The 115,343-nt window shown below is 48.1% G+C and carries 101 protein-coding genes and 1 riboswitch (2 of these 102 cut by a window edge); of the genes, 46 read left to right on the top strand and 55 right to left on the bottom strand.

The genetic code is table 11. The annotated features are described in order from the left end of the window. The 3 genes in view from metA to RBH76_04970 are tightly spaced (at most 27 nt apart) and all read left to right on the top strand, a layout consistent with a single transcriptional unit that may run on beyond the window. Positions 1-424 carry the final stretch of a homoserine O-succinyltransferase gene (gene metA / locus RBH76_04960; protein WMJ84770.1) on the top strand. Its footprint begins 536 nt before the window's first position, so the window shows 424 of its 960 coding nt (coding positions 537-960); its start codon lies beyond the left edge, outside the window; the stop codon is at positions 422-424. Beyond that, the gene (locus RBH76_04965; protein ID WMJ84771.1) at positions 405-1,046 is read left to right on the top strand and encodes an HAD family phosphatase; all 642 of its coding nucleotides are present in this window, start codon (positions 405-407) and stop codon (positions 1,044-1,046) included. Before metA ends, RBH76_04965 begins: the two co-directional genes overlap by 20 nt. 27 nt (positions 1,047-1,073) lie before the next feature. Beyond that, positions 1,074-1,724 (top strand): N-acetyltransferase family protein, encoded by a 651-nt coding sequence (locus RBH76_04970; protein WMJ84772.1) that lies wholly within the window; start codon positions 1,074-1,076, stop codon positions 1,722-1,724. On the opposite strand, the gene RBH76_04975 is transcribed toward RBH76_04970, so the two are convergent. Both RBH76_04975 and RBH76_04980 read right to left on the bottom strand, forming a co-directional pair. Next, entirely contained in the window at positions 1,721-2,311 is a 591-nt protein-coding gene (locus tag RBH76_04975; protein WMJ84773.1) for a site-2 protease family protein, read from the bottom strand. The two genes, RBH76_04970 and RBH76_04975, sit on opposite strands and share 4 nt — an antisense overlap. Continuing rightward, positions 2,296-3,126 carry a M23 family metallopeptidase gene (locus RBH76_04980; GenBank protein WMJ84774.1) on the bottom strand — a complete coding sequence of 277 codons (831 nt, stop codon included), beginning with the start codon at positions 3,124-3,126 and terminating at the stop codon, positions 2,296-2,298. Before RBH76_04980 ends, RBH76_04975 begins: the two co-directional genes overlap by 16 nt. Positions 3,127-3,345: 219 nt before the next feature. Further along, positions 3,346-3,438, top strand: a riboswitch (glycine riboswitch). A gap of 93 nt (positions 3,439-3,531) precedes the next feature. Here RBH76_04980 and RBH76_04985 point away from each other — a divergent pair. Further along, on the top strand, positions 3,532-4,938 hold the full coding sequence (locus RBH76_04985; protein ID WMJ84775.1) for a sodium:alanine symporter family protein: 1,407 nt from the start codon (positions 3,532-3,534) through the stop codon (positions 4,936-4,938). A gap of 60 nt (positions 4,939-4,998) precedes the next feature. Here RBH76_04985 and RBH76_04990 read toward each other — a convergent pair whose 3' ends face one another. The 5 genes from RBH76_04990 to RBH76_05010 form a co-directional block, all read right to left on the bottom strand. Then, entirely contained in the window at positions 4,999-5,619 is a 621-nt protein-coding gene (locus tag RBH76_04990; GenBank protein WMJ84776.1) for an MBL fold metallo-hydrolase, read from the bottom strand. 169 nt (positions 5,620-5,788) lie between these two features. Continuing rightward, complete coding sequence (gltA, locus tag RBH76_04995; GenBank protein WMJ84777.1) at positions 5,789-7,174, bottom strand: NADPH-dependent glutamate synthase; 1,386 nt, start codon at positions 7,172-7,174, stop codon at positions 5,789-5,791. Next, positions 7,167-8,018 carry a sulfide/dihydroorotate dehydrogenase-like FAD/NAD-binding protein gene (locus tag RBH76_05000; GenBank protein WMJ84778.1) on the bottom strand — a complete coding sequence of 284 codons (852 nt, stop codon included), beginning with the start codon at positions 8,016-8,018 and terminating at the stop codon, positions 7,167-7,169. Before RBH76_05000 ends, gltA begins: the two co-directional genes overlap by 8 nt. Before the next feature lie 240 nt (positions 8,019-8,258). Continuing rightward, positions 8,259-11,567 (bottom strand): N-acetylmuramoyl-L-alanine amidase, encoded by a 3,309-nt coding sequence (locus RBH76_05005; GenBank protein ID WMJ84779.1) that lies wholly within the window; start codon positions 11,565-11,567, stop codon positions 8,259-8,261. A gap of 48 nt (positions 11,568-11,615) precedes the next feature. After that, complete coding sequence (locus RBH76_05010) at positions 11,616-13,208, bottom strand: family 10 glycosylhydrolase (protein ID WMJ84780.1); 1,593 nt, start codon at positions 13,206-13,208, stop codon at positions 11,616-11,618. A 305-nt stretch (positions 13,209-13,513) separates the two neighbouring features. Here RBH76_05010 and RBH76_05015 point away from each other — a divergent pair, with 305 nt between their 5' ends. Beyond that, positions 13,514-13,888 (top strand): zinc ribbon domain-containing protein, encoded by a 375-nt coding sequence (locus RBH76_05015; GenBank protein WMJ84781.1) that lies wholly within the window; start codon positions 13,514-13,516, stop codon positions 13,886-13,888. Between the two features lies 1 nt (position 13,889). Here RBH76_05015 and RBH76_05020 read toward each other — a convergent pair whose 3' ends face one another. Further along, positions 13,890-16,577, bottom strand: coding sequence for a cation-translocating P-type ATPase (locus tag RBH76_05020; protein ID WMJ84782.1), 2,688 nt, complete (start codon positions 16,575-16,577; stop codon positions 13,890-13,892). A gap of 225 nt (positions 16,578-16,802) precedes the next feature. Here RBH76_05020 and RBH76_05025 point away from each other — a divergent pair, with 225 nt between their 5' ends. Next, complete coding sequence (locus RBH76_05025; GenBank protein ID WMJ84783.1) at positions 16,803-18,716, top strand: NAD(+) synthase; 1,914 nt, start codon at positions 16,803-16,805, stop codon at positions 18,714-18,716. Positions 18,717-18,864: 148 nt separating this feature from the next. On the opposite strand, the gene RBH76_05030 is transcribed toward RBH76_05025, so the two are convergent. The 3 genes from RBH76_05030 to RBH76_05040 all read right to left on the bottom strand — a co-directional run bounded on the left by RBH76_05030 (position 18,865) and on the right by RBH76_05040 (position 22,800). Continuing rightward, positions 18,865-20,235, bottom strand: a complete 1,371-nt coding sequence (locus tag RBH76_05030; GenBank protein WMJ84784.1) for a D-alanyl-D-alanine carboxypeptidase family protein — start codon at positions 20,233-20,235, stop codon at positions 18,865-18,867. Between the two features lie 315 nt (positions 20,236-20,550). After that, a complete protein-coding gene (locus tag RBH76_05035; protein ID WMJ84785.1) occupies positions 20,551-20,934 on the bottom strand; it encodes a transcriptional repressor in 384 nt (127 codons plus the stop codon). Between the two features lie 81 nt (positions 20,935-21,015). After that, positions 21,016-22,800, bottom strand: coding sequence for a Na/Pi cotransporter family protein (locus RBH76_05040; GenBank protein WMJ84786.1), 1,785 nt, complete (start codon positions 22,798-22,800; stop codon positions 21,016-21,018). A gap of 353 nt (positions 22,801-23,153) precedes the next feature. Between RBH76_05040 and RBH76_05045 the strand changes: the two genes are divergently transcribed. Together RBH76_05045 and RBH76_05050 are read left to right on the top strand one after the other, a co-directional pair. Beyond that, positions 23,154-24,332: an amidohydrolase gene (locus RBH76_05045; protein WMJ84787.1), complete on the top strand. Its 1,179-nt coding sequence runs from the start codon at positions 23,154-23,156 to the stop codon at positions 24,330-24,332. 225 nt (positions 24,333-24,557) lie between these two features. Continuing rightward, the gene (locus RBH76_05050; protein WMJ84788.1) at positions 24,558-24,899 is read left to right on the top strand and encodes a DsrE family protein; all 342 of its coding nucleotides are present in this window, start codon (positions 24,558-24,560) and stop codon (positions 24,897-24,899) included. Positions 24,900-25,054: 155 nt separating this feature from the next. Here the strand turns inward: RBH76_05050 and RBH76_05055 are convergent, their stop codons facing one another. Continuing rightward, entirely contained in the window at positions 25,055-25,465 is a 411-nt protein-coding gene (locus RBH76_05055) for an Rrf2 family transcriptional regulator (protein WMJ84789.1), read from the bottom strand. A gap of 306 nt (positions 25,466-25,771) precedes the next feature. Between RBH76_05055 and RBH76_05060 the strand changes: the two genes are divergently transcribed. The 4 genes from RBH76_05060 to RBH76_05075 all read left to right on the top strand — a co-directional run bounded on the left by RBH76_05060 (position 25,772) and on the right by RBH76_05075 (position 31,391). Next, positions 25,772-26,344, top strand: a complete 573-nt coding sequence (locus tag RBH76_05060; protein WMJ84790.1) for an HD domain-containing protein — start codon at positions 25,772-25,774, stop codon at positions 26,342-26,344. 19 nt (positions 26,345-26,363) lie between these two features. Further along, positions 26,364-26,615 carry a hypothetical protein gene (locus tag RBH76_05065; protein WMJ84791.1) on the top strand — a complete coding sequence of 84 codons (252 nt, stop codon included), beginning with the start codon at positions 26,364-26,366 and terminating at the stop codon, positions 26,613-26,615. Positions 26,616-26,859: 244 nt separating this feature from the next. Beyond that, the gene (locus tag RBH76_05070) at positions 26,860-28,302 is read left to right on the top strand and encodes an extracellular solute-binding protein (protein ID WMJ84792.1); all 1,443 of its coding nucleotides are present in this window, start codon (positions 26,860-26,862) and stop codon (positions 28,300-28,302) included. Positions 28,303-28,358: 56 nt separating this feature from the next. After that, positions 28,359-31,391, top strand: a complete 3,033-nt coding sequence (locus RBH76_05075) for an EAL domain-containing protein (GenBank protein ID WMJ84793.1) — start codon at positions 28,359-28,361, stop codon at positions 31,389-31,391. 49 nt (positions 31,392-31,440) lie between these two features. Here RBH76_05075 and RBH76_05080 read toward each other — a convergent pair whose 3' ends face one another. Next, positions 31,441-32,772: an MATE family efflux transporter gene (locus RBH76_05080; protein ID WMJ85204.1), complete on the bottom strand. Its 1,332-nt coding sequence runs from the start codon at positions 32,770-32,772 to the stop codon at positions 31,441-31,443. Positions 32,773-32,960: 188 nt separating this feature from the next. Between RBH76_05080 and RBH76_05085 the strand changes: the two genes are divergently transcribed. After that, entirely contained in the window at positions 32,961-33,575 is a 615-nt protein-coding gene (locus tag RBH76_05085) for a cytidylate kinase-like family protein (GenBank protein ID WMJ84794.1), read from the top strand. A gap of 153 nt (positions 33,576-33,728) precedes the next feature. Here RBH76_05085 and RBH76_05090 read toward each other — a convergent pair whose 3' ends face one another. Beyond that, entirely contained in the window at positions 33,729-34,190 is a 462-nt protein-coding gene (locus tag RBH76_05090) for an S-ribosylhomocysteine lyase (protein ID WMJ84795.1), read from the bottom strand. Between the two features lie 128 nt (positions 34,191-34,318). Here RBH76_05090 and RBH76_05095 point away from each other — a divergent pair, with 128 nt between their 5' ends. The 8 genes from RBH76_05095 to mutY all read left to right on the top strand — a co-directional run bounded on the left by RBH76_05095 (position 34,319) and on the right by mutY (position 42,186). Then, on the top strand, positions 34,319-34,615 hold the full coding sequence (locus RBH76_05095; protein ID WMJ84796.1) for a hypothetical protein: 297 nt from the start codon (positions 34,319-34,321) through the stop codon (positions 34,613-34,615). Between the two features lie 138 nt (positions 34,616-34,753). Beyond that, positions 34,754-35,473, top strand: coding sequence for a ferritin-like domain-containing protein (locus RBH76_05100; protein WMJ84797.1), 720 nt, complete (start codon positions 34,754-34,756; stop codon positions 35,471-35,473). A gap of 137 nt (positions 35,474-35,610) precedes the next feature. Next, entirely contained in the window at positions 35,611-36,627 is a 1,017-nt protein-coding gene (locus RBH76_05105; protein ID WMJ84798.1) for a M23 family metallopeptidase, read from the top strand. A 193-nt stretch (positions 36,628-36,820) separates the two neighbouring features. Further along, positions 36,821-38,449, top strand: coding sequence for an efflux RND transporter periplasmic adaptor subunit (locus RBH76_05110; GenBank protein WMJ84799.1), 1,629 nt, complete (start codon positions 36,821-36,823; stop codon positions 38,447-38,449). Beyond that, entirely contained in the window at positions 38,449-39,156 is a 708-nt protein-coding gene (locus RBH76_05115; protein WMJ84800.1) for an ABC transporter ATP-binding protein, read from the top strand. Before RBH76_05110 ends, RBH76_05115 begins: the two co-directional genes overlap by 1 nt. Before the next feature lies 1 nt (position 39,157). Then, complete coding sequence (locus tag RBH76_05120) at positions 39,158-40,426, top strand: ABC transporter permease (GenBank protein ID WMJ84801.1); 1,269 nt, start codon at positions 39,158-39,160, stop codon at positions 40,424-40,426. Between the two features lie 218 nt (positions 40,427-40,644). Then, positions 40,645-40,926, top strand: a complete 282-nt coding sequence (locus RBH76_05125; protein ID WMJ84802.1) for a zinc-ribbon domain containing protein — start codon at positions 40,645-40,647, stop codon at positions 40,924-40,926. 195 nt (positions 40,927-41,121) lie between these two features. Continuing rightward, positions 41,122-42,186, top strand: a complete 1,065-nt coding sequence (gene mutY / locus RBH76_05130; GenBank protein WMJ84803.1) for an A/G-specific adenine glycosylase — start codon at positions 41,122-41,124, stop codon at positions 42,184-42,186. A 63-nt stretch (positions 42,187-42,249) separates the two neighbouring features. On the opposite strand, the gene pta is transcribed toward mutY, so the two are convergent. The 4 genes from pta to RBH76_05150 all read right to left on the bottom strand — a co-directional run bounded on the left by pta (position 42,250) and on the right by RBH76_05150 (position 47,317). Further along, positions 42,250-43,221: a phosphate acetyltransferase gene (pta, locus tag RBH76_05135; protein WMJ84804.1), complete on the bottom strand. Its 972-nt coding sequence runs from the start codon at positions 43,219-43,221 to the stop codon at positions 42,250-42,252. Between the two features lie 313 nt (positions 43,222-43,534). After that, the gene (locus RBH76_05140) at positions 43,535-44,047 is read right to left on the bottom strand and encodes a ferritin (protein WMJ84805.1); all 513 of its coding nucleotides are present in this window, start codon (positions 44,045-44,047) and stop codon (positions 43,535-43,537) included. Positions 44,048-44,298: 251 nt separating this feature from the next. Next, complete coding sequence (locus RBH76_05145; protein WMJ84806.1) at positions 44,299-46,926, bottom strand: valine--tRNA ligase; 2,628 nt, start codon at positions 46,924-46,926, stop codon at positions 44,299-44,301. Positions 46,927-47,125: 199 nt separating this feature from the next. After that, a complete protein-coding gene (locus RBH76_05150) occupies positions 47,126-47,317 on the bottom strand; it encodes a hypothetical protein (GenBank protein ID WMJ84807.1) in 192 nt (63 codons plus the stop codon). 154 nt (positions 47,318-47,471) lie between these two features. On the opposite strand from RBH76_05150, the gene guaA reads away from it, so the two are divergent. Next, positions 47,472-49,004: a glutamine-hydrolyzing GMP synthase gene (gene guaA, locus RBH76_05155; GenBank protein WMJ84808.1), complete on the top strand. Its 1,533-nt coding sequence runs from the start codon at positions 47,472-47,474 to the stop codon at positions 49,002-49,004. A 327-nt stretch (positions 49,005-49,331) separates the two neighbouring features. Here guaA and RBH76_05160 read toward each other — a convergent pair whose 3' ends face one another. Beyond that, positions 49,332-50,291, bottom strand: coding sequence for a LysR family transcriptional regulator (locus RBH76_05160; protein ID WMJ84809.1), 960 nt, complete (start codon positions 50,289-50,291; stop codon positions 49,332-49,334). A gap of 283 nt (positions 50,292-50,574) precedes the next feature. Here RBH76_05160 and RBH76_05165 point away from each other — a divergent pair, with 283 nt between their 5' ends. From RBH76_05165 to RBH76_05175, 3 genes are all read left to right on the top strand, one after another. Continuing rightward, positions 50,575-53,052 (top strand): pyruvate formate lyase family protein, encoded by a 2,478-nt coding sequence (locus tag RBH76_05165; GenBank protein ID WMJ84810.1) that lies wholly within the window; start codon positions 50,575-50,577, stop codon positions 53,050-53,052. A 341-nt stretch (positions 53,053-53,393) separates the two neighbouring features. Next, the gene (locus tag RBH76_05170) at positions 53,394-54,284 is read left to right on the top strand and encodes a glycyl-radical enzyme activating protein (protein WMJ84811.1); all 891 of its coding nucleotides are present in this window, start codon (positions 53,394-53,396) and stop codon (positions 54,282-54,284) included. Positions 54,285-54,394: 110 nt separating this feature from the next. Beyond that, the gene (locus tag RBH76_05175) at positions 54,395-54,604 is read left to right on the top strand and encodes an SDR family oxidoreductase (protein ID WMJ84812.1); all 210 of its coding nucleotides are present in this window, start codon (positions 54,395-54,397) and stop codon (positions 54,602-54,604) included. Positions 54,605-54,665: 61 nt separating this feature from the next. On the opposite strand, the gene RBH76_05180 is transcribed toward RBH76_05175, so the two are convergent. The 3 genes from RBH76_05180 to RBH76_05190 all read right to left on the bottom strand — a co-directional run bounded on the left by RBH76_05180 (position 54,666) and on the right by RBH76_05190 (position 56,204). Then, on the bottom strand, positions 54,666-55,121 hold the full coding sequence (locus tag RBH76_05180) for a hypothetical protein (GenBank protein ID WMJ84813.1): 456 nt from the start codon (positions 55,119-55,121) through the stop codon (positions 54,666-54,668). Next, positions 55,099-55,371: a hypothetical protein gene (locus RBH76_05185; GenBank protein WMJ84814.1), complete on the bottom strand. Its 273-nt coding sequence runs from the start codon at positions 55,369-55,371 to the stop codon at positions 55,099-55,101. The genes RBH76_05180 and RBH76_05185 overlap by 23 nt, the downstream gene beginning before the upstream one ends. A 182-nt stretch (positions 55,372-55,553) precedes the next feature. Continuing rightward, positions 55,554-56,204, bottom strand: coding sequence for a Crp/Fnr family transcriptional regulator (locus tag RBH76_05190; GenBank protein ID WMJ84815.1), 651 nt, complete (start codon positions 56,202-56,204; stop codon positions 55,554-55,556). Between the two features lie 105 nt (positions 56,205-56,309). On the opposite strand from RBH76_05190, the gene RBH76_05195 reads away from it, so the two are divergent. The 5 genes from RBH76_05195 to RBH76_05215 all read left to right on the top strand — a co-directional run bounded on the left by RBH76_05195 (position 56,310) and on the right by RBH76_05215 (position 59,374). Continuing rightward, positions 56,310-56,792, top strand: coding sequence for a permease (locus RBH76_05195; protein ID WMJ84816.1), 483 nt, complete (start codon positions 56,310-56,312; stop codon positions 56,790-56,792). After that, positions 56,789-57,514, top strand: a complete 726-nt coding sequence (locus tag RBH76_05200) for a permease (GenBank protein WMJ84817.1) — start codon at positions 56,789-56,791, stop codon at positions 57,512-57,514. Before RBH76_05195 ends, RBH76_05200 begins: the two co-directional genes overlap by 4 nt. Positions 57,515-57,663: 149 nt before the next feature. After that, entirely contained in the window at positions 57,664-58,470 is an 807-nt protein-coding gene (locus tag RBH76_05205; GenBank protein WMJ84818.1) for an AraC family transcriptional regulator, read from the top strand. 47 nt (positions 58,471-58,517) lie between these two features. After that, positions 58,518-59,012 carry a VOC family protein gene (locus RBH76_05210; protein WMJ84819.1) on the top strand — a complete coding sequence of 165 codons (495 nt, stop codon included), beginning with the start codon at positions 58,518-58,520 and terminating at the stop codon, positions 59,010-59,012. Between the two features lie 5 nt (positions 59,013-59,017). Further along, positions 59,018-59,374 carry an MmcQ/YjbR family DNA-binding protein gene (locus RBH76_05215; GenBank protein WMJ84820.1) on the top strand — a complete coding sequence of 119 codons (357 nt, stop codon included), beginning with the start codon at positions 59,018-59,020 and terminating at the stop codon, positions 59,372-59,374. A 204-nt stretch (positions 59,375-59,578) separates the two neighbouring features. Here the strand turns inward: RBH76_05215 and RBH76_05220 are convergent, their stop codons facing one another. From RBH76_05220 to RBH76_05245, 6 genes are all read right to left on the bottom strand, one after another. Then, a complete protein-coding gene (locus tag RBH76_05220) occupies positions 59,579-60,007 on the bottom strand; it encodes a hypothetical protein (protein ID WMJ84821.1) in 429 nt (142 codons plus the stop codon). Between the two features lie 262 nt (positions 60,008-60,269). After that, positions 60,270-61,268 carry a glycosyl hydrolase family 18 protein gene (locus tag RBH76_05225; protein WMJ84822.1) on the bottom strand — a complete coding sequence of 333 codons (999 nt, stop codon included), beginning with the start codon at positions 61,266-61,268 and terminating at the stop codon, positions 60,270-60,272. A 35-nt stretch (positions 61,269-61,303) separates the two neighbouring features. Further along, positions 61,304-65,053, bottom strand: coding sequence for a glycosyltransferase (locus RBH76_05230; protein ID WMJ84823.1), 3,750 nt, complete (start codon positions 65,051-65,053; stop codon positions 61,304-61,306). A 42-nt stretch (positions 65,054-65,095) separates the two neighbouring features. Further along, positions 65,096-67,603 (bottom strand): polysaccharide deacetylase family protein, encoded by a 2,508-nt coding sequence (locus tag RBH76_05235; GenBank protein WMJ84824.1) that lies wholly within the window; start codon positions 67,601-67,603, stop codon positions 65,096-65,098. A 22-nt stretch (positions 67,604-67,625) separates the two neighbouring features. After that, positions 67,626-68,945: a nucleotide sugar dehydrogenase gene (locus RBH76_05240; protein WMJ84825.1), complete on the bottom strand. Its 1,320-nt coding sequence runs from the start codon at positions 68,943-68,945 to the stop codon at positions 67,626-67,628. Positions 68,946-69,397: 452 nt separating this feature from the next. Further along, entirely contained in the window at positions 69,398-69,847 is a 450-nt protein-coding gene (locus RBH76_05245; protein WMJ84826.1) for a DUF2680 domain-containing protein, read from the bottom strand. A 168-nt stretch (positions 69,848-70,015) separates the two neighbouring features. Here RBH76_05245 and RBH76_05250 point away from each other — a divergent pair, with 168 nt between their 5' ends. From RBH76_05250 to RBH76_05260, 3 genes are all read left to right on the top strand, one after another. After that, positions 70,016-70,702, top strand: a complete 687-nt coding sequence (locus tag RBH76_05250) for a response regulator transcription factor (GenBank protein ID WMJ84827.1) — start codon at positions 70,016-70,018, stop codon at positions 70,700-70,702. After that, on the top strand, positions 70,699-72,183 hold the full coding sequence (locus RBH76_05255) for an ATP-binding protein (protein ID WMJ84828.1): 1,485 nt from the start codon (positions 70,699-70,701) through the stop codon (positions 72,181-72,183). The genes RBH76_05250 and RBH76_05255 overlap by 4 nt, the downstream gene beginning before the upstream one ends. Positions 72,184-72,252: 69 nt before the next feature. Then, the gene (locus RBH76_05260) at positions 72,253-72,867 is read left to right on the top strand and encodes an HAD family phosphatase (protein WMJ84829.1); all 615 of its coding nucleotides are present in this window, start codon (positions 72,253-72,255) and stop codon (positions 72,865-72,867) included. Positions 72,868-72,996: 129 nt separating this feature from the next. On the opposite strand, the gene RBH76_05265 is transcribed toward RBH76_05260, so the two are convergent. From RBH76_05265 to RBH76_05305, 9 genes are all read right to left on the bottom strand, one after another. After that, entirely contained in the window at positions 72,997-73,749 is a 753-nt protein-coding gene (locus RBH76_05265; GenBank protein WMJ84830.1) for a response regulator, read from the bottom strand. Between the two features lie 14 nt (positions 73,750-73,763). Further along, positions 73,764-75,452, bottom strand: coding sequence for a sensor histidine kinase (locus RBH76_05270; protein ID WMJ84831.1), 1,689 nt, complete (start codon positions 75,450-75,452; stop codon positions 73,764-73,766). Next, complete coding sequence (locus RBH76_05275) at positions 75,449-76,468, bottom strand: ABC transporter substrate-binding protein (GenBank protein WMJ84832.1); 1,020 nt, start codon at positions 76,466-76,468, stop codon at positions 75,449-75,451. The genes RBH76_05270 and RBH76_05275 overlap by 4 nt, the downstream gene beginning before the upstream one ends. A 111-nt stretch (positions 76,469-76,579) precedes the next feature. Continuing rightward, on the bottom strand, positions 76,580-77,224 hold the full coding sequence (pgmB, locus tag RBH76_05280; protein WMJ84833.1) for a beta-phosphoglucomutase: 645 nt from the start codon (positions 77,222-77,224) through the stop codon (positions 76,580-76,582). 90 nt (positions 77,225-77,314) lie between these two features. Beyond that, positions 77,315-78,961 (bottom strand): ATP-binding cassette domain-containing protein, encoded by a 1,647-nt coding sequence (locus RBH76_05285; protein ID WMJ84834.1) that lies wholly within the window; start codon positions 78,959-78,961, stop codon positions 77,315-77,317. A gap of 1 nt (position 78,962) precedes the next feature. Next, complete coding sequence (locus RBH76_05290) at positions 78,963-80,789, bottom strand: iron ABC transporter permease (GenBank protein ID WMJ84835.1); 1,827 nt, start codon at positions 80,787-80,789, stop codon at positions 78,963-78,965. A gap of 90 nt (positions 80,790-80,879) precedes the next feature. Further along, a complete protein-coding gene (locus tag RBH76_05295; GenBank protein ID WMJ84836.1) occupies positions 80,880-82,271 on the bottom strand; it encodes a hypothetical protein in 1,392 nt (463 codons plus the stop codon). A gap of 313 nt (positions 82,272-82,584) precedes the next feature. Next, positions 82,585-83,553, bottom strand: coding sequence for a diacylglycerol kinase family lipid kinase (locus RBH76_05300; GenBank protein ID WMJ84837.1), 969 nt, complete (start codon positions 83,551-83,553; stop codon positions 82,585-82,587). A 138-nt stretch (positions 83,554-83,691) separates the two neighbouring features. After that, positions 83,692-84,270, bottom strand: a complete 579-nt coding sequence (locus tag RBH76_05305; protein WMJ84838.1) for an amidase domain-containing protein — start codon at positions 84,268-84,270, stop codon at positions 83,692-83,694. Between the two features lie 102 nt (positions 84,271-84,372). Here RBH76_05305 and RBH76_05310 point away from each other — a divergent pair, with 102 nt between their 5' ends. Then, complete coding sequence (locus tag RBH76_05310; GenBank protein ID WMJ84839.1) at positions 84,373-85,773, top strand: aldehyde dehydrogenase family protein; 1,401 nt, start codon at positions 84,373-84,375, stop codon at positions 85,771-85,773. Positions 85,774-85,967: 194 nt separating this feature from the next. Beyond that, positions 85,968-86,228, top strand: coding sequence for a hypothetical protein (locus RBH76_05315; GenBank protein WMJ85205.1), 261 nt, complete (start codon positions 85,968-85,970; stop codon positions 86,226-86,228). Between the two features lie 104 nt (positions 86,229-86,332). On the opposite strand, the gene mgtE is transcribed toward RBH76_05315, so the two are convergent. Then, on the bottom strand, positions 86,333-87,670 hold the full coding sequence (gene mgtE, locus RBH76_05320; GenBank protein WMJ84840.1) for a magnesium transporter: 1,338 nt from the start codon (positions 87,668-87,670) through the stop codon (positions 86,333-86,335). A gap of 492 nt (positions 87,671-88,162) precedes the next feature. Next, positions 88,163-88,822 (bottom strand): hypothetical protein, encoded by a 660-nt coding sequence (locus RBH76_05325; protein ID WMJ84841.1) that lies wholly within the window; start codon positions 88,820-88,822, stop codon positions 88,163-88,165. Between the two features lie 179 nt (positions 88,823-89,001). On the opposite strand from RBH76_05325, the gene RBH76_05330 reads away from it, so the two are divergent. From RBH76_05330 to RBH76_05360, 7 genes are all read left to right on the top strand, one after another. Continuing rightward, entirely contained in the window at positions 89,002-89,544 is a 543-nt protein-coding gene (locus RBH76_05330) for a nitroreductase family protein (GenBank protein WMJ84842.1), read from the top strand. 164 nt (positions 89,545-89,708) lie between these two features. Further along, entirely contained in the window at positions 89,709-90,197 is a 489-nt protein-coding gene (locus tag RBH76_05335) for a chemotaxis protein CheW (protein ID WMJ84843.1), read from the top strand. Positions 90,198-90,503: 306 nt separating this feature from the next. Next, positions 90,504-92,102: an ATP-binding cassette domain-containing protein gene (locus RBH76_05340; protein WMJ84844.1), complete on the top strand. Its 1,599-nt coding sequence runs from the start codon at positions 90,504-90,506 to the stop codon at positions 92,100-92,102. Positions 92,103-92,489: 387 nt separating this feature from the next. Continuing rightward, positions 92,490-93,794, top strand: a complete 1,305-nt coding sequence (locus tag RBH76_05345; GenBank protein ID WMJ84845.1) for a putative DNA modification/repair radical SAM protein — start codon at positions 92,490-92,492, stop codon at positions 93,792-93,794. Next, positions 93,773-94,606, top strand: coding sequence for a TIGR03915 family putative DNA repair protein (locus tag RBH76_05350; GenBank protein ID WMJ84846.1), 834 nt, complete (start codon positions 93,773-93,775; stop codon positions 94,604-94,606). Before RBH76_05345 ends, RBH76_05350 begins: the two co-directional genes overlap by 22 nt. 290 nt (positions 94,607-94,896) lie before the next feature. Further along, positions 94,897-95,442 (top strand): biotin transporter BioY, encoded by a 546-nt coding sequence (locus RBH76_05355; GenBank protein WMJ84847.1) that lies wholly within the window; start codon positions 94,897-94,899, stop codon positions 95,440-95,442. Next, on the top strand, positions 95,439-95,840 hold the full coding sequence (locus RBH76_05360) for a DUF1284 domain-containing protein (protein ID WMJ84848.1): 402 nt from the start codon (positions 95,439-95,441) through the stop codon (positions 95,838-95,840). The genes RBH76_05355 and RBH76_05360 overlap by 4 nt, the downstream gene beginning before the upstream one ends. A gap of 44 nt (positions 95,841-95,884) precedes the next feature. Here the strand turns inward: RBH76_05360 and eno are convergent, their stop codons facing one another. The 11 genes from eno to RBH76_05415 all read right to left on the bottom strand — a co-directional run bounded on the left by eno (position 95,885) and on the right by RBH76_05415 (position 106,007). Next, positions 95,885-97,159 carry a phosphopyruvate hydratase gene (eno, locus tag RBH76_05365; GenBank protein ID WMJ84849.1) on the bottom strand — a complete coding sequence of 425 codons (1,275 nt, stop codon included), beginning with the start codon at positions 97,157-97,159 and terminating at the stop codon, positions 95,885-95,887. 110 nt (positions 97,160-97,269) lie between these two features. After that, the gene (gene aroQ / locus RBH76_05370; protein ID WMJ84850.1) at positions 97,270-97,701 is read right to left on the bottom strand and encodes a type II 3-dehydroquinate dehydratase; all 432 of its coding nucleotides are present in this window, start codon (positions 97,699-97,701) and stop codon (positions 97,270-97,272) included. Then, positions 97,682-98,932 (bottom strand): shikimate kinase, encoded by a 1,251-nt coding sequence (locus RBH76_05375; GenBank protein WMJ84851.1) that lies wholly within the window; start codon positions 98,930-98,932, stop codon positions 97,682-97,684. Before RBH76_05375 ends, aroQ begins: the two co-directional genes overlap by 20 nt. A gap of 18 nt (positions 98,933-98,950) precedes the next feature. Further along, entirely contained in the window at positions 98,951-100,090 is a 1,140-nt protein-coding gene (locus RBH76_05380) for a prephenate dehydratase domain-containing protein (protein ID WMJ84852.1), read from the bottom strand. After that, on the bottom strand, positions 100,081-101,181 hold the full coding sequence (aroC, locus tag RBH76_05385; GenBank protein ID WMJ84853.1) for a chorismate synthase: 1,101 nt from the start codon (positions 101,179-101,181) through the stop codon (positions 100,081-100,083). The genes RBH76_05380 and aroC overlap by 10 nt, the downstream gene beginning before the upstream one ends. Continuing rightward, positions 101,171-102,436 (bottom strand): 3-phosphoshikimate 1-carboxyvinyltransferase, encoded by a 1,266-nt coding sequence (aroA, locus tag RBH76_05390; protein WMJ84854.1) that lies wholly within the window; start codon positions 102,434-102,436, stop codon positions 101,171-101,173. Before aroA ends, aroC begins: the two co-directional genes overlap by 11 nt. Before the next feature lie 46 nt (positions 102,437-102,482). Next, the gene (gene aroB, locus RBH76_05395; GenBank protein WMJ84855.1) at positions 102,483-103,532 is read right to left on the bottom strand and encodes a 3-dehydroquinate synthase; all 1,050 of its coding nucleotides are present in this window, start codon (positions 103,530-103,532) and stop codon (positions 102,483-102,485) included. Positions 103,533-103,536: 4 nt separating this feature from the next. Beyond that, the gene (locus RBH76_05400) at positions 103,537-104,379 is read right to left on the bottom strand and encodes a prephenate dehydrogenase (GenBank protein WMJ84856.1); all 843 of its coding nucleotides are present in this window, start codon (positions 104,377-104,379) and stop codon (positions 103,537-103,539) included. Between the two features lie 21 nt (positions 104,380-104,400). Then, complete coding sequence (gene aroF / locus RBH76_05405) at positions 104,401-105,411, bottom strand: 3-deoxy-7-phosphoheptulonate synthase (protein ID WMJ84857.1); 1,011 nt, start codon at positions 105,409-105,411, stop codon at positions 104,401-104,403. Positions 105,412-105,529: 118 nt separating this feature from the next. Next, positions 105,530-105,661 (bottom strand): hypothetical protein, encoded by a 132-nt coding sequence (locus RBH76_05410; GenBank protein WMJ84858.1) that lies wholly within the window; start codon positions 105,659-105,661, stop codon positions 105,530-105,532. A gap of 112 nt (positions 105,662-105,773) precedes the next feature. Beyond that, complete coding sequence (locus tag RBH76_05415) at positions 105,774-106,007, bottom strand: DLW-39 family protein (GenBank protein ID WMJ84859.1); 234 nt, start codon at positions 106,005-106,007, stop codon at positions 105,774-105,776. Between the two features lie 285 nt (positions 106,008-106,292). Between RBH76_05415 and gluQRS the strand changes: the two genes are divergently transcribed. Both gluQRS and RBH76_05425 read left to right on the top strand, forming a co-directional pair. Further along, positions 106,293-107,258, top strand: a complete 966-nt coding sequence (gene gluQRS / locus RBH76_05420; GenBank protein WMJ84860.1) for a tRNA glutamyl-Q(34) synthetase GluQRS — start codon at positions 106,293-106,295, stop codon at positions 107,256-107,258. 144 nt (positions 107,259-107,402) lie between these two features. Beyond that, positions 107,403-108,257, top strand: coding sequence for a patatin family protein (locus tag RBH76_05425; protein ID WMJ85206.1), 855 nt, complete (start codon positions 107,403-107,405; stop codon positions 108,255-108,257). Here RBH76_05425 and RBH76_05430 read toward each other — a convergent pair. Together RBH76_05430 and RBH76_05435 are read right to left on the bottom strand one after the other, a co-directional pair. Next, entirely contained in the window at positions 108,226-109,164 is a 939-nt protein-coding gene (locus RBH76_05430) for a DUF6179 domain-containing protein (GenBank protein WMJ84861.1), read from the bottom strand. The two genes, RBH76_05425 and RBH76_05430, sit on opposite strands and share 32 nt — an antisense overlap. 26 nt (positions 109,165-109,190) lie before the next feature. After that, positions 109,191-109,694 carry a DUF6323 family protein gene (locus RBH76_05435; protein WMJ84862.1) on the bottom strand — a complete coding sequence of 168 codons (504 nt, stop codon included), beginning with the start codon at positions 109,692-109,694 and terminating at the stop codon, positions 109,191-109,193. A gap of 262 nt (positions 109,695-109,956) precedes the next feature. Between RBH76_05435 and RBH76_05440 the strand changes: the two genes are divergently transcribed. Beyond that, complete coding sequence (locus RBH76_05440) at positions 109,957-110,511, top strand: biotin transporter BioY (GenBank protein ID WMJ84863.1); 555 nt, start codon at positions 109,957-109,959, stop codon at positions 110,509-110,511. Here RBH76_05440 and RBH76_05445 read toward each other — a convergent pair. Continuing rightward, on the bottom strand, positions 110,456-111,487 hold the full coding sequence (locus tag RBH76_05445; protein ID WMJ84864.1) for a biotin--[acetyl-CoA-carboxylase] ligase: 1,032 nt from the start codon (positions 111,485-111,487) through the stop codon (positions 110,456-110,458). The two genes, RBH76_05440 and RBH76_05445, sit on opposite strands and share 56 nt — an antisense overlap. Positions 111,488-111,675: 188 nt before the next feature. Here RBH76_05445 and RBH76_05450 point away from each other — a divergent pair, with 188 nt between their 5' ends. After that, positions 111,676-112,170 (top strand): GNAT family N-acetyltransferase, encoded by a 495-nt coding sequence (locus tag RBH76_05450; protein ID WMJ84865.1) that lies wholly within the window; start codon positions 111,676-111,678, stop codon positions 112,168-112,170. Positions 112,171-112,252: 82 nt separating this feature from the next. Here the strand turns inward: RBH76_05450 and RBH76_05455 are convergent, their stop codons facing one another. Both RBH76_05455 and RBH76_05460 read right to left on the bottom strand, forming a co-directional pair. Beyond that, entirely contained in the window at positions 112,253-114,022 is a 1,770-nt protein-coding gene (locus tag RBH76_05455; protein ID WMJ84866.1) for a peptidoglycan DD-metalloendopeptidase family protein, read from the bottom strand. Between the two features lie 541 nt (positions 114,023-114,563). Continuing rightward, positions 114,564-115,343, bottom strand: partial view of a penicillin-binding protein 2 gene (locus RBH76_05460; GenBank protein WMJ84867.1) — the 3' portion only. It continues 825 nt past the right edge of the window; the window shows 780 of its 1,605 coding nt (coding positions 826-1,605); its start codon lies beyond the right edge, outside the window; its stop codon occupies positions 114,564-114,566.

Raw genomic sequence — 115,343 nt, forward strand, 5'->3', positions numbered from 1 at the left:
AATGCGTGGTTTTGATGAAGTGTTTTGGGTGCCGCATTCGCGTCACACCACCGTCTCTGAAAGCGATATTGAAAAGGTAGACCGCCTTGAAATTCTTGCCCGCTCGGACGAGGCGGGGGTATACTGCATCGCAGGGCGCGCCGGGCGGCAGTTTTTCATCATGGGTCATAGTGAATATGACCGAGAGACACTGGCGAATGAATATTTCCGAGACGTCGATAAGGGCCTTGATATCAAGCTCCCCCGTCATTACTTTCCTGGGGATGACCCAACGAAATCTCCACCGCTTTGCTGGCGTGCGCACTCCAGCCTGTTGTTTTCCAACTGGCTTAACTACTTTGTCTATCAGGAGACGCCGTTTGACCTGACACAGCTCACCCCACATAATAAGGAGGTAGAAATTAATGAAAGCGACCATATTTGACATGGATGGTACCCTACTCGATTCTTTGGGCATGTGGTACGGCCTCGCACCTGCTTTTTGTAAAAAGCACGATATTCTTTGGTCGCAGCAGCTTGCTGACGACCTGCTCGGTTTGGAGTTTCCTGAAGCAGCTGAACATTTCATGAGTAAATTCCCACAGCTAAACATGACACCAAACGAATTGATAGCAATATGGAACGACATGATTCATTTCAGCTATGCTAATGAGGTCATGCCCAAACCCTTTGCAATAGACTATATCAAAAAGCTTAATCAAAACAATATTCCCTGCGCAATTGCCACTATGACCAATCACGCGCTGGCCGATGCCGCGCTTGCGCACCACGGTATCACTTCATTGGTTCAAACCATTCTTACGCCAGAGGATGTCGGTGGCGTTGGTAAAGATAGGCCCAATATCTATCTTGAAGCCGCACGGAGGCTGGGTATGCCTGCCGACCAGTGCATTGTATTTGAGGATACGCTGTTCGCTATTAAAACGGCAGCAAAAGCAGGGTTCACTGTCTGGGCTATTGATGAACCACTGCAGCAGGATCGGCGCGAAATTAAAACCACATGTCACCGATATATTCACAGCTTTAAGGAATTACTGGGCGATTGATCTAAATAACTGCGAGGTACTCTTCAAATGAATAATGCTATATTGCGCATGGCCAGTGTTGCCGACGCTCAATCCCTGCTGAACATTTATGCTCCTTATATTAAAAGTACTGCTGTCACTTCTGAAGAAGAGGTTCCATCTTTAAATGAATTTAAAAACCGCATAACCGAAGCACTGATCAAGCATCCCTATATTGTCTGCGTTATTGATGATCAGATCGTCGGTTATGCCTACGGACACAGTTACCGAAACCGTTCTTCGTACCGCTGGGGTGCCGAGCTTTCGGTTTATGTTTCGAATAATTGTAAAAGCAGTAGTGTCGGCGTCGCCCTATACAGCGCACTGATCGCAATTTTGCGGCTTCAGGGGTATCAAACCGTTTTTGGCATCGTGATTTTACCCAATCTGTCGAGCCAACGCCTGCATGAATATCTGGGTTTCTCCGACAAAGGGGTTTTGACGAATGCGTGTAGCAAGCTGGGCAATTGGCATGATATTCTCACCTACGAAAAACACATCGGCACTTTCCCCGCAAACCCGCCGGAGATTGTGCCGGTAACCAATTTAGACGATTGGGACATGCGAGAAATATTTAATCGGTACGCCTCTGTTGTCAGCAACCGCAAAACAATATTGCGGCTCAATAAAAGTCGCAATGGTTTTTGGGTCATACCCTAATCGGCGCCGACCACTAATATGAACTGTTTTAATATAAGGAAGACCGCCACACCCAGCAATGGAATATTAGGTCGATTTTCAAAAAATGAGCCTATGCCTGCAACAAGTACCAATACCGCCACTAGCGCTCCAATAGCGTTCGGCACCTGCATTTTTTCAGTGTTAAACACCGCCGCATAAAGCAGTCTGAGCATGCTGCCGCCGTCCAATCCCCGCACCGGCAGCAAATTGAAGATGGAGAGCAGCAAGCTGATCTTTGCAAACCGCGGAGCAAGCGGTTTAAGTATTAAAGCAAAAAGAACACCCGCCAACGGCCCGGCCGCGAGAATAAGTAGTTCTTGACGCAATCCGGGCAGTCGACGGTAATATGGCACGATATGCGCACAGCATCCGCGCAGCCGCAACTGCAAAACGCCGTTGTTTGTGGCCACCAGCGCTATCCAGTGCCCCGCTTCGTGAACAAGTGCCGCCAACAGCAAACAAAGCGCATCACCGCCAAAATAGACAGCCGCCGCAATCACCGCGAAAAACCAAAAATCGCAGGTGATGCGCGGCTTTTTTTCATAAGATTTTATAAAGCTTGCCATCGGGTACACTCCGCCAGAGGATTGGCCGCCCTACCATTTATAATAAGTTCAAAATGTAGGTGCGGACCGGTGGAAACGCCACTGTTACCCACATATGCTAGTGTTTCACCCTGCCGTAGGCGCATTCCAACCTTAACTGCAATAATATTGCAATGGCAATAGCGGGTCTGGTACCCGCCGTGATCCAGCGTAACAAAACGGCCGTAAATTTGGGATTCCCCGGTCTCCACCACTACGCCGGGCCACGCCGCGCCAATTGGGGTATTAAGAGGCGCGGCAAAATCCACCCCGGTATGAAAATCTAGCTTTCTTGTGATGGGGTGTTTTCTTACGCCGAATGTCGAGCTTAATATTCCCTGCACCGGTAACCGCATGGGCGCAGAAAGCAGTGGTGTGATATTGGTAACACCATCAGGCAGATCATTGCTTTCAGCCTTGGGCAAAAATAGCAGTTGGCCACCCTGTCCAGCTGTTGTGGTCACATTAATTCGTGGGGAGGTACCCACCTGACTTAAAATTAACTCAATGATGCTGCGCAGACGAGAAATTTTATCCGATTCCGTCACCTTTTGTACCACTGAAAAGACCTCTACCGCCTCGGTTTCTTTAGATATCAGCGTAAAGAATGCCGTTTTAACGTCGGTCATTCCCATAAAGCTGCTCATTATAAACGCCGCAGTAATCATCATAACACAAAGCATACTTTGCAGCAGTGTTGCAAACATAAATTTGCCCTCAGACCCGTCACCACGCACGACAGTCCGACGGCGCCCCGTCGAGCCGCCTAAGGCGGAATGCATTCTCCGGCCAACCATGTCCACACCCCCTCAAAGAAGGTTATGCGCCAAAAAAACAACTTATTCCACCTGTTTGGCAACGCGTATAAAAAGTACGCCATTCGAATTTCTCCACCGAGGCAAAATACCTGAAATTGGGGTTGATTTTTGCATTCTTATGTGATATTCTAATCAAGCTGCTCCGTTTGGGCAACAGATGTCCGCCTATCGCTGTCATCGTTGCTTTTAGCGGCAGCCGTTAGATTCTCTGGAGAGTCCCGCGAAGGGCGCCGAAGGTGTAAGTTTGCAGTATGCAAGCGATCTCTCAGGCAAAAGGACAGAGTTTGGTATCTCTTTTACTTCAAGATATCACTGTTCATATTTCTCCGGAAGGTCGAAACGAAAGTTTCGGCTTTTATTTTTTATTACAGGAGGAAAAGAATTATGTTAGCACGAATGAACGAACTTATTGTATGGATTGATGATCTAGTTTGGGGGCTACCACTGATTGTATTCATTTTAATTACCGGCATTTATCTCACTGTGCGCCTCAATCTTTTGCAGTTGTTTCATCTCCCCCGGGCGTTGCGTTATATGATTAAGAACGAGGACAATGCCGACGGCGAAGTCAGTAGCTTTGGTGCATTATGCACCGCCATGTCGGCCACTATCGGCACCGGCAACATTGTCGGCGTGGCCACCGCCATTTATTCCGGCGGTCCGGGCGCACTGTTTTGGATGTGGATTGCAGCCTTCTTCGGTATGGCAACCAAATATGCAGAGGGCGTATTGGCGATAAAATACCGCGAAGTTGCACCGGATGGGCATGTTCTGGGTGGACCTTTCTACTACATAGAGCGCGGCATGGGTAGGCAGTGGCGCTGGCTTGCCAAGATGTTCGCCTTTTTCGGCATGGGTGTGGGTCTGTTTGGCATTGGCACCTTTACACAGATTAATGGCATCGCGTCAGCAGTTAAAAGTTTTTTTGACCCCGAAAGTCGTTATACGGTGACTTTGTTCGGTGCGCAGTATTCTTGGGCAGTCGTTGTTGCCGGCATCATCGTCACCCTCTGCACCGCGCTGGTCATTTTGGGTGGGCTAAAGCGCATATCGCTGGTTGCACAGATCATTGTCCCTTTTATGGCGGTTATCTATGTGATTTTCGGTATCACGTTGCTAATCTATAATGCAGATAAAATTCCAAACGCAATTAACCTTATTATCACCGGTGCCTTTAATCCACAGGCTGTGACTGGCGGCGTGGTTGGAAGCATCGCCATCGCCATGCAAAAGGGCATTGCACGCGGTATCTTTTCAAACGAAGCAGGTCTTGGCTCTGCGCCGATTGCCGCTGCAGCTGCCCAGACGAAAGAACCGGTACGTCAGGGTTTAGTGTCCATGACCGGCACCTTCATCGACACCATTATTGTCTGCACCATCACCGGCCTTTGTATCGTCACCACTGGCACCTGGAATATCGGCCTAAAAGGTGTTGACATCACCTCGCAGGCTTTTCAGAACGGCCTGCCCTTTGACCCGCGTATCTCTGCTTTTGTTTTGATGCTCAGCTTAGCCTTCTTTGCCTTCACCACCATTCTCGGCTGGGACTATTACAGCGAGCGCTGCTTGGAGTATTTCTCCAACGGTAACCAGAAAGCCGTCTTGATCTACCGTTATCTGTACATTCTCGCCGTCTTTATCGGTCCGTACATGACTGTTGCTGCCGTCTGGAATATCGCCGATATCTTCAACGGACTGATGGCCTTCCCCAACTTAATCGCACTGCTGGCACTTTCCGGCGTGGTCACCAAAGAAACGCGCGATTATTTCCGTCGTCAAAAGGTAAAATAGTATTCATTAACAAAAACAGGAACAGGCTGCAGAGCCTGTTCCTGTTTTTATACACTTTAACTAATCTGCCAAATAAGTCAGCACAGCCGTCTGCTGCGGTGTGTCAGCCGTGACTACGATGCTGTTGGTTGCGTAGTTCACAACGTTATTGCACTGTTTCGTAAAGCTCTCCAGCGTCCCGATTACCTCATAGCCCAGTTGCCCGTTGCGGTAATGCATCGGAATAACCACACGCGCACCGATTGCATCGGCCATCGTTTTAGCCTGTGACGCATCGATGGTGTAAAAACCGCCGACAGGAATTAACAAAACGTCCACCCCACGCAATACCGCCAACTGCTCTTCAGTCAGCTCACAGCCGAGATCCCCCATATGTGCCAGCCGCATCCCCTCGGCGGATATAACGCGAATCGTGTTTTCGCCGCGCTTCTCGCCCTTGGCCTCGTCATGATAGGTCGAAATCTCCTGTACGGAGAAAGTCGGAATACTACCGCTTAGCTTGACTCGCTCAACAGCACTATGGTCCCTATGCTCGTGGCTGCAAAGCACTGCATCAGCCGAAAGATTCCGCGGCAGCAGCGCATAGCCGGGGACACGCCCATCCTCATAAGGGTCAAATACGACCGAACCCTGATCGGTCTCAACCTTAAAACAGGAATGTCCATACCATGTGATTTTCATTGTCATACCTCTTTTCTTTCAGCTTTACTCTATTCTAGCATAGATGGCTGTTGCGGAACAACCCCGCCTCGGCCATCAAGCGCGCACCCTGCACCTTGATGTAAATTTTTACCGTAATGACATAAAGCCGCGAAACCAAACGGCTTCGCGGCTTTTAACGTCTTTTGAACTATTTGCTCATGATGAACTTGTCAATCGAGTCGGCAGCAATTTTGCCGGCGCCCATTGCCAAAATAACGGTAGCAGCGCCTGTAACAGCGTCGCCACCAGCGTACACGCCCGCACGGGTGGTCGCCATATCCTCGGTGCAGACAAGGCAGCCCTTGCGGTTGACCTCGATGCCGGGGGTAGTGTTCTTGATCAGTGGGTTAGGCGAGGTGCCAATCGACATAATAACGGTGTCGACATCGATAACAAAGTTAGAGCCCTCTTTTTCAATCGGACGACGACGCCCAGAAGCATCCGGCTCACCGAGCTCCATCTCAACGCACTCAATACCAGTGACATGCCCCTTCTCGTCACCGAGAATCTGGACAGGGTTATTGAGCAGCTTAAAGATGATGCCCTCTTCCTTTGCATGATGCACTTCTTCCGCTCTAGCGGGCAGCTCTTCCATGCCGCGGCGATAAACAATATAAACGTTTTCAGCTCCAAGGCGCTTCGCGCAGCGTGCAGCGTCCATAGCCACGTTGCCGCCGCCAACAACAGCGACCGAGTTGCCGTGGAAAATCGGAGTCATATAGTCGTCGAGATATGCCTTCATCAGATTGGTTCTGGTCAGGTACTCGTTAGCCGAATAAACGCCGAGCAGGTTCTCGCCCGGAATATTCATAAAGCTGGGCAGACCTGCGCCCGAACCGATGAATACAGCTTCGTAGCCACCCTCAAACAACTCATCAACCGAAATGGTACGGCCGACAATGTAGTTGGTCTTGAGCGAAACACCCAACTCCAACAGATTATCAACTTCCTTTTTGACGATAGCCTTCGGCAGACGGAATTCCGGAATGCCGTAAGACAGAACGCCGCCTGCAACGTGCAGCGCCTCATAGATCGTAACTTCATAGCCCTTGGCAGCAAGATCGCCCGCGCAGGCAAGTCCCGCAGGACCGGAACCAACGATAGCGACCTTATGCCCATTTGCAGCCGGCTTATCACCAGCAGAAAAATTATGCTCACGCGCATAGTCGGCGACAAAGCGCTCAATACGGCCGATGCCGACTGCTTCGCCCTTGATACCGCGGACACACTTAGCTTCGCACTGAGTTTCCTGCGGGCAGACACGGCCGCTGACGGCCGGTAGGCAGTTGGTGGAAAGGATGATGCGATAAGCCGCCTCAAAGTCCTCTTCAGCTACCTTTTGCAGAAACTCGGGGATACGCACGTTGACAGGACATCCCGCCACGCAGGGCTTGTGCTTGCAGTTGAGGCAACGCTTGGCCTCGTCAACAGCCATCTCGGGGGTATAACCGAGAGCAACCTCTAAAAAGTTCTTGTTACGCACATTCGGATCTTGCTCCGGCATGGCGGTTTTAGTCGCAATCATATTAGCCATTGTGGTGACCTCCGTGTAAACCAATGCGGCAAACGTGCTCGTCCTTCGCTTTTTCCATCTCCTTGTAGAAGCTGTTGCGGTTCATCAATCCGTCATAATCCACAAGGTGACCGTCAAAGTCAGGGCCGTCGACACAGGCAAACTTGGTCTCGCCGCCGACCGTTACACGACATCCACCGCACATGCCGGTGCCGTCGATCATAACGGGGTTGAGCGAAACAATGGTCTTGATGCCATATTTCTCAGTAACCTTTGAAACAAACTTCATCATCGGAATCGGGCCGATGGCGATGACGAGATCATAGCCCTTGCCCTCGTTGATAAGCGCTTCAAGCTGGTTGGTAACAAAGCCGTGAATACCGTAGCTGCCGTCATCGGTCGTAATATAAAGATTGTCGCAAGCTGCCGTGAACTCGTCTTCCAGCATGACGGCTTCCTTGGTCTTAAAGCCAGCAATAACATCGACAGGAATACCCATCGTGTGCAGCGCTTTGGCCTGCGGATAAGCAATCGCACAACCAACACCGCCGCCTACAACACAGGCCTTAGTGGCACCGTCATAGTGGGTGGGCTCACCGAGCGGTCCTACGAAATCGGCTATATAGTCGCCCTTTTCCTTCATAGACAGCAAACGGGTGGTCGCACCGGCAACCTGAAACATGATCGTAACCTCGCCAGTGGCCGGATCGGCATCCGCAACAGTCAGCGGGATACGCTCGCCCATTTCATCCACACGCAGAATGATAAATTGTCCAGCCTTTACGCGCTTGGCAATATCAGGCGCATCCACCTTCATTAGCATTGCGGCGCTGCTCAGGCTTCTCTTTTCCGTAATACGGTTCACACTCTCACTCCATTTCAATAATATTAGCCCACAGAAATCCTACATAGAAAACTGTGAATTCGAGCCAACGTAATGTATTATATCGCAATCTCTTTCCACATGCAACAGGACATCAGCAGTTTTTTTAGGCAATTTACTGAAACCCCACTATTGCGCAGAAAATTCCCATCATAAATCAATTTCCATAATGTCGACATAAAACACTTGATTTAAACATCTGCCACTTTGCGAAAAATTTGGTTATTCTACAACCAACGTACATTCGGCTTTAAGGTCGCTACGACCCTGGACGGTGGCAATCAGTTTCATTTCACCCTCCGCCTTGGCTGTGACGACCAACTTATTCTCAAACGACCCGAGATCCGCCGTTGCACCGTCTCCTGAAGCGGCCCAAACAACGGTGAATTTATCGTCAGTATTCCACTGTGCTGTAATTTCAACTTCTTCGCCCGGTGAAAGGGTTAGCTCCGTCTCGCTGAGATAAAATTCTACATCGCTGCCTTCGGCGGCACTCTGCCCGGTGCCGATACCGTTGTTGGCCAGGTTGGAGTCGGCGCTGTTATTTTTGCCAGCGTCGCCCACCGACTGGCCGCTTGTTTCGGTGCCGGTCAGACTGCCCGCACTACCCATATATTTAAGGTAAGAGCCGATGGCATTGGCAAGTCCATTGGCGATGTTGCTCTGATAACCTTCGTTGATCAGCTTATGGTATTCGGTCTGATTAGACATGAAGCCCGTCTCAACCAGAATGGCCGGATACTGCATACTGCGGGTGACATAGTAATAGCCAAACTTCTGCCCACGGTTATTGGTGCTAAGTGCTGAAGCAACATTGGCCGAAGCAAACTGCGCCAGCCCCGAGGACCAGTAGTTAAAGTAATAGGCTTCGGTACCCGCCGCGGAGGCATTATAAGCCGAGGAGTTGGAATGTACACTGATAAACAGATGTGGGTCGGCTGCCGCGGTTCCGGCTACGCGCTGTTCAAGCGAGCTGTAGTTATACTGATTGCTGTTGGTGACCATCACAGTGGCACCGCGATTCTTGAGAATGCTGACCAGCTTTGAGGTGATGGCGTAATTGACCGCCCGCTCAGGGTAAGCGGACAAATAACCCAAGGCGCCGACGTCACTGCCACCGTGACCCGGATCGATAACGATTTTAGCGCCACTCAAATTACTGTTGGTGACAATAGGCGGATTATTAAAGCGCAAGACCAAATTGCCATCATTATCATAATAAGGATACATGCCCATGAACTTGCCGGACGAGCGGAGCGTCAGCGTCATGGTGTCACCCGAAAAGTCCACTGCCGAGAACAGCGGGTTTTTCGAAAGTTTCATGCTATCGGGCAGGGAATTGGTATAGTTAAACTTAAAGGTCAGCTTGTCCGCCGCGTAGGTCGCCACATAAGAAACCTGCTGCCGGGTTGCCAGAATAATTTTGGTGTAGCGCGAATCGCTCTTAACGGTGCAGCCGGTAATCTGGTTGCCCACCGCCGCCGAACTCACCGACACCGTCGCAATATCGTCAGCAAAGACGCGCAGACCCGACTGTAGGCGATAGAAGCGGTAGGTCTGAAGCTTATTCTTATTTGTAAAGGTATATTTCAGCTCTTCGCCCACGACATAATCCAAAGCACCCTTGGGCAGCGGGAAATAGGATGGCTCTGAATACTGAGAAACAGTGTCACCTCTGAAAGTCTCGGCCAGATCGGCTGTTACCACCACGGGCGTACCATCGGAGGGCAATACCCGTTTATTAACAATAATTTTAGCACCGCTCTTACTCTTGGTCAACCCATTCCATTCGCCATATACCGTCACAGCGCCCAGATTTTGCTCTTCAGTTTTAGCATCCGGTACGGTGTAAACGCCGGTGAAGCGTGCGTAAGCTGTATCACGATATTCATCGTCCTGCTGTCGGTCATCGTTTTGTTTTAACATTACGGTCGTACCACCTATAACAGCGTAGACCTTGGCCTCAGCGTAAGCGACGGCGTCAATGGTCAACTTGGTGGAGCCATCGACATTCAGCGTGCCACTGCCGGGCGAAACCTGTTTGACAACTTCGGTAATGCGCGTAATGTTATAGGTAACGGTTTTACCCTTATGATTAATTTTAAAGACGTTTTCGCCCTCTGTCAGCGGCATTTCAAGCTGGAAGTAGCCGTTTTCGTCGGTCGTAATTTCAACACCGTTGATGGTCGCGTCGGTGTTCGGGTCAGTGTGCCCTGTAAACAACACCGTCGGGTCAAAGGACGTAAAAGTGGTCTTGCTCGGCTTGGTCAATTCAAGATCCTGCATGATATGCTCGGGTTTGACGCTGCCCCCAAAATAACCCACCAGTTTTGAAGCACAGTCCTTTGGATTTTCTACTAGCCGGGTCAGGCTATTGAAAATGCTGCCGTCGTAGCCCGGTAGTTCGCGCGCTTCGATTACCTGACGCGCCAGCTGATCATATTCGGTCCAGCCCACCGCCTCGGTCACGGCACGATCAGCCGCATGCATGATATAAAGCGGCGTCCCTGTCTTATCCGCAACGTTAGCCCACCAGGATGCAACCACCTGGTACGGCGTCTGAGCATCGTCAATCGAGCCATAAGCCTTGACTGCGACAAAGTCGGCTAGTCCGGTTTCCATAAACTTCAGCGTATCGGCGTTGCCATCGGCGAATGCTGAAAAAACTGCCTTAGTGGCCGAACCATTCTCGTTCTCATAGTCGTTGGCCCAAACCGCTTCGCTTAAAAGTCCTATGGCGACTGAGGGGGAGGTGCGGCCAAGCTCGTCTCTCACCAGCGTCAGCAGTGTTTCGGGCACCGCGCGCATATATGCTTCAAAGCCGATGCCACCGCCCAGCGCCAGATAGTTTGAATAGCTCCTTTTGCTTTGTACATTATAATAGCCATCCAATAGCACACCGTCAGGCTGATAACGTGAGGTGAACGACGCAATGTCACTTGTCACGCCGTCTATCAGCGAAGATGTTGCCTTGCCCAGCACGGCAATTTTATCATTAAAAGCAACGTCGGTTATGTAATAGGTCGTGTACACATAGAGCCCGGCCTCGCGCGCCTGTGTAATGGCAGAGAGCAGCGGGTCCAGCCGCTCTTCCTCACAGGTCAGGCAAGGCAAAAACGATGACGGGTACAGTACGTTGCCGTCGTTGTCCAGCGTGTCGATTACCACTGCGTTCATCGTCAGGTCCAGAGCAGCATTAATCGCCTTGTCGATCCCCGCTGCCATTTCTTCGTCACTGCCAGTCACCGGGAAATCCACGCCCGGTTTCAGTGTAACAGCACGCAATTCGTCGGGGAAAACCTTTTGGGCTATGGGCTGCGCATCCGGCGCAGACGACGCGCTTGTCGCCTCGCTTTGCACCTCTGAGGAAGACTGCCGCCCCCCGCCAAAGGCTGCTTTATTGACGAATAAAGGCGAATCGGTATCATTGGCAAGCAACGCAAGCACACCGGTCGCTGCTGTCAGCAGCACCAGTGTCATGCAAAGAAATATCGCCATGTGCTTTTTACGCTTTTTAGTACGTCTTGCCACCATTGTTCCCCTTATGTGTTAGTTTTGCATGTGGATTGCGCCGCCGTTTTAAAGCACGGCCTTCAGGTTGGCACGCTCTTTAGAAATATGGCTTGAGACAGCACTCGCAGGGTTAAAAAGCGAATCGTATCGATAGAGCAAAAAGCCCTGATAATTTGAAGCTTCGCGTGCCTCCTCCACCATATCCCGCATCATGGTGGTGCAGTTTATCCATTCACTTGCACCACTGCCAGCCCACTTGTCAGAAACGCCACATTTATACACCGCTAAACCGACATAAAGCGCAACGTCCGAGTTGCGGCACATCTTATTCCACAGTGCCAGCGTACTTGTATAGGGCACCGAGTCGTTGTCAAAGCCGTAATAAATCTGCGGGCAGATATAATCGACATAGCCGCTGTTAGACAGCCATTTCTCCACATCGGCGAACTGGCCGTTGTAGTTATTGTCCATGTGTGCCTGCGGGCTGATGCCAAACAGCACCGAAGAGTCGGCAGCCTTTACCGCCGCATAGACCTGCCGAACCAGCGTGTTGACATTCTCACGCCGCCAATCAGCCTGAGAGAGTGATCCGCCTGCCGAACAGTAATCGCGGTAATAAACCGCGTCAAACGCCCCATCGGTCGTCGGATAAAAATAATCATCAAAGTGGATGCCGTCTATATCATAGTTTTCCACCAGCTCGACGACGCCCTGTGTAATAAGCGCACGCGCGGTTTTGCTGGCCGGGTTGTAGAAAATGCCGCCGTTATAAGAAATTGCCGTGTCCTTGCCCTTTTTGATCGCCTGTACCGCCGGGTTTGAAGACGACAGCTTACGCGTGCTACCAATGGCCAATACGCGGTAGGGATTTATCCATGCCTCGATACGCAGGTCGTATTTTTTCGCAGTCGAAATCATGATCTCGAGTGGATCATAACCGGGATTAGTACCTTCGTTATCGGTGAGCACATAGCTCCACGGAAAAATATCCGAATCATACATCGCGTCGCCAAACGGGCGCACCTGAACAAAAACCGTGTTTAAGCCGTAATTCGCAATGGTCTTAAAAGCGCTGTTAATATTTGAAGCAAAGCTCGACCGGTTCTGATCTTTGGCCATCGAGTAAAAATCAAGATAAGAAATCCAGATGCCACGAACCTCGTCCGCACTATTTGACGGGGTATAATCAACCTCCACTTCGGGTGGGGCCTCGGGTTGGCTGGAAACAGGTGCCTGACTACTCGGAGTTTCCGGTTTAGCTTGAGGCGCTGCCTCGGAACTCGATATGGGCGCCTGGCTGCTCGGCGTTTCCGGTATAGTCTGAGATACTGCAGTCGAACTCGATGTGGGTGCCTGGCTGCTCGAAGCCTCGGGTTTAGCCTGAGAGGCTGCTGCCGAACTAGATGTGGGCGGTACTTCAGACTTCGGCACCGAAGACGAAGATGACGCTTCAGACGCATTATCGTTCCCGGCAGGCAACGACTGATCCGCCGGCGGGAATTCCCCAGGGTACGTATCCTCGCTTGACACACTGCTGCTTTGCTGCGGCTCAATCTTTCCTGTGCTCGAAACCACTCCATTGCCGCATCCAGCCAGCGCCGTTACAAAAATGCTAGCTGCCAACAACAGGGTGACATACTTACTGATACTGCGTTTCATTCTTTTACCTCACAATACACCATATAGCACTTTATTTTACCGCTTATCGCCAGTTGGGTCAAGTCAAACCAGGCGCACTTTCTTGTAATTCATAGCAAAACGGTACGGTAAATTATGTAAAGAGTAGTTTGGTCTTCCTCAATGACATGCACGCAATGGAAAATACACCACTTCACCTTTAAATAAGGAAGTTCCCACCTTTTTTTCTTAAGATTATAGTGCAATAGTTTTGGCAGATTATTGCCGTCTTGACCAAATTCGCTGTTGGTATTATTATGTAGAAAGTAGCAAAGGAGGCGCCGCAAATGTTTTTCATCGGATTATTCGGCACAAATTTCAAAGTAACCTCAGCTGGCTATGTTCAGGCCGGTCACTGTCCCTGTTGCGGCAGCGAGGAGCCGTTTCACCTCGCGAGAAAGTACCATTATTTCCATGCTTTTTTTATTCCGCTTTTTAAATTTCAATCTTCTTATTTTGCAACCTGCCCTAAATGCGCCAGCGTTTTTGAGGTCAGCGATGTCATCGGCAAAGATGCCGAACAAAACGGCACAGCACGAGCCGCCCAAGGGGCGTTGCATCTTCTGCAGAACAACTACCGCCCGGCCTGCCCGCACTGCGCCGCGTTGCTGGGATCAGACGACCTTTTTTGCCGAAACTGCGGCAGATCGGTTGATAAATAACTCAACCACTATATTGTTCGGTTAAAGCCTTTCGCCGTTGCGAGGGGCTTTTTTGGTTATTATATGTCCCTTGACCTCCTGCGCGACGCGGCCGCTTTTTAGAAAACAGCAGCGTCACCGACGATATGGCCGGAACAGCCAGACTGCACAACAACACCGTTTTCATTTGATCAGCAGTCAGAGCCGTAGTGAGAAACACCGACGAAATTGCCGGATGATACACCGCTCCAAACACACAGGCTATCGAAGCCAATGCCGCCGCCAGAAGCAGCGGGTTGGTAAAGGGATTAACCTGTAATAACCCTTTGGTCTCGCTGCGGCATTCAAATACATGGAAAAGCTGCGTCATAGTCAGCGTACACAACGCCGCTGTACGCGCGGTTTTAAGGTCGGCTCCGCTACCTGAAATCAACGAGAATACGCCAAGTGTCGTCAGGCCTATCAACACCCCGCGGAACAAAATTTTCCCCAATAGTCCGCCGGAAAAGATGGAATCCTCCGCTCGGCGCGGGGGCTGGCGCATGACCTGTGGATCAGAAGGCTCCAGCCCAAGCGCGATGGCCGGCAGGCCGTCGGTGACAAGGTTCACCAACAGTAGTTGGATCGGCGTGAGAATGACTGGCATCCCCATAAGCATTCCGACGAACATCGTAAAAACCTCTCCCGCGTTGCAGGAGAGCAGATAGCGCAAAAACCGGCGGATGTTCTGATAAATTGTACGGCCTTCCTCCACCGCCGCCACCAGGGTCGCAAAATTATCATCCAGCAATATAACGTCAGCAGCCTCTCGAGTTACATCGGTGCCGCTGGCACCCATGGCAACGCCGATGCTTGATTCTTTGACGGCAGGCGCATCGTTGACCCCGTCTCCCGTCATGGCGACAATCTCACCGTTTTCTTTCATACTGCGCACAATGCGCAGTTTGTGCGCCGGGCTGACGCGTGCAAATACCGTTGCGGTTTTACAGCACTCCAGAAGTTGCGCGTCGGTCATGGCGTCAAGCACATCTCCGGTGATCACATCATCCTCACCGCGCAAAATACCAAGCTGTTTGGCAACCGCCTTAGCGGTTGCGGCGTGGTCGCCGGTGATCATCACAGCGCGAATCTGCGCTGTGCGGCAGGCCGCCACAGCCGCCGCCGCTTCTGGCCGGGGCGGATCAAATAATCCAATCAATCCGGCAAACACCAGATTGTTTTCGGATGCCTCCCCATTTTGCCCCTGCTCGCGGAAGGCAAAGCCCATCACCCGCAATGCATCCCCCGCCAGACGGGTGTTGTCTCCGATAATTTTTCGTCGCAGTTCTGGGGTAAGCGGTACACTGCCCTGAGCCGTGGCAATTCGAGTGCAGCGCGATAGCACCAGCTCAGGCGCCCCTTTCATATAGATACGGTTCACCCCGTCGGCGCAGCCGCCCCAGACGGTCATACGCTTTCGGGTTGAATCAAATGCCAGCTCGCCACGCCTGAAAAAATCTGCAGGACGTACACCGGCATCCAACGCCGTTTTAAGCAGCGCAGTTTCGGTCGGATCACCGGAAAACATGAGGCTGTCCGGTTCTTCGCGGCCCCAAAACCCGCGCTTTTTAGGTTGCGCTCTGGCATCGTTACAAAAGGCCGCGGCTTCCAGCAGATGCTTTATCTCCGGGTGGCGCATCGGCAACTGTTTTATCTGTCCGGGTACATGTTCCCCCGATATTGTCACCAGTTTTTGCACCGTCATCCGGTTTTGAGTCAGCGTACCGGTTTTGTCGGAGCAGATCACTGTGGCACAACCCAATGTCTCCACTGCGTGAAGGTGCTTAATCAGCGCGTTTCGGCGCAGAATTCGCCGTACCGCAAGCGCCAGCGAGATGGTTACAATGGCTGGCAACCCTTCCGGTACCGCTGCCACCGCAAGACTGATGCCGGTAATCAACATGTTCAGTGGCGCTTCTCCACGCCACACCCCCGCCGCCGCCACCAACATGCAGATAACAAGGCAACCCGCGCCAATCACCCGGCCCACCTGATCCAGCCTCTTTTGCAGCGGCGTCTGCTCTTCTTCAATATCACTGAGCATTCCAGCAATGGCCCCCATCTCGGTCGCCATGCCGATGGCGGATACCTGTGCCTCGGCGTGGCCGGCTACTACATGGGTACCCATAAACACCATCGCATCATGTGCCGCTCGCGCATTTGCCTCGTTGCCGGTAACCGCCCGCTTGGTGCAGGCCTCTGACTCGCCGGTGAGCAGTGCCTCGTCGCAGGCCAGCGCATTTTGCGTCAGCACCACCGCATCGGCAGCAACACAATCCCCTGCCGAAAGCAGTAACAGGTCGCCCTGCACCACCTTGGCCGCAGGAATTTCAATTTCACGTCCGTCGCGCCTTACGCGGGCCAGTGGAGCCGAAAGCTTTGCCAGCGCTTCTAGTGTCTGTTCGCAGCGCAATTCCTGAAAAAATCCTAGCAACGCATTTATAAGTACAATCACCACAATGGCAACCGCTTCGTGCAACTCGCCTAAAACCGCCGAAACCGCCGTAGCAATCAATAGTATTATGACCATCAGATCGCGGAACTGTCCCGCAAAAATTTTTAATGCTGAATGCTTCTTTCCGGTATCCAACCGATTTTCTCCGTTTTCTAGCAGCCGCTGCTGTGCTTCTTTGGTTGTCAGTCCTGCCATTTCATCCCGCCCGTGCCCCATGAAAAAATCCCCCTTCTTGTCCTTTTAACTTATTTATATTTATTCGGGGATGTCCAAAAATATGATGAGATCAAAACGTGCGGTAACCTTTGACAATTTTTCTGTTTACGCGTAAAATAAATGCAATTGCTTATACTGCTTTAAGATAGAAATGACGCTATGTTGCATTTTGTTTTAATCGTTTTTGATTGAGCAGTATTGAAAATGGCACGGAGGTTTTTTGATATGAAAAACGGCTTTATCCGCGTGGCTTGTGCCTCCCCCGAGCTGAGGGTGGCGGACTGCGCTTTCAACGCCGGAAAAATGGTGGAAGTGCTCAAAGATGCCATGACCAAAAGAGTTCGTCTGCTTGTATTCCCGGAGCTTTCGCTAACCGGTTATACCTGCGGCGACCTGTTTTCGCAGCAGGTGCTGCTTGATGGTGCACAACGAGGATTGCGCACACTGCTTAGAGCCTCGGTGGGCTATGAGATGGTGATCGTCGTCGGCATGCCGGTGTCGGCGTTTAACAAGCTGTATAACTGTGCGATCGTAATACAGAACGGCAAGCTGCTGGGTGTTGTACCTAAGGCCAGCCTACCAAACTACGGCGAATTTTATGAGCGACGCAATTTCACCCCCGCTTTTCCCGGCATCAACAGCATTACATTATGCGGCCAGACCGTACCTTTCGGGCAAAATCTGTTGTTTAACTGCGAAGAGTTGCCCGATTGGACCCTTGCAGTAGAAATCTGTGAGGATCTCTGGGTACCACAGCCACCCTGCATCTCTCACGCGCTGGCTGGAGCAACGGTGATTGCCAATCTGTCAGCCAGCGATGAAATTGTCGGAAAGGCCAACTATCGCCGCCAGATGCTGCAAAGTATTTCGGCCCGTCTGCTCTGCGGTTACCTCTATGCAAACGCTGGCAACGGTGAATCTACCACCGACATGGTGTTTGCGGGCAACTCGATGATCGCCGAAAATGGCACATTGCTGGCAGAAGCACCACTTTTCTCGAATGAACTGGTCTACACCGAGCTTGATGTCCATCGTTTAGCAGGTGAGCGCCGGCGGATCAGTAGCTACCCCGCCGCAAACGACGAGGGCTATCGGCGCATTCCCTTCTCGGTTACGGTTGCTGAAACCACCCTCACCCGCTATGTTGCACCGCTTCCCTTTGTTCCATCTTCCTCAGCCGAACGGGCCGAGCGCTGCGAAGATATTTTGGCGATTCAGGCGCACGGCCTACGTAAGCGGCTACTACATTCCGGTGCTAAAACGGCGGTATTGGGTCTTTCTGGCGGACTTGATTCCACCCTCGCGCTGCTGGTATGCGCCCGCGCCATGAAGCTACTAAATCGCCCCATTACCGACATTGTCGCGGTCACCATGCCCTGCTTTGGCACCACCGCTCGAACAAAGGGCAACGCCGAGCTGTTAGCTGAAAAGGTCGGCGTACAACTGCGCACCATCGACATCGCCAAAGCGGTGGAAGTGCATTTTGATGATTTGGGCCACGACCCTAAAACCCTAGACGTCGTTTTTGAAAACTCTCAGGCCAGAGAGCGCACCCAGCTGTTGATGGATATTGCCAATCAGACCGAAGGCATCGTCATTGGCACCGGCGACCTTTCAGAGTTGGCGTTGGGCTGGGCAACCTATAACGGCGATCACATGTCGATGTACGGCGTGAATGCCTCGATTCCCAAAACCCTTATTCGGCACCTTGTGCGGTATGAGGCCGATCTGACCACCGATGATGCGCTGCGCCATGTATTGCTCGACGTGCTTGATACCCCTGTCTCGCCCGAGTTGTTGCCCGCCGAAAACGGCGAAATCTCGCAGAAAACCGAAGGCATTGTCGGCCCCTATGAGCTGCATGATTTTTTCCTCTACTACTCGGTGCGTTGGGGCTTTACCCCTCAGAAGGTGCTACGCCTAGCCGAGGTGGCTTTTGCCGGAACCTATAACCGCGCCACCCTTTTAAAATGGATGCGCACCTTCTACCGTCGCTTCTTCTCGCAGCAATTCAAACGCTCCTGTCTGCCGGATGGCCCCAAAGTCGGTTCACTGACGCTGTCGCCCCGCGGCGATTGGCGCATGCCCAGCGATGCATCTTCGGCCCTCTGGCTCGAGGAAATAGATAACCTATGTTGATGCAAGGCATCTTTGAGTCGTAACCATGATTAAAGGCCAACGTCTAAGCGGCGTTGGCCTTTATTTTACCAAAAACAAGCTGAAGCGAAGTCAAGGACTTCGCTTCAGCTTGTTTCAAATAAAGCCTTTTTATCAAGGCATGATTATTTTATAACCGCCGCTGCGCATAAGAGCTCCTAGCTGCGCGTGCGGTCCCCAGCGCCTCCCGGCGCTGCCGTTCCCACTCCTGCTTTTTGCGGGCTTTGAGCAGGCGTTTCTGCTCCAACATCCGCAGATTGTGTCGGCGTATAGCAAACAACACCAGCACCGATGCCACGAATACGGCAGCAAGCGCTTTAAGCCAGAATCCGGGGCTGATTCTAGAAGATGATACAGGCGTACCGGACGGTTCTACCGTTGTCGCAGCAGCCTCAACTGGCACCTCATCGAGCGTCCATTCCAATGCCACCTCACCTAGTTCGTTGCCATCTGGATCAAAAAATTTGATACGTGGATCGATTGTATCGCCAGCTTTATAGCTTTCGGGTGCAACCAACTCTGAGGTGATATCTATTTTAGCCACCGTAGGCGGGCGAATGATATCAATATCCTGAGAAGGTATCAACACCTTACCGGTTTGAACATCTCCGTCATAAACTGCGATCGGCGTTTTCTCATATTGGTTCACCGTCATTGTAGCGGTGGAAAATTCATCAAAACAATAATCAAGCAACTTTGCGGCATCAACATACTTTTCATACTGTGTCCTGGTTTTCATAACCACGCAGATCAGCTCCATGTTACCGCGCTTGGCCAGCGTGACAAGCGTGTGCTGAGCCTCTGGTGTCCACCCCAGCTTACCGCCCTCAGTGCCCTCATAGTAATATTTTGACTCCACCAGCATGTGATGATGTGTACCGAAGGTTCGCGACTGCTTTTGTTTATTGGTCGGGGGGATGGTATATTCTTCAGCACCGAACAACGCTCTGAATCCATTTACCGTCAATGCCCAACGGGTAAGCAACGCCATGTCATAGGCGCTGGTGTAGTGATTTTTATCATGCAAACCGTGTGCATTAACAAAATGACTGTCCTTTGCCCCTAGCTCGGCCGCCTTTTGGTTCATCAGGTCAGCAAAGGCATCAAGACCACCCGCCGTATACTCCGCCAAGCCGTTGGCCGCATCGTTTGCAGACTCGACCATGGTGGCGTTTAGCAGCGCTTCTACCGAAACCTGTTCCTCTTCGGTCAGCGCTATGTGTGTGGAACCATAGTCTATTGAGTGGGTCGCCTCATAGCTCATTGTATGTATATCCTGCGGCGAGCCATTTTGAAGGGCCAACGCACAGGTTAAAATCTTAGTAATGCTGGCTGGGTACATCTGAGTGTGCGCGCCTTTGGCGGCAAGTACCTGGCCAGATTTAACATCCATGACAACATAGGTTTCAGAATTGACGGCCGGTGGCGCGGCTGCGGTACAAAACTGCACCAGCATGGCCGACGTCAATAAAGCCGACAGCAGACCTGTCACAAATTTCATCGGTTCACCTCTGTATGATCTGTCCACATGGATACACATGGGCAGATGTTATTGATTTTTATTATAGCACAAAATTAGAAAGGAAAGGTGAAGTTTCGCCAAAAATGCGCAGCAAAAATACAACAAATTATGGCAATAAAAAAACCGCCTGCAAACACAGATTTGCAGGCGGTTTAAAAATTGTATTGACGCATAATTGTATACATTTCGCATGATTGAAAAGGCAACAGCCCAAATGCAACCCGGCGAAAACAAACTAACTCCGTACAAAACAAAAGCCGTTTTGTCCTTCAAGCATAGGATAAAACCTTCTGTTTAAGACCCGCCCTCTTCAATACACTCAGCACAAGTGCCATAAAAAATGACTTCGCAACCGTCTATGCAATGCTTTTCGTTGCCTGAAATCAAAGACCGCCAAGCTCCCTCAGGCCCCATAATATCAATGACCTTTTTACAGGTTTTGCAGCACAAATGATAGTGCTGCTCAATGTTTCCGTCAAACCGGTCTGGGGAACCAGCAACATGCAGTTTCCTTATAACGCCGGTTTCGCAAAGCTGATTGAGGTTGCGATAAACCGTCGCCAGGCTCAGACGAGGATAATCGCCCTTGAGCTTACGATAAACAGTTTCTGCTGTAGGGTGCTCGTCGGTGTGCCGCAGTGCGTCAATTATGAGCTCACGCTGTTTTGAATAATTCATGTCATCACCTTTTTTCAAATACCATGGGTAATTGCTACCATACCGTAAAAGCACATTCTAATTTACACCATGTCGCCCTTGCTATTTATAGTCGGATTGAATTGCGTTGTAGTATTGGTTCATGTAGCTTTGGTAATTAGCTACATAATCCGAATCTCCCGACTCATGCGCACGTTTGATGTACTCATGCGATTCATAACGCGCACGATCATCCTTATTGCCGATGATGCTCAGGCCAATGTTGGAGCAGTGGTCAGCAATACGCTCCAGATTTGTAAGAATTTCGAGAAAGACAATGCCGCTATGAATGTTACATTCACCACTCTTTAAACGTTCAACATGCATATCCTTTAGACGCTCTACAATAGCGTCTATAGTTTCCTCCAACGGTTCTATCCGTTTGGCAATGGCAATACTAGACGACAGCTGAGCCTTATTAGCCGTATCAATAATGTCGTTGACAGCTAAGATCAGCACGTCCAGTTCGTCGAGGGCCTGCTGCGAAAACGCCACACCATTTGACTCCATTTCATCGGCGCATTCCATCAGGTTGGTGCAGTAATCACTGATGCGTTCGTAGTCCTTGACCATGTGCAGCGCTATAGAAATGGCACGGTTGTCGTCATCCGAAACTTGCTGGGCCGAAAGCTTGATCAGATAATGCTCCAGCTTGTCCTCCATTTTGTCGATCAGGTTTTCGTTCTCATTGATTCGATCAACCGTCTTGGAATCAAATTTGGCCAATAGTGCAACACTATCCAAAAAGTTTTGTTGGGCATATTCCCCCATTTTGGTAATCATATGATCACATTGCTGCAGTGCTATGGAGGGAGATTTGAGTAAACGTTCGTCAAGCAGTTCGAGTACCTTTAACTTTTCGCCCTCGCCATCATCCTTAATAGTTGTGTAGGCCAGCCGTTCCAAAACTCGAGCGAAGGGAATAAGCAGTACCGTCACCACTATATTAAAAAATGTATGAAAATTCGCAATACCTGTACGGCCTATCGTCTCATTCCAAAAACTTGGCGCACCCAGCATAGCTTTAAGACCATAGGCTGCGGTCAAAAATGCCATAGTACCAATGATGTTAAAATACAGGTGGAGCAACGCCGAACGTTTTGCATTCTTGGAAGCGCCGATAGAAGAAATTAATGGCGTGATACAGGTGCCGATATTTTGCCCCATAATAATTGGGAAGGCCGTTGAAAAATACAGCACACCAGTGGAGGATATCGCTTGAAGCATACCGACCGACGCCGAAGAGCTTTGAATAATAGCCGTTACAATGGCGCCCGCCAGCACGCCAAGAACCGGATTGGACATTGCTGTCAGTGCATTGATGAACGCCGGAGAATCCCTCAACGGGGCTACTGCGGCTTCCATCGAAAACATTCCAGCAAATAGGATACCAAAGCCGACAAGCATCTGGCCGATCTCACGGCGCTTGGCCTTTTTTGAAGCCATATACATCAAAATGCCCACCATAGCCGCCAGCGGAGCAAGGGTAGAAGGTTTAAAAAACCGGAGCACCACACTGCTACTATCAATATCTGATAGACGTATGAGCTGCGCAGTGACGGTTGTTCCAATATTAGCGCCCATAATTACGCCCGCAGCCTGCCGTAACTGCATAATGCCGGCGTTGACGAGACCCACCACAATAACGGTGGTTGCCGATGAGCTTTGCAAAACTGCGGTGACAACGGCGCCGAGCGCCACGCTGGACAAGATATTTCCGGTGAGCTTCTCAAGCGCTTTTTCCATTTTGCCGCCTGAAATCTTTTCAAGCCCATTGCCCATAACGCTCATTCCGTACAAAAAAAGCGCTACACCGCCGCCCATGGCAATCAAATTAAGGATGGTCATAAACGTTGCTCCTCTTAAAGCTTTTTTATGTGGTCCACTGCATATCTATATTTTACAATGTACTGACCTAAAGTTAACATGTTCTTTTTTATTGTACCACGAAAGACACTTTGATGCATTATAAAAAAACGCCGGAATTTCATCAACTTTTTCAATCCATTCGGTTCATCTTGCCTGAAATAACAAAAGCAAAAAACATTGTTTTTTGTACTTCTTGATGTAATTAATAATTTGTAAAGCGTTTAATTTTCAACAAATAGCGTCATACTCTCTTAGCGTATTTGCTTGATATTTGTATTGACCTACCGAAAATTTTCTCGTACAATGAAGCTAAAGAAAGGGGTATTGCCTTTATGAAGGATATCAAAGCAATCATCAATTCTTATCTTGATCAAGTCATTGCATACCGTCGCCATATACATCAAAACCCGGAACTAAGTCACGAAGAAGTTAAAACCGCTGCTTTTATCGCCGATGCCCTGCGCAAAATGGGGCTTGAGCCCACTACTGGGGTCGGCGGAAACGGCGTTACAGCCATTATTAACGGCGTTAAGCCCGGCAAATGCGTCGGTCTGCGCGCCGATTTTGATGCGCTGCCTATACAGGAGACGACTGGCCTGCCCTTCGCCTCACAAAACGATGGCGTTTCGCATTCCTGCGGCCACGATATGCACACCGCAATGCTGCTCGGCGCGGCGCACGTGCTGCTCTCACTTAAGGATGAGTTTTCCGGCTGCATTAAGCTCGTATTTCAGCCCGCTGAAGAAGATGTGCTCAACTGCGGTGCCGCCCCCATGATTCGTGACGGCGTGCTCGAAAATCCGCGTGTAGATGCCATGATCGGTCAGCATGTATGGCCGCAGTATCCTGTTGGTACCGCCGCTATACGCAACGGCGCCATGATGGCTTCCTCCGACCGCTTCCATATCACGGTCCACGGCAAAAGCAGCCACGGATCCGCCCCCGAGGACGGTATCGACGCCATCGTGATAGCGTCTCAGGTTATCACTGCGCTTCAGACCATCGTTTCAAGAAAGGTCAGCCCGCGCGATGCTGCTGTCGTGTCTATTGGCACCATCCACGGCGGTGACCGTTACAACGTTATTGCAAATCAGGTCAAACTTGAAGGTACCTGCCGCAACCTAAACCCTGACGTTAGAAACAAAATGCCCGAACGTATCGAACAGATAGCTAAGGGCGTGGCTGAGTCGATGGGCGGCAGCTGTGATGTTGAATATTTTAAAGGGTACTCCCCCACTGTTAACGACCCCGAGATGTTCACATTGGTACACGACGTGATGAAAGAGGTTGTCGGCGACGGGGCGCATGTCCCTGAAATGTCGGCGCTCGGCGGCGAGGATTTTTCATTTTACTGCGAAAAGGTACCAAGTGCCTTTTTCTGGTTGGGTGTTCAAACTCCTGATAAGCCATTCTATCCTATTCATAACGGTGGCTTCTCGCCCGATGAGAACGCAATCCCGATTGGCATTGAAATTGCCGTCCGATCAGCACTGACCTTTTTGGCAAAATAATCAGTTCGTTTCTATATCATGGGGCTGTAGCAAAATGTTGCTGCAGCCCCATATATTTATTTTGCCATAAATCGGGTGAATTATCATTCGAAGGCTTTGTTTACTTCTAAAACGTGGTACTGTCATTCAATTCATACATTTGATGGCCGTGTCATTACGTAACACATTTCTACTCTCTGGTTTATAATGTAAATGACGCATCACCATATTTTGAGGATGATTTCAATGAACGAGAAAAAACTTGCAATTGTCTGGATTAGCGTCGATAAGCGTGCAGCTATCGATATGGCGCTGTTATATGCACGCGACAGTCTTATAAACGGCTGGTGGAAGCATGTCGAACTTATTTTATGGGGGCCATCCGTTCAATCTGCTGCCGAAAACAAAGATGTCCAGGGCGAGCTTGAAATTCTGCAAAACCTCGGCATCCCCATTCGCGTCTGTATGGCCTGTGCAGTGCGCTATGGCGTTGCCCATCAGCTGACTGACCTTGGCTATGAAGTCAAGGGCATGGGCGAACACCTCACCGAGCTACTGGCCGGAAACGAACCTGTTATGCTGATATAACCGCCGGAGCAAATGAACCTTTTGCATACGCGCCAAAACCATATTAAAAGCGCCGTCACACCCTCGTCGGGGCATGACGGCGCTTTCTTATATAATATTGCAAATTGATGCGTATTGTGGCAGGTTTGATGGAGCCGTTGGGCATATTGGAAAAATCAGAAGCTGTCCTGTCTCATTATATCTGAGATGGTCACATGATCGGTTACGCTGCAAATCGCTTCATCCACGCGTTTCCAAAGCCATAGCATGTTGCAATCGTTGGACATTTTGCAGTTTTGTTCAGCCTGCTCAATACAATGATGTGGTAAATAGGGCGTTTCCATTACCTTCATAACTTGAGATACGGTAATGCTGTCTGCTGGGCGGCTTAACACATAACCACCTCTTATCCCTTTTTCACTAACCAAAAAGCCCTCCCGTGTCAGCTTAGCGGCAATCCGTTCAAGCATTTTTTCCGATATACCTTCAGCCTGGGCGGCGGCCGAAGTTGTAACGCGTTCTCCTTGCTTTTGCGCCACGCGTGCCAAAAGCCGAAGTGCATAACGGCTGTTGGTTGATATTTTCACCAATATCCCCCCAAAATGATATGCTTTAATTATAGCAATTTTAGTTAGCTTGTCAAGCCTACGCCATGGAATTTACGCGTTTTTTGTGGTATAATAACCCTAAGATAGCTATAAAACCGTGATTGTACAACGTTTGGTCGCTTTTAATGTGACAACGCTTTTCAATAGACATATTTTGCATTGCGTTTTATGTAAGTATAATAAAGCTTTAAAATAATGCTGCCACGCGTAATATCCCTCAGCTTGTCGCAAAATATAAGCACTACATTACTTAGATAACTACAACCAATTAAAGAGGTGAATCCCATGGATCAAAAACAGGAATTTTTGGAATTGTTCCATCAATACATAACCCGAGAGGGCGCACGGGAGCTTTTGAGTTTTTTAGAAAACAAAAGCGATTTCTTTACGGCTCCCGCTTCAACGCGGTTTCATTTAGCCTGCGAAGGTGGCCTTTTAAGTCATAGTGTTAACGTTGCAAAGCTGATGCTACGCTATGAAGATGAACCGCCGGAAAGTCTGGCAATCTGCGGACTGCTGCACGACATATGCAAGGTCAACTACTACAAGGTCTCTACCCGAAATGTTAAAAACGAGCAGACCGGCCAATGGGAAAAGCAGCCGTTCTATCAGGTCGAGGATAGTTTCCCTTATGGGCATGGAGAAAAGTCGGTATATATGATCGAGCGCTTTTTCCGGCTGAAAGCGTCCGAGGCAATGGCTATCCGCTGGCATATGGGCGGATTTGACGACGCAGTGAAGGGCGGAAGCTTTTCAATTTCCAAAGCCTACGAGCGCTATCCTCTGGCAGTTAAACTGCACCTGTGTGACATTGAAGCAAGCTATCTAATTGAAAGCCGACAAAAAGTGATGAATTAAACTAGAAGGGGTGTCACAAATGCAAAAAGAATTTAATAACCTTTGCTGCAAAAAATGGGACGAACTGATAGCGTTTATGCTCAGTCGCGCCGCGAAATTCAGCGTAGTGGACTGGGCCATATTCAAGACCTGCCTCGTTACTTTCGGGCTTATGATTGGTGCATGGTTTGCTCGGCTTTTTAAAAAGCTTGCTCCACTAGTGGCCCTGGTGTTTATTGTCTCTTGGATCTACATGGTCTGGCGCATCTTTTTTGACGAGGACCTCGATTAGTTTTAAAGCTATATATGTGTCATTTGGGCCTCCGCTCAGATGGCACATATATTTTGTTTGCGGCGATATCGTCTAAATCTATTCATATTTTGTTGAATTATGTATATTTTTGCGATATAATATTCCCAAAGCAGAGCTGGGGGATATTTCCCAGTCGTCCTTCTCTTTCACCTTGCTATAAACGGTTTTTCTGCCTTTTAAACATCCTCATTGCGGACTTGTTGTCAGAAAGATGGTGTTGGCCATGGAAAGATTATGCAGGCCGTTGACGGCTTTACTAGCATTATTGATGGGTTTGGGCTTTATGGGATGTTCTTTCAAACAGCCGACAACCCCTGTTTCCCTCACCGTTTGGCACTATTATAATGGTGTCCAGCTTCAGGCGTTTTCCGATTTGGTTTCTGAGTTCAATGAGACAGTCGGCGCACGCCAGGGCATCTTTGTCGAAGCTTACAGCAAGGGGAGCATTGACAATTTGCGTACCGCTATAAAAGATGCCGCCGAATATAAAATCGGCGCCGACGCAATGCCCAATATTTTTTCTGCCTATGCCGATTATGCTTATGAGCTCTACAACATGGGGCAGCTGGCTGACCTGGCAGGGTATCTTTCCGAGCAGGAGCGATCAAAATACATCGAAGCTTACCTTTCAGAAGGCAACTTCGCCGGCGGGAACAGTGTTCTGCTGTTCCCTATCGCCAAATCCACCGAAGTATTACTACTAAACATGACCGATTTCGCCCCCTTTGCAGCCGCTTATAATGTCAGCGAGCAGGATCTTACTACATGGGAGGGTATTACTGACACCGCCGAAAAATATTACCGCTATACCGACGCGCTGACCGGCACCCCCAATGATGGCAAAGCATTTTTCGGACGAGATTCGGTTGCGAATTATATGTTGGTCGGCTGCACCCAGCTTGGTCAGCCGTTAATGCAAAATCAAGATGAAAAGATTTCGATAAAGATAGACCGCAGCATTCTGCGTCGCCTGTGGGATAATTATTACGTACCTTATGTCAGCGGTTATTATGCTGCGCTTGGCCGTTTCAGAACCGACGATGCCAAAACCGGCGATATTATTGCTCTTGTCGGCTCCAGCAGTGGCAGCTCTTATTTTCCGAGTGCCGTCACCCGTGCGGATGGCAGCAGTTACCCCATTACATCCAAAGTGCTCCCACTGCCCAACTTTGCCGGTTGTGAAAGTTATGCGGTTCAGCAAGGTGCTGGTATGGCTGTTGCAAAGTCCGACAAGCGCACCGAACAAGCAGCAGTAACATTTTTAAAGTGGTTTACCCAACCGCAGCAAAATATTCGTTTTTCCGCTCGTACCGGCTATCTGCCAGTACAAAAACCAGCCAACAATGGCGATTTGTTGTATGCGATTGTTGAGGAGGAAAAGATTGAGTTAATGCCAATTGTAGAAGACACCTTAAAAGTTGGCATGGATATGTCCGGTCGTTATCGCTTTTTTACCAACGCTGTTTTTAAAAACAGCTATGAGTGCCGCAGTGTAGTGGAAAATTCTCTGCAGACGCAAGCTGACCATGATTTAGCCACTATAACCGCCCGGGTAAAATCGGGCGTAAGCCGTCGCGCCGCGTTGGAACCGTTTTTAAGCGACGCGCATTTTGAGCAGTGGCTGTCAGATTTTGAGCGCGCACTGTACCTGACGGGCGCTGGATAAAATGGGCCAACTCTGGGCGGCAATTCGCTCCGACTCAGGTTAAAGGTGGGGTGTAAGTGCCTAAAAAACTTGAAGCAAAAAAAAAGAACGCAAAAAACACCATCCTTTTACGCATTATGCTACCGGGGATGGCTGTGATTATTGTGCAGTCTATCATTTATTCACTGATAGTTTGGCAATATAACATCATCGGACGTATTGAAGTTAACGCCTACGATATTTTTAGTGAAAAAGTATTAAACCGACAACAGGATATTCAAAGCGATATTTTATACAGGTGCATGACCATTGACAGAGACAGAGAGTTACTCCTGCAAAAAATTTATGATTCACTTTCTCAAAACGGCGTCGACAGTTCGGCAATTTCAACCTCTCCCGCACTCAACCGCCAAATTGTTGCGGATGTATCAGATTATCTTGTCGCCATGCTGCATCGTAATATGGCAAACGGCGTTTTTCTGGTGCTGGATGGTCCAGCCACCGATGCAACGGAGCAATACTCTTTTTCCCGCGCCGGACTTTATATCCGCCAATTTGATAGACATAGCAATTCCACCGATAATAGCGATCTTTTAATGCAACGCGGCATGCCCGATCTCGCGAGGAGCCTTGGGATTTCGCTAGATCGCTACTGGTCGGCAGATTTCACCTTTTCGGACGAAACGGCTGCGCAATCTCAATTTTTCTTTGCGCCGCTAAATGCTGCTAAGGCACATGCCGACGGGCAAAGCGCAGATTTTGGTTATTGGAGCGAGCGCTTTTCTTTAAGCGTCAATGACATCGGAATTATTACCTATTCAGTACCGCTCATCACCTCTGATGGAGCGGTTATTGGCGTTTTCGGCGTGGAATTATCCGAAAGCCAGCTCGTCTCAAAAATGCGGTACAACAATCTTAACGGCAACCAAAACGCCAACGCTTCTTATTTTATTGGGGTTTCATCAGACGCAGGGCATTCCTACCGCAAGGTATTTACCAGCGGGCCGCTTTTTAAATATCGTTTTGGCAATGCGGATACCGTCTCTGTATCCAAAGCAGTCCACAGCAATGTCTATGCCTTTGAAAACGACATCAACGAGCCGGTAATCGGGGCTATTTATCCATTTGATCTCTATAGGGTAAATACTCCATTTTATAATAACCAGTGGGCTGTCATCGGCATGGTTGATCAAAATGACTTGCTGCTGTTTTCCAATAGAATCAGGATTCAGGCATATGTCGCATTCTTTTTCTCGTTGATTTTGGGCACGGTGGGGATGCTGATTATTGGCAAAACGGTCACTAACCCGATCCATTCGCTGGTGAAAAGTATAAAACGAAGCGACCCCACCGGACGTATTCACCTTAAAAAGACCAATATCCTTGAATTGGACGAGTTGGCTATCTCGTTTGAAGCTTTGAGCCATGCTGTCGCGAGTGCCTCCGAAAAAACTGCTATAATATTCGCCATGACCCGCATTTCGGTCGGGGTATTTGAATACGACCGCAGTCGCAGTCGTGTATTCTGTTCGAGCAACTTGTGCAGCATTCTGGACTGGTTTGAACGCCCTGAAAAGGAATATATTTATCTGGAACGCAATGATTTTGAAAAGCGCATGTTATCGCTGAGCCCTTATATTTTTGAAAGGAGCGAAATGATATCCCAGCTATTCGATCATAAAGGCAAGGCACACTGGATTCAAGTCAATATTGCCGAGCAGGACGGAAAAATTCTAGGCGCTGTATCCGACATTACCGACGATATTCTGGCCAAACAAAAGATAGAATATGAACGCGATTATGATTTGTTAACCAACCTTTATAATCTGCGTGCCTTCCGTGCCCACCTAACGCGCCTGCTTCATCTGCACAATCTAAAAACCGCCGCACTTATTATGTGGGATCTTGACAATCTAAAAAAAATTAACGATAGCTACGGCCATGAATTTGGCGACAGCTATATCAAAGCATTTGCCGAATGTCTTGAGGATACCTCCCAGCACAATACACTGGTCGCCAGGCGCTCTGGCGATGAATTTTATACGCTGCTATACGGCTATTCCTCGAAGGATGAAGTAAGAAAAATTCTAGATGAAATGCGTACCGTTATAGGGAAAAAGCAGTTGCAGCTCCCCGATGGCAGCACCTGTACAATCGATGTCTCAAGCGGTCTGGCCTGGTATCCGAAAGATACGGTTTCAGGCGATGAGCTTTTACGTTTTGCCGATTTCGCCATGTATAACGTTAAGCATGACGTCAAGGGTAGCTTCCGGGAGTTTGATCCCATTTTATATCATAAAACTAACAGCGTGCTGGATGGTTACGAAACCATCATGCAGCTCATTGACAATAATCTCTTCAAATTTGCTCTGCAACCGATTTTGTCAGTAGCTACCGGCAGCGTATATGGCTATGAAATGCTGATGCGTCCGCAGATTGCCGGCGACTACTCCCCCTACGACGTATTCCACATGGCACAGGTACACGCCAAGCTTTATCATTTGGAACGAATTTCGATGTATGGAGGCATGGAAGCTTTTGTCTCGCTCATTGAGCAACAGGTCATCGGAAAAGAGGAAAAGGTCTTTATCAATTCCATCAGCAATCAGATTATGACCTCCTCTGATTTGCTGGCATTTGAGCAGCGCTTTGCGCCTTACCTGCACCGCATCGCAATCAAAATTATGGCCAGTGGGCGGGATAATCAGGACTGCATTCAGTTGAAGACAGAGATACTCAAGCGCTGGCACGGGATACTGGCCGTTGAAGATTACGGTTCTGGTTACAGCAACGAAGCTTCTCTGCATTATATTGCTCCCAAACTGATTAAGCTGGATATTTCACTGATTTCCGGCATAGATAAAGATAAAAACCGTCAGGAGATTCTCAAAAGCATTGTTTCAACCGCGAGAAAGCACCATGTCGCCACCCTTGCTGTAGGCATTGAAACTGAGGAAGAGCTGAAAACGGTCATTGCTGGTGGCGTGGAATATGTACAGGGCTTTTTTATCGCACATCCCTCGTTTGAAATCGCCCCCATCTCGCAGCAGGTTATTGCAGCTATAGACTCCGCAAGACAAACTGAAAATCTCAACAAACTCATGACTTAAAACAACAAAACACGGCTGCAACCCGCAACCGTGTTTTGCTCATTTGCCATTACATTGGCTTGATCTCTTTTTCGTATAATCTCCTGTACAACACAAGCGCCAGTATCACTGAGACAACCTCCGCTATAGGGAAGGACAACCAAACTGCGTTAAGCGAAATAAACTTTCCCAAAAAATAAGCCGTGGGCAACAATACGACCAGCTGGCGTGAAACCGACATCATAAGGCTGTACATACCCTTCCCAAGTGCTTGAAATGCGCTTGAAAGAATGATTGAAATTGCTGCTAAAAGAAAGTGCAGGCTAATAATTCGTAGCGCAGGCACTCCGATAGCCAACATCGTGTCTGACGCGTCAAAGAGCGTACCTAGTATCTGTGTCGGGAATATCTGAAAAATTGCAAACCCCACTGCGGTGATACCCAATGCCATCAGGCTGGCCAGCTTAATGGTGTGCACAATGCGTTCGCGGTGGCGCGCGCCGTAATTAAAGCCTACAATCGGTATCATGCCGCTGGTCAGGCCAAACACTGGCATAAACACAAAGCTCTGCAACTTAAAATAGATGCCGAACACCGAAACCGCCGTCGCCGAAAACATGATAAGTATTTTATTCATACCAAAGGTCATAACCGCACCAATGGTCTGCATAAAAATGGACGGCAGACCCACTTTGTAAATTTCGACAATGATGCGCCAGTCAGGACGAAAGTTTTTCATCGAAAGACTGATTTCGTGATTTTTCGTTATATTGAACACCGTCACCAAAATACATGAAACAATCTGGCCTGCTACGGTCGCCACCGCTGCGCCCGACACCCCCATTTTAGGCGCACCAAGTAGCCCAAATATCAGGATGGGATCTAAAATGATATTGGTAATAGCCCCCGCCATCTGCGAATACATGCTGTAAATCGTGATGCCAGTAGCTTGCAGCAACCGTTCGCCTGTAATGGCTAAAAATATGCCAAAAGAAACGATTGATACAATGGAGGTGTAAGCCATACCCATCTCCATAACAGCACCCGGCCCAACAAACGCCGAAAAAAATGCCTTCAGCCCAAATATACCAAAAAGAGCAAATGCCAATGCGCTTAGTATGGACAAAAAGATGCCGTTGGCTGTAACTAAGTTGGCCTCATCATAGTTTTTTTCACCGAGTCTACGCGATAAGAGCGCATTAATTCCGATGGCCGTTCCTACTGCGACCGCAATCATCATCACCTGCACAGGAAAAGCCAGAGAAACCGCCGTGAGTGCATCCTCGCTAATTTTCGCTACAAAAATACTGTCGACTACATTATAAAGCGCTTGGATCAGCATCGAAGCCATGATCGGCACCGACATTGAAACAAGCAGCTTAGGAATTGGGAGCGTTCCCATCTTATTTTCTTTTCTGTTATTCAATTTAATTACCTTGTCCTTTTGAAAAATTCGATGCTTTAGATTAGACAATACAGCGCAAATGTTTGGGTCATACACCGCACAGTATTTGACATTTTAACATATTGATTGTATTCTGTAAACATTGTAAGTTTATTTGATTTTTTTAATAAAGGAGGCCTTCACATATGAAGCCATATCCCGTCTTTGCTATAAGCCGGCAATACGGCAGCGGCGGTCGCGACATTGGCCTTACCCTCTCCAAAAAGCTCGGTATTCCTTATTATGACAACGAGCTGATCACACTGGCAGCCCAGGAGAGCGGTTTCGCACCCGAACTTTTTAAAAACGCCGATCATAATGCCTCGAGCAGCCTTTTGTTCTCACTTTCAATGTACGGCTCAAGCACCGGTACTTTTAATATGCCACTGGGTGATCAGGTTTTCCTCATTCAGTCAGATATCATCAAAAAAGTGGCCAATGAGGGACCCTGTGTTATCATCGGCCGATGTGCCGACTATATTCTGCGTGACTTTCCAAATTGCGTTTCGGTTTTTTTGCACGCCCCACTCGACCAGCGGCTTGAGCGTGCGGTAGAAAGCTACGGTGTCGACCCGCTCAGAGCCAAGGATATCGTCACCAAGACTGATAAAAAGCGCTCTGTTTACTATTCCCACTTCACCGGAGAAAAATGGGGCGCATCCGAAAACTATCACATTACGATAGATACAGCGCGCATGGGCATCTCCGGCACCACAGACGCTCTTGCGTTGATCGCCGATCAGCTGTCAAAGCCTAATTAAAAATTATGCCCGCTGCTACTGCGGCCGCACCTTTCTCCCCTTTAAGCGGCTTACATGCAGCGTAGAAAGCACGCGTTAATATCGTGCAGCCAATTCCCAGAATGAGTAAAAATTGAGACTGCCGTGGCAGTCTCAATTTTATAGCCCTATTATTTACTTTGGGTATGTTAGCCGTTCTTCATTCCAATCGGTAATAGCGTTACAAAAGGCTGTGGCCTCTTTTTTAGCTTCCGGAAGATTGTGCAGTTTGTAGTTGCCGCATTCCACCTTCAACGCCCCAGGTATTTCATCTTGATAGTCACGAACAAAACGCATTCCCTCGGAAATAGCAGCGACCGCCTTGACGGGTTTTACGCCTTTTAAAATCAAATAGAATCCAGTCAGACAACCCATCGGCCCAAAGTAAACCACCTGACTTCCAATATTGCTGGAGCGCACCCACGTGGCAAAAATATGCTCTATGGTATGTGCCGCTTCAGGACTTAAATAGCTGCCTGCGTTGGGGTAGTGATATCGAATGTCATAGGTAATAATATCACCAAAATCAATGCGAGAGGTATATATTCCGGGCGTTAGCGTATCATGGTTTATACAAAAGCTCGCTATTTTCTCCATATATTTTCTCCTTTATCAAAATGTTGTTCACCGGGTGTCCGCGACTTTTACAACAGTCGGTTTTACCTTTAGCTTGTCATATTTTTATTTGAAAAAACCTATAATTGTATTAAAGCGTGGTGAGCAAAATGAGTGACGCGGCCCCAAATTCAAAGACACAGGCGAATGGGCAGGGCGACGCACAACAAGGTAACAAGGCCCATTCAAAATTCCATTCCTACACGAAGCATAATGTGGTGGCTTATCCACAGGACGTTTTGCTGGCCTCGGTCACCCTTGCGCTCACCTTGTCTCAAGGGCGCAGCCAATACGAGGTAGAAACACTGATCAACCTGTTTTCGCTAACGACAGACAATCTCCAGGCTATACTGGCACAAATGCTGATCAACCGCAAGGTACAGACTGATCTTGAAACGATTATTTAATCCTCTACACCATAGCATAAATTTATAATCTTTTCAATTGCAAGGCCAATCACAGGCATTGTTTATCCGCATTGCAGCATAGGATTTTATAAACAGCCTGCGGCATCCACAGCCGCTGGATGAAAGGAGCTTGCCGCAATGCAAAACTGTAATTTTCAATCCTGTCGGCAGGGGGCGGCACTGCCGCTGGACCCCGACAGCCAGATTACCCCACAGACCAAATCTGTACAAAAGCCGCCGCTCTCCCCACTTTTGCAGGCAACACCACCGGGTGGCGAAGTTGCTGTCTCCCCAGCCCAAAGCGAAAATGGCAGCGTACCTGAACTGCCACTATGCGGCCCGAACGGGCTTTGTCTGCCGCAGCCCTACCCTATAGCTAAAGCTAATGCAGAAAATGAGCGCTATGCACGCATCATCCGTAACAGCTTTTCCGGGCGCGAATCGGCGCTGACCGCTATGATGACCTATCTTTATCAGTCCATGCGCTTTGGCGAGTGCGCCGATGATCTGCGCGAAATGCTGGCTGCCATCGCCCTGTGCAAAATGTTTCACCTTCGGCTGTTGGGCGAGTTGCTGGTGTCGCTCGGCAGCAACCCAAAATATTTTTACTGCATGCCGCCCAACGCCAACTCCGGTACTTGGTGGGCTGCTCAGCCCGCGAACGTGACCTATTCCAAAATTCTTGGCGACGCACTCAAGGCGGATATTGAGGCTGAAAAAGCATCCATTGAGGAGCATAAAAACACCATTAATTATGTGGACGACGAGGGTATACGCGCACTTTTAAAGCGTATCGTAATGGATGAAGAATACCATTTAAAGATATTCACCGAGCTGCATAAACGCTTTTGCAGCTGACCAATCAGCGCTAAATATACCTGCTGCCTGCGGCTGACCGTTTATACTATTACCCCAATAATAATATAAACTGTGCGCGGTTATTAAAAAAGGTCAAAAAATTTATGCCGGTGCACAGCGGCAGAATGGAAGATGAAATGCAACTAAAATATCTACTTTCCGCGGCTGCGCTGTTTTTTTTGCTGTCGTATATCAGTGTATGGCTCAGCATGATGGTGCTGGATAAACACAAAACTGCCGAAACTATTTCAAAGCCCCCTATGTCGGTGAGTGTATCCTCAGAACCGCCCAGCGCTTCTGGAATAACGGTCAGCGGCGACATTCCCGACCCCGTTTCATCCGAGCCCCCGCAAAATGACTTGTTCGCTAAGGCGGGCTTTGAAATATCGGACACCAACGTTTATCCAGGTGAGTATCTGGTACTGACCGCTTATGGTATTGACAACTCAGACAAAATCACCATCCAAAACCCGTTCGGAAAATCGCCAACATTTTTTAAGGCGGATGATCACCTCACAGCCCTGCTACCAGTAAAGTATACCTATGAGCCAGGGGAATACATGCTGACAGCCGAGGGGAATGGCTATAATGAGGTGTTTGCTATTAACCTACTCTCAAAGGAATGGCAGACCCAAAATTTGACGGTAGATGAATCTATCACTTCTGAGACGATAGAAAATACCGCCGCCAATGACGAATACTTTGCCAAGGTGCAACCCAAAAAGGCGCTATTTGAGCCTTCTCCGTTATGGGAGGGCAGCTTCATCCAACCGGTGGAGGGCGAAATCACCACTGAATTCGGAATGCTGCGTACCGTCAACGGCGTCCCGTCCGATCGTCACGGTGGTGTTGATATTGCTGCGGAGCGTGGAACACCGGTTAAAGCTGCCAACAGCGGAAAGGTGCTTTTTGCCGAAAAAATAGCGCTTACTGGCAACACCGTCTGCATCGAACACGGAATGGGTCTAAAAACCTGGTACTACCACATGGATTCGCTCGATGTCAAGGCCGGCGACATGGTCAAAAAGGGGCAGACTATCGGCACAGTAGGCTCCACTGGCTTTTCTACCGGGCCACACCTGCACTGGGCCGCCTCCGTTTTTGATGTTTATATCAACCCCTGGACATTGATTACCGCCGCGCCACAGCTTTAGCGTAGGGTGGTACCACGCCAAAATAACCCTCCATTATCAAAAGGCCTATAAATTGCGAGTCGCTTTTATAGGCCTTTTTCCTTTGCAAAATTTCCACCATCTCTTGCATTTAAAGATAAAAAGTGCTATCCTATGTGTACTATGTGATTTAATACACATATGCATTTTAACCCGTGCAAGAAAGGAAGACAGCATGTTGGAAAACAATCAGGTTTCGTCCGTCTCAGCTGGGGAACAAAATATCGCCACACAGCCGGACAAAAATAAGGAGATTGCTCACTTTACTAAAAAGAGACCCAAAAAGAAAATTTGGATCATAGTAATTATCGTGTTGTTGGTTGCTGCGGTGGCACTCAAGCTGTTATTGCCCAAAGATTCCCGGCCAATCGTGTCGACCAGCCCCATTTCAAAGGGCAGCCTTGAAAGCCGGATCACCCTTAACGGCAGAGTTGAAAGCGACGCCGCTTCCCGCGTATACTCGAGCGAAACCGGGTTGGTCACCGCCGTCAATGTCAAGGTGGGAGATAAGGTCGTCGCTGGTGATATCCTTTGCCAGCTTGATACCACTGATCTGGAACGGTCAATTAAAATACAAGAAACCGCAATCAACAATGCTGTAAAAAAAGCGAAGCTGGCACTTTCAGAGAGCCAAGCAGATTATCAGAATCTTCTTGACGACTTACAAACCGACCAATACTCCGAATTGATAAACGCACAACAGACGCTCAATTACGCCCAACGTGAGTATACCGATGCCCGTCGGTCGCTTGATGACCACAAGGATGAACAGGAATACGCCGATGAATTGTTGAGCAAGCTTGAACGCACATTGAACCTTGCCCGAATTGAGCTTTCCCGTGCAAAAAAAGATTATAACAACGCGCTAAAATCCGGCGAAGGCGTCAGCGAGGCCTATGCCGCCATGCAGGAAAAGGAAGGCGTCTACGATTCCGCATTTAAAGAGTGGGAGGAAGCCAACGACGAATATGGCGACGATGTCACCGTTTACAGTAAGGATTATCGGCTTGCGCGCCTAAAGTATAACGATGCACTCGAAAACAAGGAACTGGTAGAACGCACCGCAACCCGCCGCCTGGTGGAGCTGAAAAATGCCGTTGAGAGAAACACCATTTCTGCCGATATGACCGAAGAACAGTTGAATCTTGAAAAGCTTCAGCAGGCTCTTTCAGATTCCACGGTTAAGGCTTCTATCACCGGCACTGTTACTGCGGTTTACGCGCTTGAGGGCATGCCCGGAAATGGACTGTTGTTCGTGATTGAGGACACCGAGCAGTTGGTAGTGAAAACCTCGGTGCGCGAATATGATATTGCCGCAATGCGCGAGGGCATGCCCGCCATCATCAAGAGCGACGCCACCGGCGAACGCGAATTTGACGGCAAAGTGCTGCGGATCGCGCCCGCTGCCGCCAAAAATGAAGATGGCAGTACCGCAGCCCAAAATGGCGGCACCGTTGAGTTTGCAACCGATGTGTCACTCGATGCGGTAGACAGCGCACTGCGCATCGGAATGAACGTAAGATTGAACATCATTCTCAAGAAGAAAGACGACGCACTTTCAGTCCCCTATGACGCTGTGACCACCGACGAAAACGGTGATAACGTGGTCTTTGTTGCCCGCGCCGATGAAGAAGGTAACTACACGGCAGAATCCATCCCGGTTGAAACCGGCATGGAGACCGACTTTTCAATAGAAATCTCCTCCGACGCACTGGCAGAGGGTGATCTCATCATTACAGACCCCATCAGCATTACATCCGGCGCAGAGATTCGCCTTTCTCCTGAATCGGCGGTGAATGCGTAATGGAACAGAACCGCAGTGCCATTATTACCATGCAGGGCATTATTAAACGCTTTTACATCGGTCAGCCCAACGAACTGACCATCTTAAAGAACATAGATCTCACGGTTATGGAGGGCGAATTTGTTTCAATTGTTGGTGCTTCAGGTTCGGGCAAATCTACGCTGATGAACATTATCGGTGCGCTTGATCGCCCCACAGAAGGCAGCTACCATCTCGACAGTGTGCCGATGCGTGACGTACCGGACGACCGCCTTTCGGAAATTAGAAACCGAAAAATCGGCTTTGTATTTCAGACCTTCAACCTAATCCCCCGCACCAGCGCGCTTTCTAATGTTGAACTGCCGATGCTTTACGGCGAAATGCCCCGTGCTAAGCGCATCGCCCGCGCAAAGGATTTGCTGGCGCAGGTGGAGATGAGTGATAGAATAAAGCATATGCCTAACGAGCTCTCGGGCGGACAAAAACAGCGCGTCGCTATTGCGCGCGCTATGGCCAACGACCCCGCTATCATCTTGGCCGACGAGCCAACCGGCGCACTTGATTCCACCACCGGGCGGCTGGTGATGGATATTTTCCACCGGCTGCACCGTGAGCAGGGCAAAACTATTGTGCTGATAACCCACAATCCGGAACTGGCCGCCGAGACACAGCGCATCATCACCCTCTCGGACGGCCGCATTATTAACGACGAACAGGGGGCGGTCTGACATGCTTCTGGGAGAAAACATACGTCTTGCCGTCAATGGGCTTTTAGCTAACAAAATGCGCGCCCTGCTTACTATGCTAGGCATTATCATCGGCATCTCGTCGGTCATTGCTATTGTTACAGTCGGCCAAGCTATGACCGGTTCGGTAACCAACCTGATGAATGATATGGGCGCAAATTCCATCTACCTCTCCTTACAGGATAAGCCTGACGAATACGGCAACATCGACTATACTCGCGCGTGGGAAGATTCTGACATGATATCTGACCAGATGATAGATGCCTATCTCGAGGCATTTTCAGGCAAGGTTTCCGCGTGGGCTGTCTCCAGCCACGTTGGCTCCGGTCAGGCCATGAATGGACGCAACCAAGCCAATGGCGATGTCGTTGGCAGCAATTCCGATGCACTGAAAATTCAGAATATCCCAATTGTTGCGGGGCATTTTTTAAGTGAGCGCGAAGTGGGCGGCATGAAATACGCCGCTGTCATCTCCGACCGGTTTATTGAGAAGTTGTTCCCCGGTATGCCGGTGCAGCAAGCATTGGGCAAGGAAATTAAAATACGCTTGAATCAAGGGCTATACACCTTTACGGTCGTGGGCATTTATCATTTTGAAATCAAGGGTGTTCTCGGCAACATGGCGGGAGATACGACCTCCACTGTGTTCATCCCTATCACATTGGCCAAGCAGATCACCGGCAAAACGCAGGGGCTACACTATAGCCTCCAAGTTAAGGGCAGTGACCAGGTGATTGATTCAAAGCTCTTTGCCGAGCAGTCCGCCAAATATTTAAACGATCACTTTTACCGAAATAACAAGCATGTTAAGATCAGGTCAGAGAGCATGGACAGCATGATTGGGCAGATGACTGGCATGATGAACACCATGAGTATTGCAATCAGCATTATTGCCGGCATTTCGTTGCTGGTCGGCGGTATCGGCGTTATGAATATCATGCTGGTTTCAGTGACTGAACGCACCCGCGAAATTGGCACGCGCAAAGCGCTTGGCGCCAAAAACAGCGCCATCAGAATACAGTTCATCGTTGAATCGATGATCATCTGTCTGATCGGCGGCGTTATCGGCGTCGCACTGGGCACCGCCTTAGGGCTCACCGGCTCTTCGCTGCTGGGCTTTCCGGGTTGGCCTTCGCCAGGCATCGTATTTATAGCTGTCAGCTTTTCAATGGCCATCGGTGTATTTTTCGGTTATTATCCTGCCAACAAAGCTTCCAAGCTTGATCCCATCGAAGCATTACGATATGAATAGCTCAAGATTTATTAATGCTCTTAGGTTAATTAAGACATATTTTTCTTGAGAAGGGCAGGATTTTTGTAATAAATAAAGGGTTTATGTGGGATTTCATTTTTGAAAATATATTTTTATATTCCTGTGATTCCCTATTGACAAAAATATTTTTATCTAGTATATTTAACCATAGTGTTTCACAATAAGGTGAAGCCAGAATTTAGATTAGAGGTATTCAAATGTACAACGACAAAATTATCACTTGCAAAGATTGCGGTTCCGAGTTCGTATTCACAGCTAATGAGCAGGCTTTCTACGCCGAAAAAGGTTTCACCAATGAGCCGCAGCGCTGCAAGCCCTGTCGCGATGCACGCAAGGCATCCAGCGGTCGTTCCGACAGAGCGCCCCGCGAGATGTTCGACGCTGTTTGCGCCGAGTGCGGAGCTCCCTGCAAGGTTCCTTTCCAGCCCAGAGATGACCGTCCTGTGTATTGCAGCGAGTGCTTCTCTAACAGAAGATAAACACTAACGACATTATAAAGAGCGTTCCCAATCGGGGCGCTCTTTTTCTTTTGCTCAAAATCAGCTGCCATGGACATAATAGCGCTCAATGATACGCTGTGGTATAATAGCTGTGGTACAATCTTTTTACTAAGGATGCCCAACGGCTTGCTTTGATAGCAATATATTATAATTCAAAATGTATAGGTGAAATTATTGAAAGTTACATTTTCTGCAAACGAGACAGGCTCATTAAATAACATTGTCAACCCGCTTTTGACATGGTATACCCAAAACGCCCGGGTGCTTCCCTGGCGTGAAAACACCGATCCTTACCGTGTATGGGTATCCGAAATTATGTTGCAGCAGACACAGGTGGATACCGTTATCCCCTATTACAATCGATTTTTGCAGCAGATTCCAACAATAAACGCCCTCGCAGAGATAGACGAGGCTCAGCTTTTAAAGCTTTGGGAAGGGCTTGGCTATTACAGCAGGGCACGCAATCTGCAAAAAGCAGCCAAATTAATTGTGGAAAAACACGGCGGACAGTTTCCCGATGCGCTAACTGATATTCTGGCATTGCCGGGCGTCGGTGCTTACACAGCAGGAGCTATTGCCTCAATTTGCTTTGAGCAGGCGGTTCCGGCTGTTGACGGTAACGTGCTGCGCGTAGTCGCAAGATTGACCAACAGCGATGCTGATATCACCCTGCCCCGCGTGAAAAGCGATATCACCGAAATGTTACGTGCTATCTATCCTGCGCATTGCCGCGGTGACTTTACCCAAAGCCTGATGGAGCTAGGCGCAACAATCTGTCTGCCCAACGGCACACCAAAATGTCCCGCTTGCCCTGTCCGCGAATTTTGTCGCGCATTTGCAAACGGCACGCAGCTGTCGCTGCCAGTCAAGGCGAAAAAAAAGCCACGTAAGAAAGAGGAGAAAACCGTTTTTCTCCTCTGCTGCGATGATAAGCTGGCAATTCGTCGGCGAGAAATCGGCAGATTGCTCGGCGGTCTGTGGGAGTTCCCGAATGAAGAGGGTAGCCTTTCTACCGATCGAGCTCGTCAGGTTTTACTTGAGTGGGGCTTTTCAGCCTTTAGCATCAAAAAGGGACAACTCAAAAAGCACATTTTCACCCATATAGAATGGAAAATGTCCAGCTACATTGTCACCTGTAGCAATATGCCTGAAGCCTTCTCTTGGGTAACAAAGGAAAAACTGGTCACCGAATTCGCTATGCCTTCAGCTTTTCTACCTTTTCTGGACAGTATAATTTAAGCAAAAACACCGGTTTAGCAATGCAGCTAAACCGGTGTTTTAATCAGATCAAAATAATCCGACTTATTTAAGACCTGCGGTGATAATCGACATCTGGTATACCTCTTCGGCATCACATCCACGAGAGAGGTCGTTGATCGGCGCATTCAGGCCCTGCAGAATCGGGCCGTAGGCTGCAAAGTCACCCAGACGCTGCGCAATCTTATAACCGATATTACCCGCGTTGATATCTGGGAAGATGAAAGTGTTGGCCTGACCAGCAACGGGAGAACCCTTGCACTTGGTCTTGGCGACAACGGGAGAGAATGCGGCGTCAAACTGCATTTCGCCGTCAATTGCGAGGTCAGGCGCAGCAGCCTTAGCTTTGGCGGTGGCATTTTTCACGAGGTCAACGCTTTCACCCTTGCCTGAGCCCATGGTAGAGTAAGACAACATCGCAACCTTGGGGTCGATGCCGAACGCTTTAGCGGTGCGTGCTGTTTCTAACGCAATTTCAACCAATTCATCCTCAGCAGGTGTAATATTTATGGCACAGTCGCCCATCGCATATCTTTCTTCCTTGCCATCCTTCTTGCGCACCATAATGAAGCAAGAGGATACAATCTTATTACCAGGCTTGGTCTTGACCAGCTGCAACGCGGGACGGACAGTATCCGCAGTGGAATAGGTAGCGCCACCAAGCAGCGCGTCAGCCTTACCCATTGCAACAAGCATGGTGCCAAAATAGTTGCCCTTAGAAAGTGCTTTGCGGCATTCCTCGGCGGTCATCTTACCCTTGCGCAGCGCAACCATCTTTTCTACCATTTCGTCCATTCCAGCATAGGTGGCGGGATCGATAATCTCAATTCCTGTGATATCAAAGCCATTGGTTTTTGCCGCAGACTGAACCTCTTCCGGTACGCCGATGAGCACTGGGGTCAGAATTTCTTCCTTTTTTAAACGGCTGGCAGCCTCAAGAATGCGGGGGTCAGGCCCTTCGGTAAAGACCAAACGACGGGGATTGGCCTTTAATACTGCAAGTAAGTTTTCAAACATGGCACAAAATTCTCCTTTTACTTCTTGGTGTATCATCACAATGTAGTTATTATACACCTTTTTACGACTAAATCTCAACCATAAAACACAAATTTTGTATACAATTTACTCAGATTTTACCCTCTTGAGTTATAAAAAATGCTGATAAAAAGCAATTCTCCGGCGTGATGCCCAAAACAAAATACTGTGGCTGGTGCTATCTTGCCCCAAAAAGGGCCATAATCATCCCCCCAATAAAAAGCATCCTGTTTTCAAAATTCACTTTGAAAACAGGACGCTCCCCAATAAATTAAATGGTCAGATCGCTATGCGATTAGAGCACGAGGCTGGGCGCGACATAAACGCGAGCACCAAGCTCCTGATCAAGCATATAGAGCCCTTTGCTGTCGGCGCCGAAAAGCTCCATCTTCTTGATGAGATCCTGCGCGTTGGTCTCCTCCTCACCCTGCTCCTTAACAAACCAATCAAGGAACTGCATGGTGCGAAAATCCTTCGCCTCGTACGCAGCCTCATAAATGGTATGGATCAGCTCAGTTACATACTGCTCGTGCTTCAACGCGGCCTGCAGCGGGTCCATGTTGTTTGTCAGTACGGCGTCAGGCTTCTCAATAGCCTCAAATGTCACCGACAGATCGTTATTCTGCATATATTGGACAAAAAGCATGGCATGATCGCGCTCTTCCTGCGCCTGAATCTTATACCAGTTAGCAAAGCCGTTAAGGCCCTGCTCAGTATAAAAGTTGGAAAACTGCAGATACAGATACGCTGAATAGAGTTCCTTTTGAATCTGGTTGTTCAGAAGGCTGGCTACCTTTTCAGTAAACATCATTATCGCTCCTTTGTTTGATGGAAAGACCGCGGCATTCTAGCTGCTAGCCTTTCAAGGGATTGTCCCTTAAATCTAGTATACCAAATTTGCCAAGAAACGCAACCATATTAAGGGAGGATTATGAGAATTTTTATTAAGTTATCTACTAACCACACAATCGACGCTGCTATACAGCTTTTTAAAAATTTTTTAACGTTAAGCCGGCGCCGCAAAGCGGCGCCGGCTTAATAATATTTATTAGGTGAATCTTATGCCCCCAGCGCAGCCAGACTCTCTTTGATCTTTGCCATGCGCTCAGTGGCTTTTTCCAGCTTGTCTCGTTCGGCGGCAATTACCTTTGCGGGCGCCTTGGCCACAAAGCCCTCGTTTGCAAGTCTGCCAGAAACCAGCTCGATATCCTTCTCACAGGCAGCCAACTCTTTGTTCAGACGAGCCAGCTCCTTCTCGCGGTCAATCAGCTCGTCCATCGGCAACAATATGCGTGCGTGGTCTGTGACGACATGTAGCGCGTGCTCAATAGCAAAGTCGTCAGCAACCGTCTGCACCGAAGAGGCAAAGCCTAGACGCTCAATAAACGGCGTGGCGGTGGTAAACACTTCGGCGTGCGCGCTATTGATGTAAACAGTCGCCTTACGTGAAGGCGGTACATCGGCGTTGGCACGCGCGATACGGATCGCCTTGATAGCATCCATCACCATCTCAAAGTTCGCGGCTTCCTCGGCAAAATCCAGCGACGAGTCATACTGCGGCCACTGCGATACCATCAGGCTCTCACCCTCGTGCGGCAGCGACTGCCAAATTTCTTCGGTGATGAACGGCATAAATGGGTGCAGTAGCGCCAGCGCACGGGTCAGTACATACACCAACACCTGACGGGTGGCCTGTGCCTCTTCCCCGCCAGAAAGCAGGCGCGGCTTAGCCAGCTCAATATACCAGTCGCAGAATACGTCCCAGATAAAGTCGTAGACCTTTTGCACGGCAATGCCCAGTTCAAACTTTTCAATGTTCTCACTAACCTCACGAACGGTCTGATTAAAACGGGTAAGCACCCACTTATCGGGGGTTGTGAGTGTCTCGGGCAGGGCATTGGATACTTCTCCATCTCCCAGGTTCATGTGAATAAAGCGCGCGGCGTTCCAAATCTTGTTGCAGAAGTTTCGGCTGGCCTTAACCTTCTCATCGGAGTAGCGCATGTCGTTGCCGGGCGCATTGCCGGTTGCTAGCGTCAGGCGTAACGCATCAGCACCGTACTTGTCGATTTCCTCCAGCGGATCAATGCCGTTTCCAAGCGATTTGCTCATCTTACGCCCCTGCGCGTCGCGCACCAGACCGTGAATCAGCACATCCTTGAATGGTACCTCACCCATCTGCTCGATGGAAGAGAAGATCATTCTGGCAACCCAGAAAAAGATGATGTCATAACCGGTGATCAGCACGTCGGTCGGGAAGAAATAATCCAGTTCCGGCGTTTTTTCAGGCCACCCCAACGTCGAGAAGGGCCATAGTGCTGAAGAGAACCAAGTGTCCAGCGTGTCCGGATCTTTCGTCAACTTATGGCTACCACACTTGCAGCAGGTTTCCGGTGCGGTTCGTGCTACGGTAACCGCGCCGCAGTCGCCACAGTACCACGCAGGGATCTCATGCCCCCACCAAAGCTGGCGGCTGATGCACCAATCGCGGATATTTTCCATGAAGTGAAAATAAGTCTGATCAAAACGATCTGGAATAAAGCGAGTCTCGCCCTTTTTCACCGCCTTAACAGCAGGCTCGGCCAACGGCTTCATATCCACAAACCACTGCGTGGAAAGGCTAGGCTCGACCACGGTACCACAGCGCTGGCAGCAGCCTACGTTGTGGGTGTAGTCCTCGACCTTGACGAGGTAACCGGCCTCTTCCAAATCCTTGACAATCGCCTTGCGGCAGGCAAAGCGATCCATCCCGGCATATTTTCCACCGTTTTCGTTGATGGTGCCGTCGTCGTTCATGATGTTGATAATTTCAAGCCCCTGGCGCTGCCCGACCTCAAAGTCGTTGGGGTCATGCGCGGGGGTCATTTTAACGACACCGGTGCCAAAGCCCAGTTCGACGTAGTCGTCCGCTACAATCGGAATCTCGCGATTGACCAGCGGCAGTAGCGCCTTTTTGCCCACAAGGTGGATGCGCTCCTCATCGTTGGGGTTGATGGCAAGGCCGGTATCACCCAGCATCGTCTCAGGGCGAGTGGTAGCGATGATCAGATCACCTGAGCCGTCGATGAGCGGATAACGGATATACCAGAAACCGCCTGCCTTCTCTTTATATTCAACTTCGGCGTCTGAAATAGATGTTTTACAGTTGGGGCACCAGTTGATCATGCGCTCACCGCGGTAGATAAGTCCCTTTTCATAAAGACGGCAAAACACCTCGGTGACGGCCTTATTGCATCCCTCGTCAAGAGTAAAGCGCTCACGCGCCCAATCGCAGGACGAGCCCAGCTTTTTGAGCTGATTGATGATGCGTCCGCCATACTTTTCACGCCAGTCCCAGGCGCGGCGCAAAAATTCTTCACGTCCAATTTCCGCCTTAGAAAGGCCTTCTTCTTTAAGTGCGGTCACAATTTTAGCCTCGGTAGCAATCGAGGCGTGGTCAGTGCCGGGCATCCAGAGCGTTTCAAACCCCTGCATCCGCTTGTAACGTATCAAAATATCCTGCAGGGTGTTGTCGAGCGCGTGGCCCATATGCAATTGTCCGGTGATATTGGGCGGCGGAATAACAATGGTAAATGGCTTTTTATCCGGATTGGGCTCGGCGTGAAAATAATTACCCTTTATCCAGCTATCATAAATTCGATCCTCAACCTGTTTTGGATCGTAGGTCTTTTCCAGTTCTTTTCGCATGTCCGGTTGACCCCTCCCTTTTTGGCTTAACTTCTATTATATCCAACAAACGACGGCTGTGCAAGTAATAACCCCAAAAAACGCGGGATATACCGTCACTTTATAAGCGTATTTTGCAGGGGCGGCATGCAATCTGTTATAAGCGCTGCTTTTATCTAAAAATAGAATAATACACAGCTAACTCAAAAATAAATCCCGTTTAATACTCTTCTTTTTCTGGCAAAGCAAAACAGGTATAATACTGTGCATCTGCCCAGGCCCAAGCATAGCGCCCGGCCTCCACGACAAATGAGACTGGTTTTGGGGCGATACTGGAAGCTGGCTTTTTAACTGTCGGTAATTCGGGCAGAATAAAACAAATCATTACAAAGAAAAAAATCGTTTTTTTCATTAGCTATCTCCTCCTTTTCACTATCATTCCCGACAAGTATGGGCGCTAATTCAATGAAAAATTATATTCCTTTTATAAACCGTTGCATTATTGTTGCAATTTGTGCCGGTTGGTGGCAAAATATAAAGATAACAAGAGTATTTGGAGGAAGCTTATGAGCCATCAACTGGTATTGGTGATCGATTTCGGCGGTCAATATAACCATCTCATTGCAAGGCGGGTGCGCGAATGTGGCGTTTACTGCGAAGTAAAGCCCTATACGATTTCCGCTGACGAAATTAAAAAGCTCAACCCCATCGGAATTATTTTCACTGGCGGGCCTAACAGTGTTTATCTTGAAAATGCCCCCCAGATCGACCCGGCTGTATTTGAGCTGGGTATTCCCGTGTTGGGCATCTGCTACGGCGTGCAGCTGATCGCGCATATACTGGGCGGACATGTCACCAGCCCCGACCATCGCGAATACGGCCGTACCGAGACAAAACTGGTGCACAAAAGTGCGCTGTTCGATACATTGCCTGACGAATTTATTGCCTGGATGAGCCACACCGACTACATCGATGCACTGCCGGAGGGCTTCACCGCTACCGCGACCACCAAGGCCTGCCCCACCGCAGCGATGGAAAATGTGGAAAAGAAGATTTATGGCCTGCAGTTTCACCCCGAGGTTAACCACACCCAGAACGGCATTAAGGTGCTCAAAAACTTCCTCTATCTCGTCTGTGGCGCCGTAGGCGATTGGACGATGAAGGATTACGCCGTGACGGCTGTCGAGCAGATCCGCAAAACGGTCGGCAGCGGTAAGGTGCTACTGGCGCTTTCGGGCGGTGTCGATTCCTCGGTAGTTGCGGCGCTTATCGCGCGGGCTGTGGGCAACCAGCTGACTTGTATCTTTGTAGATCACGGCTTGATGCGCAAAAATGAGGGCGATGAGATTGAATCAATCTTTGGTAACGGTGACATCAACTTTGTCCGCGTCAATGCTGCCGACCGCTTTTTGGGCAAACTGGCGGGTGTCTCTGATCCTGAGCGCAAGCGTAAAATCATCGGCGAGGAGTTTATCCGCGTCTTTGAGGATGAAGGCCGCAAAATCGGCTCGGTCGATTATCTGGCGCAGGGTACCATCTACCCAGACGTAGTTGAATCCGGCGTCGGCGAAGCCGCCGTCATCAAGAGCCACCATAATGTAGGTGGGTTGCCCGCTGTGGTTGACTTCAAAGGCCTGATTGAACCACTGCGTATGCTGTTTAAGGACGAAGTACGAGCACTGGGCGAGCAGCTGGATCTGCCCGCACACCTGGTATGGCGTCAGCCCTTCCCCGGCCCCGGCCTTGCAATTCGCGTCATAGGCGAAATCACTGAGGATAAGCTGGCCATTCTGCGCGAGGCCGATGCCATTTTCCGCGAGGAGATTGCCATCGCTGGGCTTGACCGCAGCATAAATCAGTACTTTGCTGTTATCACCGATATGCGTTCGGTCGGTGTCATGGGCGACGGTCGTACCTATGATTATACGCTTGCACTGCGCGGCGTGACCACCACCGACTTTATGACCGCTGACTGGGCGAGAATCCCCTATGACCTGCTAGAAAAGATATCCGGTCGGATTATTAACGAGGTCCGCGGCATTAATCGAATTGTTTATGACATCACAAGTAAACCACCGGCAACGATCGAGTGGGAATGACGCTGGTGGCTTAACAATGGCTTTAACATGCGGATTTATAGCGTATAACAAATAAAATTAAAACTTAACAATGAAGCTATGTAGCCTTCCTTTTTAGTGCAAATTTGGGAGTTCATGAACACCCAGAATCCACAAAAATTGGGAGGCTATTTCTATGAAAAACAACAAGGAAGAACACTAAGCAAACGAGTGGGAAATTCTAAGGCAGAATTAATACCAGACATCAAGTACAACGGCCTATACAATCTTTGATAATTATTGCTACGGAACCAACGGCCTTTCTCTACAAAAGAGCGGATCATACATTGGGGGCACGTCAATATAGGGCTAAAAATGATAATTTATTTTAAAAGCCTCTTGCGGTACAGGGCTGCCGGCGTATTGATCTCCATAGGTGGCCAGCATATAATCAATGACAAGACGCATTTCGTGAGTGATAGATAGTTTTTTATTAAGTGCATAGCCAAAAGTGCGGTAATTGCGATGCTTGCTTTTGATGCGGAAAAAAGCAAGCTCCTTACTATCTGTTTTAGCATACCAATATGGCAAAATAGCTAAACAGCAGCCTTGCTCGGACAATAGGAAGGCGCGCCCCCAGTCCTTGGTGGTAAAAAGTATATCGGGCTTTCTGTCATATTCTTCAAACAAAGAGAAAAAGAGATTCTGATAGGCCGCTGCATCTACCGTAACAAAAGGCATTTCCAGGTATTGAGCCAAACCTACATAGCCATTTACTTGATTGTGCTCTGCAATTGTATAGGCGATATGATTTTTGGGGATGGCAAGGTGGAATTCCTCATGTTGGATCGTCGTGTATACTAGATTAGGATGCGTGTAGATGACAGGGACAAGAATGATGTCTAGCTGACCTTGGAGTAAAGCAAGAGTAAGATTATCTACGGTATCCTCGGTAACTTGCAGCTTAACCATATTGCAGGTAGTCATATAAGATAATAATTTATTAAAAAACCGGACCGTATAACCTGTGGGCCATCCAACCTTTACTTCTCTGATCCCACTGACATCTTTCATTTTATCTAGCATATTATAATAATCTTCAATTAGTTTTTTCCCATTTCCAAGTAGAACTTTGCCTGCTTCCGTTGGTACACACTTTCCCTTCTCTCTTTCATAGAGAGGGAAATCCAGAGTGCTCTCTATTCTCTTGATGTATTGTGATAAAGCCGGTTGGCTAATATATAGGGCCTCAGCTGCTTTTTGAAAGCTTCCCTCGCGCTCAATAGCCAGCATATATTCAATTGTTCTAATTTCAATGATAGATTGCATGTATATACGCCTCCTTATTCTGCAACATATTCACTCAGGCCTGCTTCTATTTTCTCGGTCATAAAGCGTTCTTCCTAAGTGTATCATGAACCTTTTATAAACCCTTGCAATATTTTACCACAAATATCGAGAGGATATAACTTTTTATTATAAGGTTCTATCGTATATTAGTATTTTACAGGAATTTTGTAGGATGTTATAATTAAAACATAAAATATGCTTTTAAAAAAGGTAGAGTGACTAGAAAAGTAAACTGTTTGGCAATAAAAAAGGAGGAACAAAAATGGAAAAATACCATACACCTGCGATTGGCACGGAGGCTTATGACAAAAGCTATGGTGTTGGCTACAAAGTGGGGCATGCATCTTGGACTCCGTACCCGCGCGTGGAAAAGATGAAGCAGGCCTTCACTGCTCTTCCGTATGATATCGATATTCAACGTTTAAGATTGGTTACTGAATCTTATAAGGCGCATGAAAACTGCTCTAGAAAAATGCAGTGCGCCTATGCTTTTCAAAATGTGCTGGAAAACTGCGATATTCAAATTCAAGATGGGGACTTGATTGTTGGAGAAATTGCGGCAACTCCAAAATCTTCTCCCATTTACCCGGAATTCTCGGTTAATTGGATTATTGATGAAACCCTTAATCACCCTTTTGAGGAACGTGAACATGACAAGTTTTTCTTTAAGAGCGAAGCAGATCGTAAAGAATTAGTTGAGCTTTGCCGCTATTGGGAAGGTAAGACGATTGCTGATTATGGCAAAAACCGTATGGACGAAGCTCAAAAAATCGGTTCGCAATTTGGCGAAAGAATTTACCAAACAAATTTGTATCACTACGCAGGCATTGGTCACTATGTAATTGACTATCCGCGCTTGATGAGACTGGGTTTTCCTGGCCTTGTAGAAGAGGTGCAGGCTGCTTATGAAAAGCTTACGAAGAAGGATCCTGAATTTGATGAAAAGAGAGATTTTTATGAAGCCTCGCTAATGATGCTAAAGGCCGCGCAAACTTTTTTGCAGCGCCATGCAAATTTAGCTCTTCAAATGGCTCAAAAGGAAAATGATCCCAAAAGAAAGAGCGAATTAGAAATGGTTGCTCAAAATTGCAAACAAGTTTCTGAGGGTACTCCCAAAACCTTCTGGCAAGCATTGCAATTATTTACGACAGCTACTTCTTTACTGAAAATAGAAGGAAACGGACATTCTATTTCCTATGGCCGTATGGATCAGTGGCTCTATCCTTTCTATGCAGCTGATATAAAGAACAAAACGATCACGAAGGACTTTGCTCAGGAACTTTTAGAAGTGCAATATCTGAGAATGAACAACCCGACCAAGATTAAAGACGGTGTTACTACTGAGTCCCGTAATGGTTATAATTTTGGCGGTGAGTGCTTAACTGTTGGTGGCGTTGATACCGAAGGCAATGATGTTACAAACGATTTAACCTTTATGCTTCTTGAGGCTTCCGCCCACACCCGCATGGACAGACCTTGGATGTTGGTTCGTATGCACGATAAAACGCCTGAAGAATTAAAAATTAAAGTAGCGGAATGCATCCGCGCCGGCTATGGCCATCCTAAGATCTTCAATGATAAATCAGCGATTCCTTGTATGATGCGCAAGGGGTGCTCGCTTGAGGAAGCAAGAGAATATGCTGTTGTTGGTTGTGTAGAGCTGTCTCTGCCGGGTAAGGAATACGGTTGGCATGACGCAGCTTATATCAATCTTGCGAAGATGATGGAGTTGGTTGTTAATGGCGGACGCACTTTGCAAGGCAAACAATTATCTCCTGATTTTGGCAGCTTGTTAACTTATAAAAGCTATGCTGAGGTATGGGAGAGCGTTGAAAAGCAAATTGAGTATTGGTGTGACCAAATTTGCAGTACTTTGACTATTTTAGAACGTGCGCACAGGCAATTAAAACCGCTTCCCTATGCATCCGCATTCTTCCCGTCTTGTGTTGAATCCGGACACGATTTAAATGAAGGCGGCGCAATCTATAATGGTACAGGGCCGCAGGGCGGCGGGATTGCAAGTTGTGCCGATATGTTGTGCACAATCAAGCAGTTGATGTTTGATGAAAAAAAGTATACTGGCGAGCAATTGCTTAAAGCGATCAAAGACAACTGGGTTGGACATGAGACCCTGTACCATCTTATTAATGGTCCTAAAGTGCATCACTATGGTAATGATGATGATTATGCAGATGAAATTTTCAAGAATATTTTTGAGTGCTATTGCAGGCATATGACCGGCAGGAAAAATGCTCGTGGTGGAGAATACCGCCCCGGGGTATATACTGTAAATGCTAACGTAGGCATGGGCCTACATATGAATGCGTCTTTGGATGGGCGTAAGAATTTCGAACCTATCTCTGATAATATGGGCCCTGTTCATACGGATGGAGGTTCCCATGATATCAAGGGACCGACCGCTCTTGTGAACTCTGTTTGCAAGGTTGACCACAGTATTGCAACTAACGGTACCTTGATGAACTTCAAGTTCCCTGAAAGTGCTGTTTCTGGTAAACAGGGCAGGGATAATCTGGTCAGCTTTATTGATGAGTATTTATATAAGGGCGGTATGCACATGCAATTCAATGTAATGAGTGCTAAAACCATGAGAGCCGCTCAAAAGCATCCGGAAGACTATCAGGATATGTTAGTACGCGTTGCTGGTTATAGTGCCTACTTTGTTCAATTAGGAAAACCGCTGCAAAAAGATTTGATTCAGCGGACGGAATTAAATTTTTAGCATTAAAATGTCGCCTTTGTCAAGATGATAGAAAAATGCGATTCATCGTGTACCGTAAAATTCTAAATGCTGATAGCCTTTCAAGTCTGAGGCAACCACAGCCACCGCTTGTAGCAAGGGAATTCCTTGTTACAGGGGCGGCGGCTGTGCTGCATTGAGAGGTGTAGAACTCTTCTGCGTGAAAACGCTCCGGATAACAGGTGTTTGCAGTGCATGAGTGGACGTGCCAAGAGTTGACGCTTTCTTTTTATTATGTATCATGTGTGTAGAGGGGTGTTGTAGTGTCTCATAAGGGGAACGTATTTAACATTCAGCGATTTACCATCAATGATGGCCCTGGAGTGCGAACCGAATTATTTCTGAAGGGGTGTCCTTTAAGGTGTAAATGGTGTAGTAATCCGGAAAGTTGGATGTCAATCATACAGCCTGGAATATATAGAGCTAAGTGTATATCAAGGAAAAAGTGTGGTTTGTGTGAGGAAAGCTGTCCGCAATCCGGTGCTTTAAACTTTTATCGCGGCAAAATAGCTCTAATAGACCGCAGCAAATGTCTGAATTGTATGGCCTGTGCAAGAGCATGTCCCTCAGAGGCTGTTAAGCAATGGGGCAATATGATGACTGTAGAGGAATGTATGCAAGAGATTCGAAGGGATAAAGGGTATTATGACCGCTCTGGAGGCGGCATTACCGTATCTGGAGGCGAGCCCTTGCTGCAAAGCGATTTTGTCGCTGAACTTTTTAAATCCTGCAAGGAGGAGAATATTCAGACCTGCTTTGAGTCTACCTTTTATGCGGAATGGGAAGAAATTGAAAAAATTCTGCCCTACACGGATTTGATTATTACAGATATTAAACATATGAATACACAGGTACATAGTCAATACACAGGGGTACATAATGAGAAAATTCTTAAAAATTTAGAAAAGCTAGCCGGGCTGGGAAGAAAGCTTATTGTGCGCATACCCTTGATTCCAACAATAAATGATAGCATGGAAAATATTGAGGCTACAGCAGAGTTTATTCTCAAGAAATTGAACGGTCAGGTCAGTATTATACAGCTTTTGAGCTACATGCGTCTGGGAGAAGAAAAGTATGCCTCCTTAGGAATTCCTTATCAGATGTCCTATCTTAAGTTCAATAGAAGATCCTTTCAGAATCATGTTAAGGAAATCTCCGCATATTTTAATGCGAGGGGAATTAAATGTATTGTTGGGACAACAGAGACTGAATAGATGAAAAGGGGGATTACTTATGCAGTTAAATCTACAGGGCAAGAGCGTGGTAATAGCCGGTGGTGCGCCAGGAATAGGGAAGGCAATTGCACTGGAGTTTATTGACGCGGGTGGCAAATGTTACTAATTATGATGAGCTGAGCAGCTTTGCCGATGCGGTAAAAAGTGAAAATGGGGAAATAGATATTTGGATAAATAATGCCGGCTCCAATCAACTCAAGGACCTTATGGATTACAGTGTGGATGAGTTTAAGCATATGGTAGATACTGACCTGATCCCCGAAAGCCTTGTTAAATCAAGGTTTTCGGGGATCGTTTAGCTACCAAACGAAAGGCAAGGAACATCTTCCTTGCCTTTTATATACACTATTTGTTCAAATTTTAGTTGAAGTGAACCTGCACTAAAGATAATACATCGACACCGCTTGAACTAGTTTGTATGCTGTGGCCAATCTCTTGATAGTGATATACTATTCGCGGTGTAATATCCTGATACATTCGTCCAGCAACTGAATTGCTTACTCCGCACCAATTTCCATGTGTAGCTGACTGTCCACCAGCCAGTAGCACTTGAGCTTTACCGTACACCACAACTTTTACAGCAGAGCCATCAGCAATACCAGATTCGTAAATAATTCCGATTGGCATAGATGACCCAGCTGGCGCAATGCTCACCGCATTATCAACAGACGTTGACGCAATAACAATAGTACCCTTCACACTGTTGGCTCCAATTTTATTTATAAACGTTTCGTAGATACCGCCCTCAGAAGTAAATCCGTTAGTTGTGGCAGGAAACCTAGAATTAAACAATTCATAACTTACTGATCCACTCATATTCAAACCACCACAATATAAGGTACAGCTGCTTTTCTGGTGTAGTCAAAGCTGTATAAGAAGCTTCTGAAATCTGCTGATTAACCCAAGCTAATTTAGTAGAAGCATTATTCCAATACCAATAAGAACCTGATCCAGTAACATAAGCATAATCGCCCAATGATGCAGTGGCGTATGCTAATTGTAACGTTGTATTGTCTACATATTCTCCCTTATATGGCATATCTATTTCATATAGTGAAACCCCCAAGCCAAAGCCCCCCCTAATCTAATATTGAGTTTTTATTACAGCACTCAAGAGGCAGAAAAGAAACTAAAAATGTAGCAAACAGCCTCCCACTTTAGTGTAAATTCGGTTGATAATGAGCACCCGAACTCCAAAAATGGAAGGCTATTTCTATTAAAACAATTACAAAGTTGGCATTTGAAAAATTAATTTGAACTGCTTAAAAGCGTGATAACCCGATTATCAATTTCAATTATTCTCTCATCCTGCAACTTTTTAAGCTCTCTAAATAAGGAGGGTCTTTGGACGCCAAGATAATCGGCCAGTTGTTTTTTGCTTATGGGAAGAAGGATCGTTGGGCTCCCCTGTATAAACGATTGTTTTTTCAGATAATCCAACAGATTTTCCCTGAGTGTTTTCTGTGTCAACATTGTTATTTTCTGATTCATACCACGGGAATTCATAGACAGCGATTTGATATATTGCATGACAAAATGATAGTTGTGCAGTAATTCCATGACTGCATTCTGCGTAATATGGAGTAGTTCACAGGGTGTAACGCTGTAAATATTTAACGGGTAAGTGTTCTGATCTCCGAACAGTAGATTCGCACCGATAATGCTGTTTTTTTGAAACTCAAACATCTTTATTGCCGAACCGTTTTCCGATAATGAATATGCTACAAGCCTTCCAGATAATACAACGTCGAGCACCGTACATGCTTCATGCTGAAGATGTACTGTTATGCCCTTGGTGTAACGTCTGCTGAATATTTGATTTTCTGAATAATACTTACTTAAAACAGCAGAATTTATATCCGAAAGCAAAGGTAATTGATACAGCTCTTCGATGCTCATAAACAGCTCACCCCTCTTAAGTATTATAACAAAAAGTAACATTAGAGTCTATTTTTTAATTACAATCTCCCCTATAATTTCATTAGAATTGTAGGAGGTATTCTTATGGATGTATTAACATTAGCAATGTGGGTCGGAACTGCTATCTTCCTAATTTTTTCTTTTATCAAGGATAAACAAAAAACCAAACAAGCACTTAAAATGTCGTTGGGCTTGGGTAAAGGGATGTTAAGCAGTATTTTGTCCATCATATTCTTAATCGGTCTGGTTTTAACCATTTTACCCCCTGAAAAAATCGCTGAATTTATTGGCAAACAGTCACTCATATTGGCAACCGTTGTCTCTGCCGCGTTTGGAACAATAACTTTAATTCCTGCTTTTATCGCATTCCCGCTTATTGGAACGCTTGTAAATGCTGGTGTAGGAACCGTTCCAGCCGTTGCTTTTTTGACAACGCTTACAATGGTGGGTATCGTGACTTTTCCGCTTGAAAAGCGTGAATTTGGCTTGAAGTTTACAGCTACAAGAAACGGATTGAGTTTTGCGTTCGCCATCGTCATTGCGCTCGTTATGGGGGTGATAATATGAATATTTTGCGTAAGGCAAAGGATAACCTTTCCATTGTAATTATTGCAGTTTCATACATTACCTTATTTATTCTTAGACCCGATATGGGAATAACCTCTGTCAAAAACAGTGTTTATTATATAAAAGAAATGATTATGATCATGCCGGTCATTTTTGTTTTAACTGCATTATTGGATACATGGGTACCAAAGGAAAAAATTATTGAATATCTTGGGCAAGATGCAAAGGCAAAGGGTGTTATTCTTTCTCTTTTGCTTGGAAGTATATCAGCGGGGCCAATTTATGCAGCATTCCCATTATGTGTAATGCTTCACAAAAAGGGGGCTTCGGTCAGAAATCTTGTTGTTATTTTAAGTGCATGGGCAGTAATAAAAGTTCCTATGCTTCTTAATGAATTAAAGTTTCTGGGGTTCCAATTTATGGCGATTCGCTGGGTTTTAACGGTTATTGCAATTGTTATTTTTTCGTGGATTACTGCCAAAATAGTCAAAGATAAAGACCTGCCAGAAAAAAGTTCCGAACATCAAAAAAATGATAATGAAATTGTTTATATTAACAGAGCTGCCTGCATAGGATGTTCGCTATGTACTAAAAAATATCCTGAATTATTTGAAATAAAAAACAAAAAGGCTTCTCTTAAGAAAATTGATGAGGGCTGCATAGATCAGGAAAAACTAATGCTTGCAATTGACGCATGTCCTGTCAAGGTAATAAGCAAATAAAACCGCTAAGAAAAGCACCTTATTTTCTCTCAAAGAAGTATAAGGTGCTTTTTTGTTGTGTGGAAAAATAATTTCTGATACACTAATATCTGGGAATTGAAGCTAGGTAATGTTATATAATTTATTACGCAAAAAGGACGGTGTGGCATATGAGCCTGAAATTACCTAATAGCGATGAATCTTTCAGCTACTATTTGCCCCACAAAAAACTATACCAGTACATTTCTTATTACTCTATTCAACACAACTCTTTTTCTAGTATCTCACCTGTGTTTATTCCAGATTTGGGCGGGTCAATAATCATCAGCCTTGGTCGCAAGGGTTTCGACATGGTTGTCTGGGGGCCTTTTAATCGACTTACCGCAATTGAAAATGGACCGAAGGATATATCGGTACAATTTTTTATAGAGTTCCAACCTGGCGGGCTGTCTCGCTTTATTTTGCCAAATTCTCAAGAGATTCTTAACAAAAAAGTGTCGTTACGGGAGCTTGATAATGATTTTCACTTCTCTCTTCGCCAGATTTTTGAACGAAATTTTCATTCAGCGGATCAAATCATCTTTTGTTTAGATCATTTTTTCCTCAATTTGTTGGACAAACGTCGAGATTATCTCGTGAATGGGCGAAATATTCTGTGCTCCTTACAGGATTTTATGGCTATGGGCACTATGGAAGATTTATCAAAAGACGTGCACTATTCTACCAGACATATAAACAGATATTTGAACACGCTGACCGGTGTTTCGGGCAAGGAATACATGAAAATAAAGCGCTTCAACAAAGCAGTACGGCTACTCAAAGAAAGCAATAGTACAATAGAACAAATTTCAGACAGCCTCTGCTATTATGATACCGCACATTTCATCCATGATTTTTCTCACCTTTCGGAAATCTCTCCGATGCTTTTTAGAGAAAACAAGTCCGATTTTTACAATGAAACACTGAAAATTTTCTGATACAATATGACTATATTCAACAAGATGTATTTGAAAGGAGTAAGGGTATGAAGTTTCATAGTCCGATGATTATTGTCTCTGACATTGAAAAAAGCAAAAGGTTTTATGTCGATATCCTACACGAAGAGATCGAACAAGATTTGGGAACATATGTGGTTTTTGGCGGCGGTTTTTCCATGATGACCCGGGAGCAATGGAATGAACTAACGGGCGAAACCTCAAATACAAAGGAAAAAACCGGACATTCCTTTGAGCTTTATTTTGAAGAAGACCAACTTAATAATTTTGCTCAGCAATTAGAAGGTCACGCTGATATTATAAAATTCACCGAACTTCAAGAAGCGCCGTGGGGACAGCGTACAATTCGCTTTCTGGACCCCGACCACCATGTTGTTGAGGTGTCTGAATCGATGAGCTCGGTTGTAAAAAGGTTTTTATCGTCTGGCATGACGGTACAGGAGACTTGTGAAAAATCCATGATGTCGGTTACTTTCGTAGAAAAGTGCCGTATCAATATGGCACAACCGTCTGAAAAAGGATAAGGCATATGAAATATTCATGGTTGGATGAGTACTGCACAACAAAACAAGGTGTTGTAAGAGATTTCAAGAAAGAATGGAATGCGACAAGATATTTAGTCGGTGGTAAAATGTTTGCGCTACAGGCAACGGATAACACGCACCGCCCCGTTGTAACATTGAAGCTGAACCCCGCTGAAGGCGCTTTCCTTCGTGCACAATATGAAGATATTGTTCCCGGCTACTATATGAACAAAGAGCATTGGAATTCAGTCTGCCTTGACGGCTCAGTGCCTGACGATGTGTTGCGGAATATGATTGACAAATCATACGATATTCTTTTTGCTTCCTTAACGAAAAAAGCGCAAAAAGAAATAGCGCACTAATAACGATGACTTTGTCAGGCAATGTGTAGAAGTTCTTATTTGACTGACGTATCATATCAAAATGAGTTTTTATTGCTCATATAAATGAAGGCATGCTTCTTTAAAGCGTACGGAAAACTTTTTCCGTGCGCTTTTATTTGTTTTTAAGGGTATGCAAAAATAGAAAAGAGCGCATTAAGCGCTCTCTACATTGTCGCCGGGGTATCACTCCCCCGGAACATAAAAGAATGTTGTACTATCTACGATACGGCACCATTTTTGATGCTCCAGTGTATTAATAAGATCATTGCGCTTTACACTTTTGCCAATAGCTTTGGTAATATCAGAAATATGAATCAGTTTGTTGGCATTCTGTTCAAAAATATCATGCAGCCGATCATTTAGATCATCCATCGGCAGCGCTGTCTTTGTTTTTGCCGGTTTTGCATTAAGACATTCCGGGTGTTTTTTTAGATAAAGAACAAATATGCTTTTGATGCGGTTGAGCAATGAGGGGGCTATACCAATTAGTTCTGGCAGTTCTTCAAATCGGCAGTTTATTAGATCGCGCATCCATTTGTAATGATGGCGCTCACAGTAGTTTATGAAGGGAGAATAACTGTCGTTGGTGTATATTTGCTTTATTTCGTCCATTATATCAGTCCTTTCTTTTTTAATGGCACAAGGAATTATTATAAGCTAAAAACTCGTCGGATACAAGGCTTGACAACTTTATGAAGAGGTCAAATACCTTTTTAACTTTGAGCCCTCTGTAAATCGTATGAACTAAGATTGATATTTCAAGTGTCTGAGTAATGACAAAGCCTCTGAGCAATGCGAATTTACCGCAAGCTCAAAGGCCCCATTGATTTTTAAGGTTTTGCTCTGTTCTGCCCTCATAAAACGGGCGTTTTAATCACAGCCGCCAAAGCGAAATACCAAAGTCCCCTGAACTACGGAGCAGGTTCGCCCAATGTTCAAGTGTAATCGAATCCGCATACCACACCTGATGTACTATATCATCTCGACTGTAAGAAAAGCTAAGAGCCTGGCTGCCTACATCCCGGTGCTGATCGACATTTTTCTGTCGCGCTAAGGCATGTGCTTCCTTTTGAGAAAGTGCCGTCACCACATTGCCCGCCCAATCAAAACCACCTGTAGCTATGGCAAAATTTCTCCTGCCGGGCAGACCAGTCGTCTTTTTTACTAGTTCAAGCAAGAACGCATCGTCTGCCTTAGGTCCCGGCTCACTGCCCGGGCCGTGAAGGTTATAGCACATGATCACATATTCTGGCCCTTTAGGAAAGGATAACGCTTCATAAGGGATGCCGGGCTCCAGCACCACACGCAGCAAAAGTCCCCGCTGCGCTGTCTCAGATGAAAGCTCCGTGATAAAATCGATAAAATGCTGCCACAAGACCATATCTTTTCGGATAGCCTCATAGTCTATTTCTACACCATCATATCCACCGCTTTCCGTCAAATCCAGAATCTCCTGAATATGCGTCTGTCTGACGGTTGGTTTTGCCAGTAGTGCATACAACAATTCCGTATCCTTTAGGGAAGAGCCGCCCTCTGCCAGTAATTTATCATTAATAAAGGTCAGATAGTCGGGCCACGGGGAATCCTCGCCGTAAACCTGCTTCACTTTTCCCCGTAACTGAGCGATTTCTTCCGGTATGAACAGCCGGTTTTGGGCATCGAAATAAGCGCCAAAATATTCAAAGCTTTCAAGCTGGCCGTCAAGGTCGGTTATTTGTGCAATTGCATCATCAGCATCCCAATAGACTGCCCATGCGGACATTTTTTCGGCGGGCTGCGGTGCAGGTGCCCCTGCATTTGGCGGAAACGCACATCCTGAAACCAGTTGCGCGGCCAAAATTAAGCAAAGAAGTGCCAGCGTCTTTTTCCTCATCGTGTGCCCTTTCCACAGATTCTCATATTGCTTTCTTAAAGTGTTTCAATAAACCAGTTGATAAGGCGATGCCAAAGTGTTTTGGTCGTATCAATCGCTTTTTCGACCGCTTTTAGCCGTCCGTCAAATACCATGTCTCCATTCCGGTCGTGTTCTGTTATCACAACATCGCGGAACACGCCGTCATACACGTCGTCGGTCAAGTTTCTCTGACTGTAGTTTTGCGTGCTCGAACGTGACTCCAGTGCCACCAAACCGGCAGGGCTGCTCTTCACCTGGAGATGGCTTACCGCCTCAACACCGTCTATCACTACTGAAAGATTGTTGCGTTCGAGTAATATCGTCATCGTCTTATTCTGAAGTTCGTTGAGGTCTATATTCGGCAAAAATTCCTCCGCGCCTTCTTTGACCGACTCAGTCGTATGCTGCTGGACCTTTTGAAGCCGTTCGGCGATACTTGCCGCCTGTTCAACGCTTGGCGCATATTTTAGCCGCATTTCCAGCCCACCAATTTCCGTCTCTTTCTTATCCTCAGACACAGAAACACGCGGGTCGCCGTTTATAATATCCAACCGTTCTGAGAATAATTCTTCTTGCTCCCCATTGCGCACCTGAGAAATGACGAGTTTTTTGTCACGAACGGCAACACTGATATAGTTTTCAAGCGTTTGATCAGCCCGGAGCAAAACGGCTTGAGAGCCTAGCGCGTTGCCTAGGAGTTGAACCGATACTTCAACGTTCTTATAGCTTCTGGCACCGTCTAGCTGCACACGCCCCAGACCACTAGGCAAAGACGTCACGATGATATTGTTTTTTGTAAATTCTGTTTTACCGTCCAGAACACGCCATAGCGCTGCCCGATCCGAATCTCCTGTTACAAAGGCCATCTCCTGCTGTGTGTCATCCCAAAGGCGCATGAGCAAATGATTGGTGGACCAATACGGCTGGGGCTGCAAACGGGTAATATCATATATCAAATTATTTTTGTCGTTAAGCGCAAGACCCTCACGGTTGACATTCATGGGAAAAAGGCGATAAATATTATCCTCATTTATGCGGCTAGCCATATCGCTGGTGGCAAATTGCCCGGTGTTGGCATGCATAAGCGCATAAAAATCGGGCATTGCACCCAGCTCCCTTTCGTAGACCTCCTTCATCAGCTCATAGTCAAGATTGATGCGATCTTTCAAATCCTGAACCCCCTCCTTGGGGATACCATATTCATCCCGAATATAATCCATCAGATAATGGTCATATTTTCGGTTGATATAAGGGGATACCATAGAGAATTCAAGGGGACTCAGTTCGCCCAGGTAATTGTCATATCGATCAAACACATTGATAAATGACAACCGATAACCGTTGGTTCCCAGCTCCCAGTAGGAACTTTCAACGAGCTTTTTCAAATCACCTGCGTTCAGAAATTTGGGGTCATTCTCGTCAAAATTATCTGCGTAGGAAAAAACAGTGCCAATATTGTTGTGTTTTTCCATAATTTTTTGGGCAAAAATAGCGGTGTCCCGTCGCCCATCCTCAAACATCAGTAGCAAGGATTTTTCGGGCAGCGCCTTTTTTCCGGCATAATAGTCCCGAACATCCTGCTGGGTGATGGTTACATAACCAGACTCTTTCAGGGCTTTTAGCTGTTGCTCAAGCTGATTAGTGCTCAGCATCTTGTTCGTTCCGTTTCGGTCTATACCAAAATAAGAGACCGCGATAAAGCCATTATCAGGTACACCGGCCACGACGGCCTCGTAGGGTTGATAACGCGAAGTTGTCGTCAGCATCATCAGTACGAAATAGATGGCCAAAAGCAGGGCGCCCCCCTGCACAACCACGCTAAATCTCTTGCGCCGTTCTCTTTTAGCAAAGAAGGTGTGCGATTTTTTCCCGTTCTTTCCCTCCGGTGCAGAATGCTCCCCCACGCCAGCCATGACTGCGGCTTGCTTCCCCTTACGTTTACGTCGCGTTTTAGCAATATCCGCCGGTGTCTGCCGGGTACCCCAGTTAGACTTCCAAAAAGTAAACCACGCAACCGGCATTTGCCATAGCAAAACCGATTCGTAAAAAACACAGAATAGCATGCCAAAGACCCAGGTGGAACTTTTTTTCAAATATAACTGAACAATGCTCATAAGCAGCGCCATCATAAGCATGCCGATTAAAAAGGTCGTCGGAAAAATCCGATGCGCAATCGGTACATATAGCATGTTATAAACTACAACAACGGGTGCGGCTACGGGAACCAGCAGGCCTATGTAGAATAAGATTGCACCTAAAGGCTCTTTTCTCCACATAAAGCTTCCGGCTATGATCGATTCGCGGAGCCATGACCGCTTCCAGCGCATTTGCTGAGCCAAAAAAACTTTATATCTGTTTGGCACAATTGTGGCGCATATGGCTGTGTCCTGATAGGCAGTGCGGTGCTTGCGCATAATAAAATTGGTCAGACTTCGGTCATCGCCAAAGGTTGCTTTTCTACCTAGGAATTTCTGGTTGAGCCAATCATCCAGATATTCGATAACCAGCTCTTTGCGATAGCACGACAGTGGGCCAGATAGACAGGTCACAATGTCAAAAACTGATTCGGCAGCTTTCATAATGCGAAATGCAATATAATAACGTACTGCCTGCATTTTTGTCAGCGCATTGGTAAAGGTGTTCGCCACATCCGTACGCCCCGATACACCGCCCATTTTAGGATCTTGAAAGGGCATAACAAGATTACGTATCGCATATGGGTCAAGGAAGCTATCGGAATCCACGAACACCACCAGTTCGTGTTTAGCTGTCATAACGCCCTGCGCCAACGCATGCCTTTTTCCCAGATTTTGCGGCTGTACTATGTACCGGACGCGCTCTCTGGTTTTAAAGCGCGCCCCTTCTGAATGAAGCTTACCAATGATCTCCTTAATCTTTTCCACCGACTGGTCGTTGGAGCAGTCATCCACGACGATTACTTCCAACTTATCAATGGGATAGTCCTGATTAACACAACTGACAATTGTTTTTTGAATCCACTCCTCCTCGTTAAAGCAAGGAATGATAATCGTAACACCAGGCGAAAAATTCATGTTGACCGTTACCGGCCGATAAAAGCTGCCAAACAAATATCGGCTGAGCAAAAATGCTGCCGTAACAATGCTGTAAAAATAGAGCACTCGGTTGAATTTAAAATAGAGGACGCTCTCGGCGCGCATGAGAATAATAAACCCAATAATAAAAAACATAAACAGGCTGGAAATTGCCAAGGCATGTTTGTCTTTGTGCTCTACTGCATAACGGCTCAGATCCTCTTCAAACTCTATGCCACAAAAGTAGACACCCTCATCATCAGTGAAGGCTCTGACAACCTTTGCAGCAATTTCAACCCGCATCTCATAGCCCTCAGGCATCGACCCCGCCTTGATGCGGAATTTCAGCTTGATGACCTCAGCCTTACACAAAGCGTCAAGCTGTTCCTCTCCGGACAGTCGGAGCAACATCCCAGTTGACGAAATATCCACACCCTGTGCCGAAAACGATTCTTTGCGTCCATACGACAGCCGGCATTTGGCGCGTACCCGAATAGCTGCCTGGTAACGAACACCAGCCTTGCTCTTTAAAACATATTCTTCAAAGCTTGCACAGCCGTTGTTGTTGCTACCCCGCCGGTCGTTGTTGCTTCTTTCTCCGCTCTCGTCCGGCACGTTGGCTAGCAGCCGTCGGTCCTGTCTGGGGTCTAGCAGAGTATCCGAAAACACCTTTTTATCTTGCTCTTTCTTCGACACAGTCGCTGTCGGCATGCTGCACATCCCCCCCTCGTTATGTCTTTTTTACAAGTTGGTCTATTTTTGAAGATAGTCACTGAGTCTGGCAAAGGTAAATCTGCTCTCTGCGGACTGCGCCTCATTCCAAGTAAAGAACTGATCCAGCGCTTCCGGCGTATGGCGGGCTGTGTCAGACATATGCATGACTATAATGCTACCGCCCGAGATTTTTCTGAGTGCATCCTGTCCGGGAACTTCCATCCCCACAGTGAGTAGCTTAAATAACGCCTCTGCACTACCCACCTGATAATCCGCTGTACTAAAATCGCCGCTGATGCTATAGGTATAACCGCTATCAAATATGGTCTCAAGACCTCTTTTGCTCACGGAGAGCGTAGGAGGCCTGAACAGCGTAGTAAGTACCGGTTTGCCCTTTTCATTGCGCAAATCGCCCACCACGCTCTGTAAAATCTGGTAAGCATTTATAACGTCCTGTTGAAGCGTCCTCGCCGCGTCAGCCGTGATGGACTTGATCTCTCCGTCCGCGGTGTAATCAGCGAGCGGCAGATGGCCATCAGTATGACTGGCAATATCGTGGCCCTGCTCACCGATTTCACGCAGCAGGTTGGGGTTTGCATGAACATAGGCGGTGCGGACAAAGAAAGTGGCCTTGACACCATGCTTTTTCAACACATCTAAAAGCCGATTGATCGAGCGGTCGGTGCCCCAGTCGTCAAAAGTTAAAAAAATGGCATTGCCATCTTTTGTATTGATTTTTCCAGTCATATCCAGTGATTTAAGTTCTTTTTCAGCAAAGCCAGGCAGCTGTTTTATGGTCGACACATCGGGGTTTCCGATATATCTGGAACGTATGTATTGGTGCTGTGACAGCACGGATTTGTTTTTCAAGTGCCCTGCAAATATTCTGTTCTTCACTTCGGGCGCAACCTTGAAGTCCGGCACCGGATAGTGATAAGTTCCCGCTCCATTTGCAAGGTGCGAAACGCCCTTGAGCGCATACAAAGTACCGTTAGTGAAATTTGCCGTGTTCGGCAAGATGTTGCTATAAAGAAGCTGAAGTACCTGCGCAGCCAGGCCACTAACCTGCTGATCATAATCCATCCTGAAATACAGAATCTGCCCCCGTTTGATTGTATAGTTCGCACTTTTGAATAACGTCTCAATGAGAGTCTGAGCGCCGCCCCTGTTGCCGCTTGTATCCACGACACTGGAATAACCGACAAGGCGCAACCCCATGGCGGAAACTGCCTCGCGCACCTCGGTCGGCACGGCGTTATATACCTGACTTGCAAGCTGTATATTCACATTGAAGTGATGCTTCATCAAGCTTTGAACCAGATAAAGTTGTTCACATACTGCGGCATAGTCCAGCCCATTTTTAGGTAGGATCGCAGCGCCAACCTCGTGACCAGCCGCTAGAATTTTTTCAATGGCGTCTGGCCGCTCATTGATATCGGTTTGTGAAACAAAAAACGTTCCCTGTGCCCCAAACCATGTCATCGTGGCTAAAACACTATCCAGCGTCTCTTGATTCTCGATGCCGTAAAAAGTTAGACCCGCTGCCCGCTCGGTCGTATAAACCATGTTCATCGTTCCTGCCAGACGCCCTTGGTTTTCCTGTCGGTACTGCTTATATTGCACCTGTCGCGCTTCCCGGTCAAGCCCAAAGGATTTAACGCGCTGCAAAGACGTGGGTGGAACAATTTTATATCCGGCCTCTCCAGCAGCTTTTAATACCCAGTCGATAACTTGTAGTAGTTGTTTCTCATTGTCGCTTTCCTTTTGGTTTCCATCATCAATGCCGGGCTGGCGTTCCCCGGGCATATAAGCATCCTTCGTACCATCTGTATATTCATCTTCGTCGAGCACCCCCGACAGCTTAATGGTCAAAATACTACCCTTTTCCAGTCTAGTTACATACCCCAAGGTGGCTTCATAATCTTTAAAGCTCTGATAGTTTATATATTTATTGCTTTGAACGGCATATTTAAAACCCGCAGCAGCCGCAGCCGACAAAACCTTGTCGTTGTAGACTGTTGACCGACATTTAAGCAAGTCTGGGTCTTCCCCTAAAATATTGCGAAAAATAACGCTTGCATGCGCAAAATCCGCCACAAGTTCCTGCGTGCTTTTTTTGTCCAAGTGCGTCAGGCCATACAACGTACCGCACCCAACCAAATGCCCCTTTTCCGCGATCTTCAGAACAATATCCTCGCTCTCTGCCGCCTCCATGCCGGTCATGAAAAAGGCGGCCTTTGCCTGATATCGGTCTAAGCGCGCCAAAACCTGCGCCATAGCTTCTGAAGATGGAAACCCATCGAACGTCAAGGCGATCACCTTATCTACGGCCTCGACACCGGAGAGGAGTTGCGCTTTATCCGTCGGCTGCTCCGAAAGCCTGTTCAAAGATTGCTCAATGGCGTCAGAAGCGTCATATTTCACGCTTATGGAGGCGGTGGGAATCGCTTTTTTATCCCCGTATCCGCAGCCCGAAAATCCGGATACCGCAATAGCCAGCCCCAGCAGCAACGCAAAACAGCGGGTCATGGTTTTTTGAATCTTCAAGCCTATCCCCCCTTTTTGCATTTTAAAGGCTCCAATAAAGAAATTCCTCTTTTCTCAACTCTTCCTCTGAAAATATACTATTAAGATCAATAAGTACTTTTGGTGTTTCCTCAATATCCCGGAACATGCCCGCTAACACCTCGGGTGAAAGGCTTTTAAAGGTTCGGTGCGCCACAGCAAATACCATACAATCTGCATCGCGGATATTTTTAACATCCACAAGGTGTATTCCAAGACTGCAAAAAACCTCGTCTTTGTCCACAACGGGGTCCGAAACAAACACATTAACACCGTATTCTTGAAGCCGTATGATAATGTCAGGAATCATGGTATTGCGAAGATCGGGGCAGTTCTCTTTATAAGAGACTCCCATAATATATACTTTTGCGCCTTTAACTAAATGACCAGCTTTAATCAACTGACGGATAATTACATCTGCGGTGAAAAAGCCCATCTTGCTGTTCGTCTTTCGGCTGATTTGAACCAGCTGTGACCGGCCGTGAACCTCCTGCGCCTTTTGTATCAAATAATAGGGATCCACGCTGATGCAGTGCCCCCCTACCAGCCCTGGGCGAAATCCAAGTGCATTCCATTTGGTGTTCATTGCACCAAGAACGTCAGCCGTACGAATGTTCATGCGATCCAACGTCACAGCCAGTTCATTCATGAAGGCGATATTGACATCTCGCTGGACATTTTCCGCAAGTTTGGCGGTTTCAGCAACCTTGATGCTGCTGACAATATGAATCCCTGCTTTAACGACTATTTCGTATACACTGGCCGCCAGAACCGCTGTGGTACGGTCCATACCAGAAACGATCTTGGGGATATTATCCAGACGGTGAACACAGTCACCAGGGTTGATCCGTTCCGGAGAATAGCCCACATAAAAATCGACCCCACAGGAAAGCCCCGACGTCTCTTCCAAAATTGGAACACATATATCTTCGGTTGTGCCAGGGTATACCGTAGATTCAAACATCACTACAGTGCCTCTGCGCAGATTTCTGCCGACGACACGGCACGCGTCCTTTAGTGGAGAAAGGTCGGGTATATTGTTTTTATCAACTGGTGTAGGCACCGCAACAATTAAAAAGCCCGCTTGCTTTAAGCTTGTCTCATCATCGGTAAATTCGACCGTGGAGCACTCAAGTGCCTTTGACCCAACCTCGTTGGTTGGGTCTACGCCGCTGCGGTAACGTTGAATTTTTTCTTTGTTGATATCAAAGCCAATCACCAAAACTTTTTCTGCGAAAGCAACAGCCAGTGGCAACCCAACATATCCCAGACCTACAACAGCAAGTTTTTCTTCTTTGTTCAGTAACTTCTCAGCTGTCAACATACAACATCTCCCAGGTCACAATAATCCGTTATGTTTTGAAATTGAATTAAAATCACAAGCCAAAAAAGCTTGTGTAAATCTTGCTGCAAAACCACAGATATTAAAGGGGCAGGGCTTGCGTAGCTCCCGCCCCATATACGATAAACATAAAAATCGGCCGGTTCTTAGATTAATGAAAGATGCATCACGGACATTTCTCTAAATATACCATTTAAGGAAATATATTTAAAATAATATATTAATAACAAACAATTTAGTGACCATAAATCTTACTTTTTCATTTATTTTAGTATATATCGCTCTCTTCTTCCTGTCAATTGAAAAAAAGGTATAATTTTCATTTAAAAACTTTAATATTAAAAATGGCAGCGACAATACACTTTTTATACCTAGAAAAATCACCAAGGCCGGTGCGAATTACGCACCGACCTTGGTGATTTAACATTTTATTACTAATTGTTCAGGTAAGAACCGTTGCACACACCGCGTCCCATGCCTCGGCCCTGTCCGGCACCTGCGCCGAAACCGCCGCCAAAGCCGCATCCCGCGCCGTTTCCTGTTCCGTCACAAGTGGCCTGATTTGCTTCAATCGATGCAATGATAGCATCGGCTTGCGCCTGTGTCATAGTTCCGGCTGCAACACGTGCGGCCAAAGCATCTTTTTTAATTTCCAGCACTTCAGACTTAAATTCCTCTAGAACACCCGCTTCGCTTGCAATTGTTCCGTACGTTTTTCCCTTGGTTGTTCTTTCGTCAATGACCGATTGCACCTCTCGATTGGTCAGTCCAGCAACAGCCTCGGCGGGTGTTTTGTACGTAGACGCCGCAAATGTTGTAATGGCCATGGCAGAGATCGCAAGGGCACAAGCGCCCACCGTAATAAGTTTCTTCATCGATTTCATGTGAATACCTCCTTTTTTTCAGCGGTTTGTCGCTGTTGTGTCTAAATAATAACCTTCATCTATGTCAAAACTGTGTTTTTTAGTTTCTCTTTTTATGTTAGAATAAAGAAAAATGACACAGAAAAAACAATCATAAACACTATGCTTATTTACAAGGAGGTGGCGACTGTGATAGAAATACTCATTGCCGATGACAACCAACAAATTGTGTCAATACTGAGCGAATATGCAAAGAAGGAAGGCTTCGCCGTTACCACGGCTTTTGATGGAGAAGAAGCATTGGAAAAGGCACTGCGCGCTTCCTTTGATATTATCTTGCTGGATGTTATGATGCCCAAAAAGGATGGTTTCGATGTTTGCAGAGAAATTCGCAAAAAATCAAATGTACCCATCATCATGATCACGGCACGCGGTGAAGATTTTGAGCGCATTATGGGACTGGATATCGGCGCAGATGATTATATTGTAAAGCCTTTTTCGCCGGGCGAGGTCATGGCGCGGGTTCGCGCCATTTTGCGCAGGATTTCTCACACGGAGCAGTCCGGTGCACAAATTATTAAATATGGCAACTTGTCAGTTAATCTTGATGAATACATCACCGAAGTCAGCGGGATAAAAATTTCGCTGACCAAAAAAGAAACAGAAATTTTGTGGATGCTAGCAACAAACAAAAACAAGGTTTTTTCCCGAGATAACCTGCTCAACAGTTTGTGGGGCTACGATTATTATGGCGATACACGCACAGTGGATTCCCATATCAAGCGGCTTCGTGCTAAGCTCGACGAAGTGCCCCATGACGCATGGGAAATTAAGACGATTTGGGGCGTGGGTTATAAATTTGAGGTGCTTTCATGATAAATAAAATCCGGCTTCGGCTCACGCTTTATTTTGTGGCCTCTTTTTTACTGTTCTCCACCATTATAGGTGTAATATTCTTCTTCCTTTTTTCGTCTCACAGCGCCAACATACACAAAGCAGAGCTTGAGAAACGCGCGACAAATATTGCCGAGACAATAGTCGGGTTTAATCAAAACAATATGGGACACGGGCAGGGCATGTCGAGCTCGGGGATGGGCTATGGCGTCTATCTGCGCTTTATTGAAGACATTGCCATGAGCGATGTTTGGCTTGTTGACAGCAACATGGCGCAAATCACGCGCGGCCATGAACAAACAAGCCTTTCTTGTCAGGAATTGCCTTTAGGCGCGGAGGAAGTTGTTAAAAAAGCTTTAGCTGGGCAGACGTCTTTCAGCGAAAACTTCAGCCCGCTTCTCAATACGCCAACCATCACCGTCGCGACGCCCATCGTGTTGAAAAATGGCACTATTGCCGGAGCGGTGTTACTGCATTCGCAGATTGAAGACATTGTGAATGCCGCAAACAGTGGGCTGCTCATTCTGCTACTGAGTATGACCATCGCCATTGTCATTTCGTTTTTTGTGGCCGGGCTGCTCTCTAACCGCTTTACCATGCCGCTTAATAAAATGAAAACAGCCGCTGTAAAAATCAGCGGTGGAGACTATGCAGTCAAAACTGGCGTGGCGCAAAATGATGAGATGGGCGAACTGGCGGTGGCACTGGATGATATGGCCGAAAAACTTGGGGCAGCGTCAATGGAAAGCGCCAAGCTCGATCAGCTCCGACGTGATTTTGTGGCGAACATCTCCCATGAGCTGCGCACCCCGATCACCGTGCTGCGCGGTTCGCTAGAAGCGTTGTGCGAAGGTATTGTAACGGAGCCTGCCATGGTCAATGATTACCACCATCACATGCTGTCCGAAAGCATCCATATGCAGCGGCTTGTATCCGACCTGCTCGATCTGTCGCGACTGCAAAACCCCGACCTGGCCATCGACATGCAGGCCGTCGATCTCAATGCGCTTACGGATGACGTCGCACGCAGCATCCGACATGTGGCGGAAGGTAAAAATGTCTCGGTACGCTTTCCCAGTTCCGGCGAGCGCTTTATTGTGTTCGGAGATTACGGCAGATTGCGGCAGTTGGTTTTGATTTTGTTGGATAACGCAGTCAAATTTTCGCCTGAAAACGGGGCGGTGGAAGTTGTTCTTTCAAGTGTTGACAATAAGGTGGTCTTATCTGTCTGCGACCAAGGCCCCGGAATCGCAGCACAAGACTTGCCGTATATCTTTGAACGCTTTTATAAACAGCGTTCAGAACAAAATAAAAACGGCACCGGTCTCGGTCTGGCAATTGCAAAGCAGATAGCGGACAGGCACCACGCCGTCATGGAGGCAACAAACAGGCCGAACCGCGGCGCAGAATTTACTCTCACGATTCGTAAATGGACCGATATAACAGCTCAGACGGAACAATGATGCCGCAAATGCATTGAGAATATAAGCCCAAAAACAGTATAATGATACTTATACAAAGGGGGTATCATTTTGATTAAGAATATCGTATTTGACATGGGCATGGTCCTAATCGACTATGCGCCGATGAATGTATGCCGAAAATTCACCGATAACGAACAGGATGCAATTGCGGTTGCCAACGCACTGTTTGACAGCGATGAGTGGGTTTTGGTTGACAAGGGGGCCATAACTGAGGACGTACTATTAATGGCCGCACAAGACAAACTAGAAACCAAGGCACAGAAAGAAGCTGCGACGCAATGCCTACTGCATTGGCACGACTATGCGCTGACACCCAAGAAGGGTATGGAGCAGGTTGTCGAAATGGTCAAGGATAAAGGATATGGTGTCTATCTGCTCTCTAACACCAGTATGCGCGTCCATGCCTTTAAACATATCATTCCGGGTATTACACTTTTTGATGGTACCATTATCTCAGCGGAGGAAAAGTGTGGCAAGCCCGACCGAGAAATATATCAAAAACTATTTGACAAATATTCGCTCAAACCCGAGGAATGCTTTTTCATCGACGATGTACAGGCGAATATTGATGGTGCAAGAAGCTGCGGCATGGCGGGTTATTGCTTTTTAGACGGTGATGTCGAACGACTAAAGCAAACGTTAGATCGACTTTTTAATGCTTGAACCAACCGCAGCTAATAGATAAACATAGACGGAACCGCAGAGTAAAGCTCTTAAAAGCTTTACTCTGCGGTTCCGTTTTAATATTACCAAAGTTTCAATGGCGATATTCGAATTGCCGATGCAACAGCATCATTGGCAGTGGCGCTGATATTCCGACGGGGACATACCGATCGCTTTTTTAAAGGTGCTACTAAAATAGGCGATATCCCTATAACCGACCTTTTCAGTCACCTCATAGACCCTGTTTCGGCAATCGCGCAGCATTTGCATGGCGGCGTGTAGGCGGTAATTAACAATGTAGGAGGAAACGGTATAGGCCGTCTCCCTTTTAAAAATATGGTTGAGATGACTGTTGCTGATACTCAACGCATTGGCAATGCTTCCGGCGGTTATCTCAGGGTCACTATAGTTTTGTGCAATAAAGTTGAGCGCCTCCATCACATACTTGTTTTTTGCCGTTTGAGAAACTTTGCGTATGCAGCTGGCGGGTTCATATTCTACCGTGTCTTCACTCTTATTCGAGACTATTTTTTGAATAGCTTGCTCAAGGTCGCCATCGTGGAATGGCTTTAATAGATAATCCACAGCGCCAAGCTTGATGGCTGATTGCGCGTAAGCAAAGCTGCTATAGGCCGTCAGAATAATAACGTATGCCGTGTTCCCCCGCTCGCGCAGCAGGCGAACCATTTCGATTCCGTCCATTTTAGGCATCTTAATATCGGTAATGATAATGTCCGGATTAAAGCGCTCAACCTCTTTAATGCCGTCCTCTCCGTTTGTTGCCTCTCCCACAACAACACAGCCCAACGTGGCCCAATCGACAGCCAGAACGATTCCACGCCGCACCAGTTCTTCATCTTCAACAACGACGATCTTTAGCATAGACTGCCTCACTTTCACACAATAGGGATGGTCATGCGTATCGAAGTACCTTGAGTATTCGCCTGCACAATTTTGAGCCCGCGGTCTTCGCCATAGTTCATCCGCAGGATAGCATCGATGTTATAAAGTCCAAGATGGCTTTTGGTCGGCGCCTCACGCGAGAGAAAGCGCTCGATGCTCTCTTCCGACATACCGCAGCCATCGTCAGAAACGGTGATAACCAAATCAGAGACAACGCGCTGCGCCTCCAGTAAGATATGCCCCCCTGAACAATCCTCAAAACCGTGGATAATGGCGTTTTCCACGAGCGGCTGCAACAAAAGCTTCGGCAAGCAAATGTCCTTTAACGCATCATCGATGGCTACTTCATATTCAAACTTATCTCTAAATCTTATCTTTTGAATCTCAACATACCGCTCAAGCAGATTGAGTTCTTCTCTGAGTGTTACGAATTCTTTGCTGGAGATGCTTTGGCGCAACACGTCAGCGAGATCGGTTGCGATTGTTGCAATCTCCGGAATTGCATTGATCTTCCCCATCCACTTGATTGTATCAAGCGTGTTATATAAAAAATGGGGGTTCAGCTGCGCTTGCATCATTCTGATCCGGGCATCATTCAGTTGCTTTTGGCGTCCGAGTGATTCTGCAAGATGTCTCTTCAGCCGCTTGACCATGTGGTTAAATCGCCCCGCCAGCTGCCCTAGCTCATCGGTTCGGTCATTTTCAATGCGAACGTCTAAATTTCCGTTTTCAACTTCTGACATGGCATCATTAAGTGCCTTGACGGGCTGAAAAAACTGGTCGCTCATATGCGCGGCAAAAGCAATGCACATAAAAATGGAGAATATCATCATAACACCCGCAATTAAAAACAGGCTGTTGAGTGTTTTACCCACCAGAGGCTTTAACTGTTGTATCAAAATAAAAAGCCCCGATCGGTCATTCTGCCTGACCTGATAGATATAGTCATTGCTCGAATCCGAAAGCGGAAGACCTCGTAATATTTGCGTCCGTAAAAGCGGAAGCAACTGGTCACTCAGTACGCTATTAGAGCAGTAGATGGGTTGCCACAAGCTATTCAATATAGCGATATTGCCTGTTTGACCATATTTTCCGTTGAGCAACCTTTCAAAGTTCTGGTTGCGCATTGACATGACGACATAGCCTAGAATGTTGTCGTCCGATTTTATCGCTAAAGCCGAACGCAAACGCTCTTGGTTGCCGTTTTGGCTGCTGGTGTAGACGCTACGGTAAACGACACCCCCTTGAGTTTTAGCGGCATAAAGAATGCCCCAGTCGGTCGATAGAAAAGCGCTGGCTGAGCTCATTGCAGTGGAATATAACCGTGTGCCGTTAATATCATAAACTGAAAAATCAGCGTCGCTACGCAGCTGGGCACAGGTGTTATAAAGGGTTCCGTAAATGTCCTGTGACGAAACCAGTGCTTTACCCTTAAGCTTATTTATCACGAGCGAGCTTTGTCCTATCGTGACCATAACCTGCTCACAGTCGGCAAAAAGCCGGTCTGTGTCCTCGGATATAGCGGCTATTTGCATTGCGGCAGATTCTTGTGCTTCGCTGATTAAAGCAATCTTAAAAACACTCAGCATTAAAAAGGTGCAAGCAAAAAGCGGAATAATACCAATTAGGAGAAAGCCATAGAGCAACTTGGTACGAAAGGATGCTTTCAGAAGCTTTTTCATTTGGGCGCCTCCATAAAAAGCGCCAACCATCTTTGGCTGAATGTCTCTTTCTGCTCGCTGGCCCATTGGATATCGTAATCTATAATTTTTATTTTTTCCTCGGTTATCATGTTGTCCCGCACGTCAACATCGGTTCGAACCGAACGGCGAAAATGCTTTTCGGCTATCATTTTCTGTACCTCATGGCTGCTGACAAAATCTAAAAATAACTTTGCGTTCTCCGGGTGGGGTGCGTTTTTAATAATCGCGCTGCCGTCAGGCACAGCACTGGTTCCTTCTATGGGGTAAACAATGCCGATATCGGCCCCTTCTGCTATGCGTTTCAACGCAATTTCCTCCAGGGTTATTCCCAGATACATGCTTCCGTTTTCGACTTTTTCTATGACATCCCCCGATTTAGGCAGCAGGTTGTTCTTCAGGTTATCGGCAAAACGCTCGACAACGGTTGGTTGAACCTTACCCAAACATTGTATCATGGTCATGACGGCGGTATAGCTTGAGCCAGAAGTGTTGGGATCGGCGAAAGCAATCTTCCCCCGCCATTGCTCCAGCAGAAGGTCACGCCATCCTGTCACTTCGTTTTGCGCCACCAGCTTTTTGTTATAAATAATCACCATTGGAATAACCGAAAAGGGCGTCCACAGATTGTCTTCGGGAATCAGACTCTTTTTTATGTAGGCTAACTGATCGCATTCATAAGGCTCAAAGCAATCCGAACAAGCCCTCAGGCTCTCGATGCCGCCACCGAACATGAGGTCAGCCACCGGTGCGTCCTTTTCCGATTCAATCCGCTCAAGTATCTCGCTGGTGCCGCCGTCTAGTATCTGTACCCATATACCGGTGCGTTCTCCAAACTCTTTGATAATAGGGCCATAGATTTCCTGCTTGTGAGAGGTGTAAACGACCAGACGCGCGTCCTCATTTGGAGAAAACGTGTATTCCGCTGCGCCTTTCGAACCACAAGACCCAAGCAGCACAGTTGCTGTCAAAAATAATGCCAGTATCTTGGTTTGCATAGCATACTCCTTGAAAGCGTCATAAGTGCAAAGCGAATGATTCTCATCTTGTTATCATCTTAGCATGATTTTAATTTTTCACAAAAGGTTTTCATGTAATTATTTAAGTTTTTAATTAAATCTAGCCAGACAAGTTGGTATATCAGAAAAGTGGGACAATGATACATCCGCCAGTTCACTGGATACGGCTTCCCCAATCGCCAGCGCAATAAAGCCGCCTGTCTTGGCCGCTGCTATTCCCGCATGGGCATCCTCGACGACGGCCGCATCTTTCGGCGTCACCCCCAAAAGTGTCGCAGCCTTGAAAAACACTTCAGGGTTAGGCTTGGCCTTTGTAATCATTGTGCCGTCTACCACGGCGTCAAAATAAGAATATACCCCTGTTCTTTCAAGAATAAAGCGGGCATTTTTACTGCTGCTGCCCACCCCAAGGCGAAGTCCTTTTTGTTTTAGCGAGTCAAGGGTGTTCAAAACCTCTTGCGTAACATCCGCCGGCGTCATGCGCGCAATCAGTGCTTTGTAAGTATCATTCTTCCTTTCAGCCAAATGGATTTTTTGTTCGGCTGAATATGCTTGCCTTGAATTTTTTAAAATGTGTTCGAGACTATCCATTCGCGAAAGTCCGCGCAGACGTTGATTACACGTCTCGTTAAACGGTATAGCCAATTCGTCTGCAAGTGCTTTCCACGCTATATAATGAAACTGGTCGGTGTGCACCAAGACACCGTCAAGGTCAAAAATTACAGCCCTTATCATAGCAACTCCATTCATTTGACATTACAAAAGAAACATTCAAGCACAAGGATAGGACTGTCTCAGTTAACCCGTGGCAGTCCTATCTATTGGTTATTTCATTTTAAGAGTACCTGAAGTAATCATTTTACCGTTTTTGCGACTAAAAAGAACAATGGCATCGCCGCCAAAATCCAGCCTTACCTTTTGTCCAATCTGGTAGAGGACACCACCAAATACCACGCCCGTCAGCAGAAAATCCCCCACTTTAATTTTAACGGTGGTTTCCATACCGGTAGGCATCGCACTGTATATTTCCCCTTCAAGAGCGCCATTATCGCTCAGGTGAATAAATTCCGGCCTGACGCCGATCACAAAATCGTCGTTAGAGGCAGCATATTCATCCTCCAGCAACTCAGTCGCGTTCACCCTTGCGATATGGTACCTAAAAGCGGTATCCTTGTTCCCTTTTTCGACGTTCTTTTTATCTCCCTGTCTTTTTCGCTCCGCCTCGAGCCGCTCACTGTCCAATTGGTCAGCGTTTTGGTACCATGCCTCAAGGCTTAGTTTTCGCTCTGGTATAAAGGACGCTGAGGCGCTTTCAAAAATGGTCATTGAGATTGAACCATCATTCTGCTGGCTGCCCTTTGCTTCAATAAAATTGATAGCGGGGTTACCGACAAAATCGGCGACAAATAGGTTGTTGGGCTTGTTATACACGTCGAGTGGCGCATCATATTGCTGTAAAACGCCGTTGTCGATCAAACAGATACTGGTTGCAAGGGTCATTGCTTCCATCTGATCGTGTGTGACGTAAATAAAGGTGCTTCCGGTGTCAATATGTAGTCTTTGTAGCTCAGAGCGCATTTCAAGGCGTAGTTTGGCGTCTAGGTTCGAGAGCGGCTCATCCATGAAAAGAACGGTCGGCTCGGGTGCCAGTGTACGGGCGATGGCGACGCGCTGCTGCTGTCCGCCCGAAAGCTCGCTGGGGTATCGGTCCATAAACATGCCGATTTTTACGATTCGCGAAACACGGCGCACAATCAAATCAATTTCTTCATCAGTGAGCTTTCTATTCTGCTTGAGCACCTGACCGTTCTTTGTCAGCTCAAATTTTTCATTGAGCTCAATGCTTTCCGCACTATATTTTTTCTTAGTGTTTTCGATTTGGGCTTCTAACTCGACGATGTGCGCTTTAGCCACCACATCAGCATTTAGCGCTTCGTTGAGCTTATAGCCCAACAGCGTTTTAGCCGTGTAGACCGAAATTTCATAGCTGTCAATCACCTTGACGAGCGCACGGGCTAGGTCAATTTTGCCCTTTTTATCCTTACATTCATCAATGGTCCTGACGACATCGGCAGATTTTTTGAGAATCTTGATGAGCGTATCCGCCTTGCGGGATTCAAAATCAATCTTCGACATCTCTTCCTTGATATTACTTAGGCCGAATGAGATATTTTGATAGACCGTCATATTTGGCCACAACGCATAGTTCTGGAACAGAAAACCTACGCGTCTTTTGTTTGGAGGAACGTTGATTCCCAACTCGCTGTCAAATACCGTGACGCCGCCGATGGTAATTTTCCCGCTCGTGGGGGTCTCAAGGCCTGCGATCATGCGCAGCGTGGTGGTCTTGCCGCAGCCCGAGGGCCCCAGCAACGTAACAAAAGCATTATCCTTGATGACAAGATTGAGGTTGTCGACGGCATAAAACTTATCCCATCTTTTTGTAATGTTACTCAGCACGATTTCAGGCATATCAGTTTCCTCCAATTCCCTTATCCAGGCTGGCGCCGGTGAGCTTGTTGACAACAAGCGTGCAGACGATAATGACGACGATCAAAATCAGGTTAATACCGCTTGAAAAGGCGTAAAGCCCCATTTCGTCAAAATAATCGAGCAGCGTAGTCAAAATTTTATTCTGTGAACACAGCAGCATAAACAGTGTCAACTCACGCAGCGAGGTCATAAACGGCAGCATATATCCACTAATAATCGATGCCTTCTGAATGGGAATGATGATTTTGGTCATACGCTTATGCCACGGAATATTCTGTATGATAGCCGCTTCCTCAATTTCTCCACTGAGCTGCAGCATAGAGTTTAGCGAGCTTCGGCTTGCAAACGGGATGTACTTTACAACGCCCGCTAAAATCAGCAGCAGATAGGTGTTGTAAATGCCAAGGCTGGAACCGAAAATAAAGAAGGAGACACCCACCGCCAGCGACGGCAGCAGATACGGCAGAAATGCGACGCTATTGACATAGCCAGCCCATTTGCTTCGGCGATTTTTGCTGACGCTGTAGCCCACCAGCATACCAATGGTGCCCGCTATCAACGCACAGCAAGCCGCTACGACCAGTGTCCCCTTAAAGGCGTTTTTAATAGTGGCGTTATAGAGAATGCCATACTGACCATACATGCCGTTCTCAGTGACATTCTCAGAGGTAAGCCACCACTTGGTGGTTAGGTTGCTTAAATCCCCAGTTGTCAAAAAGCTGTAATCGCCTGGGTTGGGCAAAAATGTTTCTGTCGCAAACGAAACAATTGGGAAGATGCTGGTCATGATGGTTAGAAAAACGAAGAGAATTGCAATCGCATATTTACCGATTCGACCAAGGTCTATTTCGCTGCTCTGCCCCGACTTACCAGTGACGGTGGTGTAGTTCTTACGACCACTGGTGCTCATCTGGTTCACCAGAAGAATTGCTACGCCGAACAACATCATGATGACGGCGAGTATGCTCGCTTGCCCGATACGGTTTACATTCATGCCCACATATTTAGTCGAAAGCGTCGTCAGTCCCAAGTAATGCGGCACGGGGTAGCTACCCATTGCGCTACCAAACACCAGCAGAATGGTGGACATAATGGCCGGGGTCACCATCGGGAGCGTGATGCGAAAGAATGTCTTGAGTTTGGGGGTATTTAAGATTGTTGCCGCTTCCTCAAGATTGGCGTCCATATTGCGGAATATGCCGCCAATGAGGATATATGCAAAGGCGGCATAGTGCATTGAAAGCACCACAACGCAGGGGAAAAGTCCCTTGCACCACCAAAGAGGCATTTTGATATTCAGCAAGGTGACAAGCAAGCCATTTGACGCGCCCGTTATTTCATTGCTGTTAAAAACATTCTGCCACACGACGGCCAGTGTCCACTGCGGCATAATATATGGGAAAATAAAAATTGAGCTTAAGTATTTTTTAAACTTGAGGTTGGTTCTGGTCACGAGATAAGCAAAAACACCGCCGTAAAGAATAGCACCCAGACAAGAGAAGACCGAAAGTAATAGGGTGTTTTTAAGCGGATTCCAGAAGTTTGCTTTTCTCAAAGCACCGGTAAAAAGATCCTTCCAGTTAAAAAGGGTATAACCGCTTGTCAACCCCGTGGCGACTGAATCGACCGAACCCGGATGCACCTTGATCGTATCCACCAATATGGAGATAATGGGTGCGATAGTCGTCACCGAAAGTGTGATGCCAAGCAGTAGCAACACAAGGTTTTGTGGCTTCGAAAAATAGGTGAGCGCTTTGGTAAAAGTAATATTAAGCTTTGATGGCCTTTTTATCGCAGCACGTTCCATATGTTCTCCTTTGTCATAAAAGGGGTGTCCTAAACACCCCTTTTATGACAATCTACTGTTTCATTATACGTATACAAATATGGTCTTACTTTACTGTTTGCCCTCGAACGCGACAACGTCAATCCAGTCGCTCATATTGAAGGCGACCTCAGAACAATACTTGGGGTCTTCAACGACAAGTTGGCCACCGTCTGCGCCGGTCCACCAGTCATAGCCGCGGTCATTCTTGGCGGGGAAGGTATCCTTACCATCGACGAAACCGTCCTTGGTATGGTCCTGGTTGATGGCCGGATTGGAAGAGTAGCCACCCATATCCTTACCCCACGCATGGAAACCTTCCTTGGTGGTGGTCATGTGGGCGATAAACGCGCAAGCAGTCCATGGCAGCGGTGAGGTTTTAACAACCTGCAGGTAATGCTTGTAAGCATAGCCGCCAATGCCCTTATACCCATCCTGATAGGCCGCTATGGTAATATTGTTGACCGATGCTGAAGCCGATTCCTCAACAGAACGCAGCTTGGAATAGACCAGAAGGCCGCTTTCGTCCACCGCCGAGGTGGTGACAAGCTCATTGCAGATGGGACCGTCGTCGGTCTGCTCATTGTATTGCTGGCACCAGAGCTTGATCCAAGCCAGTGCATATTTGGCATTGGGTGCGGTGAGGCCAAGTGCAGCCACATCACCCGCAACCTCGTCGATGACGGACTTAAAGTAAGCCTGCTTATCGCTGTCAAGTGCTTCATAAGCGTCCTTGAGATAGGTGGAATACTTATCGTTGGTCAGCATGTAAAGGAAGTTCTTGCCGATCGGCTCAGAATCGACCCCCATGAACAGGGGCGCGACGCCTTCAGCGACAAAATCCCAGCAGTTCATGAAGGTGGCATCGCCAAGGTTGTTAAACATAAAAACCTTGTTAAGCGTTTGAAGCGCTAGTGGGTGACCGTTGAGCTCTTCGTTGGTACCGCTGCTCTCTTTCCACTCCTTGGGGATGTAGTTGAGAAGATTGCCGGTTGCCAGCATCTTGCTCTGAATCTGGTTGCCATCCTGAATTAGGGTCATGGAATAGGTGTGGGTGGCACTGTTGATGTCAGCGTTAAGCAACGTGAAGATCGAGTTGTTTTTAGGCTGCGACCATTCGATGGTGCCCGAGTAGGAAGGGTCTATTTTTTTAAGTTCTTCAACAAAGCTGGTGCCGGCGGTCGCACCGCGGCTGGAATTTCCAATTCCGTAAAGCACTTTGCCGTTGGACTCGGCGATGGCTTTCTTATAAAGCTCCTCAATGGGAAGGGTCTCGGCCTCTGCGATAATCTTTTCGATTTCGCTCATTTCTGCTGCGGGCGCGGACTCACTGGGTGCTGCCGCATTTGAAGATGTCTCGCCGGGTGCGGGCGCCGCCACGGATGGGGCCGGTTGGCTACCGCAACCCACAAACACAACCGTTACCATAGCAAATGCCAGAACAAAAGACATTAGACGTTTCATTTTAGTCCTCCTCTAAATTTTTTATGTAACTGCATCTCGAAGCGTAAACGCAATCCGAAAGATACAGGATTACATACAATAAATTTGATGTCGGGTCCTAAATTAATTGAATTTTTCCTTTATCTAACTATATTTTATAAAAGATTTCACCAAAGAGCCATGGGACAAATGTGCCTTTTTTTGTAATTTTTAACTTTTTTAATTTTAGCGACATGCTTTCCACGTCACGACGCAATAGGCGTCATGGTAGGAACTTATATGTTTCAAATATTAAAAAGTCCATGAAAGCGTTGCTTTCATGGACTCAAACATATTAATCGGGGACCGTCATGCAGCTGACCATTTTATCGGGTTCTTTTGGAAACGGTTGTACCACCGCGGCCCGCGGAACCAGCAGCCTTGCTGCGCCTGGCAGTATCTTAATGTCGAAATTTTGCGCCGAGGCTATTTCGCCGTCACAGTTTAAAGCCACCGGCTTGTCCGAAAGGATTCGTACCTGCTTGCAGCGGACAAATCGAATAAAATCGTATTTTTGCAGATGCTCTCCGCGCTTATAAGTGGTGATCATCGGTAGCAGGCGCAATCGAGGCATAGCCGGTATGATGATGAAGTCGATCAGCCCGTCCTGCCAGTCGGCCAACGGTGCCGCCATAAAGCCACCACCGTAATACCGTCCGTTGGCTGCAATGGCAAAAATGCAGTCCCCCTCGGGCTGTGGGACACCGTCGATTTCAAATCGATAGCGGTATCGCACCGATGTAAAAAAACAGTATATAAGTGACAATATATAGGCCGACTGCCCTTTAATCAGCGGCAGGTGCTTAAACCGTGCCATGTTTTGCGCGATGGTGGCGTCCAGCCCCACTGAGGCGATGTTTATCGATACCCGATCCCCCGCCATTAATAAATCAAGCGGTACAACTTGTCCGTCCATCAGCGATGATAGCGACACTCGCGTTTTTACATCCGGTAAGCCTTCTAGGCCGCGAACAAAATCATTGCCGGTGCCTGCCGGAACAGGGGCTAATATCAACTGGGGATTGCCCGGCAGTGCTTGTGCTACCTCACCGATCGTCCCATCTCCACCACAAGCATACAGTGTGGTTTCAATGCCATCTGCAGCGAATCGTCGCGCAACCTGCTCCGCGTGACCAGGGGATTGCGTAACAACGATCTCATAATCCTCGCTTCGCCCTGAAAAGAGCGTTTGTATTTCCGCCTTGAGCGCCGGCGTGCTGTCGGCTTTGCCCGCTTTTGGGTTCAAGATAAAAATATGTCTCAAATTTCTCACCCTCTGGGCCTATTATAGAAAAGAGAATGCCCTAAAGTCAACAAAACGCCACAGAAAGGACTTTGAATAATTGCAGTCCCTTCTGCGGCGTTATATAATAAAGCTGACAAAACGCCTATATTAGGTTATTTACTCGGCATTTTGCGCGGCGCTTTGTGCAGCCTGCGTGATGTTTTGGGTTCTCTGCGGGGTGCTTGGTTCGTACATATAGCGTATGCCCTCGATATGTAAGAAGCGAACACGCTTGATATCATAGCTTGAAAGTGGACGGCAGTTGGCATCCTGCGAATGTGCTGCCACATAGATGGTATTCATCGTCGGAAAAAGTCCTCTGATCTCGGTGATTACCGGCGTGTGATGAAAACGATCTTGGTCAATCATGAGCTGCACTAGGTCGCCCGGTCGCATGGTCGAAATATCGGCATCGGTGGCATAAGGGCCCACGTCTTTATTTTTTGTTAGGAAATTATACAGATACTCCACACCCGTCCACGCGGGGGCGCGATTGTTTGAATCTATGTAATACCAGCCGAACGTCGGGGTGTAATTCATCACAGCGCCGCCAGCCAACAGACATTGTGATGCATAGTTGGTGCAATCGCCGCCCAGTTTGGAGAAATCCAGAAAATTAGGGTTGCGAAAATAGGCCCAACGGTTGGCATAGGCCACGGCCGCGCGCCGATCATAGTTAATATTCACAAGTGGCATGGTCTTGCTCCTTTCTACAAGCTTTTATTCCTTTTTCATGTTATGATAAATTACACTGCAGTGTTCCCGACCTAAAACAATAATGATAAGGATGGCGGTTTTATGGCACAAAGCAATTATTTTGAGCTGCTCACTGAGATGCAAAACTATTTTAGCCGGGGCCTTACGCTGCCGGTTGGTACACGAAAAGCGGCTTTGCTGCGTTTAAAAAGTGCGCTGCAAAATAACGAGCAGGCTCTCTATAACGCCATAAAAAAAGATTTTGGCCGCTGCGCCTTTGACAGTTGGAGCTGTGAGTTCCTCATGATTCAAGAAGAGCTGGCTCTTGCCATTCGCTCGCTGTCGCACTGGGCCGCTGTGCGCCCAGTTAACGCCGGCGTGTTAAATGCCCCCGCACAGGCGATGATTCGCCCCGAACCGCTGGGCAAGGTGCTGATATTGTCCCCTTGGAACTACCCCGCCCTGTTGGCGCTTGCACCGCTGATTGGCGCGGTGGGCGCGGGCAACTGTGTGGCGCTGAAGCCCTCATCAAATACGCCACACACCTCAGCGCTGCTTGGACGTATTGTCAAGGCGGCCTTTGATCCACGCCATGTCACGGTGCTGACCGGCGATCATGAGGTTTCAGACGCGTTGTTAAACGAGCGCTTTGATTTGATCTTTTTTACTGGAAGCCCCGCTGTCGGGCGGCATGTAATGCAAAAAGCAGCTGCGCATCTGACCCCAGTAATCCTTGAGTTGGGTGGTAAATCGCCCTGCATCGTCGACGAAACCGCCGCCTTGAATCAAGCGGCAAAGCGTATTGTGTGGGGCAAGTTCTTAAATGCGGGACAAACCTGCGTGGCGCCGGACTATCTACTGGTACAAAAAAGCATCGCCGCACATTTGGTGGTGGAGCTAAAGCGTAGCATTAAGCGGCTTTATTATCCCGGTGGTAGCCTCACCACAGACTGGCCTGAGATCATTACGCCGCAGCACACCCAACGGCTGGCCAAACTTCTAAAGGGTGAGCGTATCGCTTTTGGCGGCGGCTTCGATATAAAGAAACGCCTGTTTGAACCTACATTACTTTTCCCCGTCTCGCCGAAAGCGCCCTGTATGCAGCAGGAACTATTCGGCCCTGTTTTGCCGATCGTGGTTTATGATTCACTCGACGAGGCCATCGCTCTGATCAGAAAAGGTGAAAAGCCACTAGCACTCTACCACTTTTCCACTGATAAAAAGGCGATTGCACGGGTGTTGTCCCAGACCTCGGCGGGCGGCGGCTGTGTCAATGACGTCGTGATGCATGTTTCTTCGCCCAGACTGCCGTTTGGCGGTGTCGGCATGAGTGGTATGGGGCGCTATCATGGCAAGGCCTCATTCGACGCTTTTTCAAATCCACGTTCGGTGCTGATAAAGCCTGCCCATCTAGAGTTACCTTTACGTTACCCGCCCCATTTTAAGGGCAAGCTTTTTGCTGCGAAAGCAATGGTTTCTAAAATTTTGGCTTTACAAAAGTAATCCTTTTGATACAATGGATTTTAGTAGGCTGTCAATAAAAATCCTCTTCGCGTGAAGGACATAACAAATGCTGCTGACCCTGTAATCGGCCTTAACAAGTTCATATAGCATAGGGCCGAATTCCATCGGTTAACCATATTCGCATCGATTGAGAGGGGCGACTTTTTTTGCACACAAAAATATTTGAAATTGGTATGCTACTCTGCTTTGGCGCAGCATGGCCGGCTTCCATCTACAAATCTTATACTGCCAGAAGCGCAAAAGGTAAAAGCGTCCTGTTTTTAGGCGTTATTGCTACGGGTTATGTCAGCGGTATCATCAACAAGCTAATTAACGCGCCTGATTATGTGATGTACCTTTATCTGCTCAATTTGGTGATGGTATCGACCGATATAGTACTATATTTCCGTAACAAGCGCCTGGACGAGCTGGAAGAAAAGGATAAACTCTGTTAAGCCCCGGTATGTACATTGCACCGGTACAAACAACGATATATGAAAAAAGCCCGCCGTGACTTCATTGCCACAGCGGGTTTTTTGTTGGGTTAAAGATTAATCTGTCACGCTACGCCAGGCAATAACCGAATTGCCACATTGAAATAAACAAGCAAAGAAAGAGCATCCACAATAGTCGTTATCATAGGACTTGCCATCAAGGCGGGGTCCAGCTTCATCTTGGTCGCGATAATGGGCAATGTGCAGCCAACAATCTTTGCCGCTACCACGGCGCAGAAGATAGTGATCGAAACAATTGCCGCAATGGCCGCGTCATGGAACATCAAGATGATTCTTACATAATTGAGAACCGCCACGCAGACGCCTGCTATAAGTCCGACTCGGAACTCCTTCCAGATAACCGCCAAAATATCTGAGGCCTTTATCTCACCAAGCACCAGACTGCGAATGACTGAAACAGAAGCTTGGCTGCCTGCATTGCCGCTGGTGTCCATCAACATAGGAATCGCGGAGGACAACAAAATATTTGCGGCCAGCGCGTCGCTGTAATTTTGGATGATAAGACCGGTGACGGTTGCCGAAACCATCAGCACCATCAGCCAGACTACCCGCTTGCGCGCCAGTGTAAACGGCCCGGTTTGCATGTAACCTTCTTCAATGGGCTCCATAGCGGCCATCTTATAGATGTCCTCAGTGGTCTCTTCTTCCATAACATCCACGACGTCATCGATGGTAATAATGCCGACAAGGCGGTTTTCATTATCTACAACCGGCAGGGTAAACATGTCGTACTTTTTGAATATTTCGGCGACATCAGCCTGATCATCATGAGTTTTAACCGACATGACGTCTTTTTCCATGATGTCACCGATCATCTCATTGTCGCGCGCGGCTAGCACGTCGCGCAGCCGGACAGCACCCTCAAGCTTTCGCCTTGCATTGGTGACGAACAACAGCGAGATCGACTCTTTGTCCTCGCTCTGACGGCGAACTTCCGAAATAGCGCGCTTGACGTCCCAATTTCGGTCAACCTCCATGAACTCGATGGTCATCAGGCTGCCCGCCGAAGCCTCGGGATACATGAGCATCAGATTGATCTGTCTGCGGGTATCCGGGTCGGATATTTTAATGACGCGCTTGACAATCGACGCCGGCATTTCGTCAAGAAAATCGACCGTATCGTCCATGAACAACTCGTCAAGAATGCTCGAAAGCTCTTTATCGGTGATACCCTCCACAATGCGCTGCTGCAAATCGCGCTCCAAATAGGAAAACACTTCGGCCGCCATTTCCTTTGGCAGCAACCGAAACAACAGCAGTACGCGCGAATCCTCTGGATATTCTCCGATAGCCTCGGCAAAGTCCACCACGTTCATTTCCTGAATAATGCGGCGAACCTGAAGAAATTTTTTCTCATCAATTAGCCCTAAAAGGGTCTGCAACTTTCCAATGGTCTTCCCTCCCCTTCTTTGCGTCACGGCAACACAAAAATATCGTTTTGCCGCGGCGGCGCACGATTAGTCAAATCATTTTCCGTTCTGCTGCCCGGTTACAAGATAAAGCTTTCCCTATTTGGGCAGCAAAAAAATGACCTCAAAAATTTTTGCGGTCATCGGCGTCAATGTATATCAAATTGGAAAGGGAACCAGAATAACGCACATTTAATCCTTAATCTGCAATGACAGGACAATGAATGTGCCATCGTGAAGGTGGCTTTCCAGTCTGACTACTATGATCACCTGTTGTGTCCATTCATTGTCACCTCCATTACTTTCGATATTCTTATTTTATTGCAAATAAGACTAATTGTCAATTCTTACGGTAAATAAAGTTTTCTTCGCTGCTGCAAATCACGCCGCCACAAGGCGTTAAGCCCCCGTGGCAGCGCAATCACATACGACACCAAATGTGTTGTTTAAAGACGTACATATGAGTCAATCCTGCATGACGTACCCGTCCATGCTACCATGCTGGGTCCAATAGTCAAAGCGGTTCATCGTCTCGGTATAGGTATCCTGACAAACGCCCGGCAACTCACTGCCAAGTATGTCGCCAGCAGCCTTGAATCCCGCCTCCACCGCGCTACGAAGCTCATCAATTTTAGAAACATCCCCGCCCGAAAGCGAGACCGCCATGTCCAACAGGCGGGTCGCCACAGCGTTGACGCCCCATGCACCATCCTTAGAAATGGCCTGTGCCGCTGTTTCCGGCGTATCCTGTGGGTTTAAGAACTGCGACATCCAGTCGTTTTGAGCATTGTCGGCCGCACTGGAAAACTCTTCAAAATCTAAGCTTATCGCCATTTTGGCCTTTGCCTTCTGCTTCCCCAGCATCTCGGTAACCAGTTGTTTCATGCTCTCAACACACTGATTTTTCAACGATTTAATCTGGTTGCCGCTGAGCCTCTTCATTGAACGATAGTCGGCTATCGCCGTCTTTTTGTTTGTCTCGGCTCTGATAAAAACATCTTCTCGGCTCCGCCCGGCTTCGGTCTCTTTTGGCCCAGCCACGCTGCGGGTTGCATTCTTTTCCGTGCCCGAATCGGCAGTGCCTTTAATGTGATGGCTGCCGACTTGAACTTGACTGATCATCATTGCGAATTCTTCCTTTCTGTTTTGTTGGTGTAATGACCTTCTACCGAGATTATCGGTAGATATTTAAAAAATTAAGTATTTAAGAGGTTGTAACCCGCGGTGCTTGCGGAGGATGCGTGTTTGTGATAGGATTTTGATAAGTATATAAGAAATTTATAACAACGGAGGATAGTAGTTTTATGGATGTGTTTGAGTGCATTAAGGAACGACGCAGCATACGCGATTTTGAGGAGACTGCTGTACCACACGCGCTAATCGAGGAGATTGTCGGCGCGGCCGCTTTTGCTCCCTCCTGGAAGAACACCCAGATTGCCCGTTATATCGTGGTTGAAAGCCGGGACAAAATAGACTTGCTTGCCGAGCAGTGCGTCATGGGCTTTGCACCAAACGCCACCACTATGAAGCGTGCAGCCGCGCTGGTGCTGGTCACCATGGTCACTGGGCGTTCGGGCTTTGAGCGTGACGGCTCTTTTTCCACCTCTAAAGGTGACCGTTGGGAGATGTTCGATGCCGGTATCGCCACCCAGACTTTCTGCCTTGCAGCGCACGCCAAAGGGCTGGGCACCGTGATTTTAGGTATTTTTGACGAGCAGAAAGTCGAAGAGCTGTTCGACTTGCCGGAAGGGCAACAGCTGGCTGCCATCATCGCGCTTGGCTACCCAAAGAGCCCTGCCGTTGCCCCACGTCGTAAAGCCGTTGAAGAGTTAGTCTCATACCTTTAAAAGGTAATATTCCCTCTAAAACAAACCTTTTATTGCCTTTTTTGTCACACTTTATATTGCGTTCCCTCAATATTTGTGCTATTATGACATAAAGTGACTTACCACAAGCCTTCTCGGGGCTTTGTTTGGCATTAAGGTGCTCATATTTGAGAGGAGGACTTCTTTTGAACCACGAGAATTTTATTTCTGCTCTCAGCGCGTCGGCTGATGAAATGAAAGGCAAATATTTGACCTTTTGGACCTTTGGTCAACTTTTGGGTATTCCGATCTCTCTGGTAGTACAGATTGTCGGCATGCAGGAAATTACCCCCATGCCGGAATTTCCGGCATACGCCAAGGGTGTCATCAATCTGCGCGGACAGATCATTCCGGTCATTGATATCCGCCTGCGCCTGAACCAGCCCGAGGCCCAATACAGTGAGCGCACCTGCATTATCGTCACCAGCATCCACGACTCGGCCGTCGGTTTCATCGTCGACGAGGTGGACGAGGTCACCGGTATTGAAGACGACCTCATCGCCCCGCCGCCCAAGATGGCTTCCTCAAAGAACAGCTATGTCACTGGTATTGCAAAGCTTGAAAAGAAGGTTGCGCTTCTCATTGACGCTCAGCGTCTGCTCGATAGCAACGAGCTTGAGGCTCTCCAGGTTTAACTTATACCATATAAGACTCTACAGCACGGTGCTTTGCCACGGCAAGGCGCTGTGCTTTTATTTTGTGTTGTAGTTTTTAGCAAATGTGCTACAATATCTTACTTCATATTTGACATGTGCGCTGAGGTTTGCTATGCTGTTACGGTGAGTATTTATACGTGAACTCAATGAATACAACAAAATTAGAGCAGAGCGCTCTAACTCGGATGGCAACTTGGTGTACGACAGAAAATAGACTATTTTTGTCGTCAAATCAACCAAAAACAGTCCCATCTAAAGCAATTTATGAGAAAAGGCGGTTAAATAGTGATAACGGTGACAGATCTCGGCCTGCAGTTCGGCGGCACAAAACTTTTTGATAATGTAAACCTGAAATTTACGCCGGGCAACTGCTACGGCGTCATCGGAGCAAACGGAGCCGGAAAATCCACCTTTCTGCGCATCCTCTCGGGTGAGCTGGAAAGCAGCTCCGGCGAGGTGAGCATCGGTGAGGGAACTCGAATGTCGGTTCTAAAGCAGGACCACTTTCAATATGACCAATACACGGTGATGGACACCGTTTTTATGGGTAATCCACGCCTTTACGAGATCATGAAGGAAAAGGAAGTACTCTACGCTAAGGAGGATTTCACCGACGCAGACGGCGAAAAGGCTTCCGAGCTGGAGGGTGAGTTTGCCGAGCTAAATGGCTGGGAGGCCGAAACCGAAGCTGCGCAGCTTTTGCAGGGTTTAGGCCTGGGCAGCGAGCTGCACTATGCCGAAATGCGCACGTTGCAGGGCGGCGAAAAGGTTAAGGTATTGCTGGCACAGGCGCTTTTTGGCCGGCCGGAAATTGTTCTGCTTGACGAGCCTACCAACCATTTGGATGTTGCCTCGATTAACTGGCTAGAAAACTTTCTATTCGACTTTTTTGGTACCGTCATCGTTGTTTCGCATGACCGCCATTTTTTAAACACCGTCTGCACCCATATTGTAGACATAGATTACGGCAAGATTAAAATGTATGTTGGCAACTACGATTTCTGGTATGAGTCCAGTCGTCTGGTCCAGCAGATGTTAAAAGATCAGAACCGCAAGAACGAGGATAAAATTAAAGAGCTGCAAAAGTTTATTGAGCGTTTCTCGGCCAACAAATCGAAGTCAAAGCAGGCTACCTCGCGCAAAAAACTCATCGAAAAGCTCACCGTTGAAGATCTGCCCGCTTCCTCTCGACGCTACCCGTGGGTATCATTTAAACCGGACCGCGAAATTGGCAAAGAGACGTTACAGGTCGAAAATCTCTCAAAAACAGTGGACGGGGTCAAGGTGCTTAACAACGTCTCGTTCAGACTCAACCGCGAGGATAAAGTTGCGATTCTTTGTGAGAATGAACAGGCTGCAACTGCGCTATTCCAGATTCTGTTTGAAGAAGCCGAACCCGATGAGGGTAGCTTTAAGTGGGGGCTTTCAACCTCACAATCCTACTTCCCCAAAGACAATTCCACTTTCTTTAATGATTGCGATCTAAACCTTATTGAGTGGCTGCGTCAGTATTCCAACGACGATTCCGAGAGCTATCTGCGTGGTTTTTTAGGCCGGATGCTCTTTTCAGGCGACGAGGTGACCAAGCCAGTTAAGGTGCTTTCAGGCGGCGAAAAGGTCCGCTGCATGCTCTCGCGCATGATGCTCTCCGGCTCTAATATCCTGATGCTCGACCAGCCCACCAACCACCTTGACCTGGAATCTATCACCGCTGTGAATAACGGTCTGATTGACTTTAAAGGCGTCATTCTGTTTTCGTCTCACGACCATCAGTTTATTCAGACTGTGGCTAATCGCATTATCCAGATTACCGAAGAGGGCTGCATCGACCGCATGTGCACCTACGATGAATTTCTCGAAATGCAGGGTCTTTCTTTTAAATAAAAAACTATTCAGAGCGGCTTCCACCATTACCGGTGGGGGCCGCTTTTGTTCACCTTGAGTTTCGATAAAAGTAAATATCAGTCAAGTTTAGTCTGAGCAGCACCATAAATAATTTGTTGCAATAAATCGCCGCAAAGGGAGCATAATCTTCCTGATATGTTTTTAGTTTCAGAAAATATTACTCAATGCCCTCTCGACCGCGCACCGGATTTTTTCTATGTTTTTATTAAAATCGTCCTGAATCAAAAATCGCATTTTTTGCCTTTAGTTAAAGCCACCTCAAATTTCTCTGAAGGAATAATTTCCGCGCCGCTTGACTTTGATAATCCGAGCTGGTAAAATAAAATCATCACTTAGAACATTTGTTCTTTATGGAGCGTGTCTATTTTGGATCTTTTTGATAAGCTGCGCATTCTTTCGGACGCGGCAAAATATGATGCCGCTTGCACCAGTAGCGGCGTAGACCGTGACGGTAAAGGCGGACAGCTTGGCAACGCCGCAGCCTGTGGCATCTGCCACAGCTTTTCAGCCGATGGTCGTTGCGTTTCGCTTTTAAAGGTGCTCATGAGCAACGCTTGCATCTATAATTGTGCCTACTGCCTTAACCGCGTTTCAAACGACGTACCACGCGCCACTTTTGCTCCACGTGAGCTTGCTGATTTAACTATCCATTTTTATCGTCGTAATTATATTGAGGGGCTGTTTCTAAGCTCGGGCGTTGTCAAAAGCCCCGACTACACCTGTGAAAAAATGATTGAAACGTTACGCATTTTGCGTGAGGAATATGGTTTTCGAGGCTATATTCACGCTAAGGCCATACCGGGTGCTGACGACCTATTGCTAAATCGGCTTGGCAGGCTGTCCGACAGAATGAGCGTTAACATCGAGCTGCCCTCACAGCAGAGCCTGGACAAGCTCGCACCCGATAAAAGCAAGTCCGCCATTTTGCGCCCAATGGGGCTGTTACGTGATGGCATTAAAGAAAACTGCACCGATCTTATACGCTACCGCCACGCCGAGCCGTTTGCCCCCGCTGGACAAAGCACCCAAATGATTGTCGGCGCCACACCCGAAAGCGATTATCAGATTTTGCAGCTCACCGCTGCACTCTACCAAAAATTTAGCCTCAAGCGGGTATTCTTTTCGGCCTATATCCCTGTCTCCGATAATCCACTGCTGCCGGCGCGCACTATCAGCCCGCCGTTGCTGCGCGAGCATCGACTCTATCAGGCCGACTGGCTTCTGCGGTTTTACGGTTTTTCGGCTAACGAGATTCTGGATGAAAAGCATCCCATTCTCAATCCACTCATCGACCCCAAATGCAACTGGGCGATTAACAATATGGCGCTGTTTCCGGTTGAGGTCAACACCGCCCCGCGCGAGTTATTGCTCAGGGTACCAGGTATCGGCGTCAACAGCACGATGCGTATTTTGCGTGCCAGGCGCGAAACAAAATTGGATTTTTCCGGACTGCGCCGCATCGGCGTAGTGTTAAAGCGCGCGCAATATTTCATCACCTGTCAGGGCAAAACTGCTCAGGGGGTACGCATTACGCCAGATAATGCCCTCAACGCCTTGATTTCTGACAGCCAAAAGCAACGGTTGCCTTCCCAGAATTATGAGCAGCTCAGCCTTTTTTCCGACCAGATCACCAGAGAGGATGTCGTGAAGTGTATCAGCGGTCAGATATAATCTATCTTTATGACGGCAGTTTTGAGGGCTTTTTAAGCTGTGTGTTTGAAAGCTTTTTGTGTAAACAGCGTCCGTATGATATTGTGTCAGAAGATTCCAGTGAGCCTTCTTTGATGGCACAGCAATGGATTGAAACCGATATGCAGCGTGCCCAGCGGGTCAGAAACGGTATCGGCAAAAAAATCTCCGAAGAGGCGCTCTACCTTGTAACAAATGGGTTTTGCACCTGCCACCCGCAGCGAGAACTGCTGCTATTGGATTTTATTCACCTTGGCTTTGAGCGCGGGAAAAAGGTTTGTGAGTTGATCACCGATCCCACTGTGCATGCGCTGCAAAAGGCCGTGCTGTTTTTAAAGCGCGAAAGTCACCTCTATCTGGAGTTTGTTCGATTTTCGGAGTATGACAAGGGTCTTGTTTCGGTGATTGAACCCAAAAATAGGGTGTTGCCCACCATTGCGCCACACTTTTGCGATCGCTTACACAATGAGCTATTTATCATCTATGACAAAACCCACCGCAGCGTACTGATTCACAAGCCGCCAAAGTGGGCTATTGTGGATCTTGAGGATTTCATCGAGCCACAGGCGGATGAGACTGAGCAGTTTTACCGCGAGCTGTGGGGCACTTATTTTGACGCCATCGCCATCCGCGAACGCATCAATCCCCGCTGCCAAATGACCCATATGCCTAAGCGATACTGGAAGCACATGACCGAGATGCAAAGGCGGCCTGCTGCCAAAACCGCCGCATCGGCGCGGACAGAATCTACCGTTAATCCTGTTCCGCTTCCTGAGCGAATGCTTTCGGAATAATAGACCACTGTTACAAAAACCTAGAACGAACGTCACCCATCATCCTGTCACGGGGCGTACCTTTGCGCCCCGTGAACTTTTGCGCTTAATCGTATTTGGATATAAATTAGTTACAGATTTATTGTAAACTTTATTTTTTAATAGGTTGACAATTTAACTTTTCCTGTATATACTAAGCCTATATTATTCCACAAGCGCATACTATGCCGTGGCATAATTGTCCAATAAAGACAGCCCCCATTAAGTGGCACACTTTTGGACATCTAGCACTTATAATAGGAGATGTGAAAATGAGTACAAAAAAGCTGTCGGTTCGCGACCTGTGTTTCATCGGTATTTTTACCGCCGTTATTGTTGTCTTGGCGCAAATTAGCATTCCAATGCCATACGGTGTGCCCATGACGCTGCAAACATTTGCAATACCGCTCGCCGGAATTGTTCTTGGTGCTAGAAAAGGGGCGTTGTCTACCTTAACCTACATACTGCTCGGTGCATTCGGCGTACCTGTATTTGCAGGATTTACGGGTGGCCTTGGCATCGTTTTCGGCCCCACAGGTGGTTTTATTCTCTCGTTCCCCCTCATGGCACTGGCCGCAGGAATTGGGTCGGAATGCAATAATAACACCGGGTTGGTTTGCGGGCTTATTGCGGGTGCGGTCATTAACTACATTTGTGGCATGTTGATGTTCAGCTTGGTCACCTCTCGTAGCTTAACCACTGCTTTCGTCGCTTGCGTTCTGCCTTTTATCCCCACCTCCATTATTAAAATGGTACTGGCTGCGATTTTAGGCGTAAAAGTTAAGCATGTTTTAGAAAAAGAGATGATGCCGGCATGAGACTGCGCCCACATCATTTACTGTGTACACAAGGCTATAGCGGTAAAGGTTACAGCAGCGATTTTGTCTTAAATATGACTGTCATTACCAACCATTTGCGTAAAGAAGCGAATGCCATGGTTGACATTGTTTTCTCCACAGATGATATCTGCGAAAAGTGCCCAAACATGATAAGTACCGATTTATGCAAGGATCAATACAAGGTAAAGCGCTTTGATAGAAAAATGATCGACTACTTTGGTCTTGAGGAAAAAAGCTATATCTATCAAGAGATTGTTAGGGAAATTGACGCGAAAATGACCGAAGCCATAATGGACGATATTTGCGCTACTTGTAGCTGGTACCCCGTGAGCGCTTGCAAACGCAATATTGTTGGCAGTGCAAAACCGAAGGAATGAAAAGCAAGGCCACGCTTAAAAAGCGTGGCCTTAACTTCATTTTTTTAAAGCTGGCTGCCATAAACGGCGTTTGTGCCAAGCAAACGTTCAATTTCCAGCAGGCGGTTATATTTTGCCACCCGCTCGCTGCGGCAGGGTGCGCCGGTTTTGATCTGACCAGCGTTCACCGCCACCGCCAGATCGGCGATAAACGCATCCTCAGTCTCGCCGGAGCGGTGCGAAATCACAGTGGCATAGCCACAAGACTGCGCCAGCGAAATGGTGTGCAGCGTCTCGGATAAGGTGCCGATTTGGTTGGGTTTTATGAGGATGGCATTAGCTGTACCAGTCTGGATGCCCTTCTCCAACCGCATGGGGTTCGTGACAAAAAGATCGTCGCCAACCAGCTGAACCCTGTCGCCTATCCGCTTCGTAATCTGTTGCCAACCCTCCCAGTCGTCTTCGCCAAGACAATCCTCAAGTGATAGGATAGGGTAGCTGTTGCAAAGCTTCTCCCAATAGTCACACAGTGCCTCGGTCGTATAGGGGGTACCGCGCTTGAGTGCAACATAGCCGCCCTCGGGGGATACCCATTCGCTAGCTGCGGCGTCAATCGCCAGCTTGACCTGATCGGTATTGAGTCCCGTCTTCTCAATCGCAGCCATAATGAACTCCAACGCCTGCTCGTCGCCCGAAAGGTTCGGCGCAAATCCGCCCTCGTCACCAACGCCTGAGCCTAAGCCCTTGCTCTTGAGCAGCGAGCCCAGCGCGTGATGAATTTCGCTCCCCCACTGCAATGCCTCAGAAAAGCTAGACGCGCCAACCGGCATAATCATAAACTCCTGAATGGCCATGTTGTTGTCCGCGTGGCGGCCGCCATTTAAAATATTCATCATTGGCACCGGCAAAATGCGTGCAAACTTACCGCCCAAGAATTCAAATAGTTCTATGCGGTGCTGTGCAGCCGCTGCTCGGGCACAGGCCAGCGAAACACCCAGCATGGCGTTTGCCCCCAGATGGGACTTGTTCTCGGTCTTGTCCAGACGCATCATAACGCCGTCAATTTCGGAAACATTACCGGCGCTGAGGCCGCAGATGGCGGGGGCAATCTCTTGTTCAACCAAAGCTACTGCCTTGAGCACGCCCTTCCCGCCATAGCGCGCGCCACCGTCACGCAACTCGTGTGCTTCAAAGCTGCCGGTCGAAGCGCCGGACGGTACACTGGCCTCTCCCGACATGTCACCTTCAAGTGTCACCCGCACCTTAACCGTTGGGTTGCCTCTTGAATCTAATATTTCCATCCCATGCACTGAGCTGATCTTTTCGCTAAATGGTTCCATAAAAATTCTGCCTCCCTTTACTGTATGATGACCCACACTACCAGGCATTAGACGACACCTGCCAAAAATGCGTCTGCCTTTAATCGGGCAAACGCATTTGGCGTGGGCTGTCATGCTATATGCTGTTTTAAGTATAGAATCGCTTGGCGGTATCCGTCAAGCCCCAAACCGACAAAAGATTTAACGCAGGCCATTTTAGCATAGGAGTGGTGCCGGAATTCCTCACGTCCGTAGACATTTGAAATATGTACCTCGACAGCAGGAATGCCGACCGCTTTTAGCGCATCGAGTATCGCCACACTCGTGTGAGTATAAGCGGCGGGGTTAATCACGATGGCATCTTTTGCACCATATGCTTCCTGAATTTTATCGACGATTGCCCCTTCATGGTTGGACTGAAAACATTCAGCCTCGATATCATTTTCCGCACAGGTATTCTGGATTATTTCTAGAAGGCTCTCATAGCTTGTGCTACCGTAGATGTCTTTTTCCCGAATGCCGAGCATGTTGATATTGGGTCCATTAATGACTAAGAGCTTCATAAAATCCCTCCATAATTCTTTCTTTTGCCTGTTCTATTCCTTGCTTGTTTTCCACTGTAAAATCGCTACTTTTTTTATAAATTGGCGTGCGTTGCTTTTTCATTGCACGCAAAGCATCAATACCCTTTGAGAGCGGTCGTCCGTCGGTGGGCAACAGCTCCAGCGGGCGATCAAGGCATGCGATCAGGCCGTTTTGCTGCAAGGCTGCGACATTCTGTTCCCTGAGTATCGCGCCGCCCCCTGTTGAAATAACCAACCCGGTGCGTCTTCCCACCTCGGCAACCGTCTCAGACTCTATCTCACGAAAACGTGCTTCGCCGTATTTTGCAAAAATCTCGGGGATACTCCTACCAGCCTTTTGCACAATAATATCGTCAATCTCAACAACCTCACGCCCCATACTCTCGGCACAGGCAGCCGCCAGCGTCGACTTACCCGAACCGGGCATTCCCACCAGCACCAAATTAGTCAGTTCCTTGCGCAGCTTCTGCTCGATGACACCGATCTGCCTGTCGGAGATTGGCATTCTGCCAAAGCGCTCGGCGGCGTATTTGGCTTGTGCTACCAGCATTGAAAGCCCGCCCCCGCAAGGGATGCCCAACCGTTTAGCCTCAAGCAACAGCGCCGTTGAAAGCGGATTATAGATCACATCCAGTACACCACCAAGCTTGGGAAAACGCGTCAATTCAATCAGCCTCACACCATTATTCGGAAACATGCCCACCGGCGTGGTGTTCACGATAATCTCTGCGTCGGCTTGCCCATAGACGTTTTGATAATTGACGGCACCGTTTCTTGATACCACAATGATCTCCCGCGCACCCTCGTGACGGATGGCCGTACGCGCGGTGAGGCTGGTGCCGCCGTTACCGAGTATAAGCACCTTTTTGTTCTTGAATGAAATCCCCACTTTGCGAGCGAGATATAAAAAGCCCGCGTAGTCGGTATTATCGCCCAGCAGTCGTCCATCGGACTGCATCATCAGCGTATTGACGCTACCTATCTCTCTGGCTGCGTCGGTGAGCAGGTCGCAGTGCGGAATGACCGTCCTTTTATAGGGAATAGTCACGTTGAGTCCGGCAAATTGTCGCGCAGACAAAAATGCTTCAATTTTGTCGCGTGGTATGCTCATCAACTCATAGTCATAGCCGCAAAGCGCGTGGTGTATATGTTTTGAGTAGCTGTGCCCCAGCGTTTCTCCTATGAGGCCATAGCGTTCGGTATTTGCCATCAAAATCGCCATCCTGTCCTATGCGTCAATATAGTTGCCCAGAAACACAAAAGTTCCCGGATTGTTTTGCAGCTCACAAAGTAGTTTTAAAACCGCCTCGGAACAGACCGAAGCCTCAAGGTCGAAATAAAACATGAACTCAAAGTCCTTGCCCGGGATCGGGCGGCTTTCAAGCTTTGTAAGGTTGATGCCCATCATCGAAAAGCGTGACAGCATGCCAGAAAGAGAGCCCGCGCAATGCGGAAGCGTCATCATCAGCGATATCTTAGATGCACCCGGATAGATTTCCAGTTCGCGCGAGATGCAGATAAAGCGGGTGAAGTTGTTGTCGCTGTTCTGAATATTTTCAGAGAGGACCCCAAGCCCGTAAAGCTCGGCACACTGACGTGATGAAATAGCCGCAACGTCGTCCCTATTCGATTCAGCCACCATCTTGGCCGCCATCGCGGTGTTGGCGCAGACCGTAACCTTGATCTCGGGATGCGCCTTTAAGAACTCGCCGCACTGACCGATGGCCTGTTCGTGCGAAAAAACCTCGCGAATATCTTTTAGTGCCGCGCCCTTTCTGGCCAGTAACGTGTGCGCGATGCGCAGACGGGTCCCACGGACAATGCTGAAATGGTGCTTTTTCATTAAATCATAAACCGAACCGACCGAACCGAATGAGCTGTTCTCTATCGGTAGAATACCGTAGCGGCACAGCCCCTGCTCCACCGCCTGAAATACGCCATCAAAGTTCTGAACATAGACAATTTCAGCGTGGGGAAATAGTTTGTCACAGGCTTGCTGTGAATAGGCGCCCTCCACGCCCTGACAGGCTACCACCGCCCGCCTTGGGAAAAGCTGCGGCGTGTTTTTCATAGCATCTTTAATGTGGCCAGCAAGACTGTTTTCGTTTATCATCAGGCTGCTTTGGTAAGAGCGGCTCAGCTCAAACAGTGTGCGAAACAGGACTTGGGTATAATCTTCAAACGGTTCGCCTGCTTCGAGCGCCATACGATTTAAAATTGTGCGTTCACGCTCTTTGTCTAGCACAGGTAGACCATTTTCGGCTTTATATCGGGCAATATCCATCGAAACGTCCATTCGCTCAACAAACAGTTTGACCATCTGGTGGTTAATGTCATCGATCTTCATTCTCAGCGTATTTATATCCATTGGTTCCTTCCCTTCTCTTCAATCAGCAGGTCTAGTAACACCAGCGCCACCGCCGCTTCTACACATGGAACAGCACGCAGCACCACACAGGGGTCATGCCTACCCGTGATGGCAAGCTGGGCATTTTCCTGTGCCGAAAAGCTAACTGTTTTCTGTAGTTTTGCAATCGACGGCGTCGGTTTAAATGCCGCTCGTAATGTAATTGGCATGCCGGTTGATATGCCGCCCAAAATGCCACCGTGGTTGTTAGTTTGAGTCATAACACCACCATCCTTCATGACAAATGGGTCGTTGTGTTCACTGCCCCGCATCGCTGCGGCGGCAAAGCCTGCGCCGAAGTCAATGCCCTTGACGGCGGGAATGCCGAAAATGGCGGCAGCCAGACGGTTTTCAAGGCCCTCGTACAGCGGTTCGCCCAGCCCTGCCGGAATTCCAACGACGGCGCACTCAATGATGCCGCCCACTGAGTCACCCTCGGCTCTTGCCGCGTCGATCTGTGCCTGCATTCTCAACCCCGCCTCATCTGAAATAACAGGGAATGCCTTTTGCGAGAGCATCATAAGCTCCAAGGTTGAAACGGTAACCGGATCGAATGGGGTATCAGCTTCACCGGCGATGGTAGCGATATGCGCACCAACTGTGATGCCTTTTTGCGCCAAAAGCTGTATTGCCACCGCGCCCGCAAAACAGAGCGGCGCTGTGAGCCTGCCGGAAAACTGCCCCCCACCCCGGATGTCGTTTGCGCCTTTATATTTGACAGCGGCGGGGTAATCAGCATGCATCGGGCGTGGCAGATCGCGTAGCTTATCGTAATCCTTGCTTCTTGCATCGCTGTTTTGGATCATGGCAGATAGCGGTGCGCCACAGGTGACGCCGTCAACCAGTCCAGAAAGTATCTGGGGAATATCCGCCTCGCTACGAGCAGTAGAAAATCGATTCGCGCCGGGGGCCCGGCGCCCCATAAATCGATGGACGGCCTCCATGTCCAACCGCACTCCTGCGGGCAGACCATCGAGCACCACACCGATCACCTCGCTGTGCGACTGGCCAAATATTGTGACCTTTAAGAGCTTTCCAAAACTAGATGACATCGACTTTCCCTCCCAGTCGTTTAAAGTCCTCAAAGAATCTCGGGTATGATTTTTCCACCGCGGTAGCATCTTGGATGATAACATCCCCGGTGCAAATGGCGGAGGCGATGCTCATTGCCATCGCAATTCGGTGATCGTTAAAGCTGTTGACTAGGCCTCCCCGAAGTCCACCTGTGCCCTTTATAATCAGTCCGTCCGGCAGCTCTAACACCTTGCCACCAAGCGCATTGAGCGATTTGGCGATCGTCTGTAGCCGGTCACTTTCTTTGATTCTCAGCCGTGCCGCGTTGGTGATTTTGGTAGTGCCGACCGCCGCACAGGCCACCACAGACAAAATCGGCACAAGATCGGGTATTTCAGTAGCGTCGATGTTGATACCACTTAAAGCTTGTGGCGAGACAACGGCATGGCTTCCGTCGGTCTCAGCCTGAGCGCCAAAGCGCCGCAGCAGTGGTACGATTTTGCTGTCGCCCTGCACGGTATCGGCGTCCAGCGTTGTCACGGTGATAGGTGCACACATGGCCCCCGCCGCCAGCCAGAACGCTGCGTTGGACCAGTCGCCCTCTGCGGCGATTCGGCCCGGTGAGCAATAACGCTGCCCACCCTTGATATGGTAACCGCCACCATTTGGCAGCGGGGTAATGTCGATGTTAAAACGCGCGAGTGTACGCAGCGTCATTGAAACGTAACCCGCTGACTCCAGCGGTGTAGTCAGAAGGATATTGCTGTCGCCCGCCAGCAGCGGCAGCGCGAACAGCAGTCCTGTAATATACTGAGAGCTGATGTTGCCTGGCAGGGTAAATTCCCCCGCCGTCAAAGTACCTTTCATGGTAAAAGGAAGGTGTGCGGCATCAAAGGAGCAGTCGTGGAATTCCATTTCCTCGCGCAGCGGAGAGAGGGGACGCTGCGGCAGCCTACCCGCGCCTTCAACCCGTGTGGTTTGGCACAGTGCCGCCGCAACCGGCAATAAAAACCGTAGGGTCGAACCGCTCTCACAACAATCCAACACCGCCTGCTTTGGCTTTTGTGCGATGGGCATTACCCGCCACACCCCCTCTTGAATCTGGGAAAAGCCAGTACCAAGTGCAGAAAGACAACCCATGGTCGCTTCTATATCGCGATTCAACTCGCTGATAACCACCTCAGTGGGGGTATCGCACAACGCCGCACAAATCAGGCACCGGTGCGCATCAGATTTTGAAGCAATAGCCCGCAATGTGCCGCGCAGAGGTGAGGGCGTAATCCTAATATCCATAAAAGAACTCCTTTTGGCTGTGCTATCAAAGTCAGCGCATCCGTTTTTATAGTCCCTGTTTAATCCACTCTCTCAGCGCGTCTATCGCAATATCCTGCACAGTGCAATCTCCCACCATTGTGGGAAGAATGAGTGCCAGCCGATCACCGTGGCGCTTTTTATCGCCCAGTGCAGCCTCGGCCAGCGCTTCGACGTTATATTCGCAGACCATCGGCAGCCCGCAGGCGGTCAGGGTGTTGAGCAGTGTTTCCAGCGTTTTGAGGGATGTTATCCCCTTTTTGACACAGGCACGCGTGATAATAACCATACCGATGGCGACCGCCTGGCCGTGCGTGATAGAAAAATTTGAACAGCGCTCGATGGCATGCCCCACGGTATGACCAAAATTGAGCTTTCTTCGTTGTCCGATATCTCGTTCGTCCTGCGCAACAACATCGGCTTTAATAGCAACGCATCGAGTGATAATCTCAGGCAGTCGGATTGAAACATCGTCTCCCAACAGCGGCAGCAATGTCTTGTCGAATGCCATACCGTATTTGACCGCCTCGCCCATGCCGTCGAGAAAATATTGCTGAGGTAGCATTTTAAGCGATTCACAATCGCAAATGACCAGTTCGGGCTGCCAGAATGCACCCGCTAAATTCTTGCCCGCCGCGAGATCGACAGCGGTTTTGCCCCCGACTGAGGAATCGATAGCGGCGAGAAAGGTCGTTGGTATCTGTACAAAACGAACGCCCCTCAGATACACTGCCGCGGCAAAGCCTGCCAAATCGCCAGTGACACCACCGCCCAGTGCTACAATCAAGTCGGTTCGGGTAATTTGGTTTTCAGCCAATTGTTCCAACACAGCGGAGAGCGTCGACAGACTTTTTGACGTTTCTCCATGTGAAAAAACAATGCGACAAACCTGAAATCCGGCCTTTTTCAGTGACATTTCAACGGTGTCACCAAACAAAACGTCAACCGTGTCGTCGGCAATAACAGCGGCGATACAGGGCTTTATCCTTTTAGCAATGAGTTGACCGCTCTGCGCCAACAGCCCGTTTCCCACCAAAACCTCATAGGGATGACTGGTCTTCACCGATACACTTTTCATGGCTTCACAGCACCTTTCCGTCCGCCTGCGCCTTTTGCTCGCGTCCTGCACGCAGCATGGTGTGCAGTCTATCTTTATTTCTGGCCTTTATTACAACACTAAACTCCTGAAGTCGCTCAACCAAAGCATCGAGCTGTTCAGCCAGCGGCTCGTAATTATCTAACATCAATTCCGTCCACATATCCTCGTTTAGGGTCGCTACACGGGTCATATCGCGGTAGCTACCCGCTGAAAAGCCCTTGTGCCCCAGCGCACAGGGGGACTGTACATACGCACTTGAAACAACATGTGCCAGCTGCGAGGTGTAAGCAATCATTCGATCGTGCTCAGCGGGGTCGGTAATCACCGTTTTAGTAAAGCCCAGTGTCTGCATAAATTTCTTCAGACGGTCCACCTCGGCAATTGGCACCCCCTTCAGCGGTGTCAGTACTATTGAAGCGTTTTCAAACATGTTGCAGCGCGAATGATCAAAACCACTGTGCTCAACACCCGCCATCGGGTGTCCGCCGATATAGCAAAAGCCATACTCTTGCGCAATGGCGTGGCATCCGCTGCACACCGCCTGCTTAACGCCGCAGGTGTCGGTCACGATGGCGGTTTTGGCAATATGCCCGGCATTGGCCGCCAGCCAGTCAATTGCCGCCTGCGGATAAAGGGCAATAATCACCATCTCGCAGGAAGAGAGCTTTTCGTCATCGAGGATGTCATCAATTGCCCCCACCAGCCGTGCCTGATACAACGCCTGCATGTTGGCGTCCGCGCCAAATACCGTATGCTCAGTTTTGTGTTTGATCGTCCGGGCAAATGAGCCGCCTATCAGGCCCATGCCTACCACTGCAATATTCATGTCATATCTCCTTAAAACGGTTTACGCAATTTTAAAACTATTGGGTAAGATTTTGGCGACACATTTCGCCACGTCTTCGAACGCCTCAGGTGTCAGTGACTGTGGGCCGTCGCATTTGGCGTGTGCCGGGTCGTTGTGCACCTCAATAATCAACCCGTCTGCGCCGCAGGCCGCCGACGCCATTGCCATCGGCTTGACTAGGCTGGCAATGCCACAGGCGTGACTCGGGTCGACAATCACCGGTAGGTGAGTCATGCTTTTAAGCATCGGAATCGCTGAAAGATCAAGTGTATTGCGCGTAGCCGTCTCAAAGGTGCGGATGCCACGCTCACAAAGGATTACCCGCTCGTTGCCGCCCGCCAGGATATATTCTGCGCTCATCAACAGCTCCTGAAGAGTGTTTGAAAGCCCGCGCTTCAACAAAATCGGCCGGTCGGTTTTGCCCAGCTCTTTAAGCAGTTCAAAGTTCTGCATATTCCGCGCACCCACCTGTATGATATCAACCTCTTCAAACAATGACAGTTGAGAAATATCCATCAACTCGGATACAATGGGCAGACCGGTCGCCTTTTTGGCTTCAATCAGGAGTTTGATGCCTTCTGCCCGCATGCCCTGAAAGGCATAGGGGGAGGTTCTCGGCTTGAAAGCACCGCCGCGCAACAGTTTTGCGCCGGAAGCCTTGACTGCTTTAGCAACTTCGATAATCTGAGTCTCCGACTCCACCGAACAGGGGCCCGCGGCAATCGGGCAGCTACCGTCGCCGAACACCGCTTCTCCGACGGTGATGATGGTGTTGTCAGGGTGGAACTTGCGATTGGCGTTTTTATACGGCTCCTGAATGCGTTTGACCGAGGCCACAATATCCAGCGCCTGAATCAGGTCGATATCAACGTCTGAGGTATCTCCCACCAGACCGAGAACGATATAGCTGTTACCCTCGCTAAGGTGTATCTGTAAATTCAAGCTCTTGAGCCATGCGATCAAATTCTCCAGCTGCTTGGGGTCGGGATTCTGCTTTAAAACCACTACCATTTGTGTTCCCTCCGAATCATTTTAATCACGCATTGTGACTTTTTGGTATTTTTTAGAAACAAAAAGGGCTTCGCAGTATTTCACTGCGAAGCCCACACTCGACAAATTTCACACCGTTTTAATCTAAAACCGGCTGAACACCTTGTGGAATTCTGTTTGCAGCAAAATACGAATAAGCCTTGCCAAAAAAGTAAAAGGCAAAGCTAAAGTAATAATAAAAGTATTTTACTGTAGACAGGTTTTGTTTCATGGTGTTACGCTCCTATGAAGGAATTGTAAATATGATAACACAGATCGCATCCAAGATAAAAGAGAAAAATGCAACAATGTTAAAGCTGAATCAACGCTGTTTCTTATAGGTTTTAACTATTTTCAATGTCAATTAGCGTTTCTGGTGGCACCTCTTCTTCCGTTTCAGGCGATGAATCGGTGGCGGTTGGCGACGGCTCACTTGTCTCTACTGGCGCCTCGGCAGCGTCATCATAAATGACGTCAGTGACAATTTCGGCGTCATTCTTATTTTGAGTGGGCATCAGTTTTTTGGCAACCAGTGCAGCGGCAGCCGCCACAGCGGCCAATAGTAATAATTTTTTCATGCAAAGCATCTCCTTTCGTTTTCGGGCAAACGGCAAGATTGTTGCCCTTTAGTATCCCGCAGTTATTGTATTATAATTATTATAACCTGACGGTGTGAATATTTTTAAACTGAGCTATAAACTTTTTGGAATGTAAACCAAGCGACATATATCGGTTTAATACCATTCGCCGAACTCAAAACACCTAATAACAACAGTCCCTGTTATTCTCTGGCTGGTAGCCGCTTGACACAAAAGCCCACCGATCTTAAAATTAAAGCATAAAACAAAAGGGAGCGACGGTAAATGGCACAGATAAAAGGCAGGTTTGCCCCAAGCCCCAGCGGCAGAATGCATCTTGGCAATGTTTTTTGTGCATTGCTAGCATGGCTGTCGGTCAGAAGTCAAAATGGAAGCCTGCTGCTACGCATAGAGGATCTTGATCCCGCACGCTGCCGCATTTCCTACGCTGAACAGCTCGAAGATGACCTGCGTTGGTTGGGGCTACCATGGGACGAGGGTGGTCTTCATGCGGCAGGCCCGCACGCGCCCTACTGCCAAAGCCAGCGCAGTGCGATTTATGAACGGGTGCTCACCCAATTGGCCGAGCAGGAACAGCTCTACCCCTGTTTTTGTAGCCGTGATGAACTTCACGCGGCTTCAGCCCCACATCGCTCCGACGGGCGTCTGTTATATAGCGGGTGCTGCCGCAGCCTGACCAAAACCCAGCAAGCGGTGCTTTTAGAAAACCGCCGCCCCGCTTTGCGCATTGTGGCACCGGACGAAGTCTTTTCTTTTACGGACAAAAATGGTTGTTTGTTTTCAGAAAATTTGCACGGAGACTGCGGAGACTTTATCATCCGACGCTCTGACGGTGTTTTTGCCTATCAGCTGGCTGTTGTCATAGACGACGCTTTGATGGGGGTCACCGAGGTTGTGCGTGGACGTGATCTTCTTGATTCTACCCCACGTCAGCTGTTTTTATACCGTGCGCTTGGGTTTGAGCCACCTGAGTTTGGTCATCTGCCGCTGTTGCTGTCCCCCGATGGCAGACGCCTTTCAAAGCGCGACCGCGATATGGATATGGGGGTCCTGCGACAGCGCTTTACGGCACCGGTACTTTTGGGTCGTCTCGCTTTTCTCGTCGGGCTGATTGACCGCCCGGAACCGGCCACAGCACAGGAACTGGTTGCGCACTTTTCATGGAAATCGATGCCAAATAAAGACATAACCGTTTCCCCTTCTCTTTTTCCACCGGAGTATTCGCCTTGAATCTGCAGTTACGGATGGATAGGCAGTCTGGCGAGTTGTAATCAAGGCATTTCTGCTATAAGCCGAAATCTTCGCTGCTTTTTTGTTCAAAATATGCTATTATATTGACACAAGGAATATTTAAAACAGGGAGATGTTTTGTTGATGAAGACCGGACTGGTTTTAGAAGGCGGCGGCATGCGTGGCATGTACACCATCGGTGTGCTCGACCGCTTTTTGAACGCCGATATCTCTTTTGATTATGTCATCGGTGTTTCGGCGGGCGCCTGCAACGGTGTTTCTTACGTTGCGCAGCAAAAGGGCCGAAACTACCGCATTAATACCCGCCATATTCTGGATAAGCGCTACATAAGCTTTTCAAACCTAGTACACGAACGCTCACTTTTCGGCATGAACTTTCTGTTCAAGACGGTGCCCGATGAGCTGGATCCCTTTGATTATGAGGCTTTCTTAGCGAGCCCCACCGAGTTTGTCGTTGGGGTAACCGACGTCAATCTCGGTCGCCCGGATTATTTCACCAAGGAAGCACTTGACCACGATTCCACCGCCCTGTGCGCCTCATCGTCTATTCCCTGCTTTTCACCAATGGTGTCATTTCGCGGTAAACAGTATCTCGACGGTGGTACCTCCGACCCCATCCCGTTTAAAAAAGCGTTGGCCGACGGCTGCGATCGGTTGGTCGTGGTACTGACTCGAGATCGTGCCTACCGCAAGCAGCCTGAAAAACTGCGCTCGCTCTACAAAGTGATGTACCGCAATTATCCCGCACTCATTGAGCTGATGGATCGCCGCTATCTCATCTATAATCGCACACTAGAGGATTTGCGCGCACTCGAAGCCGAGGGGGATGCCCTCATCATCGCCCCTGAAAATCCGCTTGAAATCGGGCGATTTGAAAAGGACCCCCATCGGTTGAGCGCTGCTGCGCAGTTAGGTTATCACGACGCCATCGCTGCGGAAAAGAAAATCAAGGCGTTTTTGTCCGGCGAGACGTTTTGATTTTATCCGAAATATAATTCGTAAGCGCTTGCTCCCATCCAGTGGGCGAGCGCTTTTCTTTTGACCTGTTTTGCACAAAACGATAAAGCAGTGCCAGTTCAGACCTTCCCATCAGCTCAAAAACGGCGATGCTTTCATCTTCCCAGAAGCAAACGTCTAAAACCTCGGTCATATCGCGCAAGCTACGTACCGTGGATGTGACCAGTGCCGCTTTCTCACCGGCACAGCGGCAGTCATTTAGCTCCTCAATAAGCGACCGCAGCGCGTCATCATGTGCTACTTCGCCTTCAGTATACTGAAACTCCTCCTGCGCTAGTAACGCGTTCAGGCGCGCTTCCTCTTCTTTGCGCCGCAATGGCACCGCCCGCCCCTCGACCATGAGCGCTCTGAGATAGGTGTTGACATAATCGATGCCCTGCAAATCTTCCGAGATGGGTGTGTCTAAAATATAATCAATGGCGCAGGGGATATCATGCGCGAAAAACCACAGGTCATAGCGCTTAAAAAACTGTCCAATACCCGATAGTGTCTCTTGCAGCGCAGGATCATCAATATCCGACAGTAGCGACTTTGCGTGCTTGAAAAGCTTTTGCCCCATCTTGACACGCCGCTCGGCCTCGGCCTGACCGATCAGCAACAGCGCAGGTAGCGACGTATCCGCCGGCAGCGCAGCTAGATTGAACCCTTGCGCTTCGCACCCCAATGCCAGCGTATAGCGAATGGATTCAAGCAGTGTCTGCGCCATTTCCACCGTTACTGAGCTGCTCTCTCCCATGGTATACCGCTCAGTACGCATAGCTAACAGTTTAAGCAGTGCTGCATTAAAATCTCCGCCTGTTTGTACAGCATTACGCGCTGGTAACTCTTCAGGCACAAAAAGCTGCATCAGCCCCTCGTTTTCGTGCATGGAATTCGCTCCTCCCTTTCGGCTGATCAATACTCCTCGTCCCAATCATCTTCATCGATGCCCTCATCATCCTCCTCATATGAGCCAATGATGCCGTTCTTGGCATATCGGGCATTGCGACAAAGTGCCTCTAGGGAGGTGTCACCCAGATAATCGAGCGAACCCTGACAGGGTCCATCAAAATTACTGCGCATAAATTCAATCAGCTCATCGTCAGAGAACGTATCGAGCGACTCATTTTTATAAAAATAAAATAACTCCTGCAACGTCGCAATACTCTCCTCATAATTCTCCTGCGTGATATAAACCGAATCGCAAAACGCCTCAACCAGTTTTGAGAGAACACCGACCCCAAATTCGATTCTCCCTGTGCTTTGCAACACCTCAAAACGCTGCGCGACAAGGTTGGTGATTTGTGTCTCAGAAAGCGACAAGCCGTATCGCCCTGCGAGATGGTTACTATCCCTTAATTCTGCCATCGCCTGAGACTTCTGCATCGTCACCAGTGAAAGTGCATGCTGGTTATCCATAGTTATGCGCACCCTTTCTTTGTAGCATGAACTTAGTTTTCTGCTGACTCTATCATATGCACCGTTACAGTCAATTACAAGTCTTGAAATTTGGTTCAAATTGTGGTATGATAACGTTAGAAAATTAATGATGCACCGGCTTTTAAAGCCGGTGCATTGTTGTTTTTAGCGCTATTGTAAACCTTTCGATAAATAAGGTTGACATATTTCCATTTTTATCGTATACTGCAATTCAGAAATATGCTTGTAAAGGATGATCCCCATGACTGAAAATAAGATTACGACGCGTGAATTGACCTTTATGGGGCTGATGACCGCCATTATGTGTGCGCTTGGCCCGCTCTCCATTCCACTACCGGGGCTAGTACCCATCTCGCTGGGTACGCTGGTCATCTATTTTTATCCCTATCTGCTCGGCACCCGCAGAGCCGCGCTGTGCTGCCTGATCTACATTTTGCTGGGCACAGTCGGGCTACCCGTTTTTTCAGGTTATTCAGGCGGCCTACCAAAGCTTCTGGGGCCGACCGGTGGCTATATGCTGGGTTATTTTTTCATCATTCTGTTTGAGGGTTTGGCAATCAAGCGTTTTCCAAACAACCGCCTGATTCATGCATCAGGCATCATCCTTGGCACCGTCTGCTGCTATCTTATAGGTACACTCTGGCTTAGCCACCTACTGGGTCTCACCTTCACTAAGGGGCTTGCCGCAGGCGTTATCCCCTTTATTCCAGGGGATATCGGAAAAGCGACCGCCGCACTGCTTATTGCGCCGGTTCTTCGCACCCGCCTACAAACGGCAGGGTTGACGCTGCATTAACAGGCCGAACGCTGACCTCTCCAGAACGCAAGGTAACCCGCTCCCCATTTTGCATCCTCACAACCAGCGCGCCGTCATCGTCGATTTCTTCGGCAATGGCGGCGAATTTTTCGCCTGCACGCGAAAAGACGATCTCCTGACCGAGCAACATGGAACGACTGCGGTAGTCGGATAAAAATGCGCGGGTAGAAAGCTCGCCCCATAATGTAAACAGTCTGTTGATAATCTCGGCGACCAGGCGATTTCGTGAAATGCTGGGCTGCTCTGCCCCAAAAAGCGTACCCGCTACCGCCGCCACCTCCTCAGGCAACGCAGTTTCGGGCTGTTTAAAGTTGATGCCCAAGCCGATAACAACGCTTTCAATCGCGCCACTTTCAAGGTCGGTAACTGCTTCGGTGAGAATGCCGCAAAGCTTTTTACCGTCCAAGTAAATGTCATTGACCCACTTAATCTCAGGGCGCATCGGGGTCAACGCTTCTATGGCGTGGCACACCGCCACCGCTGCTGCCGTGGTAAGCAGCGTTGCGTCTGAAATTTGCTGCGGTGTGGGCTTTAGCAACAAGCTCATATAGACGCCACAGCCCGGGGGTGAAAAAAAACTGCGCCCAAACCGCCCACGTCCCATTGTTTGCTGATCGGCAACGATTGCGGTAAAGTGCCCGCCACCCAGCATAGCGCGGCGCTTTGCTTCAAGATTTGTAGAATCTATCGTTTCAAAAACAAAAATATCTCTTTCGCTTAACTGAGACATAACATGGGGCCGGATACCTTCAGCCGAAAGCAGATCGGACTGTTCCCCCAACCGATAACCGCGGTTAGTGGTTGCCGATATTGGGTACCCTTGCGCTTTAAGGCTGTTGATTGCTTTCCACACCGCCGCGCGGGAAACGCCCAGCTCCTGCGCCATCTGCTCACCTGAAATATCCTGTGCGCGGTGCGTTTCCAACATGGCCAGCACCGCTTTTTTTACCGACATATTAAAGCCTCCCCTTGCTTTGATACCGTTGATTATACCTATTCCCATCCGTTCCGTCAACCGAAACAGTGTAAGAGGTTGACATCAACGATCAGGATTCTAGCCTACAAAATATATGTTGGCTTGCCGAATCAATCATTTTGTGCCATAATAGCGCTATAAATCCGTTGTAGAAAGCAGGTTAGGCCATGGAATTCAGAAAGGCGGTCCCCTCAGAGACATCCGAAGTTTTTAAAATTTATCGTGAAGCAATCATCCGCATGCAAGCATCCGGCATTGATCAGTGGGATGATATCTACCCCACACAAGCAGTTATCGAACAGGATATCGCCAATGGTGAAATGACTATCGGCCTGATGGACGGTATCATTGCTTGCGCTTTTGTTCTCAACGACGAACAATGGGAAGGCTATGAAGGTGGCAATTGGTTATACTCTAGCCTATGTTTCTCAGTCCTGCACCGGCTGTGCGTCAACCCCATCTATCAGGGGAAGGGCGTCGCCAAGCAAGCCATACAATATATCGAAACGCTTCTAAAAAGCGAAGGAGTTGACGTTCTCCGGCTTGATTCATTCCCTAAAAATTCAAATGCAATAAAGCTTTATGAAAAGCTAGATTACATAAAAGTTGGCGAAACCACCTTTAGAAAAGGCCTCTTTTATCTGTACGAAAAGAAACTCTGACATAGAGCGGGCCTCTTTTACCACATAAAACGGCGCAAGGCATCAGCCTTGCGCCGTTTTAAATATTCTTGCAAACGCCAAATCACGAATAGGGGTTGCGGGTGCCGATATAGTTGGCGGGGTTCATATACTTACCGTTAATTCGCACCTCAAGATGGCAGTGCGGTCCGGTCGCACGTCCGGTACGACCGATAGCGGCAATCAGCTGCCCCTGCTCAACCCAGTCACCAGCCTTAACATATAGCTTGGAGTTGTGGCCGTAAAGCGTCTCAACGCCACCGCCGTGATTAATAATGATGTGGTAACCATAACCGGTTGAATTATAGACCGCCTTGGTCACCGTTCCAGACGCAGCAGCATAAACCGCAGTTCCGGTGTTAGCTGCGATATCCATTCCGGTGTGGCCCCAATAACCATAGAAGCCACAACTGACATAGCCGCCGGCAACCGGCCAGATAAAGTTGGAACTGGTACTGTGCGCCGAAGAGGGTAGCTGGGCAAGCGGCGTCTTGCCACCCACCACGACTTTCTCATTGATCGGTTCTTTGATCACCCGAGTATCTAGCACGGTACGATCCACCTCAAGGCCGTCAATATAGGTAACCTCGCTGATTACAAGCGAAGTACCCTTCTGTCCCTTTTGGGTCACCTTGACATAGCCTTGGTATCTGCTGGTGTCCTGAATTTGTTCAATCTTAAAATTAACTTCTTCCTCGACCGTTTCTTTTCGGACAACCTTGACTTCAAGCACCGGCACCGACTTTTTGACCAGCACTTCCTGCCCGACCAACAGCGATTTTTCAATATCGGGGTTGAGTTGCTTGAGCTGGGAATAAGGAATGCCGTTTTTCTGCGCAATGATGATGGGCGCGTCACCCTGGACGGTGGTGTAAATACGCTGAGCCTCTTCCTCACGGTTAACCTCATCCTGCATCTCACCGATATTCACCACTGAAGTCACCGGATAGAGCCCGTCACGAGCCTCGACATCCTTGACAAACTCCACCATTTCATTAGACTGTTCGTCGTCCGAACGATATTGGTTCTTAATGGTATCAAGTAACGACAACAGCTGACGACGCTCGGTAACCGCCCCTAAAAAGCGGTTGTCAACATATAATCCTGTCGCCTGCGCCAGCTCGTTACCAGAAGCCTTAATCAATTCGTCGGTCAGCCGGTCTTCAGAGAGCAAATCTCCTTCGCGTACAGCGGCAATGGTGAATTCCGGTATGGTATCCTCAGGTTTAATGTAATCCTCAAACACGATACGGCCCAGCATCTGCTTTTCGGCGTTTTCAAACACCGATTCGTCTGCAATATAGCCAATTTCCTCGCCGTTGTAGAAAACGCGCAAAGCAAAGGTCATGTTGAGGGCGCCGTTAATCACGATAAGGAATACGGCAGCCGCCAAAACCGGCGCAACATAGTTAATTGAACTGAACAACCGCGCAACGGCCCGTGTGATAAATGCCGCTGTCACCATGGCCCAATAACCAATCAATGTGCCCAAGCCCCGTTTTCGGGCAGCAGCGCTGCCACGCTTTAACGTTCGCAGCAGGTCGATGGTCAAGTCAAACGACAAGCTGTTTCGTACCGAAAAAATGCGCACACTACAAAAAAGCCTGTGACCTATGGCACGCAGCAAAAGTCCAAGCATATCTCTGACGTTTCGCAAGCCGCGCTTGAAGAAACGGTATTTTCGAATATGCAGCAGCCCGATAAAGCATAAAACACGCAAAACTCTTTGCAGCATTTTTTGCGCAAGCGCTTGCAACTTATTTGAAGATGATGCTTGCGCAGGCTTTGCTTCAGCAGAATGATCTTCAGCAATTCTGCGATTTTTGTCGCTCAAAGCACCCTCTCCTTTCCAAATTGTATAAAGTTTAGGAAACGGTATAGTTTAATATACCTCTTTTGGTCATGAAAATCAAGTCAACTAGAATGGTAACCGTTTCCATATAAAAATAATTGATATTTGTCCTGTTCTCTTTAACGTGAGCTATTATAGCAACTTTCTCATAAAATCTCAATACAAAACCCGCATGTGAAAACAAAATTTACATATTATCATATTTTAGCCATATGGCTTCGTCACTTTTTCCAATCTTTAGCGCCGATCTTTATAATTTAAGTGTCAATTTTCCCTTAATTACCGGATAAAGCGCAGTCTAAAGACACAATTAAATGTAACTTGGTTCATAATTATACTGAGAGTTTTGAATATTAGAGCTTTTTAACCCAATCCCTCTTATTAATAATATATTAAGGTGCCGGAAAATCTGCTTCTCTCCCGCAAAAAGTTATTCATACTGCCTGTTTTAGTTTTGTTAGAGTGCGAATAAGACCAGCCGGCCTACTTACCTCTTGTAACGCGGGCCCACCTAGAGCCTACTTTATTTTTGCTTTAGTTCATAAAGTCCGTCGGCAATTTCCTTAAAAACTGGGCAGGCTACATCCGAGCCGGAATCTCCCCCCTCGACCAGCACCACAATGGTGTACTGTGGCTGCCCGGCGGGATAAAAACCTGAAAACCATGCGTGGACAATCTCTTCACCATCCTTAAACTGACCTGTTTGCGCCGAGGCGGTTTTTCCGCCTGCTCCACCGTGCTCGGGCTGGGCGTTTTTGCCGCTGCCTTCGTTCACGACATTGACCATCATGTCTTTAACCTGCTGTGCAGCTTGCTCACGAAAAACAAAGCGAGGAGAATAGGTCGCCGTGGCGGTTGTGATCTCCTTACCGTCTGTGGTGGTGCCTGCCACCAGCCTCGGGGTGACAGCGCCTCCGCCATTGGCAATAGCCGATACCAATGTGGCCATCTGAATCGGTGTGGCGGTTAGCACACCCTGCCCAAAACCAAAGTTGGCCACCGCTGCCGGGGCGCTAAGCTCCTGTAAGGTGGGCAGGCCGCCTGCGGCAGTAAAATAGCCCGGTGCTGCTTCAAACCGGCTGCCAAACCCCAACTGTTGCGCCTTATAAGCCAGCGCTGGTCCGCCGATTTCCAGCGCAAGCGAGATGAAATAGGGATTACAGGAATGGTTCAGCGCTTCCTGCATATCCAACGTGCCATGTCCGTTGAGATTGTGGCAGTGAAAAATTTGATCCACCACCTCAATCTTTCCAGGGCAGAAATAAGTTCTCCGGGGGCTAAACCCCGATTCTAGCGCAGTAGC

The organism is Oscillospiraceae bacterium MB24-C1 (assembly GCA_030913685.1).
In the GTDB taxonomy this organism is placed as follows: Bacteria; Bacillota; Clostridia; order Oscillospirales; family Ruminococcaceae; genus Yanshouia.

Bases quoted from the DNA above. Each gene is read 5' to 3' on its own strand.
- RBH76_04965 (WMJ84771.1), top strand. From the start codon at position 405: ATGAAAGCGACCATATTTGACATGGATGGTACCCTACTCGATTCTTTG.
- RBH76_04970 (WMJ84772.1), top strand. From the start codon at position 1,074: ATGAATAATGCTATATTGCGCATGGCCAGTGTTGCCGACGCTCAATCC.
- RBH76_04975 (WMJ84773.1), bottom strand. From the start codon at position 2,311: ATGGCAAGCTTTATAAAATCTTATGAAAAAAAGCCGCGCATCACCTGC.
- RBH76_04980 (WMJ84774.1), bottom strand. From the start codon at position 3,126: ATGGTTGGCCGGAGAATGCATTCCGCCTTAGGCGGCTCGACGGGGCGC.
- RBH76_04985 (WMJ84775.1), top strand. From the start codon at position 3,532: ATGTTAGCACGAATGAACGAACTTATTGTATGGATTGATGATCTAGTT.
- RBH76_04990 (WMJ84776.1), bottom strand. From the start codon at position 5,619: ATGAAAATCACATGGTATGGACATTCCTGTTTTAAGGTTGAGACCGAT.
- gltA (WMJ84777.1), bottom strand. From the start codon at position 7,174: ATGGCTAATATGATTGCGACTAAAACCGCCATGCCGGAGCAAGATCCG.
- RBH76_05010 (WMJ84780.1), bottom strand. From the start codon at position 13,208: ATGAAACGCAGTATCAGTAAGTATGTCACCCTGTTGTTGGCAGCTAGC.
- RBH76_05015 (WMJ84781.1), top strand. From the start codon at position 13,514: ATGTTTTTCATCGGATTATTCGGCACAAATTTCAAAGTAACCTCAGCT.
- RBH76_05020 (WMJ84782.1), bottom strand. From the start codon at position 16,577: ATGGGGCACGGGCGGGATGAAATGGCAGGACTGACAACCAAAGAAGCA.
- RBH76_05025 (WMJ84783.1), top strand. From the start codon at position 16,803: ATGAAAAACGGCTTTATCCGCGTGGCTTGTGCCTCCCCCGAGCTGAGG.
- RBH76_05030 (WMJ84784.1), bottom strand. From the start codon at position 20,235: ATGAAATTTGTGACAGGTCTGCTGTCGGCTTTATTGACGTCGGCCATG.
- RBH76_05035 (WMJ84785.1), bottom strand. From the start codon at position 20,934: ATGAATTATTCAAAACAGCGTGAGCTCATAATTGACGCACTGCGGCAC.
- RBH76_05040 (WMJ84786.1), bottom strand. From the start codon at position 22,800: ATGACCATCCTTAATTTGATTGCCATGGGCGGCGGTGTAGCGCTTTTT.
- RBH76_05045 (WMJ84787.1), top strand. From the start codon at position 23,154: ATGAAGGATATCAAAGCAATCATCAATTCTTATCTTGATCAAGTCATT.
- RBH76_05050 (WMJ84788.1), top strand. From the start codon at position 24,558: ATGAACGAGAAAAAACTTGCAATTGTCTGGATTAGCGTCGATAAGCGT.
- RBH76_05060 (WMJ84790.1), top strand. From the start codon at position 25,772: ATGGATCAAAAACAGGAATTTTTGGAATTGTTCCATCAATACATAACC.
- RBH76_05065 (WMJ84791.1), top strand. From the start codon at position 26,364: ATGCAAAAAGAATTTAATAACCTTTGCTGCAAAAAATGGGACGAACTG.
- RBH76_05070 (WMJ84792.1), top strand. From the start codon at position 26,860: ATGGAAAGATTATGCAGGCCGTTGACGGCTTTACTAGCATTATTGATG.
- RBH76_05080 (WMJ85204.1), bottom strand. From the start codon at position 32,772: ATGGGAACGCTCCCAATTCCTAAGCTGCTTGTTTCAATGTCGGTGCCG.
- RBH76_05085 (WMJ84794.1), top strand. From the start codon at position 32,961: ATGAAGCCATATCCCGTCTTTGCTATAAGCCGGCAATACGGCAGCGGC.
- RBH76_05090 (WMJ84795.1), bottom strand. From the start codon at position 34,190: ATGGAGAAAATAGCGAGCTTTTGTATAAACCATGATACGCTAACGCCC.
- RBH76_05095 (WMJ84796.1), top strand. From the start codon at position 34,319: ATGAGTGACGCGGCCCCAAATTCAAAGACACAGGCGAATGGGCAGGGC.
- RBH76_05100 (WMJ84797.1), top strand. From the start codon at position 34,754: ATGCAAAACTGTAATTTTCAATCCTGTCGGCAGGGGGCGGCACTGCCG.
- RBH76_05105 (WMJ84798.1), top strand. From the start codon at position 35,611: ATGCAACTAAAATATCTACTTTCCGCGGCTGCGCTGTTTTTTTTGCTG.
- RBH76_05110 (WMJ84799.1), top strand. From the start codon at position 36,821: ATGTTGGAAAACAATCAGGTTTCGTCCGTCTCAGCTGGGGAACAAAAT.
- RBH76_05115 (WMJ84800.1), top strand. From the start codon at position 38,449: ATGGAACAGAACCGCAGTGCCATTATTACCATGCAGGGCATTATTAAA.
- RBH76_05120 (WMJ84801.1), top strand. From the start codon at position 39,158: ATGCTTCTGGGAGAAAACATACGTCTTGCCGTCAATGGGCTTTTAGCT.
- RBH76_05125 (WMJ84802.1), top strand. From the start codon at position 40,645: ATGTACAACGACAAAATTATCACTTGCAAAGATTGCGGTTCCGAGTTC.
- pta (WMJ84804.1), bottom strand. From the start codon at position 43,221: ATGTTTGAAAACTTACTTGCAGTATTAAAGGCCAATCCCCGTCGTTTG.
- RBH76_05140 (WMJ84805.1), bottom strand. From the start codon at position 44,047: ATGTTTACTGAAAAGGTAGCCAGCCTTCTGAACAACCAGATTCAAAAG.
- RBH76_05145 (WMJ84806.1), bottom strand. From the start codon at position 46,926: ATGCGAAAAGAACTGGAAAAGACCTACGATCCAAAACAGGTTGAGGAT.
- RBH76_05150 (WMJ84807.1), bottom strand. From the start codon at position 47,317: ATGAAAAAAACGATTTTTTTCTTTGTAATGATTTGTTTTATTCTGCCC.
- guaA (WMJ84808.1), top strand. From the start codon at position 47,472: ATGAGCCATCAACTGGTATTGGTGATCGATTTCGGCGGTCAATATAAC.
- RBH76_05160 (WMJ84809.1), bottom strand. From the start codon at position 50,291: ATGCAATCTATCATTGAAATTAGAACAATTGAATATATGCTGGCTATT.
- RBH76_05165 (WMJ84810.1), top strand. From the start codon at position 50,575: ATGGAAAAATACCATACACCTGCGATTGGCACGGAGGCTTATGACAAA.
- RBH76_05180 (WMJ84813.1), bottom strand. From the start codon at position 55,121: ATGAGTGGATCAGTAAGTTATGAATTGTTTAATTCTAGGTTTCCTGCC.
- RBH76_05190 (WMJ84815.1), bottom strand. From the start codon at position 56,204: ATGAGCATCGAAGAGCTGTATCAATTACCTTTGCTTTCGGATATAAAT.
- RBH76_05195 (WMJ84816.1), top strand. From the start codon at position 56,310: ATGGATGTATTAACATTAGCAATGTGGGTCGGAACTGCTATCTTCCTA.
- RBH76_05200 (WMJ84817.1), top strand. From the start codon at position 56,789: ATGAATATTTTGCGTAAGGCAAAGGATAACCTTTCCATTGTAATTATT.
- RBH76_05205 (WMJ84818.1), top strand. From the start codon at position 57,664: ATGAGCCTGAAATTACCTAATAGCGATGAATCTTTCAGCTACTATTTG.
- RBH76_05210 (WMJ84819.1), top strand. From the start codon at position 58,518: ATGAAGTTTCATAGTCCGATGATTATTGTCTCTGACATTGAAAAAAGC.
- RBH76_05215 (WMJ84820.1), top strand. From the start codon at position 59,018: ATGAAATATTCATGGTTGGATGAGTACTGCACAACAAAACAAGGTGTT.
- RBH76_05220 (WMJ84821.1), bottom strand. From the start codon at position 60,007: ATGGACGAAATAAAGCAAATATACACCAACGACAGTTATTCTCCCTTC.
- RBH76_05225 (WMJ84822.1), bottom strand. From the start codon at position 61,268: ATGAGGAAAAAGACGCTGGCACTTCTTTGCTTAATTTTGGCCGCGCAA.
- RBH76_05230 (WMJ84823.1), bottom strand. From the start codon at position 65,053: ATGCCGACAGCGACTGTGTCGAAGAAAGAGCAAGATAAAAAGGTGTTT.
- RBH76_05240 (WMJ84825.1), bottom strand. From the start codon at position 68,945: ATGTTGACAGCTGAGAAGTTACTGAACAAAGAAGAAAAACTTGCTGTT.
- RBH76_05245 (WMJ84826.1), bottom strand. From the start codon at position 69,847: ATGAAATCGATGAAGAAACTTATTACGGTGGGCGCTTGTGCCCTTGCG.
- RBH76_05255 (WMJ84828.1), top strand. From the start codon at position 70,699: ATGATAAATAAAATCCGGCTTCGGCTCACGCTTTATTTTGTGGCCTCT.
- RBH76_05265 (WMJ84830.1), bottom strand. From the start codon at position 73,749: ATGCTAAAGATCGTCGTTGTTGAAGATGAAGAACTGGTGCGGCGTGGA.
- RBH76_05270 (WMJ84831.1), bottom strand. From the start codon at position 75,452: ATGAAAAAGCTTCTGAAAGCATCCTTTCGTACCAAGTTGCTCTATGGC.
- RBH76_05275 (WMJ84832.1), bottom strand. From the start codon at position 76,468: ATGCAAACCAAGATACTGGCATTATTTTTGACAGCAACTGTGCTGCTT.
- pgmB (WMJ84833.1), bottom strand. From the start codon at position 77,224: ATGATAAGGGCTGTAATTTTTGACCTTGACGGTGTCTTGGTGCACACC.
- RBH76_05285 (WMJ84834.1), bottom strand. From the start codon at position 78,961: ATGCCTGAAATCGTGCTGAGTAACATTACAAAAAGATGGGATAAGTTT.
- RBH76_05290 (WMJ84835.1), bottom strand. From the start codon at position 80,789: ATGGAACGTGCTGCGATAAAAAGGCCATCAAAGCTTAATATTACTTTT.
- RBH76_05295 (WMJ84836.1), bottom strand. From the start codon at position 82,271: ATGAAACGTCTAATGTCTTTTGTTCTGGCATTTGCTATGGTAACGGTT.
- RBH76_05305 (WMJ84838.1), bottom strand. From the start codon at position 84,270: ATGCCACTTGTGAATATTAACTATGATCGGCGCGCGGCCGTGGCCTAT.
- RBH76_05310 (WMJ84839.1), top strand. From the start codon at position 84,373: ATGGCACAAAGCAATTATTTTGAGCTGCTCACTGAGATGCAAAACTAT.
- RBH76_05315 (WMJ85205.1), top strand. From the start codon at position 85,968: ATGCTACTCTGCTTTGGCGCAGCATGGCCGGCTTCCATCTACAAATCT.
- RBH76_05325 (WMJ84841.1), bottom strand. From the start codon at position 88,822: ATGATGATCAGTCAAGTTCAAGTCGGCAGCCATCACATTAAAGGCACT.
- RBH76_05330 (WMJ84842.1), top strand. From the start codon at position 89,002: ATGGATGTGTTTGAGTGCATTAAGGAACGACGCAGCATACGCGATTTT.
- RBH76_05355 (WMJ84847.1), top strand. From the start codon at position 94,897: ATGAGTACAAAAAAGCTGTCGGTTCGCGACCTGTGTTTCATCGGTATT.
- RBH76_05360 (WMJ84848.1), top strand. From the start codon at position 95,439: ATGAGACTGCGCCCACATCATTTACTGTGTACACAAGGCTATAGCGGT.
- eno (WMJ84849.1), bottom strand. From the start codon at position 97,159: ATGGAACCATTTAGCGAAAAGATCAGCTCAGTGCATGGGATGGAAATA.
- aroQ (WMJ84850.1), bottom strand. From the start codon at position 97,701: ATGAAGCTCTTAGTCATTAATGGACCCAATATCAACATGCTCGGCATT.
- RBH76_05375 (WMJ84851.1), bottom strand. From the start codon at position 98,932: ATGGCAAATACCGAACGCTATGGCCTCATAGGAGAAACGCTGGGGCAC.
- RBH76_05380 (WMJ84852.1), bottom strand. From the start codon at position 100,090: ATGGATATAAATACGCTGAGAATGAAGATCGATGACATTAACCACCAG.
- aroC (WMJ84853.1), bottom strand. From the start codon at position 101,181: ATGTCATCTAGTTTTGGAAAGCTCTTAAAGGTCACAATATTTGGCCAG.
- aroA (WMJ84854.1), bottom strand. From the start codon at position 102,436: ATGGATATTAGGATTACGCCCTCACCTCTGCGCGGCACATTGCGGGCT.
- aroB (WMJ84855.1), bottom strand. From the start codon at position 103,532: ATGAAAAGTGTATCGGTGAAGACCAGTCATCCCTATGAGGTTTTGGTG.
- RBH76_05400 (WMJ84856.1), bottom strand. From the start codon at position 104,379: ATGAATATTGCAGTGGTAGGCATGGGCCTGATAGGCGGCTCATTTGCC.
- aroF (WMJ84857.1), bottom strand. From the start codon at position 105,411: ATGGTAGTGGTTTTAAAGCAGAATCCCGACCCCAAGCAGCTGGAGAAT.
- RBH76_05410 (WMJ84858.1), bottom strand. From the start codon at position 105,661: ATGAAACAAAACCTGTCTACAGTAAAATACTTTTATTATTACTTTAGC.
- RBH76_05415 (WMJ84859.1), bottom strand. From the start codon at position 106,007: ATGAAAAAATTATTACTATTGGCCGCTGTGGCGGCTGCCGCTGCACTG.
- gluQRS (WMJ84860.1), top strand. From the start codon at position 106,293: ATGGCACAGATAAAAGGCAGGTTTGCCCCAAGCCCCAGCGGCAGAATG.
- RBH76_05425 (WMJ85206.1), top strand. From the start codon at position 107,403: ATGAAGACCGGACTGGTTTTAGAAGGCGGCGGCATGCGTGGCATGTAC.
- RBH76_05430 (WMJ84861.1), bottom strand. From the start codon at position 109,164: ATGCACGAAAACGAGGGGCTGATGCAGCTTTTTGTGCCTGAAGAGTTA.
- RBH76_05435 (WMJ84862.1), bottom strand. From the start codon at position 109,694: ATGGATAACCAGCATGCACTTTCACTGGTGACGATGCAGAAGTCTCAG.
- RBH76_05440 (WMJ84863.1), top strand. From the start codon at position 109,957: ATGACTGAAAATAAGATTACGACGCGTGAATTGACCTTTATGGGGCTG.
- RBH76_05445 (WMJ84864.1), bottom strand. From the start codon at position 111,487: ATGTCGGTAAAAAAAGCGGTGCTGGCCATGTTGGAAACGCACCGCGCA.
- RBH76_05450 (WMJ84865.1), top strand. From the start codon at position 111,676: ATGGAATTCAGAAAGGCGGTCCCCTCAGAGACATCCGAAGTTTTTAAA.